At 32.9% G+C, this 115,343-nt stretch carries 114 protein-coding genes (1 of these 114 running past the window's edge); 43 read left to right on the plus strand and 71 right to left on the minus strand.

What is annotated here, in order from left to right; genetic code table 11:
* Positions 1-105: 105 nt before the first annotated feature.
* Positions 106-609 (minus strand): hypothetical protein, encoded by a 504-nt coding sequence (locus tag ABNT22_RS16970; protein ID WP_348714235.1) that lies wholly within the window; start codon positions 607-609, stop codon positions 106-108.
* Between the two features lie 151 nt (positions 610-760).
* Here ABNT22_RS16970 and ABNT22_RS16975 point away from each other — a divergent pair, with 151 nt between their 5' ends.
* The 3 genes from ABNT22_RS16975 (at position 761) to ABNT22_RS16985 (ending at position 4,044) form a co-directional block, all read left to right on the plus strand.
* Positions 761-2,149 carry a dipeptidase gene (locus ABNT22_RS16975; RefSeq protein WP_348714234.1) on the plus strand — a complete coding sequence of 463 codons (1,389 nt, stop codon included), beginning with the start codon at positions 761-763 and terminating at the stop codon, positions 2,147-2,149.
* Positions 2,150-2,221: 72 nt separating this feature from the next.
* Positions 2,222-2,467 carry a hypothetical protein gene (locus tag ABNT22_RS16980; RefSeq protein ID WP_348714233.1) on the plus strand — a complete coding sequence of 82 codons (246 nt, stop codon included), beginning with the start codon at positions 2,222-2,224 and terminating at the stop codon, positions 2,465-2,467.
* Between the two features lie 338 nt (positions 2,468-2,805).
* A complete protein-coding gene (locus ABNT22_RS16985; RefSeq protein ID WP_348714232.1) occupies positions 2,806-4,044 on the plus strand; it encodes a hypothetical protein in 1,239 nt (412 codons plus the stop codon).
* On the opposite strand, the gene ABNT22_RS16990 is transcribed toward ABNT22_RS16985, so the two are convergent.
* Together ABNT22_RS16990 and ABNT22_RS16995 are read right to left on the minus strand one after the other, a co-directional pair.
* Positions 4,034-4,693 carry a DUF2490 domain-containing protein gene (locus tag ABNT22_RS16990; protein WP_348714231.1) on the minus strand — a complete coding sequence of 220 codons (660 nt, stop codon included), beginning with the start codon at positions 4,691-4,693 and terminating at the stop codon, positions 4,034-4,036. The genes ABNT22_RS16985 and ABNT22_RS16990 overlap by 11 nt on opposite strands.
* A 1-nt stretch (position 4,694) precedes the next feature.
* A complete protein-coding gene (locus tag ABNT22_RS16995; RefSeq protein WP_348714230.1) occupies positions 4,695-5,264 on the minus strand; it encodes a hypothetical protein in 570 nt (189 codons plus the stop codon).
* A gap of 108 nt (positions 5,265-5,372) precedes the next feature.
* Between ABNT22_RS16995 and ABNT22_RS17000 the strand changes: the two genes are divergently transcribed.
* The 6 genes from ABNT22_RS17000 to ABNT22_RS17025 all read left to right on the plus strand — a co-directional run bounded on the left by ABNT22_RS17000 (position 5,373) and on the right by ABNT22_RS17025 (position 15,713).
* Positions 5,373-5,744, plus strand: coding sequence for a BlaI/MecI/CopY family transcriptional regulator (locus ABNT22_RS17000; RefSeq protein ID WP_348714229.1), 372 nt, complete (start codon positions 5,373-5,375; stop codon positions 5,742-5,744).
* Positions 5,741-8,590 carry a M56 family metallopeptidase gene (locus tag ABNT22_RS17005; RefSeq protein WP_348714228.1) on the plus strand — a complete coding sequence of 950 codons (2,850 nt, stop codon included), beginning with the start codon at positions 5,741-5,743 and terminating at the stop codon, positions 8,588-8,590. The genes ABNT22_RS17000 and ABNT22_RS17005 overlap by 4 nt, the downstream gene beginning before the upstream one ends.
* A gap of 82 nt (positions 8,591-8,672) precedes the next feature.
* On the plus strand, positions 8,673-9,773 hold the full coding sequence (locus ABNT22_RS17010) for a DUF4407 domain-containing protein (protein ID WP_348714227.1): 1,101 nt from the start codon (positions 8,673-8,675) through the stop codon (positions 9,771-9,773).
* 77 nt (positions 9,774-9,850) lie between these two features.
* On the plus strand, positions 9,851-11,755 hold the full coding sequence (locus ABNT22_RS17015; protein WP_348714226.1) for a DUF3857 domain-containing protein: 1,905 nt from the start codon (positions 9,851-9,853) through the stop codon (positions 11,753-11,755).
* Positions 11,756-11,763: 8 nt separating this feature from the next.
* Complete coding sequence (locus ABNT22_RS17020; protein WP_348714225.1) at positions 11,764-13,758, plus strand: DUF3857 domain-containing protein; 1,995 nt, start codon at positions 11,764-11,766, stop codon at positions 13,756-13,758.
* Entirely contained in the window at positions 13,758-15,713 is a 1,956-nt protein-coding gene (locus tag ABNT22_RS17025; RefSeq protein ID WP_348714224.1) for a DUF3857 domain-containing protein, read from the plus strand. Before ABNT22_RS17020 ends, ABNT22_RS17025 begins: the two co-directional genes overlap by 1 nt.
* A gap of 12 nt (positions 15,714-15,725) precedes the next feature.
* Here the strand turns inward: ABNT22_RS17025 and ABNT22_RS17030 are convergent, their stop codons facing one another.
* Positions 15,726-16,184 carry an Lrp/AsnC family transcriptional regulator gene (locus tag ABNT22_RS17030; protein WP_348714223.1) on the minus strand — a complete coding sequence of 153 codons (459 nt, stop codon included), beginning with the start codon at positions 16,182-16,184 and terminating at the stop codon, positions 15,726-15,728.
* Positions 16,185-16,349: 165 nt separating this feature from the next.
* Between ABNT22_RS17030 and ABNT22_RS17035 the strand changes: the two genes are divergently transcribed.
* Positions 16,350-17,567, plus strand: coding sequence for an aminotransferase class I/II-fold pyridoxal phosphate-dependent enzyme (locus ABNT22_RS17035; protein ID WP_348714222.1), 1,218 nt, complete (start codon positions 16,350-16,352; stop codon positions 17,565-17,567).
* A gap of 43 nt (positions 17,568-17,610) precedes the next feature.
* Here ABNT22_RS17035 and ABNT22_RS17040 read toward each other — a convergent pair whose 3' ends face one another.
* Positions 17,611-18,633 carry a metal-dependent hydrolase gene (locus tag ABNT22_RS17040; protein ID WP_348714221.1) on the minus strand — a complete coding sequence of 341 codons (1,023 nt, stop codon included), beginning with the start codon at positions 18,631-18,633 and terminating at the stop codon, positions 17,611-17,613.
* 81 nt (positions 18,634-18,714) lie between these two features.
* On the opposite strand from ABNT22_RS17040, the gene nhaC reads away from it, so the two are divergent.
* Together nhaC and ABNT22_RS17050 are read left to right on the plus strand one after the other, a co-directional pair.
* Complete coding sequence (gene nhaC, locus ABNT22_RS17045) at positions 18,715-20,250, plus strand: Na+/H+ antiporter NhaC (RefSeq protein ID WP_348714220.1); 1,536 nt, start codon at positions 18,715-18,717, stop codon at positions 20,248-20,250.
* A gap of 34 nt (positions 20,251-20,284) precedes the next feature.
* Positions 20,285-20,737: a GNAT family N-acetyltransferase gene (locus tag ABNT22_RS17050; protein WP_348714219.1), complete on the plus strand. Its 453-nt coding sequence runs from the start codon at positions 20,285-20,287 to the stop codon at positions 20,735-20,737.
* Here the strand turns inward: ABNT22_RS17050 and ABNT22_RS17055 are convergent.
* Both ABNT22_RS17055 and ABNT22_RS17060 read right to left on the minus strand, forming a co-directional pair.
* Positions 20,688-20,942 carry a hypothetical protein gene (locus ABNT22_RS17055; protein ID WP_348714218.1) on the minus strand — a complete coding sequence of 85 codons (255 nt, stop codon included), beginning with the start codon at positions 20,940-20,942 and terminating at the stop codon, positions 20,688-20,690. The two genes, ABNT22_RS17050 and ABNT22_RS17055, sit on opposite strands and share 50 nt — an antisense overlap.
* A 31-nt stretch (positions 20,943-20,973) precedes the next feature.
* Entirely contained in the window at positions 20,974-22,935 is a 1,962-nt protein-coding gene (locus tag ABNT22_RS17060) for a putative porin (RefSeq protein ID WP_348714217.1), read from the minus strand.
* A gap of 70 nt (positions 22,936-23,005) precedes the next feature.
* On the opposite strand from ABNT22_RS17060, the gene ABNT22_RS17065 reads away from it, so the two are divergent.
* A complete protein-coding gene (locus ABNT22_RS17065) occupies positions 23,006-23,605 on the plus strand; it encodes a ribonuclease HII (RefSeq protein ID WP_348714216.1) in 600 nt (199 codons plus the stop codon).
* Positions 23,606-23,617: 12 nt separating this feature from the next.
* Here ABNT22_RS17065 and ABNT22_RS17070 read toward each other — a convergent pair whose 3' ends face one another.
* On the minus strand, positions 23,618-24,145 hold the full coding sequence (locus ABNT22_RS17070) for a hypothetical protein (RefSeq protein WP_348714215.1): 528 nt from the start codon (positions 24,143-24,145) through the stop codon (positions 23,618-23,620).
* A 58-nt stretch (positions 24,146-24,203) separates the two neighbouring features.
* Between ABNT22_RS17070 and ABNT22_RS17075 the strand changes: the two genes are divergently transcribed.
* Positions 24,204-25,259, plus strand: coding sequence for a nucleoid-associated protein (locus ABNT22_RS17075; protein WP_348714214.1), 1,056 nt, complete (start codon positions 24,204-24,206; stop codon positions 25,257-25,259).
* A gap of 37 nt (positions 25,260-25,296) precedes the next feature.
* Here ABNT22_RS17075 and ABNT22_RS17080 read toward each other — a convergent pair whose 3' ends face one another.
* Positions 25,297-25,875, minus strand: a complete 579-nt coding sequence (locus tag ABNT22_RS17080) for an outer membrane protein (RefSeq protein WP_348714213.1) — start codon at positions 25,873-25,875, stop codon at positions 25,297-25,299.
* A gap of 9 nt (positions 25,876-25,884) precedes the next feature.
* Positions 25,885-26,475, minus strand: coding sequence for a PhnA domain-containing protein (locus ABNT22_RS17085; RefSeq protein ID WP_348714212.1), 591 nt, complete (start codon positions 26,473-26,475; stop codon positions 25,885-25,887).
* A 51-nt stretch (positions 26,476-26,526) separates the two neighbouring features.
* Here ABNT22_RS17085 and ABNT22_RS17090 point away from each other — a divergent pair, with 51 nt between their 5' ends.
* The 4 genes from ABNT22_RS17090 (at position 26,527) to ABNT22_RS17105 (ending at position 28,212) form a co-directional block, all read left to right on the plus strand.
* Entirely contained in the window at positions 26,527-27,030 is a 504-nt protein-coding gene (locus ABNT22_RS17090; protein WP_348714211.1) for a GNAT family N-acetyltransferase, read from the plus strand.
* Between the two features lie 13 nt (positions 27,031-27,043).
* Positions 27,044-27,532, plus strand: coding sequence for a hypothetical protein (locus ABNT22_RS17095; protein WP_348714210.1), 489 nt, complete (start codon positions 27,044-27,046; stop codon positions 27,530-27,532).
* Between the two features lie 14 nt (positions 27,533-27,546).
* Entirely contained in the window at positions 27,547-27,933 is a 387-nt protein-coding gene (locus ABNT22_RS17100) for a c-type cytochrome (protein WP_348714209.1), read from the plus strand.
* Between the two features lie 102 nt (positions 27,934-28,035).
* A complete protein-coding gene (locus ABNT22_RS17105; RefSeq protein ID WP_348714208.1) occupies positions 28,036-28,212 on the plus strand; it encodes a hypothetical protein in 177 nt (58 codons plus the stop codon).
* Between the two features lie 14 nt (positions 28,213-28,226).
* Here ABNT22_RS17105 and rimM read toward each other — a convergent pair whose 3' ends face one another.
* The 3 genes from rimM to ABNT22_RS17120 all read right to left on the minus strand — a co-directional run bounded on the left by rimM (position 28,227) and on the right by ABNT22_RS17120 (position 29,650).
* Positions 28,227-28,754 (minus strand): ribosome maturation factor RimM, encoded by a 528-nt coding sequence (gene rimM / locus ABNT22_RS17110; RefSeq protein WP_348714207.1) that lies wholly within the window; start codon positions 28,752-28,754, stop codon positions 28,227-28,229.
* Positions 28,755-28,784: 30 nt separating this feature from the next.
* The gene (locus ABNT22_RS17115; RefSeq protein ID WP_348714206.1) at positions 28,785-29,285 is read right to left on the minus strand and encodes a 30S ribosomal protein S16; all 501 of its coding nucleotides are present in this window, start codon (positions 29,283-29,285) and stop codon (positions 28,785-28,787) included.
* A gap of 173 nt (positions 29,286-29,458) precedes the next feature.
* The gene (locus ABNT22_RS17120) at positions 29,459-29,650 is read right to left on the minus strand and encodes a cold shock domain-containing protein (protein ID WP_348714205.1); all 192 of its coding nucleotides are present in this window, start codon (positions 29,648-29,650) and stop codon (positions 29,459-29,461) included.
* Between the two features lie 246 nt (positions 29,651-29,896).
* Between ABNT22_RS17120 and dnaE the strand changes: the two genes are divergently transcribed.
* Positions 29,897-34,270 carry a DNA polymerase III subunit alpha gene (dnaE, locus tag ABNT22_RS17125; protein ID WP_348714204.1) on the plus strand — a complete coding sequence of 1,458 codons (4,374 nt, stop codon included), beginning with the start codon at positions 29,897-29,899 and terminating at the stop codon, positions 34,268-34,270.
* 24 nt (positions 34,271-34,294) lie between these two features.
* Entirely contained in the window at positions 34,295-34,627 is a 333-nt protein-coding gene (locus ABNT22_RS17130) for a hypothetical protein (protein WP_348727173.1), read from the plus strand.
* Positions 34,628-34,655: 28 nt separating this feature from the next.
* Here the strand turns inward: ABNT22_RS17130 and ABNT22_RS17135 are convergent, their stop codons facing one another.
* The 10 genes from ABNT22_RS17135 to ABNT22_RS17180 all read right to left on the minus strand — a co-directional run bounded on the left by ABNT22_RS17135 (position 34,656) and on the right by ABNT22_RS17180 (position 42,887).
* On the minus strand, positions 34,656-35,513 hold the full coding sequence (locus tag ABNT22_RS17135) for a hypothetical protein (RefSeq protein WP_348714202.1): 858 nt from the start codon (positions 35,511-35,513) through the stop codon (positions 34,656-34,658).
* A 12-nt stretch (positions 35,514-35,525) separates the two neighbouring features.
* A complete protein-coding gene (gene gldA, locus ABNT22_RS17140; protein WP_348714201.1) occupies positions 35,526-36,419 on the minus strand; it encodes a gliding motility-associated ABC transporter ATP-binding subunit GldA in 894 nt (297 codons plus the stop codon).
* Positions 36,420-36,504: 85 nt separating this feature from the next.
* The gene (locus ABNT22_RS17145; protein WP_348714200.1) at positions 36,505-36,993 is read right to left on the minus strand and encodes a dihydrofolate reductase; all 489 of its coding nucleotides are present in this window, start codon (positions 36,991-36,993) and stop codon (positions 36,505-36,507) included.
* Positions 36,993-37,454 carry a DinB family protein gene (locus ABNT22_RS17150; protein WP_348714199.1) on the minus strand — a complete coding sequence of 154 codons (462 nt, stop codon included), beginning with the start codon at positions 37,452-37,454 and terminating at the stop codon, positions 36,993-36,995. Before ABNT22_RS17150 ends, ABNT22_RS17145 begins: the two co-directional genes overlap by 1 nt.
* Positions 37,436-37,618, minus strand: coding sequence for a hypothetical protein (locus tag ABNT22_RS17155; protein ID WP_348714198.1), 183 nt, complete (start codon positions 37,616-37,618; stop codon positions 37,436-37,438). The genes ABNT22_RS17150 and ABNT22_RS17155 overlap by 19 nt, the downstream gene beginning before the upstream one ends.
* Positions 37,619-37,702: 84 nt before the next feature.
* The gene (locus tag ABNT22_RS17160) at positions 37,703-38,527 is read right to left on the minus strand and encodes a thymidylate synthase (protein WP_348714197.1); all 825 of its coding nucleotides are present in this window, start codon (positions 38,525-38,527) and stop codon (positions 37,703-37,705) included.
* 110 nt (positions 38,528-38,637) lie between these two features.
* The gene (locus ABNT22_RS17165; protein ID WP_348714196.1) at positions 38,638-40,365 is read right to left on the minus strand and encodes a nucleoside transporter C-terminal domain-containing protein; all 1,728 of its coding nucleotides are present in this window, start codon (positions 40,363-40,365) and stop codon (positions 38,638-38,640) included.
* Positions 40,366-40,383: 18 nt separating this feature from the next.
* Positions 40,384-40,992, minus strand: a complete 609-nt coding sequence (locus ABNT22_RS17170) for a bifunctional nuclease family protein (protein WP_348714195.1) — start codon at positions 40,990-40,992, stop codon at positions 40,384-40,386.
* 142 nt (positions 40,993-41,134) lie between these two features.
* The gene (locus tag ABNT22_RS17175) at positions 41,135-42,088 is read right to left on the minus strand and encodes an electron transfer flavoprotein subunit alpha/FixB family protein (RefSeq protein WP_348714194.1); all 954 of its coding nucleotides are present in this window, start codon (positions 42,086-42,088) and stop codon (positions 41,135-41,137) included.
* 58 nt (positions 42,089-42,146) lie between these two features.
* Positions 42,147-42,887, minus strand: coding sequence for an electron transfer flavoprotein subunit beta/FixA family protein (locus ABNT22_RS17180; RefSeq protein ID WP_348714193.1), 741 nt, complete (start codon positions 42,885-42,887; stop codon positions 42,147-42,149).
* 222 nt (positions 42,888-43,109) lie between these two features.
* On the opposite strand from ABNT22_RS17180, the gene ABNT22_RS17185 reads away from it, so the two are divergent.
* The 4 genes from ABNT22_RS17185 (at position 43,110) to ABNT22_RS17200 (ending at position 49,829) form a co-directional block, all read left to right on the plus strand.
* The gene (locus ABNT22_RS17185) at positions 43,110-44,090 is read left to right on the plus strand and encodes a pyruvate dehydrogenase complex E1 component subunit beta (RefSeq protein ID WP_348714192.1); all 981 of its coding nucleotides are present in this window, start codon (positions 43,110-43,112) and stop codon (positions 44,088-44,090) included.
* Positions 44,091-44,166: 76 nt separating this feature from the next.
* Complete coding sequence (locus tag ABNT22_RS17190; protein WP_348714191.1) at positions 44,167-46,671, plus strand: DUF5686 family protein; 2,505 nt, start codon at positions 44,167-44,169, stop codon at positions 46,669-46,671.
* 105 nt (positions 46,672-46,776) lie between these two features.
* Positions 46,777-47,304, plus strand: coding sequence for an inorganic diphosphatase (locus ABNT22_RS17195; RefSeq protein WP_299106643.1), 528 nt, complete (start codon positions 46,777-46,779; stop codon positions 47,302-47,304).
* Positions 47,305-47,423: 119 nt separating this feature from the next.
* Positions 47,424-49,829 carry a sodium-translocating pyrophosphatase gene (locus ABNT22_RS17200; RefSeq protein WP_348714190.1) on the plus strand — a complete coding sequence of 802 codons (2,406 nt, stop codon included), beginning with the start codon at positions 47,424-47,426 and terminating at the stop codon, positions 49,827-49,829.
* 86 nt (positions 49,830-49,915) lie between these two features.
* Here the strand turns inward: ABNT22_RS17200 and ABNT22_RS17205 are convergent, their stop codons facing one another.
* The 8 genes from ABNT22_RS17205 to ABNT22_RS17240 are packed head-to-tail and all read right to left on the minus strand — an operon-like array spanning position 49,916 to position 56,591.
* Complete coding sequence (locus tag ABNT22_RS17205; RefSeq protein ID WP_348714189.1) at positions 49,916-50,536, minus strand: hypothetical protein; 621 nt, start codon at positions 50,534-50,536, stop codon at positions 49,916-49,918.
* A gap of 43 nt (positions 50,537-50,579) precedes the next feature.
* The gene (locus ABNT22_RS17210) at positions 50,580-51,485 is read right to left on the minus strand and encodes a hypothetical protein (RefSeq protein WP_348714188.1); all 906 of its coding nucleotides are present in this window, start codon (positions 51,483-51,485) and stop codon (positions 50,580-50,582) included.
* A 32-nt stretch (positions 51,486-51,517) separates the two neighbouring features.
* Entirely contained in the window at positions 51,518-51,928 is a 411-nt protein-coding gene (locus ABNT22_RS17215; protein ID WP_348714187.1) for a hypothetical protein, read from the minus strand.
* Positions 51,929-51,984: 56 nt separating this feature from the next.
* Entirely contained in the window at positions 51,985-52,830 is an 846-nt protein-coding gene (locus ABNT22_RS17220; protein ID WP_348714186.1) for a biotin-dependent carboxyltransferase family protein, read from the minus strand.
* Entirely contained in the window at positions 52,823-53,542 is a 720-nt protein-coding gene (gene pxpB, locus ABNT22_RS17225) for a 5-oxoprolinase subunit PxpB (RefSeq protein WP_348714185.1), read from the minus strand. Before pxpB ends, ABNT22_RS17220 begins: the two co-directional genes overlap by 8 nt.
* Positions 53,535-54,275, minus strand: a complete 741-nt coding sequence (pxpA, locus tag ABNT22_RS17230; protein ID WP_348714184.1) for a 5-oxoprolinase subunit PxpA — start codon at positions 54,273-54,275, stop codon at positions 53,535-53,537. Before pxpA ends, pxpB begins: the two co-directional genes overlap by 8 nt.
* Positions 54,265-55,491, minus strand: coding sequence for an Nramp family divalent metal transporter (locus tag ABNT22_RS17235; protein ID WP_348714183.1), 1,227 nt, complete (start codon positions 55,489-55,491; stop codon positions 54,265-54,267). The genes pxpA and ABNT22_RS17235 overlap by 11 nt, the downstream gene beginning before the upstream one ends.
* Entirely contained in the window at positions 55,488-56,591 is a 1,104-nt protein-coding gene (locus tag ABNT22_RS17240) for a DUF2891 domain-containing protein (RefSeq protein WP_348714182.1), read from the minus strand. Before ABNT22_RS17240 ends, ABNT22_RS17235 begins: the two co-directional genes overlap by 4 nt.
* A gap of 77 nt (positions 56,592-56,668) precedes the next feature.
* Between ABNT22_RS17240 and ABNT22_RS17245 the strand changes: the two genes are divergently transcribed.
* The 6 genes from ABNT22_RS17245 to ABNT22_RS17270 all read left to right on the plus strand — a co-directional run bounded on the left by ABNT22_RS17245 (position 56,669) and on the right by ABNT22_RS17270 (position 63,323).
* Positions 56,669-57,976: an anthranilate synthase component I family protein gene (locus ABNT22_RS17245; protein WP_348714181.1), complete on the plus strand. Its 1,308-nt coding sequence runs from the start codon at positions 56,669-56,671 to the stop codon at positions 57,974-57,976.
* Between the two features lie 23 nt (positions 57,977-57,999).
* On the plus strand, positions 58,000-58,512 hold the full coding sequence (locus ABNT22_RS17250) for a hypothetical protein (protein WP_348714180.1): 513 nt from the start codon (positions 58,000-58,002) through the stop codon (positions 58,510-58,512).
* Between the two features lies 1 nt (position 58,513).
* Positions 58,514-59,335 carry a lysophospholipase gene (locus tag ABNT22_RS17255; protein ID WP_348714179.1) on the plus strand — a complete coding sequence of 274 codons (822 nt, stop codon included), beginning with the start codon at positions 58,514-58,516 and terminating at the stop codon, positions 59,333-59,335.
* Between the two features lie 15 nt (positions 59,336-59,350).
* Entirely contained in the window at positions 59,351-60,667 is a 1,317-nt protein-coding gene (gene tilS, locus ABNT22_RS17260; RefSeq protein WP_348714178.1) for a tRNA lysidine(34) synthetase TilS, read from the plus strand.
* Positions 60,668-60,697: 30 nt separating this feature from the next.
* Positions 60,698-62,674 (plus strand): protein-disulfide reductase DsbD family protein, encoded by a 1,977-nt coding sequence (locus ABNT22_RS17265; protein ID WP_348714177.1) that lies wholly within the window; start codon positions 60,698-60,700, stop codon positions 62,672-62,674.
* Positions 62,675-62,753: 79 nt separating this feature from the next.
* Positions 62,754-63,323: a DUF4126 domain-containing protein gene (locus ABNT22_RS17270; protein WP_348714253.1), complete on the plus strand. Its 570-nt coding sequence runs from the start codon at positions 62,754-62,756 to the stop codon at positions 63,321-63,323.
* A 34-nt stretch (positions 63,324-63,357) separates the two neighbouring features.
* Here the strand turns inward: ABNT22_RS17270 and ABNT22_RS17275 are convergent, their stop codons facing one another.
* From ABNT22_RS17275 to ABNT22_RS17355, 17 genes are all read right to left on the minus strand, one after another.
* Positions 63,358-63,543 (minus strand): hypothetical protein, encoded by a 186-nt coding sequence (locus ABNT22_RS17275; protein ID WP_348714176.1) that lies wholly within the window; start codon positions 63,541-63,543, stop codon positions 63,358-63,360.
* A gap of 13 nt (positions 63,544-63,556) precedes the next feature.
* Positions 63,557-63,724 carry a hypothetical protein gene (locus tag ABNT22_RS17280; protein ID WP_348714175.1) on the minus strand — a complete coding sequence of 56 codons (168 nt, stop codon included), beginning with the start codon at positions 63,722-63,724 and terminating at the stop codon, positions 63,557-63,559.
* Between the two features lie 22 nt (positions 63,725-63,746).
* The gene (locus tag ABNT22_RS17285) at positions 63,747-63,920 is read right to left on the minus strand and encodes a hypothetical protein (RefSeq protein WP_348714174.1); all 174 of its coding nucleotides are present in this window, start codon (positions 63,918-63,920) and stop codon (positions 63,747-63,749) included.
* A 452-nt stretch (positions 63,921-64,372) separates the two neighbouring features.
* The gene (locus ABNT22_RS17290) at positions 64,373-64,561 is read right to left on the minus strand and encodes a hypothetical protein (protein ID WP_348714173.1); all 189 of its coding nucleotides are present in this window, start codon (positions 64,559-64,561) and stop codon (positions 64,373-64,375) included.
* Between the two features lie 85 nt (positions 64,562-64,646).
* Complete coding sequence (locus ABNT22_RS17295; protein WP_348714172.1) at positions 64,647-65,936, minus strand: HlyD family secretion protein; 1,290 nt, start codon at positions 65,934-65,936, stop codon at positions 64,647-64,649.
* A gap of 56 nt (positions 65,937-65,992) precedes the next feature.
* Positions 65,993-66,184 carry a hypothetical protein gene (locus ABNT22_RS17300; RefSeq protein WP_348714171.1) on the minus strand — a complete coding sequence of 64 codons (192 nt, stop codon included), beginning with the start codon at positions 66,182-66,184 and terminating at the stop codon, positions 65,993-65,995.
* A 14-nt stretch (positions 66,185-66,198) separates the two neighbouring features.
* Positions 66,199-66,354, minus strand: a complete 156-nt coding sequence (locus tag ABNT22_RS17305; protein ID WP_348714170.1) for a hypothetical protein — start codon at positions 66,352-66,354, stop codon at positions 66,199-66,201.
* A gap of 5 nt (positions 66,355-66,359) precedes the next feature.
* On the minus strand, positions 66,360-66,560 hold the full coding sequence (locus ABNT22_RS17310) for a hypothetical protein (RefSeq protein WP_348714169.1): 201 nt from the start codon (positions 66,558-66,560) through the stop codon (positions 66,360-66,362).
* A gap of 12 nt (positions 66,561-66,572) precedes the next feature.
* Positions 66,573-66,770, minus strand: a complete 198-nt coding sequence (locus ABNT22_RS17315) for a hypothetical protein (RefSeq protein ID WP_348714168.1) — start codon at positions 66,768-66,770, stop codon at positions 66,573-66,575.
* A gap of 286 nt (positions 66,771-67,056) precedes the next feature.
* On the minus strand, positions 67,057-67,275 hold the full coding sequence (locus ABNT22_RS17320; protein WP_348714167.1) for a hypothetical protein: 219 nt from the start codon (positions 67,273-67,275) through the stop codon (positions 67,057-67,059).
* A gap of 70 nt (positions 67,276-67,345) precedes the next feature.
* A complete protein-coding gene (locus tag ABNT22_RS17325) occupies positions 67,346-69,532 on the minus strand; it encodes a peptidase domain-containing ABC transporter (RefSeq protein ID WP_348727175.1) in 2,187 nt (728 codons plus the stop codon).
* 205 nt (positions 69,533-69,737) lie between these two features.
* Positions 69,738-69,950, minus strand: coding sequence for a hypothetical protein (locus ABNT22_RS17330; RefSeq protein ID WP_348727177.1), 213 nt, complete (start codon positions 69,948-69,950; stop codon positions 69,738-69,740).
* 21 nt (positions 69,951-69,971) lie between these two features.
* Entirely contained in the window at positions 69,972-70,163 is a 192-nt protein-coding gene (locus ABNT22_RS17335) for a hypothetical protein (RefSeq protein ID WP_348727179.1), read from the minus strand.
* A 120-nt stretch (positions 70,164-70,283) separates the two neighbouring features.
* Positions 70,284-71,873, minus strand: a complete 1,590-nt coding sequence (locus ABNT22_RS17340) for a vitamin K epoxide reductase family protein (RefSeq protein ID WP_348727181.1) — start codon at positions 71,871-71,873, stop codon at positions 70,284-70,286.
* Positions 71,874-71,993: 120 nt separating this feature from the next.
* Complete coding sequence (locus tag ABNT22_RS17345) at positions 71,994-72,677, minus strand: DNA-binding response regulator (RefSeq protein WP_348717960.1); 684 nt, start codon at positions 72,675-72,677, stop codon at positions 71,994-71,996.
* Between the two features lie 237 nt (positions 72,678-72,914).
* Positions 72,915-73,649, minus strand: a complete 735-nt coding sequence (locus ABNT22_RS17350) for a LytTR family DNA-binding domain-containing protein (RefSeq protein ID WP_348717961.1) — start codon at positions 73,647-73,649, stop codon at positions 72,915-72,917.
* A complete protein-coding gene (locus ABNT22_RS17355) occupies positions 73,646-75,844 on the minus strand; it encodes a tetratricopeptide repeat protein (protein WP_348717962.1) in 2,199 nt (732 codons plus the stop codon). Before ABNT22_RS17355 ends, ABNT22_RS17350 begins: the two co-directional genes overlap by 4 nt.
* A 180-nt stretch (positions 75,845-76,024) precedes the next feature.
* Between ABNT22_RS17355 and ABNT22_RS17360 the strand changes: the two genes are divergently transcribed.
* The 6 genes from ABNT22_RS17360 to ABNT22_RS17385 all read left to right on the plus strand — a co-directional run bounded on the left by ABNT22_RS17360 (position 76,025) and on the right by ABNT22_RS17385 (position 81,964).
* A complete protein-coding gene (locus ABNT22_RS17360; RefSeq protein ID WP_348717963.1) occupies positions 76,025-77,629 on the plus strand; it encodes a vitamin K epoxide reductase family protein in 1,605 nt (534 codons plus the stop codon).
* Between the two features lie 83 nt (positions 77,630-77,712).
* A complete protein-coding gene (locus ABNT22_RS17365; protein ID WP_348717964.1) occupies positions 77,713-77,925 on the plus strand; it encodes a hypothetical protein in 213 nt (70 codons plus the stop codon).
* A gap of 387 nt (positions 77,926-78,312) precedes the next feature.
* Positions 78,313-79,848 carry a YifB family Mg chelatase-like AAA ATPase gene (locus tag ABNT22_RS17370; protein ID WP_348717965.1) on the plus strand — a complete coding sequence of 512 codons (1,536 nt, stop codon included), beginning with the start codon at positions 78,313-78,315 and terminating at the stop codon, positions 79,846-79,848.
* Positions 79,849-79,959: 111 nt separating this feature from the next.
* Positions 79,960-80,976: a TlpA disulfide reductase family protein gene (locus ABNT22_RS17375; RefSeq protein WP_348717966.1), complete on the plus strand. Its 1,017-nt coding sequence runs from the start codon at positions 79,960-79,962 to the stop codon at positions 80,974-80,976.
* A gap of 102 nt (positions 80,977-81,078) precedes the next feature.
* Positions 81,079-81,357 carry a hypothetical protein gene (locus ABNT22_RS17380; protein ID WP_348717968.1) on the plus strand — a complete coding sequence of 93 codons (279 nt, stop codon included), beginning with the start codon at positions 81,079-81,081 and terminating at the stop codon, positions 81,355-81,357.
* Between the two features lie 100 nt (positions 81,358-81,457).
* Complete coding sequence (locus ABNT22_RS17385) at positions 81,458-81,964, plus strand: ferritin (protein WP_348717970.1); 507 nt, start codon at positions 81,458-81,460, stop codon at positions 81,962-81,964.
* Positions 81,965-82,047: 83 nt separating this feature from the next.
* Here the strand turns inward: ABNT22_RS17385 and ahcY are convergent, their stop codons facing one another.
* Positions 82,048-83,364: an adenosylhomocysteinase gene (gene ahcY / locus ABNT22_RS17390; protein WP_299106552.1), complete on the minus strand. Its 1,317-nt coding sequence runs from the start codon at positions 83,362-83,364 to the stop codon at positions 82,048-82,050.
* 63 nt (positions 83,365-83,427) lie between these two features.
* On the opposite strand from ahcY, the gene ABNT22_RS17395 reads away from it, so the two are divergent.
* From ABNT22_RS17395 to arfB, 5 genes are all read left to right on the plus strand, one after another.
* Complete coding sequence (locus ABNT22_RS17395; protein WP_348717972.1) at positions 83,428-84,054, plus strand: 4'-phosphopantetheinyl transferase family protein; 627 nt, start codon at positions 83,428-83,430, stop codon at positions 84,052-84,054.
* Between the two features lie 64 nt (positions 84,055-84,118).
* Complete coding sequence (locus tag ABNT22_RS17400; RefSeq protein WP_348717973.1) at positions 84,119-84,379, plus strand: hypothetical protein; 261 nt, start codon at positions 84,119-84,121, stop codon at positions 84,377-84,379.
* Positions 84,363-84,992, plus strand: coding sequence for a nicotinamide riboside transporter PnuC (gene pnuC, locus ABNT22_RS17405; protein WP_348717974.1), 630 nt, complete (start codon positions 84,363-84,365; stop codon positions 84,990-84,992). Before ABNT22_RS17400 ends, pnuC begins: the two co-directional genes overlap by 17 nt.
* Positions 84,956-85,609, plus strand: a complete 654-nt coding sequence (locus tag ABNT22_RS17410; protein ID WP_348717975.1) for an ATP-binding protein — start codon at positions 84,956-84,958, stop codon at positions 85,607-85,609. The genes pnuC and ABNT22_RS17410 overlap by 37 nt, the downstream gene beginning before the upstream one ends.
* 436 nt (positions 85,610-86,045) lie before the next feature.
* A complete protein-coding gene (gene arfB / locus ABNT22_RS17415) occupies positions 86,046-86,447 on the plus strand; it encodes an alternative ribosome rescue aminoacyl-tRNA hydrolase ArfB (protein ID WP_348717976.1) in 402 nt (133 codons plus the stop codon).
* A gap of 32 nt (positions 86,448-86,479) precedes the next feature.
* Here arfB and ABNT22_RS17420 read toward each other — a convergent pair whose 3' ends face one another.
* From ABNT22_RS17420 to ABNT22_RS17450, 7 genes are all read right to left on the minus strand, one after another.
* Positions 86,480-87,067 (minus strand): hypothetical protein, encoded by a 588-nt coding sequence (locus ABNT22_RS17420; RefSeq protein ID WP_348717978.1) that lies wholly within the window; start codon positions 87,065-87,067, stop codon positions 86,480-86,482.
* Between the two features lie 68 nt (positions 87,068-87,135).
* The gene (locus ABNT22_RS17425; protein WP_348717979.1) at positions 87,136-87,405 is read right to left on the minus strand and encodes a hypothetical protein; all 270 of its coding nucleotides are present in this window, start codon (positions 87,403-87,405) and stop codon (positions 87,136-87,138) included.
* Complete coding sequence (locus ABNT22_RS17430; protein WP_348717980.1) at positions 87,377-87,979, minus strand: short chain dehydrogenase; 603 nt, start codon at positions 87,977-87,979, stop codon at positions 87,377-87,379. The genes ABNT22_RS17425 and ABNT22_RS17430 overlap by 29 nt, the downstream gene beginning before the upstream one ends.
* 23 nt (positions 87,980-88,002) lie before the next feature.
* Complete coding sequence (locus ABNT22_RS17435) at positions 88,003-88,485, minus strand: hypothetical protein (protein ID WP_348717981.1); 483 nt, start codon at positions 88,483-88,485, stop codon at positions 88,003-88,005.
* A gap of 82 nt (positions 88,486-88,567) precedes the next feature.
* Entirely contained in the window at positions 88,568-90,109 is a 1,542-nt protein-coding gene (locus ABNT22_RS17440) for an acyl-CoA carboxylase subunit beta (RefSeq protein WP_348717982.1), read from the minus strand.
* Between the two features lie 195 nt (positions 90,110-90,304).
* Positions 90,305-91,741 carry an acetyl-CoA carboxylase biotin carboxylase subunit gene (gene accC / locus ABNT22_RS17445; protein ID WP_348717983.1) on the minus strand — a complete coding sequence of 479 codons (1,437 nt, stop codon included), beginning with the start codon at positions 91,739-91,741 and terminating at the stop codon, positions 90,305-90,307.
* 1 nt (position 91,742) lies between these two features.
* Positions 91,743-92,228 (minus strand): acetyl-CoA carboxylase biotin carboxyl carrier protein subunit, encoded by a 486-nt coding sequence (locus ABNT22_RS17450; RefSeq protein ID WP_348717984.1) that lies wholly within the window; start codon positions 92,226-92,228, stop codon positions 91,743-91,745.
* Between the two features lie 493 nt (positions 92,229-92,721).
* Here ABNT22_RS17450 and ABNT22_RS17455 point away from each other — a divergent pair, with 493 nt between their 5' ends.
* The gene (locus tag ABNT22_RS17455; protein ID WP_348717985.1) at positions 92,722-95,091 is read left to right on the plus strand and encodes a TonB-dependent receptor; all 2,370 of its coding nucleotides are present in this window, start codon (positions 92,722-92,724) and stop codon (positions 95,089-95,091) included.
* 56 nt (positions 95,092-95,147) lie between these two features.
* Here the strand turns inward: ABNT22_RS17455 and ABNT22_RS17460 are convergent, their stop codons facing one another.
* From ABNT22_RS17460 to ABNT22_RS17520, 13 genes are all read right to left on the minus strand, one after another.
* Entirely contained in the window at positions 95,148-95,420 is a 273-nt protein-coding gene (locus ABNT22_RS17460; protein WP_348717987.1) for a heavy-metal-associated domain-containing protein, read from the minus strand.
* A gap of 4 nt (positions 95,421-95,424) precedes the next feature.
* The gene (locus ABNT22_RS17465; RefSeq protein ID WP_348717988.1) at positions 95,425-95,793 is read right to left on the minus strand and encodes a rhodanese-like domain-containing protein; all 369 of its coding nucleotides are present in this window, start codon (positions 95,791-95,793) and stop codon (positions 95,425-95,427) included.
* Between the two features lie 6 nt (positions 95,794-95,799).
* On the minus strand, positions 95,800-97,206 hold the full coding sequence (locus ABNT22_RS17470; protein ID WP_348717989.1) for an MBL fold metallo-hydrolase: 1,407 nt from the start codon (positions 97,204-97,206) through the stop codon (positions 95,800-95,802).
* A gap of 9 nt (positions 97,207-97,215) precedes the next feature.
* Complete coding sequence (locus ABNT22_RS17475; RefSeq protein WP_348717990.1) at positions 97,216-98,946, minus strand: solute carrier family 26 protein; 1,731 nt, start codon at positions 98,944-98,946, stop codon at positions 97,216-97,218.
* Positions 98,947-98,951: 5 nt separating this feature from the next.
* Positions 98,952-99,974: a Holliday junction branch migration DNA helicase RuvB gene (gene ruvB / locus ABNT22_RS17480; RefSeq protein ID WP_348717991.1), complete on the minus strand. Its 1,023-nt coding sequence runs from the start codon at positions 99,972-99,974 to the stop codon at positions 98,952-98,954.
* A gap of 316 nt (positions 99,975-100,290) precedes the next feature.
* The gene (locus tag ABNT22_RS17485; RefSeq protein ID WP_348717993.1) at positions 100,291-102,060 is read right to left on the minus strand and encodes a cbb3-type cytochrome c oxidase subunit I; all 1,770 of its coding nucleotides are present in this window, start codon (positions 102,058-102,060) and stop codon (positions 100,291-100,293) included.
* 33 nt (positions 102,061-102,093) lie between these two features.
* Positions 102,094-103,101, minus strand: a complete 1,008-nt coding sequence (locus tag ABNT22_RS17490) for a cytochrome c oxidase subunit II (protein ID WP_348717994.1) — start codon at positions 103,099-103,101, stop codon at positions 102,094-102,096.
* Positions 103,102-103,135: 34 nt separating this feature from the next.
* Complete coding sequence (locus tag ABNT22_RS17495; RefSeq protein ID WP_348717995.1) at positions 103,136-104,746, minus strand: quinol:cytochrome C oxidoreductase; 1,611 nt, start codon at positions 104,744-104,746, stop codon at positions 103,136-103,138.
* 25 nt (positions 104,747-104,771) lie between these two features.
* A complete protein-coding gene (locus tag ABNT22_RS17500; RefSeq protein WP_348717996.1) occupies positions 104,772-105,317 on the minus strand; it encodes a cytochrome c in 546 nt (181 codons plus the stop codon).
* A gap of 5 nt (positions 105,318-105,322) precedes the next feature.
* Entirely contained in the window at positions 105,323-105,850 is a 528-nt protein-coding gene (locus ABNT22_RS17505) for a DUF3341 domain-containing protein (RefSeq protein ID WP_348717998.1), read from the minus strand.
* Complete coding sequence (gene nrfD, locus ABNT22_RS17510; protein ID WP_299106495.1) at positions 105,840-107,240, minus strand: NrfD/PsrC family molybdoenzyme membrane anchor subunit; 1,401 nt, start codon at positions 107,238-107,240, stop codon at positions 105,840-105,842. Before nrfD ends, ABNT22_RS17505 begins: the two co-directional genes overlap by 11 nt.
* Positions 107,241-107,266: 26 nt before the next feature.
* Positions 107,267-110,425: a TAT-variant-translocated molybdopterin oxidoreductase gene (locus ABNT22_RS17515; protein ID WP_348718000.1), complete on the minus strand. Its 3,159-nt coding sequence runs from the start codon at positions 110,423-110,425 to the stop codon at positions 107,267-107,269.
* 32 nt (positions 110,426-110,457) lie between these two features.
* A complete protein-coding gene (locus ABNT22_RS17520; RefSeq protein ID WP_348718001.1) occupies positions 110,458-111,750 on the minus strand; it encodes a c-type cytochrome in 1,293 nt (430 codons plus the stop codon).
* Between the two features lie 216 nt (positions 111,751-111,966).
* Between ABNT22_RS17520 and ABNT22_RS17525 the strand changes: the two genes are divergently transcribed.
* Entirely contained in the window at positions 111,967-112,329 is a 363-nt protein-coding gene (locus ABNT22_RS17525; protein ID WP_348718002.1) for an SPOR domain-containing protein, read from the plus strand.
* A 48-nt stretch (positions 112,330-112,377) separates the two neighbouring features.
* Here the strand turns inward: ABNT22_RS17525 and ABNT22_RS17530 are convergent, their stop codons facing one another.
* Positions 112,378-112,803 (minus strand): hypothetical protein, encoded by a 426-nt coding sequence (locus ABNT22_RS17530; RefSeq protein ID WP_348718003.1) that lies wholly within the window; start codon positions 112,801-112,803, stop codon positions 112,378-112,380.
* 169 nt (positions 112,804-112,972) lie between these two features.
* Positions 112,973-115,343: the 3' portion of a translation initiation factor IF-2 gene (gene infB, locus ABNT22_RS17535; RefSeq protein WP_348718004.1), read on the minus strand. It continues 521 nt past the right edge of the window; the window shows 2,371 of its 2,892 coding nt (coding positions 522-2,892); its start codon lies off the right edge, out of view — the gene reads right to left on this strand; the stop codon is at positions 112,973-112,975.

Here is a 115,343-nt window from a genome sequence, read left to right on the forward strand (position 1 = left end):
ATTGTGCCTGCAAATATACACAAACTATTCAAATTTCATAGGTAAAAACAGTAAAAGAGTCAAAAAAAATCAACCCCTTTACTATCTCACTCATTCTCAACTAAATCAATCTATTCTTTCAAACACAATCCCCTTTCCATTCCCATCAATTCCGTTGGTGAAAACCATTCTATCTTCACTTAAAAATTTACACGAAGTAATAATTGCCCAAGAAGTGGTAATCTTGTTTAAAGCAGCATAAGCACCTCTTCCAAAATCTAAATACAAAACACGATCTTCCGGATAGTAACTGTAAATAGCACCCGCCAATTCATTAGTAACATCCGTATAATTTGCATAACAACTGTTAGCACCTAAATCAATTTGCGCCTCTTTTTCATCGGTAAAAAAAGTATATACATCATCTTTTACACAATCGGTCATCTCTTCATCTAATATTTCAGCTTTGTAATTAGTATAAAAATGAGTGATTCTCCATTTTTTAGAGCTATTTGCATGTAAGAGCTCTAGTTGCGAGGCATCAATACCTTCTTTTTTAGCAAAGTCTTCAGAATCTGAACAAGCCATTAACGAAGTAAGCAATACGAACAGTACAGTAATTTTTTTCATAGTTTTTATGTTTTTAATTAGACGATTGTTTTGATTTCAAACACTGTACCAAAAAATTTAACAAGCTCAGTTATCCACTTATTCATTGAAAGCAAAATATATGTCTAAAAAAAAAATTAAATTCGCATAACATTCATTTTACATATACATAATGGAAACCATTCAATCATATATAGAAAAAAACAAACAACGTTTTATCAACGAATTGGTCGATTTATTAAAAATCCCATCAATTAGTGCAGATCCAGCCTACAATCAAGATGTATTAAATACAGCAGATGCCATCAAAGAAAGCTTAGAAAAAGCTGGATGTGATAAAGTAGAAATTTGCGAAACACCAGGATACCCAATTGTATACGGTGAAAAAATTATAGATCCGAATTTACCAACGGTTTTGGTATACGGACATTACGATGTACAACCAGCAGATCCTATTGAATTATGGACCTCACCTCCTTTTGAACCTGTAATTAAGAAAACAGACATTCACCCAGAAGGAGCAATTTTTGCCCGTGGTGCTTGTGATGATAAAGGACAAATGTACATGCACGTAAAAGCTTTAGAATACATGACCCAAACCGGGAACTTACCATGTAACGTAAAGTTTATGATTGAAGGAGAAGAAGAAGTAGGATCAGAAAGTTTGGCTTGGTTTGTACCTAGAAACAAAGAAAAGTTAGCCAATGACGTGATTTTAATTTCAGATACTGGAATGATTGCCAACGATATTCCTTCAATTACCACAGGTTTACGCGGATTAAGTTATGTAGAGGTAGAAGTAACAGGACCCAACAGAGACTTACACTCTGGGTTATACGGAGGAGCTGTTGCCAATCCAATTAACGTCTTAAATAAAATGATTGCTTCCTTACACGATGAGAACAATCATATTACCATTCCAGGATTTTACGATAAGGTAGAGGAATTATCTCGTGAAGAACGTGATGAAATGGCCAAGGCACCTTTTTCTTTAGAAGCTTATAAAAATGCTTTAGATATTGACGATGTATATGGAGAAGCAGGATATACAACCAACGAACGAAATTCTATTCGTCCTACCTTAGATGTTAACGGAATTTGGGGAGGATACATTGGTGAAGGAGCAAAAACCGTAATTGCATCAAAAGCCTATGCAAAAATCTCAATGCGTTTAGTACCTAACCAAGATTGGGAAGAAATTACCGAGTTATTTAAAACTCATTTTGAAAACATTGCACCAAAATCGGTAAAAGTAAAAGTAACACCTCATCATGGAGGGCAAGGATATGTAACTCCAATTGACAACATTGGATACCAAGCAGCAAGCAAGGCTTACCAAGAAACCTTTGGCGTTACACCAATACCACAAAGAAGTGGAGGAAGTATTCCTATTGTAGCTTTATTTGAACAAGAATTAAAAAGCAAAACAATTTTAATGGGATTCGGGTTAAACTCTGATGCAATTCACTCACCAAACGAACATTTTGGAGTTTGGAATTACTTAAAAGGAATTGAAACCATCCCGTATTTCTATCAATACTTTACAGAATTATCTAAGTAAATATTGGGACCTAAAGAAATACATATTCTTAGCAGACAATATATTTTATCAACTTATCCCAATGAGATGCGAATGTCTCATTGGGTTAAGAATTTACAACTCAAAAGAGCTAAAGACAATCACATTCTTCTAGACCTCTTCAATTCATCTTGGCACTTAGACACCTTCCAAGAAAAAGAAAACAAACTCATTCTTACCGTTCAAAGATACCCAGATCGCTCTATAGATCATATTTTTGAACTTGACTTTGATTTAAATGAAGTCCAGTATAGAAACACTGAGCGTCCTCTTGAAAAAATTCAATCATTGTTTTACTAATTACTCAACACTAGCAACTAACAAAAACCTACACAAAACACTACAAATATATAGTTGCGAATATTGAAGTAATAACATTCGAAACTCAAAACTAAAAAGATCGTCATTGCGAGTAAAACGCAAGCACTCCGTCTATCTATAACTTAAAACCTGAAGTTAAAAACTAAACACTAAGAACTAAAAATTCAACACTGAAAAACTAGATTACTTCAGCCGTAACCTTCTTCACAATAACGAATGTATTTTCATCAAAATAACTGCAAAAAAATATATAATGAAGCAAAAAATCCACAACCAAAACATATTTTTTTGTAGCTTGTTCACTAAAAAGAACAACTATGATTTTAACAAGAGAAAAAAAGGAAAATTGGACTGCCATTGAAAAAATAAGCTTCCGTGTCATCTTTTTATACATTAGCCTTTACATTGTAGCCCTCTTCTCTTCCCCGCTATGGAAACCATTTGTTAATTGGATGGCTACTACGGTATTTCATATCGATTATGATTTTTCTTCCAACGGTAGAGGAAGTGGAGATACTACCTATGCTTATGTATTGCTCACTTGTATTTTATTACTTACAGTAATTGGAAGTATTGTTTGGTCAGTACTCGATCGTAAACGTCGTTCTTACAACATGCTACAATACGGGTTTTTAGTAACCCTTCGTTTTGTGCTTATCTTTTTTATGTTTACCTACGGGGTTGTAAAAGTATTTCACTTACAAATGCCTGCACTTTCTAATGCCGACTTGATCAAAACACTCGGAGAAAAATCACCAATGGGATTGGCATGGACCTTTATGGGCTTTTCCAAAACCTATAGTGTATTTGCGGGTTTATCAGAAGTCATTGCTGGTGTATTGCTCATCCCTAGAAGAACTCAAACCTTTGGTGCAGCCGCAGTCATTGTAGTGATGCTCAATGTATTTATGATGAACTTATGTTTTGATATTCCTGTAAAAATATTTTCGTTTCATTTAATGCTTATGGGGGTCATCTTGTTATTGGCTGACTTTAAACGTGTATTTGGCGTATTACTATTCAATAGAAATATTGGCACCTATAAAATCTATCCCATACTCACCAAAAAAGAACGCCGAATTATACGTTGGGTAAAAGGCGGTTTGTTCTTAGTGCTTACGTGGCTTTTTATCTTTACCAGCTATCCAAGATATGAACGATTGTATGTAAAACCAAAAACCACTTTTTATGGTATTTGGGAAGTAACATCGTATCAAAACAAGAACACTGCAATTCCTTCAGATAGCCTTCAAAAGAAACAATGGAAATATGTAGCCATCGATTATAAGAACAGCGCTTGTATAAAAACACAAGATGATAAACATCAATATTTCACATTTAAAGTAGACACATTGCAAAATACTATTGCCTTTGGAAATAGAAGTACCAAAGAACTAGATACTTTGCAGTATACCAAAACCAACACGCTTATTTCTATTAGCGGTATCATTCAAAAAGACAGTGTAAATATTGAACTGGCTCCCAAAAACACGGACGATTTCTTGTTAAAATCAAGAGGTTTTAATTGGATAAACGAACGACCCCTTAATCGATAGAGATATACCAAGTAGTGCGAAACCATAAAGAATGCTTCTGAGGGCTATCTAACAATTTTCCTAAACGATAATCTAAACCAAACTCTAGCTTATCTTTTTTGCTTAATTGATAGCCTAAATACGGTGATACCCGTAGTTCAAAATCTTCTTGATTGAATTGGTATAAATATTCATTGGCTATTTTAATATACCACTCTTTTACATCTACCTTTTCTCCACTCAATGCTTTTTGCAAGGTAGCTCTATAACGGGTTCGGTACTGCGGACGAACATTTTTCTGAAAAAACTGCTCCATACCTAAACGGTGTGCTAGTTTGAATCCGTCAAAATTTTGAACAATATTAAAATGTTGCAACAGTCGATGAATGGTTTCTCCTTCTTTAAACCTGAGAATGTATCCCACATTAACCGATTGATTTAAATCCGTTTTCATAGAGAGTATGGTAGATACATCTACCAAATTATGGGTAAACTCAAAAGCATCTGTATACAACACTTCTCTTGCCTCAATACTATTGACCCATTTTGTTTTATCAGATAATTTTTTCGACATATTTACCTTTGGTAACCATCCTCCAGTAAAATTAGACTGTGCAAAAGACACAAAACTCCCTCCTAAAAAAAGTACAAACAATAACTTTTTCACCATACTAAAACTCTAAATTATCCGTGTTTTGCGGAGCGAACTGTAACTCCTTTACAATAGTTCCGTTGCCATCAAACAACAATTCGTATTTTACATAACTCTTTTTCACTTTTCCTTTTACAATTAACTCATACTTCGGAGTCAAAGTTTCTTGCTCAGTTGCCAATTGAAACACCGCTTTATACATTGCACTTTCACTCCCGGTATATTGAATTTGCGTTTTTTTAATTTTAAACTTTCTAAATTTTTCAGACAACGTTTTGTTAATATTCGCTTGAATGTCTTTTTCCAATTCAGAAAAATCTATTTTGATTTCTACATCAATGATTGCACCTTTATCTGAAAACTCGATACTGTGTTTTTTCTTTTGATGACACACCTTCGCCTCAAAAGTTTTTCCGTCCTGACTTTCTTCTACATACCACTTGATCTTTTCTTTAAAACCCCACATTTTAATAACTTGTTGTGAAGCTTCTGGCACTTTATGCACCTCTACTCGATACTCACGCTCAAATTTTTGCTGAGCAAAAACCGTTGCTTGCGCTAAAAACAATAGAAAAAGGATTTTTTTCATCTCAGTAAATTTTCTTCAAAAATAAAAAAAAGACATTTTTTTAACCTCTACACTTGTAGAATTAAAATTTATTTCTACATTTGTAGAGTAAATTCTAAACTTGTAGAAATGCAATTATCAAAAACTGAAGAACAAGTAATGCAATTATTATGGAAACTGGAAAAAGCTTTTATGAAAGATTTATTGGCTGAATTTCCAGAACCAAAACCTGCAACTACCACGGTTGCAACATTACTTAAAAGAATGAAAGACAAAGGTTTTGTTGACTATACTTTATACGGAAAATCGAGAGAGTACTTTCCGTTAGTAAAGAAGTCTGATTATTTTTCTAAGCATGTAAATGGGTTAATCAAAAACTTCTTTAACAACTCTGCAAGTCAGTTTGCTTCTTTCTTTACTTCAGAAACCAACTTAACGGTAACCGAGTTAGAAGAATTAAAAAAATTAATCGATAACCAAATAGAGCAACAAAAGAAATGATCGCATATTTATTAAAATCGGCATGTTGTTTGGCATTTTTGCTCATCTTTTACCATTTGGTTTTAGAGCGTGAGAAAATGCATCAATTCAATCGTTTCTATTTATTAGGAAGTGTGCTTTTTTCATTCATTGCACCCTTGATTATTATTTATATTCAAGTGCCAGCAGAGATTATTGAAGTTCCTATAACTTATAACGAACCTGTAGTTCTAAACAGTGATTTTATAATTGAAGAAGAAACACCCATAAACTATTGGAACCTTGCTTTAGGATTTTCTGCAGTTATCTCAGCACTTTTAAGCATTCGTTTTATTGTTAATCTGCTAAAAATTGCTCGAAAAATTAGCGCGAATACCCAACTTAAAATAGACAATGCTGTATTGGTTTTAGTAGAGGATGCTATTAGTCCACATACATTTTGGAATTACATTTTTATCAATAAAGACGAATATAAATCACATAAAATAGAAGACGAATTATTTACCCACGAGCTAACGCACGTAACGCAAAAACACACTTTTGACGTATTGCTTATTGAAGTGTTAAAAATTGTGTTTTGGTTTAATCCACTGTTCTATTTCTTAAAAAAATCGATTCAATTAAATCACGAATTTATTGCTGATGAAAAGGTGATCAATTCATTCAAAAATATTTCTGAGTACCAATATTTATTACTGAATAAAGCTGCTTGGAACAACGATTATTACTTGGCCAGTAATTTGAATTATTCATTAACAAAAAAACGATTAGTTATGATGACTACTAAAACATCAAAAGTCAATAATTGGCTAAAAAAACTGGCGGTAATACCGCTACTCATGGGGAGTATTTACGTTTTTGCAGAACGTGTAGAAACCTATGAAAACACTTCTGATGATTCTTTAGAAAAGCTAACAGAAGAAAATTTGTTTATTGCTTCTGTAGAAAGCAACGAAGATAACGTAACGCTAAGGTGTCATAATTGTGAACGATGGGGAAAATTAAACATTCCGTTAAACGAAGAACATATTATAACCGATTGGGGATTTACCAATAGCGAAAGGGTTGCAGATGGCGTATACGCCTTTTCTGTAAAAGCTACTCAAAACAGTATTGAATTTAAAGGGTTAAAAAATACTACTTGGAAAAACTTATCGGTTGATTTAACCAAAAAAAGAACACAGTTTTTAAATGAAAAAGGCATTCTTGATTATGAGAAAAGCAGTTTAAACGAAACTCTAAATTCCTCTACTCCTGCTATTCTTACTAGTGCAAAAAACAATGGAAATAATAAATCGACACCAGAGTACCACTATCTAAAGCAAACTTTTTGGGTAAAGGATAAAACGGGCAAAAAGGTATCTAAGAAATATCCGGAGCTATCTACCTATTACAAGAAAAAATGGCTATTGTTCCCTCCACATCCAAAAGAACAAAAAGTAGTATCCAATGAAAAACTCAATCAATTAAAAGATGCTTCAGTATACGTAGTAAGAATTAATGGAAACCTTGTTAAAAACAGTAGTTTAAATAATTACAAAGCAGCAGATTTTGTTACTTTTTCTTCTCGAAAAATTTCAAAACTTGCTAAGCTACCACAACAGTTCCATTACAATTTATTGACAGGAGAAGGCTTTGAAACGGGTAACATAATTAAGGAATTAGCTAAAAAACATCAAAAAAGAAAAACATCTAAACAGAGTATTCCTTTAGAAGAAACAAAAAAGCCACTTGCTATAAAAGACACCTTACCGAAGGTTAAAAAAATAGTAGTGAACCATAAAAAAAAGCGTTTTACCTATGTAACTAAAGATGGTAAAAAGATTTCTAAGAAATTTTCTGAAATGACTGAAGCGGAAAAGAAAATGCTTCCTCCTCCACCAGCACCGGTATATGTTAGTAAAAAAGCATTGAGCTCAAAGAAATTTGAAGCTTTAAAAAACTCGAAAAAATATGCGGTTTGGATTGATGGGAAAATTGCAGAGAATAGTGTATTAAACAATTATAAAGCTACCGATTTTTACAGTCACCATGGAAGCTTTGTATATAAAAATGCAAGAAGTAAGCGTTTCCCACAAGAGTATCAATTTCAACTATATACACTTGCGTATGTAAAAAAGAAAAAGTTATTACCTCCACCTCCTCCAAAAGCAAGGAAAAATCCGAAAGCTCCAAGACCAGTTAAAATTGAGGTGAAAGAGGTACCAGAAAAACCTAAAACAGGGTTTATAAATGCAAAAGGGCAAAATTTATACTATGTTCAAAACAAAAAAGGAATCACCTACTACAATCGTTGGGGACAAACAGTAACTAAAGAAGGGAAGGTTATTAATCCAAAACAAACAGATTCTAACAAGGTAATCCCTAATCAAAACATTAGTAAAGTATATAAAAACGGAAAAGTAGTTAGTGAGTTTAAAAAGGTTAATGTACCGCCAGCTCCTCCAAAAAAGTATCGTGCATCTACAATACCACCTCCACCACCAATGAGTGCGGAAGAATTAGTTTTTAGATATCCAAAGGCAAGGTTTTATGTTAACAACAAAAAAGTTTCGCATAAAAAAGCCTTAGCCTTTGTAAAGAATAATGAAGATATAAGTGTAATAACTCAAGAAAAGCAGGGTAAAAAAATCATCAAGTTTGCTCAGTTAAAAAGTCAAGTTTCTATTGATAAAATTAACGACTTGTCAAATAGTGAAATTATCGGATTACCGAAAGGACCTACAGAAGACATTAGTTATTATCTTGATGATCAACCTATAGCAAAAGCAGACCTAGACAAAATAAGTCCGCAAAAAATAGCAACTATTACAGTAAAAAAAGAAAAGGATAACTCCAAATCAATTTACGCCACTAGTAAAAAGTAAAATATGTTAAAAGCCTCACAATGTGAGGCTTTTTTGTAACATTCTGTTAAATCTGTCGTTCTTAAAGTATAAGCTTATATTCATGATCAAAGATTTTTTCCTCTTATGCTCTGGTGTGGATCAGAATTTAATAAATGATTGTTCTAACGGAGAGCAAAACAAGTACGCCGGTATTGGTGCTACTGTTTTTTTTACAGCCTTAATGGCAACCATAGCATGTAGCTATGCCCTTTATACCGTTTTTGATAATATATATACTTCCATCTTTTTTGGTATTCTTTGGGGATTGCTCATTTTTAATCTAGATCGATTTATTGTTTCAACCATCAAAAAAAGAGACTCAAAACGACAAGAAATTCTACAAGTGATTCCACGTTTATTGCTTGCCATGATTATTGCGGTAGTTATTTCTAAACCCTTAGAGTTAAAAATTTTTGAAAAAGAAATCAATCAAGTGCTTCTTGCAGAAAAAAACCAAATGACCTTGGACAATAAAACGCAAATCGCACAACAATTTACTCCAGAAATTAATAACCTTAACAATGAAATTACTTCTTTAAAAGACGAAATAACCACTAAAGAAACAGCCGTAAATGCTTTGTACGAAACCTATATTGCCGAAGCAGAAGGAAGAAAAGGCACCAAACTTATTGGAAAAGGTCCAGTATACAAGGAAAAAAGAGACAAACACGATGCAGCTCTCAAAGAATTGAGTGAACTAAAAGCTGCCAATACTGAAAAAATAAAAACCAAAGAAGCCGCCATAGCTGATTTAATTCAGCAACAAAAAAATTCAGAAGCAAATACCCAACCGATTATTTCTAATTTTGACGGTTTAATGGCAAGAGTCAATGCACTAAACAAATTACCTTGGTTACCATCGTTTTTTATTTTCTTACTGTTTTTAGCCATAGAAACAGCTCCTATTTTTGCAAAACTGATTAGCTCTAAAAGTGAATACGATTATAAATTAGAAAATCAAGAATCACTGGTAAAAACATGGATTCAACAACAGGTACATCAACGTGAAGTATTATTACAAACCGATGTTGATTTAAATGATAAGATTTATGCCGACTTAAAAACTGAAGAGGAAATTTATAATTACAAGCAAAAAATGGCACGAAACTTAATGAAACTTCAAGCAGATTCATTTTATAAAAACCAACAAAAGATTTTATAACTTATTGATATTTTAACTTTTTATCTTTTTTTTTATTTTTGTTCTTGAAAACAAAATGAAATAATTGCATGAAAAAAATGAAGTCCACCATTTTTATAATGGTGCTATTGCTATCTGCCAATATTTTAGCGCAAGACCAATTACAATTATCTGCCCTTTTTATTCCACAAGAATTAAAAGAAAATGCCGATGCTGTTATTCGAAATAGCGAACTTATTGTTACAGTAGATGCTATCGATAAACTTATTGTTAGAGAAAAAAGAACCGTTACTGTTCTTAATAAACAAGGAAAAAAGCACGTAAAGGCTTATGAACATTATAACGATGATACCAGAATTACGCGACTATCTGCAGTTGTTTATGATGCTTTAGGAAACAAGGTTAAAAAATATTCGAAAGGAGATTTTGAAGATGTGAGTGCCATTGATGACAACACCTTGTATTCAGATTCTCGTTTAAAATATTTAGAATACACTCCTACTTCGTATCCATACACCGTAGTATTTGAATCAGAATACAAAAACGGAACTACTGGTTTTATTCCAAGTTGGTTTCCTATTAGAACATATAATGTATCCGTTCAAAAGAGTTCTTATACACTGAACAATCCAACCCATATTTCTTTCAGAAAAAGAGAAAAGAATCTTGAAGGGTATACGATTGAACAAAACAATACCGACTCAAACTTAACGTACGAACTTACCAATCAGAAAGCTATAAAACCTGAGCATTACACGGTAAACTTTGAAGATTTCATTCCAAATGTGGCTGTTTCTTTTGACTCTTTTAGTTATAAAGGAATTAAAGGGAATGCTAAAAACTGGGAAGAGTTTGGTTTATGGATGTACGACAATTTAATCAAAGGAAGAAATGAGTTGTCTCCAGCTACTATAGCTAAAATTCAAGGTCTTGTTAAGGATGCTAAAACCCCTGAAGAAAAAGCAAAAATTGTATATGAATACGTACAAAATAAAACAAGATACATCAGCGTACAGGTTGATATAGGTGGATGGGAACCTATTGCAGCAAACAAAGTAGATGCGGTTGGATATGGAGATTGTAAAGGACTAACCAATTACACCAAAGCATTGTTAGATGCTGTTGGAGTAAAATCTCACCATGTAATTGTTTTTGGTAGTGATAAGAAAAACGTTGATAAAGATTTTACGGCTTTGCAAGGAAACCATATGATCTTAAACATTCCGAATGAAAAAGAAGACATATGGTTAGAATGTACTAGCCAAACAATGCCTTTTGGTTTTTTAGGTGATTTTACAGATGATAGAGATGTATTAGTTGTTACTCCAGAAGGAGGTGTTATTAAAAGAACTCCTGCTTACAAAAACAACAACAATTTACAAGTAACAAAAGCGGCTATCAAACTATTGCCAAACAAAAATGTTATAGCCTCAGTGGAGCGTACGTCTTACGGAACGCAATACGATGACAAATACCAAATAGAAGATTATACAAAGGAAGAACTGAACAAGTACTATAAATCATATTTGTGGGATTATAACAACAATTTAGATGTTGAAAATATTCGCCATACAAACAATAAAGACAACGTTGAATTCACAGAAAAACTTGATGTAAAAATTGCTGACTTTGCTACCGCAACCGAACAGAACTATTTATTTAAACTGAATGTCTTTAACAGAATTACAGGAATTCCAAAGAAGTACAGAAATAGGCAAAATCCTTTAGAAATTAAAAGAGGATTTACCGATAAAGATGAATTTATATTTACAATTCCTGAAGGATATAGCATCAATATATTACCAGAAAACAAAAACATCACCAATAAATTTGGCGTATATGCATTGACTTTTGAAAAAATAGACGATGCTACATTTAAATACACACGAGAGTTTTCCTTAAAAAAAGGAGTTCATCCAAAAGAAGATTACAAAGCTTATAGAAAATTTAGAAAAACAGTAGTAAAGTACGATAACCTCAGAACAGAATTAACGAAAAAATAAAAATCACTATGAAAAAATTATTAATCCTATGTGCTATACTTTTTACAGTAGGAAGTACGGCGCAAGAAATAAAATTTGGAAAAGTTTCAAAACAAGAATTAGAAGAGACTTCTTATCTCCTAGATGCAACAGCAGATGCCGCGTATTTGTTTAAAAAGAGAGAAACATATTTTAGATTTGATCAACAACGAGAAATATTTTTAGTTGAAACTGAATATCATGATCGAATTAAAATATATACCAAAGAAGGGTTGGATTATGCCACCAAAAAAATAAATTACTACAATCCTAAAACTGGAAAAAGAGAAGAAATTCAGTCGTTAAAAGCTTATGTTTTTAATTTAGAAGATGGTAAGGTGGCTAAAACAAAATTATCTAAAAAAGATATTTTTACAGAACAATTGAATAAATACAGAAGCCAAAAGAAAATTACATTTCCTAATGTTAAAGAAGGAAGTATTATTGACTTTAAATATCGATTGTCATCTCCATATGGGGATATTAAAACATTAAACTTCCAATATGAAATTCCTGTAGTACAGTTAGACTATAGAGTAAAGATTCCTGAATATTATATTTTCAATAAAACATCTAAAGGATTTTATAACGTTCCTATTAGAGAATCTAGTAAAAGAGATCAAATTAGTTTTAGGGGAGGTGGAAATTTAGCTCATAATGCGAAAATTTACAAATTCACTCAAAAAAACATTCCAGCCTTAAAAGATGATGAACCATACTCTGGTAATCTAAACAATTATAGAGGAGGTATGGAGTTTGAACTTGCAGGAACTCGCTTTCCTGGATCAACTTATAAAAACATAGCCACAACCTGGAAAGATGTTTGTAAAACCATTTATGAATCTCCAAGTTTCGGTGATGAATTGAAGAGAACAAACCACTTTAAAAACGATTTATTACCATTGATTGCCAATGTAAAAAATGATTTTGAAAAGACTGCCATGGTATTTCAGTTTGTAAAATCTAAAATAAAGTGGAATGAATACCATGGATACTCTGTAGATGAAGGAGTAAAAAAAGCCTATAAAGAAGGGGTAGGAAATGTAGCAGAAATAAATCTTAACCTAACTTCAATGTTACGTGCTGCCGGACTTAATGCCAATCCTGTATTAGTAAGTACTAGAGATCATGGTGTTCCATTATTTCCAACAAGAGATGGTTTTAACTATGTAATTACCAAAGTTAATTACCCTAGCGGTAGTTATATTTTGTTAGATGCCACAGACCCATATTCTTTCTTTAACACACTTCCTTTTAGAGCTTTAAACTGGTACGGAAGAGAACTTTTAGAAAATGGATTTTCTCGTGAAGTGAAATTAGTTCCATCTAAACACGCTACAGAAAATAACATTTTAAATGTAAAAATTGATGATTTAGGAGAAGCACAAGGAATGTATATGAGATCTTTAGATGGTCATGTAGCGATGTTTTCTCGTCAAAAAAACAACTTAAAAAAAGAAGAAGATCTCATTACTGCTATTGAAGAAAAGCATAATATTGAAATTGAAGATTTTAAAATTTCAAACAAAGACAATCTTTCAAAAAGCTTAACACAAAGATTAAAGTTTACTAGTGAAGATTTAGTAGAAGAAATTAATGGAAAACTTTATTTCTCTTCGTTCTTATTCCTAGGAAGTACAGAGAATCCATTTAAATCAGAGAAAAGAAACTTCCCTATTGAATTTGGAATGCCTTGGAAAGATAAATTTTCTATAGCCATTAGCATTCCTAATGGATATACAGTTGAATCATACCCAAAAGAATTGGCAATTGGATTACCAGACAACTTAGGTTTTTTTAAATACAAAGCCTTAGTACAAGGAAATAAAATTAAAATCTCTGCCATAACTCAATTGAATACGAATATGATTGCCCCTCAATACTATACAGAAGTAAAAGAATTTTATAAGCAAATGGTTGAGAAGCAAACAGAAAAAATTGTATTAGTAAAAAGCGAATTAAACTCTGGAGAAAGTAAAAACTAATGAGACATTTATTCTTCATACTTTTTTTATTTGTTTTTACCAATGGATTTTCTCAGAAAAGGAAATCGAGTAGAACAGGAAATGTGGCTATAGATGAGCTTACAATGAAACAATATTCTAAAGATACAACGGCTACAGCCGTTGTTCTTTATGAACATGGGAACTACTATATAAATGAAAACAAAAACTATAATAATACTACCGACTATTATTTTAAAATAAAGATTTTAAAAAAAGAAGGAGTTGCAAAGGCTACTATAGAAATTCCTTTATATGAAAAAGAGACTATTCATGATATCAAAGGAATTACTTATAATCTTTCTGAAGGTAATTCCATTCAGAAAACTCATTTATTAGACAGTAAAATTTACACAAAAGACATAAACAAACATTGGAAAGAAGTAACCTTTACCCTACCCAATATAAAAGTTGGAAGCGTAATTGAATATGTATATTCAGTAACCTCTCCCTACTCTCAAATAGATGATTGGTTTTTTCAATCAGATATTCCAAAAGCTCAAAGCGATTTTACTGCAGCTATTTTAGGAAACTACAAATACAATGTTAGAATGGTTGGCTTTTTAAAACTAAAAAGAGATAACCCATCCGTTAAAAGAGGCTGTATTAATATACCTGGTTTAGGTGAAGGAGGTTGCTTGTTATTAGATTACAGTATGGAAAATATTCCTGTTTTTAAGGAAGAAGACTATATGTTAAGTAAAGACAACTTTCTATCTAAACTAGCTTTTGATTTAAAATCATATACAAGTCCCAAAGGTCTAGTAAAAAAGTATACTAAAACATGGAAAGATGCTGATAGAAGTTTAAAGTTAGATTTTTTAGACAATCAAAGCACTAAAAAAAAGTTCTTTAAAAAACAATTAGATCCGGCCATTCTTTCCAATGCAAATGAATTGGAAAAAGCAACACAGATTTATCAATTTATACAACGTCATTTTACTTGGAATGATAAATACTGGCCATCAAAAAAGGTAAGAGTTAAAGAAGCTTTCCAAAACAGATCAGGTAATATTTTTGATATAAACTTAGCCTTGTATAATTCTTTACAAGCTGCCAATATTGAAAGCTATTTAGTACTTACTTCAACAAGAAATAGAGCCATCCCGACAAGATTACACCCAATTGTAAATGATTTTAATTATTTACTAGTTAAAACTATTATCAACGAGAAAACTTATTTCCTTGATGCTTCTAGTAGTTATGTACCATTTGGTTTAGTTCGATACAATGCTTTAAATGGAGATGGTAGAGTAATGGACTTTAAAAAAGGAAGTTATTGGGAACCTATTCAACTCAACAAAAAAACATATAAAAACATTAAAACGCAATTAGCTTTTAATGAAGATGGTGAACTTACTGGAAACTTAACTATAGCAACCGATGGTTATTTTGCAGTGAACGAAAGAGCCAAAATACACTCGAAAGGAGATGATACTTACATTGAAGATTTTGAATCTAAATATCCAAACTTGTCAGTTGAAGATTTTAAATTTAGAAACCTTAAGCAGAATAGTAAACCGTTACATCAGGTATATAAAGTTACCTTTGATGAAATAGACTTAAGTAATGATCATATTAGAATTAACCCTTTCTTGATTGATAAAAGTACAAGAAACCCATTTAAATTGGATAAAAGAGAATATCCTGTAGATTATGGTTACCCAAGTAAAAACTCGTACTTATTATCCTTAAAAATTCCAAGTGGATTTGCTGTAAAGGAACTTCCTCAAAACAAAGCGTTTTCTTTACCTAATAATGGGGGAAGATATCGTTTAGTATTCAGCAAAACAGACGATAAAATTAATATCTACGCGCAAACTAGCATTCACAAAAAACTTTATAGTACTGAAGAATATCATTATTTAAAAGAATTTTACAAGCAAATTATAAGCTCTCAAGATGTTTTTATTGAATTTGAAAAGGTGAACAAATAATCGTTCACCTTTTTATAATACAATAGTATTCGAATTTTTTACTTCTCCTATAGTAAATGTACTATGGGTACTTCCAATATGTTTTAACGCTGTAAGTTTATTTACCATAAATTCTCTGTATTCATCCATATCACTTACATAAATCTTTAAAATATAATCGTACTCTCCACTTACGTGAAAACACTCTGTTACTTCCTCTAATTTGTTTATTTCACGCTCAAAAACGGCAATATATTCTTTCGTATGTTTCTCTAATTTAATATGACAAAAAACCAAAAAAGATTTGTCTATCTTATTTTTGTTGATGAGCGCAACATAACCTTTAATAACATTCTCTTTCTCCAACTTTTTAATACGCTCATAAACCGCTGTCACCGATAAATTTAATTGTAACGATAACTGCTTTGTTGTTTGTTTACTATTCTCCTGTAGTAAGTTTATTAGTTTTTTATCCTTATCATCTAACTTCATTCTGAAATATTTTCTGCAATGACACTTCTTTTTTTAATTAAAGGCAATTTTAAACCACCAATTCAATCAAATATAGAAAAATAATCCAATTTAATTATATATAGTTGATTTTAATTCATGTTTTTTGAAATTTAGTAGTCTCAAAAACAACAAAACAAACACATTATGGATTTTAAGCCTGCTAATAATATTCAAGACCTACAATACTTTGGAGAGTTTGGGGGAGTTAACCCTTCAATTTCAGACTCTTCTACTTATACTTTCCTAGAAGCAAAAACCATGTTTGATACCTTTGAAGGAAATACAGATGGATGCTACCTATATTCACGTCATACATCTCCTTCTAATTTATACTTGGGAGAGGCTTTAGCTGCTATGGAAGGAACGGAAACAGCAAATGTAGCAGGTTCAGGAATGGGAGCTATTACACCAACCATTTTACAAATTTGTGGTAATGGAGATCACTTAGTATCTAGTAGAACAATTTATGGAGGGACTTATGCTTTTTTAAAGAATTTTACACCAAGAATGGGAATAGAGACTTCTTTTGTAGACATTACCAAATTAGACATAGTTGAAGCTTCTATTAATGAAAACACCAAAATGATTTACTGCGAAACCGTAAGTAATCCTCTATTAGAAGTCGCAGACATTAAAGGTTTAGCCGATTTAGCTAAAAAATATAATCTAAAACTAGTAGTTGACAACACCTTTTCTCCATTGTCTATTTCTCCAGCGCAATTAGGAGCTGATGTAGTAATTCATAGTTTAACAAAATTTATCAATGGTTCTTCAGATACTATGGGAGGTGTAGTATGTGGATCTGCTGAATTCGTTAATTCTCAAAAAAGTGTCATTGATGGTGCTAGCATGTTATTGGGTTCTTCAATGGATTCATTGCGTTCTTCTTCCATTTTAAAAAATATGAGAACATTGCACATTCGTATGAAACAACACAGTAAGAATGCAGCTTACCTAGCTGAAAAGTTTGAAGCCGACGGATTAAAAACTGTGTATCCTGGCTTAAGATCACATCCATCACACGAAATATTTAAATCAATGATGAATAAAGAATATGGGTTCGGAGGAATGCTTACCATTGATGCAGGTTCTTTAGATAAAGCAAATGCTCTTATGGAATTAATGCAAGAGCGTAACCTAGGATACTTAGCCGTGAGTTTAGGTTTTTATAAAACCTTATTCTCTGCTCCAGGTACCTCAACTTCATCTGAAATTCCAGAGGAGGAACAAGTTGAAATGGGTTTAACCGACGGATTGATTCGTTTTTCAATTGGATTAGATAACGATATTGAACGCACTTACCAAATGATGAAAGAATGTATGTTTGAAGTGGGTGTTTTAAAAGCTGAAACAACTGTATAGAATATCTTACAAAACAAAAAGCCAGCTTTTAAAGCTGGCTTTTTTATTTTCCGTAAATTCTATTTATAAACTTATTAAAATCTTCTTTAGAGGGTGGTTTACCATACAACGGAAGTATATCCCACCTTTTACCTGATTTGGCCAATTCAAAACTAAATACAGAAGAACTTGCGTCTTCTTCGTTTAACAGAGGATATCTCAAATCATTGTACTTGATTCGATTGGTAGAATCTACTGCCACTAAATTAAAGTATTGATTACTAAACCAAGACAATCGTTTAATATCTGGATGCTTCACATCAATTAAACTATGATTCTTAGGAATTGTTAAAATAGAATCAATTTCACTTTTAGAATCCAACAAGGAATAAAAACCAACTTTATAATCATCTTTTGTCTCGGCAATACCATACCAAAGTATATTATTTAGAATAGTTGGTTGCGTAGAAAATCGCTCATATGCTACTTCTGCTTTTTCAAAAGATTTTTTAAAAACACTGTCTATATATATTTTATTACCAATCGTAAACAACATATAAGCGGAGCTAATATAAATTCCTGCTTTGGCCCACCAATTTCTACGATTACTTTTCCTATTAAAAAACATCGCAATAATCAAGCACACTAAAAATGGTAAAGTATATGCTGGATCTGCAACAGAAATATTATTCAAGGCTACCCTATAATCTGAAAAAGGTAAAAATAATTGTGTTCCATAAGGTGTAAAGCTATCCAATATGGGATGTGTAAAAATAGACAGGAAAAATAACCAAATCCAATCTCTTTGTATAGTGGTATTCTTCCGTTTTCCCGTATCGTAAGCTTTAAAAAACAAAAATCCAAACACAAACGCTCCTAAAAAAGCAAAAACAATAGAATGCATAAAACCACGATGAAAAGACATTGCATCAATCTCATTTCCATACAACCAACTCCCAATAAAGACATCTAAATCGGGTATGGTACCACCAATAGCACCAAAAAGCATGGCTTTATTACCTATCTTTTTTCCCAATGCTACTTCTCCACATGCAGCACCTAAAACAATTTGAGTTAATGAATCCATAGATAACAAATGTAGTAAACTGATTCTACTTGTATAATTCTTTGCAAAATCGTAACATTACACTTCGAAAAACACTACACAATGCAAGACGATAAAAATTTATCTGAAATTAAAATTGAAGACCAAAAAATTATTGATAACAAAGAGCTAAGTATATGGGAAGCTTTAATCCCTGTTTTAGCATTAATAGGAATGTTAGCTTATAATGTTTATGTTTTTGGTGACGACGCCTTAAGTGGAACTAATCAATTCATTTTAATACTTGGTGGTGCTATTGCCGCAATTGTTGGTTTTAAAAATAAAGTTTCCTACAAAGTAATGATTGAGGAAGTTGCAGAAAATATTAAATCTACAGCAGGAGCAATTTTAATATTATTAATGGTTGGTGCATTAGCGGGAACTTGGCTAATTAGTGGAATAATCCCTTCTATGATTTATTATGGCTTACAAATATTGAATCCAACAATATTTTTAGCTGCTTGTTTAATTATTTGTGCAGTAATCTCTATTGCTACAGGTAGTTCCTGGACAACCGCTGCAACTGTAGGTATTGCTTTAATAGGTATTGGAGAAGCTTTAGGGATTTCTCTTGGAATGACGGCAGGAGCAGTATTATCTGGAGCTTATTTTGGTGATAAAATGTCTCCAATGTCTGATACAACGAACTTGGCTCCTGCAATGGCTGGTACCGATTTATTTACTCACATCAAATACATGGCATATACTACTGTGCCAACAATAATAGTTACTTTAATATTTTTTGTCATTTTAGGTTTTACCCAAAATGCTACTGGAAATGCTGACACAGAGCAAATGCTTAATGACATAAATAAGGCTTTTAATATCAACCCTATTCTATTTGTAGTACCCCTTGCAGTAGTTATTTTAATAATGAAAAAAACTCCACCACTAATTGCGTTATTGGCAGGAACATTATTAGGCGGAATTTTTGCTCTGATCTTTCAACCTGAAGTGGTAAAAGAAGTTGTAGCCACTTATCTAGCTAGTTTAGATGACAAATTAACTCCAAATGAAGTTTTAGCCACATTAGATTATGATTTTAAGACTATGTACATGGGAGTAATGCAAGCAATAACTGTTAAAACTTCAATCGCTACAGAAAATGAAGTTTTAGCTGATTTATTTACAGCTGGAGGGATGGTAAAAATGCTCGGTACCATATGGTTAATTCTTTGTGCAATGGTTTTTGGAGGTATTATGGATGCTATTGGAGCTTTGGCAAGAATTAGTAGCTTCTTGTTAAATTTATTTGATTCTGTATTTGGACTTTTTGCAAGTACAGTAGCAACCTGTATTGGACTTAATTTTACTGCTTCAGATCAATACTTAGCTTTAGTAGTACCGGGAAAAATGTATGCAAAAGCATATAAGGATAAGGGGTTAGCTCCAGAAAACCTAAGTAGAACTTTAGAAGATTCTGGTACTGTAACTTCGGTATTAATTCCTTGGAATACTTGCGGAGCATATCATTCAGGAGTACTAGGTGTACCTGTTATAGACTATGCCTTTTATGCAATGTTTAACTGGCTTAGTCCTTTTATGACTTTATTATTCGCTGCTTTTAGAATAAAAATTAGACAATTAACCACAAAATAAACTCACAACCTCTCTTTCTGAGAGGTTTTTTATTATGATAGTTTCTGCTACCCAAAACGACGCCAAAGAACTTACTCAAATTGCTTTAATTTCAAAAGCTTATTGGGGATATACCGAAGAACAAATTCAATCATGGACAGAAGACCTTACCGTTACTCCTCAAATGATTGAAAACATGATGGTTTATAAATTTATTTTAAATCAAAAAACCTTAGGATTCTATATTCTTAATCAACCTCAAAAAACCAACATAGAATTAGAGTTTTTATTTGTACGTCCAGATGCAATAGGACAAAAAATTGGCAAACAACTTTTAACACATGCCACTAAAAAAGCCAGGGAGTTCCATATTGAATCTATGACCTTATTGGCCGACCCTAATGCACAACCTTTTTATGAAAGTCAAGGTTTTGTATTTGTAGACAAAAAAGAAAGTGCTATTCCGAATCGTTTTTTACCAGTAATGAAAAAAGATTTAACAGTATAGAAGTTAAAAGTAGTAGCCAAGGAAATCCATGTAAGAATACATCAAAAAAGTCTTGACCTGTCATTGCATTTTCTCCAGAAAACGCATTTCCTCCAGCAATCCATTTTAACTTCCCTACGATATGAGGCGGGTTAAATGGTGCTAAACCTAAAGTTAAACTCACTATCAGAAAAAGCTTCCAGTTTCTTTTAATTTGATGTATCATTTTCTAAGCTAATAACGAACAATAGGAAACGCTATATAAACCAATTCCAAACTACACCAAAACGGATTACAAAATCTCTATAAGGATAATTTGGTGCAGAGAAATAATTCTTTTTTAGGAAAAAAGAACTAATATTATCTGCTTTAAAATAAATACGCGTCCTACGCACTCTTCCACTAAAAAACAAATCAATGGTTGGGTAACCAATTTCAGTATCATCTTGTAAAGTAAATTCTGCTAACAATGGATTATAAGCATTGGCTTTGTATTTAGAAAAATACTTGAATGTAGCTCCAATATTCACCAACAATGGCTTTCCTTTAAACCATTCATCAGTATAGTACAATGTATTTCTTGATACAAACTCAGGAACTCGAAAAACTTCACTTCCACTGGCTACTTTTTGATACATAATAGTATTATCTAAAGCAAACTTACCTACTCTAAATTCTTTTGAAACTTTTGCTTTTAAATAATTAATGTTTCCTGCATATTGTTTTGGTAAGTTAGTTGCATCAAAATAAGTGTAATTATCAATATTGGTAATATCAACTGAAGCATTTCCCCATTTTGAATCTATTTGTCCTCCTAAAACCCTTGTACCAACAGAGGCAAAATTATTTTCCCAATTATAATCGTTATAACTACTCTGGTGTAAAAGGAAATTGAAATTTGGAAGCTTATTATTAATTCCTAAGTAAGCTTTTGCTGTAAAAACACTGTCTTTTTTATACAATGCTTCTGCGTATAAATTATTTCCAGATAAACGCCCAGACCCAGGAGTGATTGTTCCTGTTGCATTCACTTGAAAATTCTTTACTCTTCCGTTCCAATCTGCTCCAAAAGAAATAGCATTTCCTTTCAGTTTATTCTTGGTAATTCCAACTACATTGTTTTGTAAACTTTCGTATCCGTAGCTATAATTGGTATAATCCGCCTTCACTCTAAAATTACCCAACACATACTTTGAATTAAAATCTAAAAACACTTGATTATTATACAGTATAAAATTTGTTCTATCATTAATACCTCCTGTAGCATTGACATCTCCAAAAGTTGCTGTGGTAGCGGTACCTTGCACAAAACGATAAAACTTAGAATCTCTCGTAAATGAATGTCCTAACTTTAAATTTGTAAAATCTTTTTGACTCAAACTATCTTTAGAAGATAATAATTTAAACGTATGTTCGAAATAAATTCGCTTTCCTTCAAAATTATTTTCAGCATCATTCAAGTTTACATCCATTCTTCCTCTATTCCCGCTAAAATTAGGATCATCATTAATAAACCCTTCCAATGAAGTTGGTGTTAACCCTCCATTTTCTTGATTAAAGAAATCTTGATTAGCCGCATGTCCTCGTATAGCATATTGCCCTTCTTTGGTTTCATAATGAAAACTAAATCTAAAATTACCTGTACTTGCTAAAGAACGACGATACGCTCCTAACGAACGTAAACCTCTATAAGAAACAGCTACATTAAATCTTTTCGAAAAGTTTGTAGTAAATAATGCATCTAACACCTGCCCTTGTTCTAAACCTGTGCGATACATTATTTCAGTTGTAGGAGTTGGAACTTGATAATACTTTACATCTTCAATATTGAAGTAATTAAATTGTTTAGCTCTAAAACCAATATCTGGAAATTGAGATACTCTTCTAAAATCGTAGCCTAAATTATTAAACGTTTGTCCTTGATTATGAAAAGCCAATAATTCAAAATTATCTTTTCTCAAAAAGTTAAATTTATACTCCTTCTGTATAGTAAGTGTGGTATCTACAATAGTCGTATCATTCTTATGAGAAATAATTTTATAATCTGTGTATTTTGTTTTCCCACTTAACTTAACCTGTATTTCATTTCTAGATACTGTATCTAATCTAGCTCCTCTTGTATTAATAACCCCTCCAGATGTACCATCAGATCTTCTGTTTTGAGAAAAAAGTGCTTGGACACTTAACAAACAAAAAAAGATTACAAAAATTTTCTTCATAAAAGCAAAAGTAAAATAATTAAACGACAAAAATTGTGAATAATTTCTTTGAAAACTGTTAATTTGTAGCATGTTGAAATTAAACTATAGCGGATTTACTTTAGAAGCCGGAACAGATGAAGCAGGAAGAGGTTGTTTATCTGGTCCTGTTGTGGCTGCCGCTGTTATTTTACCAGAAGATTTTCAACATGAATTACTCAATGATTCTAAACAGCTTTCAGAAAAAAAAAGAAAGGAGTTACGCCCCTATATAGAAGAACATGCGCTTGCTTATGGCGTTTCTTTTATTCACCAAGATGAAGTAGATGAACTCAATGTTTTACAAGCTTCTATAGCAGGAATGCATCGTTCAATTGCACAATTGAACATAGCTCCAGAATTTATCATTGTAGATGGAAATAAGTTTAAACCTTATAAAGAAGTTCCACACCAAACTATTGTAAAAGGTGATGCAAAATTTATGAGTATTGCTGCTGCGTCTGTGTTGGCAAAAACTTACAGGGATGAATTCATGGAAAAAATCCACCAGGAATTCCCACAATACAATTGGAAAAAAAACAAAGGTTACCCCACTAAAGAACATCGAAATGCTATTCGTAATCATGGAGCAACCTTATATCATAGAAAATCGTTTAAGTTGTTACCTGAACAGTTAAAATTAGAACTTTAACTAATAGCTACCTTATTTAGACTTTGCTCCAACAAAGTTATCTGACTTTACCTTAAAAAGCACATTAAACGTTGTTAAGCTACCATAGATTCTTGTAATATATTGTTGTAAATCTATTTTTTCTTGATCATCTAAACTCTTACTTGAATTAATCTTCTGTTCCATTACTCGAATTCGATCACGAACCATTACTATTTTATGAAAAAAAGTATCTATGGGTATTTCTTTCGAAGCTAAACTTGTATCAGCTGGTTCAATTATCAACTTTCCTCCTTTAAATTTATCTGCTATTGGAACAATTTCAGAAACATCGCTCCACTGCTTTAAAATTTTACGTAGAGAACTCTCTATTTCAAAAAAACTTACAGAGTCTACTTCTTGATCTACAGCTTCAATCACCTCAAAATCATCATTTAAAGAAATGGTTTCTAATCCATTCTCCTGAAAAGTCACCCAATACTGTCTACTATCTACGTTGGTTACTACACCAAAACCATAAGTTACATGATTAATTCTTGATCCTATTCCTAATAATTTCATATATGTTTATTTTTTACGACACTAAAATACTTATTTTTGTGCTCCAATTTTTGAGAAGATGATTAAAAGAACACGTACAGAAATTAACAAGTGTATCATTCACAAAGTAGCCAATAAGTATAACAGCGGACAAAATTCGTTGTCTGAAAGTTTAGTTCGTTTCGATGAAGAAAGTTACGAGTTATTAATGCCTTTTTTACTTAAGCCATTCGGTTCGGTTACACAAAGTTATCGATTTAGTCATCACGCAGATGTTCGTTTAAATGAGTTAAATAAATACACTTCAGACATTTTTGAAGATGATAGTAACGAAGTATTTATAGACCATTCTAAGAATATTGTAAATCACTTGTACGAGCAATCAAATTCTGCCAATATAAAAACAGGTGATGTTATTGTTGCTTACTTTGAAGGGATTGAATATAAAGATGTGCTAACAGAAGCTGTAGGTGTTTTTAAAATTGAAAGTAAAGTTGATTTCTTTCAAACTTACTTAGATGATGATAGTTTTGATGTAGTAGTTCAAAAAGGAATCTCTACAAAAAGATTAGATAAAGGTTGTTTAATTTTAAATTCTACTGATGCTGAAGGAACGGTAGTTTTATCGGTAGACAACAATAACTATGATGCTCAATATTGGATTAAAAATTTCTTAAGTGTAAAGTATGCAGATGACCGAAATTTACATACTCAAAACTATTTGGAAATGTGTAAGGAGTTTTCTGAAGAGGTAATTAAACCAGAATACGGAAAACAAGAACAAAGTGCTTTTTTAGCAAATACTGTAGATTACTTTAAAGAACATGAAAGTGTAGACTATCATTCTTTTAAAGATGAGATATTTGAAGAAGACAAACACAAAGATTTATTTGAAGACTACAAACAACATTTTGAGAAACTCAATGATGTTTTAATTAGAAATAATTTCGAAGTATCTGATGCTGTTTTAAAGAAAGAAAAAAGTAAGTTTAAAACAGAAATAAAATTAGATACTAATATTCAAATTAAAATTGATGTAGACGCGCCAGATGCTCCTTCTGAATATTTAGAAAGAGGATACGATGAAGATAAAAAAATGAAGTTTTATAAAGTTTATTATAATGCTGAAAAATAAAAAAAGCTGAGTATTAAACTCAGCTTTTTTGTTTTTATTAAAATCTTAACCCAACTCCAATCTTTAACAAATTAAAATTGGTATTATATGCTGTATCAGGAGCATCACCAGAATTCAATTTAGAAAAATCGTATTGAATTTGTAAAAACACCCTCGATAAAATATCATAGCTCACTCCTAATCCCATATTTATACCACTTACAGTATCTGATAGGTCAGAAACATTTTGCCCGTTATTAGAACCTGAAAGATCAATTCTCACAAAAGAATACCCCAAATTCACAAAAGGATGTAACTTAGTAACATTTGGTAAATTAAACTCTCCAAAAACTTTGGGTTGAATCGTGTAAATAGTTCTTTGAAAATCTGAAGAAAAATTTGCTTGATTGGTATTATCAACCAACACTCCTCCATTAATCCCTACCCCCAGTTTTACAATTTCTAGGTGTACTGCTCTATATTTTACTCCAAGATCGATTACCCCAAAAGATCGATCTCCAATAAAATTATTGTCAATCGTTACTGGATAATTCGCTTCTAAACTAAACTTCTTGTTTTGTGAAAATAAACTCACTCCACAAAACAACATTGTAATCAATAAAAATCTGTATTTCATATCTATTTTCTATTCTTTTTCTGCCATCTTTTTTACATAATCGGTAATAATTACTATTTGAGTAGCACCAACTTTACCCTCTATATATTTTGCATTTTCAGGATCTAACGAAATTCTACGTACTGCTGTTCCTTGTTTCGCAACCATACTAGACCCTTTTACCTTTAAGTCTTTAATAAGCACCACACTATCTCCTGCTTGTAAAATAGCACCATTACAATCTCTATGAATTACCTTCTCACTTTCATCTAAATGATCTCCTGTTACTTCTGCAAAGCGTAACTCTTCATCTTCTAAATACATCATATCTAACAAATCCTGTGACCATCCATCTTTTTTTAATCGATGTAGCATTCTCCAAGCAACTACTTTTACAGCTCTAAACTCACTCCACATACTATCATTTAAACAACGCCAATGGTTTGAATCTACATTCTCTGGGTGCTCAATCTGATCTATACAAGTTGTACAAGCTAATAAACTTCCATCAACTCCACCTGTTGAAATTGGTGGTACTTCGTAAATTTTCAAATCATTCTTTGAAGCACATAACTCACATTGATTTCCACTTCTATCCTGTAACTCTTGTAATAAACTCATTTAATTGTTTTTTTGCTTCGCAAAAGTACATTTTTAATTTATCTTTAAACCATGTTGTTAGAAAGTGAAAGATTAATTATTAGAGAGGCTAAGGTTAGTGACGCTCCTTTTTATTTTAAGCTATTCAATGATCCTGATTGGATTGAAAACATTAGTGACAAAGGCTTGAAAACGATTGAAGAAACAAAAACCTATTTAAAAGATATATTGCCAAAAAATCAAAAACTCGGAGGACTTGGTTTTTTTACTGTGTTACTAAAGGATACCAATGAACCTATTGGAACCTCTACCGCATTGCAAAGAGATAAATTAGAATATATTGATATTGGTTATGCCTTTTTACCAGTAGCTAGAAGAAAAGGCTATGCCACTGAGGCCACAAAATTAATTATCGAATACGTTCGTACTACTTTCAAACAAAAAAAAGTATACGCTTTTACAATACCCAAAAACACAGCTTCGCAAAACCTTTTAAAAAAACTTGGATTTACCTATATTGGAATGAAAAGTATATATGAAGGTGAAGAAGATTATGTTTTTGAATATGTTTTTTAACGATTATATCTACATGAAAAAAATTATTATTTTATTTATCATTCTGATTGCTACCGACGGATTTGCTTGTTCTTGCATAAAACTTAGCAATAATTTCAAAGAAAACATTGCTAGTGAGTTTAAATCTTCCGTTGTAATTTTCTACGGGAAAGTAATTCAAAAGAAAATATACAAAGCACAAGAGACAGACGATTATATTTCTAACTCAGATATTATTTTTTACACGTTTGAAATATCTAAAGTTTATAAAGGAGAAATTACCCAAAAGAGAATTATTATAAAATCTAACAATGATGGCGGCTCTTGTGGTTATCCTTTTGAAGTAAATAAAAAATATTTAGTTTATTCCAATTACTATGGAGTAAATCAAGCGAATGTTTCTAAGAACGATTTATTTACTTCTATTTGTCACAGAACAAACCTGCTGAAAAACGTAAAAAGTAAAGAACTTAGATTATTAAAAAGACATTCAAAAAAGAGAAAAAAACGTTTAGACACCTAAATCTAATTCTATTTTTGAGTTTGATTTTTGTCTCACTTCCTTTTGTTATACTCATTCAAACAGGAGGAACATATACTCCTACGTCTCAAACTAAGTTAATTGCTATCAATAAAACTCAATCTATTCTAAGAGGTAAAACGATTTTTAAGAAAGAGCAATGTATCAACTGTCATAAACTTGATAAAACATGTCGCCAACTTTTGAATAACCTACGAGATCGATATGAAAAAGAATTTCTATATAATTTTATTCGAAATGAAGACTCATTACTTAAAGCAAAACATCCAGAAGTTATTTCTTTAAAAAAATCATATAACGGCGCTAATGGTTTACATGATAAGAAACACTTATCAGATACTCAAATTGAAGACTTACTTGACTTTATAGCTAGTTTTGACTAATTTATCGTCAATTAAAAAATTAACTTTTATTTTTGTATAATAATTTATAATATTTGCACTATCCTCTTATTATATGACCATAACTACTATACCCTACAAAACATGAAAATTAATTTTTCAAAAAAGAGAGCAATAAAATCAAGTAAAATAAAAACTAAAAAGTTTTTGTTTCTACCTATGTTTCATAATGGATCTATGTACTGGTTAGAAAATGTAATTGTTAAAAAGAATTTTAACGGAAAATACTATCAGGTAACAGACATTAAAAGATTCAAGTAAATAAGAGCAATTAATTACCCTAAATACAAATCTATTAATCCTTCTGGAGTTGCTACTTCAATAATTTGATTCGCTCTATCTACCTTTTTGATAAAGTCATCAATCATAGGAATAAAGATTTCTTTTTCTTCTCTTTCTATTTCAAATAAAGGTTGTGCAGAAGTATCATTAATATTCTTAATAACACCAACCTCTCCAAAAGAAGCATCTATAATTTTAAAACCAATTACTTCGTGGTAGTAAAATTTGTTTCCTGTTAACTTAGGAAGTAATGATAAAGGTAAATAGATTCCAGCACGCATGATTGCATCTGCATCTTCTTCTGAAGACACATCTTCAAACTTTACACGTAACATGGTACCTTTACTTAAAGAAGATTTTTCAATAAAAAATGGAACCAGGTTATTGCCTAATCCGACAAAAACTGATTCCATATTTCTATAAAGTTCGGGCTCATCGGTATCTAACTTAATAACCACCTCACCCTTAAAACTATGTTTTTTAACGATTTTACCTAAATAAAAGCAATCTTCAATACGCATGTTATCAATTTAAAATCGTTGGTATAGTTCTTATTCTTCGCTATCAGCTCCGTTTTCAGCAGCAGCATCTTCACTATCAGTAGCAGGTGCGTTTGCAGCAATACGTGCTTCGTTAACAGCTTTTTCAGCTTCTAAAGCTTTTGCTTTAGCATCTTCTTTAGCTTTTGCTAAACCTTCAGCTTTACCAGCAACTTTACTAGCTTTTTCTTCTAACCATGCAGCAAATTTAGCATCTGCTTGCTCTTGAGTTAAAGCTCCTTTACGAACTCCTCCAGCTAAGTGATTCTTTAATAAAGCTCCTTTATAAGATAAAATAGCTCTTGCAGTATCAGTTGGTTGAGCACCGTTTTGTAACCAAGCTACAGCTTTATCAACACTTAAATCGATAGTTGCAGGGTTAGTATTTGGGTTATACGTTCCGATTTTCTCTAAAAAACGTCCATCTCTCTTAGCTCTTGAATCAGCAGCTACTACCCAATAAAATGGTTTTCCTTTTTTACCGTGTCTTTGTAATCTAATTTTTACAGGCATAATGTTAATTTTTAAGGTACGCGACCTTGATTATTAATAATTCTTACTATCTCGTAGTAAGTGGGCGCAAAATTATAAAATATTTTTCATTCTACCACAATAAAACTCATTTTATAAAAACAAAAAAAGAGCCTGATAAACAAGCTCTTAAGAAAAATAAATTATACGGTATATTATAATACTCTAACGCTAACTGCGTTTAATCCTTTTCTTCCTTCTTTAAGTTCAAACTCTACAGTATCACCTTCTCTAACCTCATCGATTAAACCTGATACGTGTACAAAATGTTCTTGGTTCGAACCTGTTTCAATAATAAATCCAAAACCTTTAGATTCATTGAAGAACTTTACTGTTCCTTCTTTCATTGTAAAAAATATTATATTAAAAAAAGCAAATGTAATCTTATTAATTGATTATCAACTACTTTTTCTGTAATTTATTTAAATCTTAACTTCTACGTAACATACAATTCTCTTACAACATCAGTAACACAGTTAGTTACATTTTTTGCATCCAACTCAGTTAATAACTTCTAAAACTAGAAAGTTAATTTCTTTGTATTTTTGTATTTGTTTTCACAAGAAAACAACTTCATAAAGAAAACCATATCGATGTACTTAATTTTTGATACTGAAACAACGGGATTACCTAAAAGTTGGAACGCTCCAATTACAGATACAGATAACTGGCCAAGAGCAATACAAATTGCATGGCAGTTACATGATGAAATGGGTAATTTAATTGAGCATAACGATTTTTTAATTAATCCGGAAGGGTTCAATATTCCATATGATGCAGAACGTATTCATGGAATTTCTACAGATTTAGCCATTGAGCAAGGTATTTCTTTAAACGAAGGGTTAGACCTTTTTAATGAAGCTTTAAAAAAAACCAAGTTTATTGTTGGACAAAATGTTGGCTTTGATGTCAACATCATGGGGTGTGAATTCCATCGTTTAGGCGTTGAAAACAACTTAACCGAATTACCTGTATTAGATACCTGTACCGAACATACGGCTCAATTATGTCAAATACCTGGTGGTAGAGGAGGAAAATTTAAACTACCTACACTTACAGAATTACACAACCATTTATTCGGCACTGGTTTTGGAGAAGCACATAATGCAACTGCCGATGTAGAAGCTACCACTCGTTGTTTCTTAGAACTTATTAGGTTACGTCAATATACAGAAGAGCAACTAGACGTCCCTAATGATTATTTTCAGCGCTATTCGGAAGCCAACCCAATGCCTATTAAAGTTATCGGATTAAAACACTTAAATCTAAAAGAAGAAAGTGATAAAATTCGAAAACGAAAAGCGTCAGAATCAGATGCTGAAACTACGCATAGTACATCTGAAGGATTGGCTGCCTTAGAGGGTGCTCAGTTTGCACACCTTCATAACCACACGCAATATTCGGTGCTCCAATCAACCATTCAAATTGGAAACATTGTAAATGCCGCTGGAAAAGACAATATGTCTGCCGTAGCCATGACCGATACCGGTAATATGATGGCAGCGTTCCACTTTGTGCAGGCTGTATTTGGACATAACAAATCAGTAGAAGCCGCCAATAAAGAAGCTATTGAAAAAGGTGAAGAGCCTACGCAAAAACCTTTAAAACCTATTGTAGGTTGTGAATTTAATATCTGTGGAGATCATACTAACAAAAGCCAAAAAGACAACGGGTATCAAGTAGTTTTACTAGCAAAAAACAAAAACGGGTACCACAACTTAGCAAAAATGTCTTCCATTGCCTTTGTTGATGGATTCTATTATGTTCCAAGAATTGACAAAGAGGTTGTAAAAAAATATAAAGAAGACGTAATTGTTTTAACAGGAAATTTATACGGAGAAGTTCCTAGTAAAATATTAAATGTAGGAGAAGCTCAAGCAGAAGAAGCCTTACTATGGTGGAAAGAAGAGTTTGGAGATGATTTATATATTGAGTTAATGCGTCATAATCAGGAAGACGAGAACGTAGTTAACAAAACACTTTTAGAATTTTCAAAAAAGCACGATGTAAAAATTGTTGCCTCTAACAACACTTTTTATTTAGATAAAGAAGATGCCAATGCACATGATATTTTATTATGTGTAAAAGATGGTGAAAAACAAGCTACCCCAATTGGTAGAGGACGTGGATATAGATACGGACTTCCAAACGACGAATACTACTTTAAGTCTACAGAAGAAATGAAGCATTTATTTGCTGATTTACCTGAAGCGATCCTTAATATTCAGGAAATTGTAGATAAAGTAGAACCTTTTACCCTAGCACGTGACGTATTATTACCTGCCTTCGATATTCCTGAAGAATTTAGAGATGATAAAGATTTAGAAGACGGAGGAAAACGAGGTGAAAATAACTTCTTACGACACTTAACCTACGAAGGGGCTAAAATTCGTTATGGCGAGTTAACCGATAGTATTTGCGAACGTTTAGATTTTGAATTAGACGTTATTGCAAAAACAGGATATCCGGGTTATTTCTTAATTGTAGAAGACTTTATTAGAGAAGCTCGTAAAATGGATGTGTCGGTTGGACCCGGTCGTGGTTCTGCAGCAGGTTCTGTGGTAGCGTACTGTTTATGGATCACCAATATTGACCCAATTAAGTACGATTTACTTTTTGAGCGTTTCTTAAATCCTGAACGTGTATCCATGCCCGATATTGATATTGACTTTGATGATGAAGGACGAAGTCGTGTAATGGATTATGTAATTGATAAATACGGTGCCAATCAAGTAGCACAAATTATCACTTATGGTACCATGGCAGCAAAATCATCTATTCGTGATACTGCCCGTGTACTAGATTTACCATTATTTGAAGCCGATAGAATTGCCAAGTTAATCCCTGGTATGAAGCTTAAAAAAATCTTCTCTTTAGATGATGCCGGATTAAAAGCCAAGCTTCGTTCAGAAGAAATAGAAATGGTAAACGAGCTTAAATCTATTTCTAATGGAAATGGATTAGAAGCCGAAACTATTAATAAAGCCCGAATCTTAGAAGGTTCGGTTCGAAATACAGGAATTCATGCCTGTGGGGTAATTATTACTCCAGATGATATTACCAAATTCGTACCTGTTTCTTTAGCCAAAGATTCCGACATGTATGTTACTCAGTTTGATAACTCGGTAGTGGAAAGTGCGGGATTACTAAAAATGGATTTCTTGGGGTTAAAAACATTAACCCTTATCAAAGACACCGTAAAAATTGTAAAGGCACGTCATGGAGTAGAACTAGATCCAGAAAACTTCCCGATTGATGACGAAGAAACCTATGCATTATTCCAACGTGGAGAAACCGTAGGGATATTCCAATATGAATCTCCCGGAATGCAGAAATACATGCGTGAATTAAAACCAACAGTTTTTGCCGATTTAATTGCCATGAACGCCCTGTATCGTCCAGGTCCGTTAGAATATATTCCTTCCTTCATTAGAAGAAAGCATGGAGACGAAGAAATTACCTATGACTTACCGGCCTTAGAAGAATATTTAGCAGAAACCTACGGAATTACGGTATACCAAGAGCAGGTAATGCTACTTTCTCAAAAGTTAGCAGATTTTACCAAAGGTGAGGCCGATGTACTTCGTAAGGCAATGGGTAAAAAACAAATTGCCGTACTAGCGAAAATGAAGCCTAAGTTTGTAGAACAAGCTATGGCAAATGGACATGATGAAAAAGCGCTTGAAAAGATTTGGAAAGACTGGGAGGCATTTGCATCTTATGCCTTTAACAAATCGCACTCTACCTGTTATGCATGGATTGCATATCAAACAGCATATTTAAAAGCACATTACCCTGCTGAATATATGGCTGCAGTACTATCTAACAACATGAACGATATTAAATCGGTTTCTTTCTTTATGGAAGAATGTAAACGTATGGGATTAGAAGTACTTGGACCAGATATTAACGAATCTTTCTCTAAATTCTCCGTAAATAAAGAAGGAGCTGTTCGTTTTGGAATGGCAGCAATCAAAGGAGTTGGAGCCTCTGCCGTAAAGGCTATTATTGATGAACGTAAAGAAAACGGAAACTTTACTTCTGTTTTTGATGTTGCTAAGCGAGTAGACCTAAGGGTTGCCAATAAAAAAGCCTTTGAAGGTTTAATCTTAGCAGGTGGATTTGATTCTTTTGCCAATACTCATAGGGCACAATACTTTGAAGAAGATGAGAAGAGTCAAAAATTCATAGAAAAAGCCTTGCGTTTTGGTAATAAGTTTCAGGAAAACCAAAACTCATCACAAGTATCGTTGTTTGGAGAAGCTTCCGCAGTAGACTTACCGGAGCCTATCATTCCAGAATGTGAAACATGGGGTACCATGGAACTCTTAGCACGAGAAAAGGAAGTGGTAGGAATGTATATTTCTGCACATCCGTTAGATGACTTTAAAAACGAAATGAAGTTTTGTAACGCTACCTTAACTCACTTTAAAGATTTAGCTAAATATGAAGGTTTAGCTCTTTCATTTGGAGGTATTATAACTGATGTACAACACCGTGTATCTAAAGCAGGAAAAGGTTGGGCTTCTTTTATTATTGAAGATTATACCGACAGTTTTGAGTTTAGAATTTTTGGAGAAGAATATTTAAAGTTCAAACACTTCTTAGTACCAAGTTCATTCCTATTTGTAAAAACTACGGTGAAACCAGGATGGACTAACAAAGAAGGTGTAAAAGGAGACCCAAGAGTTAGTTTTATTGAGTTTAACTTACTTCACGACATTATGGATAAAATGTGTAAGAAAATTACCATTAAAATGCCTTTAAATGAAGTGAATGAAAATAGAATTAAAGAACTACAACATTTATTTGCTACCAATAAAGGAAGTCAGAATTTAAACTTTACCATTTGGGATGCTGAAGAGAAGATCGAATTGAGTTTACCTAGTAGAACTACTAAAATTAAAATATCTAACGAGTTCTTAAAAGCATTAGACGAACAGTTCATTAATTACAAACTGAACTAAATGCTTCAAGAATATCAAAATAGTATGTCCTTATTAACCCAAGTGGTTGATAAGGATTTATACATTCAACTCATACATCAATTAAATAAAGATTTTGAATTAGTAAGTTTAGATATAGCCTTTGATACAGAAAGTACGCCTTTAGAACTAAAAAACACATTACAAGAAACGGTGAAAAACTTATTATTAAATGATTCCGACGGGTATTACAATTTGCTATACCGTATAGACGTTTCTGAAACCATCATAAAGAGTATTGACACCTCAAGCATGGATAATTATTCTGAAGAAGTTACTTTCTTAATCTTAAAAAGAGTCTGGCAAAAGGTGTATTATAAGAATAAGTTTTCTAGCTAATCATTGCAAGAGAAGCAATCTGTTGTTTTTAAAATGGTTTAACCAATTCATTAACATACTCCTTAAAAGTATCTTCCTTCATCTTTTCATTCTTTAAATAATCACTAAAAAAATGACTCGGCCAAACCACTATATCGTCCCTCATTAGTTTACAAGTAACACGATTAGCTCCTATATTAAAATAACTATAAACTCCTTCCCAAGAAAAACCATATAATCTACAAAGGGTCTCCCCAAAATACGCTGTCAATTCTGCCTCAAGTATATGGTTCTGCTCAGAAATAGAATCTGTTTTCTCATTGATTAAAATAAGATCTATTTCTTCTTGCAAACTCTTTAAAGAAAAATCTAGACAATAACCTTTCTCCCCATATTTTCTTGAAGTTTGTAAGGCTACTTTCTCAGGGTTTCTTACCTCTAATGTATCAGGTGTTTTAAGAAATTGAAACAAAACTCCTGGAGCTACTATTTTTCTTTCACCAATTGTCGAATATTGATAGTGCAAATAGTCTTTAAAGTGTTTTTTACTAAAATCATAAATAGGAAGTCTACGGTCAAAAAAGTGAGATGGATGAAAACGTTCTCTTCCTTTTTCAATAAAATAAGAATAGTAATTAACTCCATTTCGATCTCCTCCTGCAAAATATTGCCCAGGGTCTTCTGCATCAAAAATTCTACAAAACGTTTCCCCTACATAAGCACTTAATTCTGCCTTTAGTAATTCTGTATTCCCTTCTTTATAAGTATCGGGGTTATTGATAATTTTATCAATTTCCTCTTCTAAACTTTGTAAGGAAAAATCCAACTTATAACCTTTCGCAATGAACTTTTTAGCAACCTCTTCTGCTATTAAAGATGGATTACTATCTCCTGGCATATTAAACATATACTTATGCTATTATGAAGTCAACTCTCTAAATAAACTTTCTAAATTCTTATTTTCAGTATTCAACCCAAGAATCTTTAAACCATTTTCTTGTGCGAAGTCAAAAATATGTGGACGCATATCTTCCGTAGTATCAAAAACTAAGGTCCAATTATTTTCAGAAGTATTTTTATAGGAAACCACATTAAGCATACGCTTTATAAACTGCTCTTCTAACTTATAATCAAAGGTTACATGAATAACTTGCTCGGTAGATGTTTTTAATTCATTTATTTTTTTATCGGTAACAATTTCTCCTTTATTGATAATAATAACACGATCGCACACCGCTTCTACCTCTTGCATTATATGGGTAGAAAGTAACACTATTTTATCTTTTCCTAATTCCTTTATCAATCCACGTATTTCTACCAATTGATTCGGATCTAATCCTGTGGTAGGTTCATCTAAAATCAACACTTCTGGATCATGCAAAATAGCTGCTGCCAATCCAACTCGTTGTCGATATCCCTTTGAAAGCTGCCCTATTTTCTTATGCGCTTCTAAAGTCAGCCCTACTTTTGCAATTACTTCTTCTACTTTTTCAATACCTACTTGATGAACCGATGCTTGAAACTGTAAATACTCCCTTACGTACATATCTAAATACAAGGGATTATGTTCTGGTAAATACCCTATTTGCTTCTGCGCTTCTATAGAATTTTTAACCACATCAATTCCACCAACCATAACAGTTCCTTCAGAAGGCTGAATAAACCCAGTTAACATTTTCATCGTAGTTGATTTCCCTGCTCCATTTGGCCCCAAAAAACCAATAATCTCACCCTTCTCTCCAGAAAAAGAAATGGCATTTACTGCTTTTTGAGCTCCGTACATTTTTGATACCGATGTTAGTACTATTGACATTGTTTTGATTGATATATTTTAGATGGTATAATCAAACGTAATCTCTATTAGATTAAATCTAGCCTTCAACTAATAATTAATAAAATTACATTCTCTGATAAGAAACGAAACTATAATCGTATTTATTTTTCTCATCTGCTTTAAAATCTTCACGAGAAACTTCTTTCCAAACAGTTGCATCTATTGCTGGAAAAAACACATCTGCTTCAAACGTTTCATGAACAATGGTAATATCTAATTGATCTACCAATCCTTTATCCATTACTTGTTTATAAATCTGAGCTCCTCCAATAATAAAAACTTCCGAATCTTCTTTGGCTAATTCTAAAGCTTCCTCTACAGAATTAGCGACCAAACATCCATCTACAAAATAATCATTGTTTCTCGTTATGATTACCGTAGTTCTATTAGGCAAAGGCTTCCCTATACTTTCATAAGTATTTCGACCCATTAAAATATGATGCCCTGAGGTAACCTTTTTAAAACGTTTTAAATCGGCAGGTAAATGCCATATTAGGTCATTATCTTTTCCTAAAGCATTATTTTTTGCAATAGCTGCAATCAGTGTAATCATTATCTTAGGATTTGTTGTGCATGATGATTAAAGTGCCCAATATAATCATCTAACATTTCTTGAAAGGAATAAATCTCTACTTTTTCTATTTCTTTGGAAACATTTATCGATGCTTCGAATTTATCTTCCGGAAAATTATGCCAAACATGTGCAATCTGGGTGTTTAAACTTTTCCATAAAGTAACTATTTCAGCTATAGAAACTTGTTGCCAATGTTGTGCCGCAACCCATTCATTTTGATGATACACCACATGTGGTATTTCCTGATACTGAACTCGAATATAGCGTTGTAAATTGTTAAGAGCTGAATCTACTAAATGTCCTAAAATTTCCTTTTTACTCCATTTACCAGCTTCTTTTACGTTCCAATCAGCCTCAGAAAGAACCGATATTCTCTTTGGGAAAGTCTCTAATACTTCTTCTAAAGCAACAATATGTTTTGTTACATATTCTTTACCCATTCTTTTATATATCCGTTGAAATCTTCTTTTTGTGTCACTTTATTCACGGCATCAACTTCCAAATTATTAATGATTGTTTTAATGGCCTCAAGCACATTTTCATCATCAATTTTTTCAATCTTATCGTAAATCTCTTCTTTTATTAAATCTATTGAGGCTGTCATAATATTGGTTATTAGCTATTGAAACACTAATTTACTAACAAAACAACAAAACTCAAAGTTAGATTTATCTAAAAGTACGTTAAATTATACTGCTACGACACCTTTGATATGTGGATGCGGATTATAATCAATCAATTCGAAATCATTAAATGTGAAGTCTTCTATATTTTTAATTTCTGGATTGATCTTCATCTTTGGTAATGGTCTTGGCTCACGAGATAATTGCAATTCTAACTGCTCCATATGATTATTATAAATATGTGCATCTCCAAACGTGTGAATAAACTCTCCTACTTCATAACCACATACCTGAGCAATCATCATTGTAAACAATGCATAACTTGCAATATTAAAAGGAACTCCTAAAAAGATATCAGCACTACGTTGATACAATTGACAAGACAACTTCCCATCTGCTACATAAAACTGAAAGAAAGCATGACATGGAGGCAATGCAGCTTTTCCATTGGCTACATTTTCTGAAAAAGAAACCGAAGTATCTGGCAACACAGAAGGATTCCAAGCTGACACTAACATTCTACGACTATTTGGATTCTTTTTCAAGGTTTCTATCACCTCTTTCAACTGATCTATCTCGTCACTGTTCCAATTACGCCATTGATGACCGTACACAGGACCTAAATCACCATTCTCATCGGCCCATTCATTCCATATACGTACACCATTTTCTTGTAAATACTTGATATTGGTATCCCCTTTAATAAACCACAACAATTCATAAATAATCGATTTCAAGTGCAGTTTTTTGGTAGTTACCATTGGGAAACCTTCGTTTAAATCAAATCGCATCTGATACCCAAAAACACTTTTAGTACCCGTACCTGTTCTATCTCCTTTTTCGTTTCCGCTCTCTAATACATGTTTTACTAAATCGTGATATTGCTTCATTTTTTCCCCTTTTGATTTTTCCAAAAATAAAAAAGCTCCAACATAAAATGTTCGAGCTTTTCAAAATAATATTAATAAGTTATTAACTATCTGTTTGTTCTAGAAATTTACTATCCGATGATCATTCCTGCGATAGTAGCTGACATTAATGAAGCAATTGTACCTCCAATTAATGCTTTCATACCAAACTCCGATAATGTTTTACGTTGCCCTGGAGCTAATGAACCAATTCCTCCAATTTGAATACCAATAGAAGCAAAATTTGCAAATCCACATAGCATATAGGTTGCCATGATAACAGATTTATTATATGTTAAATGTGTTGCAGATGCCACGTTCTTTAATTCGGCTAATTGGATATATCCCACAAACTCACTTGCTGCTAATTTGATTCCTAATAATTGTCCCATTAAGGCCATATCTTCACTAGGCACACCAATTAACCACATTAATGGTGCGAATATATATCCTAAAATCGCCTCTAATGAAAACTTAGGATACGGTGTGTTTGCTGCCATCCATTCATTTAATGTTGTAATATCTCCTATCCAACCTAAAATTCCATTTAACATAGCTATAAAAGCAATAAACACTAATAACATTGCAGCTACATTCATTGCTAAGTTTAATCCTTCTGTAGTTCCGTTAGCAATTGCATCTAAAATATTAGAACCTATTTTTTCTGAAGATACTTTTACATCGGTATTTACTTCTTCTGTTTGTGGATATAAGATTTTAGAAATAATAATAGCTCCAGGTGCTGCCATTACTGAGGCTGCTAATAAGTGTTTTGCATATAATAAACGTAAGGCTTCATCATCTCCTCCTAAGAATCCGATATAGGCTGCTAATACTGCCCCAGCAACCGTTGCCATTCCTCCAATCATTACTAATAAGATTTCAGAACGATTCATTTTTTCTAAGTAGGCCTTAATCAATAAAGGCGCTTCTGTTTGTCCTAAGAAAATATTTCCTGCCACTGATAAACTTTCTGCTCCTGAAATTTTTAGACTCTTCGATAATAACCAAGCTAATCCTTTTACAACCTTTTGGATTAGTCCTAAGTAGAATAACAATGAAGTTAAGGCTGAGAAAAATATAATCGTAGGTAAAACCTGAAATGCAAAAATAAATCCAAACGAATCCATATCTGCTACTAATCCGCTAAATAAAAATTCACTTCCCGCTCTTGTAAAATCTAGTACACTTACAAAAATACTTCCTACAAATTCAAAGGCTTTTTGTACAAAAGGTACTTTTAAAACTCCAACAGCAATTAACAACTGAAATCCTAAACCTAAACCAACTGTCTTCCAATCAACCCCTCTTCTATTAGAGCTAAATAAAAATGCAATTACAATTAAAGAAGCCATCCCTAAAACCCCTCTTAAAAAGCTATTTAGAGAAAAATCTTCACTAGGTTTAATCCCTGTTGCTTTTGGTTCTTCTTTAACTTCTGCTACTTCCGCCTTTTGCTCCGCAGCAACAGGTACGTTCTCAGTAGCAAATGAATACACCACATTATTCTCTGCTATTGTTAGTTTATCTTCAGATAGCTCAACAATATTATAATAACGAACCGTATCTTTTGGTTGTTTATAATTAAAAATTAATAAATTGTTTTGTCGGATATAGTTTCCTGAAGCTTGTAGATTCTCTTTCGCTTCTAATGTGTAGTTAAAGTTACCTTCTGATAAGGTAAAAACATCATTCGGGTTGATTTGAAATAATTCATTTCCGTTTGAAGTAATTGATGAAAAATTCCACTTTTTTTCTATGCTTTGTCCAAAAATTGTTACAGATGCGCAAAGCACAATAAGCGTAAATAATTTCTTCATTTTAAAAAATTTAAATTGTTAAGAACGTTTGCTAATTTCGTCGCGAATTTTAGCTGCTAATTCATAGTTTTCATTTGCAACTGCCTCATCTAGTTGCTCATGCAATTCCTTTATTGATAAATTTGAAAACCCTCCTTTTTCCTCTAGGCTTTCTTCTAAATCAATCTCATATTCATCTTCTTCTAACTCATCTTCAAATTCAAGCTCTTCTTCCATTTTTAAATAAATACCTGCTTTATCTAAAATGTTTTCATAGGTATAAATAGGCGCTTGAAAACGTACTGCTAATGCAATGGCATCAGAAGTTCTTGTATCTATGGTCTCTTCAACTCCGTCTCTTTCACATACTAAGCTTGAAAAGAATACACCATCTACCAATTTATGAATGATTACCTGCTTGATTTTAATCACAAAACGATCAGCAAAAGTTTTAAACAAATCATGAGTTAAGGGTCTCGGTGGTCTGATCTCCTTTTCCAAAGCGATTGCTATTGACTGTGCTTCAAATGCACCAATAATTATAGGTAAAGTTCTTTTACCTCCTATTTCGCTCAATACCAAAGCGTACGCTCCGCTTTGCGTTTGACTATACGAAATACCCTTAATAGTTAGTTGTATTAAACTCATTTATCAGTCTTCATAAAAGAAAAAGGCTGTCTAATTTTAGGGTTTTCCTGATAATTAGACAGCCCTTTTTTGCGGGCACAATTTACTAAAAATTATGAGTCGACATCTTAATTTTCTAAAAAGAAAATTCTGCCCTAAAAAATTATGCTTGTTTAAAGGCCTTTAATTTTTCGATTAATTGTGGAACAACTTCAAAAGCATCACCAACAATACCATAATCTGCTGCCTTAAAGAAAGGTGCTTCTGGGTCATTATTGATTACAACTTTTACTTTCGAAGCATTCACTCCAGCTAAATGCTGAATTGCTCCTGAAATCCCTATTGCAATATATAAGTTAGATGCTACTGGCTTACCAGTTTGCCCAACGTGCTCGCTATGAGGTCTCCATCCTAAATCAGACACTGGCTTAGAACATGCAGTTGCAGCTCCTAAAACATCTGCTAACTCCTCTACCATTCCCCAGTTCTCTGGTCCTTTTAATCCACGTCCAGCTGAAACTACTACATCAGCATCTGCAATAGTAACTTTTCCTGTTGCTCTACTAATGCTTTCAGACTTTACTCCTAAACCTGGTAAAGAAGCTTCAAAACTTTCAGCTGCTCCAGACACTGGGTTCTCATGAACTCCAAATGAGTTTTTAGCTACTCCAACTACTTTCTTTTCAGTTGAAATTTCAGTATTGTTAAACCCTTTGTTAGAAAACGCTTTTCTCTTCACTACAAATGGACTCGTACTACTTGGTAACGCTACTGCATTTGATGCATAACCTGCATCTAATCCAACAGCTACTAGAGGACCAACAGATAATCCATCAATACTTGAATCTACAACAACTACCTCAGCTCCATTGGCTTCAGCTACTTGCTTAATAATAGCAGCATACGCTTTCGCTTCAAAAGAACCTAAGTCATTTTTAACCTCTACTACTTTTTCAGCACCATACGTGTATAATTCAGAAGCATCACCACCATTGATTGATAAAACAACCATATTGCTTCCCATTTGCTCTGCTACTTTCTTTCCGTATGAAACTACTTCAAAAGCAGTTTTCTTGAATTTTCCTTCCGATGAATCGGCAAAAACTAATACAGACATATTTTAATATTTTTTGACTTTAGAAATAAGATTTCTAAAAAGTGATTTTTAATTTTAATTAAATTGCTTTTGCTTCGTTATGTAATAAGTTGATTAAATCATCAACATTATCAACTAACTTAACAGCTCCTTTTGCTGCAGGCTTCTCAAAATTTTGAGTTGACGATGCAGATGCAGCTCCTGAAGCTTCAACAACATTCAATGGCTTCTTACGAGCCATCATAATTCCACGCATGTTAGGAATACGTAAATCTTTTTCTTCTACGATTCCTTTTTGACCTGCTACTACCATTGGTAAAGAAGAAGATAATTTTTCTTCACCACCATCAATTTCTCTATCTAAAGTTACATTCGTTCCTTCAACTTCCATTCCAACACAAGCATTCACAAAGTTGAAATCTAATAATGAAGCTAACATTCCTGGAACCATTTGACCATTATAATCTGCAGATTCTTTTCCTGCCAATACTAAATCAAACCCTCCATCTTTAACAACTGCTGCTAATTCTTTCGCTACTAACATTCCGTCTGTTGGATTTGTATTTACTCGAATTGCATTATCTGCTCCAATTGCCAATGCCTTACGCAAAGTTGGTTCTGTTTCAGCTCCTCCTACATTTACTACTGTTACTGAAGCTCCTTGCTTTTCTTTAAACCACATTGCTCTCGTTAATACAAACTCGTCATAAGGATTAATTACAAACTGCACTCCGTTTGTATCAAACTTAGTATCATTATCTGTAAAATTAATTTTTGAAGTGGTATCAGGCACGTGACTGATACAAACTAATATTTTCATATATCGTTGTTTTTAAGAAACTTAATTTTGAGCGACGAAGTTACACTTTTTTTTTAATTTATTATGCGTGCATAATAAATTTTTTACGCTCTTTTTTACTCTTTGTAAAAGTAATCATTATAAAAGGAATATAATATATAAGTTAAAGCAATTTATCTGCTTTAAAAAATAAACAAAATTGTTTACTTTTGCACTCTTGATGAACAACTACTTATAAAACGTATGAAAACAGTACAATTTAGAGAAGCTATCTGCGAAGCGATGAGCGAAGAAATGCGCAGAGATGAAAGCATATATTTAATGGGAGAAGAAGTTGCCGAATACAACGGTGCTTATAAGGCTTCAAAAGGAATGTTAGATGAGTTTGGTGCGAAACGAGTTATAGATACCCCTATTGCTGAATTAGGTTTTGGTGGTATTGCGGTTGGTTCTGCGATGAATGGTAACAGACCTATTGTTGAATATATGACCTTTAATTTCTCTTTAGTTGGTATTGACCAAATTATAAACAACGCGGCAAAAATCCGTCAAATGAGTGGTGGACAGTTTAATTGCCCAATCGTTTTTAGAGGTCCTACTGCTTCTGCTGGTCAATTAGCGGCAACGCACTCACAAGCTTTTGAAAGCTGGTATGCTAACTGTCCAGGATTAAAAGTGATTGTTCCTTCCAATCCATATGACGCAAAAGGATTATTAAAAGCTGCTATTAGAGATGACGATCCGGTTATTTTCATGGAGTCTGAGCAAATGTATGGTGATAAGATGGAAATTCCTGAAGGAGAATACATCATCCCAATCGGTGTAGCAGATATTAAAAGAGAAGGTTCAGATGTTACTGTAGTTTCTTTCGGAAAAATCATCAAAGAAGCTTATAAAGCAGCTGATGAACTAGCGAAAGAAGGTATTTCTATTGAAGTAATCGATTTACGTACAGTTAGACCAATGGATCATAAAACAATTTTAGAATCTGTTAAGAAAACTAATCGTTTAGTAATCTTAGAAGAAGCTTGGCCATTTGGAAGTGTTTCTTCTGAAATTACATTTAGAGTACAAGATGAAGCATTTGATTATTTAGATGCACCTATTAAAAGAATTACAACATCTGATACTCCAGCACCATATTCTCCTGCATTGTTAGAGAAATGGTTACCAAACGCCAATGACGTAATACAAGCTGTTAAAGATGTTATGTACATCAAATAAGAGGTATAACAAAAAAAATAACTACAAAATCCTTTCTATTTTATTAGTAGAAAGGATTTTGGCATAAGAAAAAGTAATGAAACTCAGAATAACCCTACTACTATTAATCCTAACTACCTCTATTAGAGCGCAGTTAACTTTACAAGGAAGAATTGTTGATGAATTTAACAATCCTTTACCTTTTGTTAATGTAGTAATGAAAAAGACCATTCATGGAACTACCACAGATGATGATGGTAAGTTTTATTTAAAAACTAAAAAGTACAGAGGTACTTTAGAAATTTCTTTTATTGGATTTCAAACACAAACATTTAGCGTTAGTGAAAACACAAAGTTCTTAAACATTGTATTAAAAGAAGAAAGCAATCAATTAGATGAAGTAGTAGTGGTTACAAGACCTAAAAAAAGGTTGAAAAAGAAAGAAAATCCGGCTTATAGAATTTTAAAAGAAATATGGAAACGAAAAAGGAAAAACGGATTAGAATTAGTTGATCACTATCAATACAAAAAACACAAGTCTATTGAAATAGGACTTAACAATTTAGACACAGTTTTTTTAAAAAGGATTTTCAAAAAGGAATACGAACAGGCGATCAAAGAAGTTAAATACGATGAAGATGGTGTTAACTACTACATCCCTATATATATTAACGAAGAGGTTTCAAAAATATATGGTAACAATATCTCCAAAGAAGTTAGAACAGATATTGAAGCTGAAAAATCTGAAGGGTTAGGCGCCCAAGGTTTTATTTTTGATAGAATGGCCATGACTTTTCAAAACATCGATGTTTTTAAAAACAACATTACCTTACTTCAACGATCTTTTGTAAGTCCGCTTTCTTCTGACGGTTTTGCTACTTATGACTATGTTTTATACGATAGTATTACCAATAATGATAAAAAACTTTACAACATTTACTTTTTTCCTATTAGAGAAGGAGACTTAGCTTTTGAAGGTAATTTTTGGGTAGCAGATAAAAATTTCTCTATCAAAAAAATCAAAATGAAAGTACGTAAAGAAATCAATTTGAATTTTGTGAGAGGTCTTTCTTTTGAAAAAGAGTATGAAGTTCAAAATGACTCTATTTATCTTCCTACGAGAAATGCTTATGATGGTGATTTTACTTTTATTGATAAAAGTGAAACCAATAAAGGGTTAACCATCAAAAAAACGATCACGTTTAAAGATTACGTTTTAAACAAACCTTTAGCAGATAACTTTTACAAAGACGAAGTTGTTAAGATTAGACCTGATCAGTTTGAAAAGGATAGCACTTATTGGGCTTCTACCGATTCTGAAGAAACAAAATCTACATACCAACTTATTGAAAAGGTTAAAAAGAAAAAACAAATCAAAAATCTAACTGGGGTTATCAATACAGTATCTAGTGGATATATAAACACAAAAGTTGGTGTGCAATTTGGTCCTTTTTGGACTGCCTTTGCTCAAAACGAAATTGAAGGTTTCAGAACACGTCTTGGGTTTAGAACATTCAAAACAAAAGACGATAGGTTTAGACTAAATGGTCATGTTGCTTATGGTTTTAAAGATAAAAAAGCTAAATATGGCCTTGAAGGAAGGTACCTTCTTTCCTATAAACCACGAATAGCAGTTGGTTTAGCACACCAAAATGATATTGAACAATTGGGAAGTGTCCTTTTTAACACAACACAACTTTTAGGAAATAGTTTTGGTACTTCAGCATTATTTACTCGTGGTAACAACCGTTTTCTTTCTAAAGTTAACAAGGTAGCCACCAATGTTGATTTACAAATTAAAAACAACCTTCATGTTGGTATTAATTTAACGCGATCTGACATTACCTCAGCTGATCCAAATTTATTCTCTATCAATTATCTAGATGGTAATGGAAATATTCGAGATAGAGTTGTAGACGTTTCCTCAGATGTATATATTTCTTTTACTCCAGGAAGATTTGTATATGGTTATGGTGTAGAAAGACGCTTCGGAAGAAATATTTTTCCAACATTGATCTTAAACTATAAAAAAGGGCATAGCGGAATTTTAGATGGTACTCACGACTATCATAAACTTCAATTTCAATACAACCAACCTTTACTACTAGGTAAATTTGGTGTTTTAGATGCTACGTTTGAAGCTGGTAAAACCTTTGGAACGGTACCTTTAAGTTTACTAAATCCAGTACCTGCCAACCAGTCTTTTTCTTTAGTTAGAAATACCTTTAGTTTGTTAAACTTCTACGATTTTGTAACAGATACTTATACAGCAACGCACTTAGAGCATCACTTTAACGGATTCTTTTTAAACAGAATCCCGTTAATCAAGAAATTAAAACTAAGAAGTTTAGTTACGTTTAGAGCAGCCTATGGTACAATATCAGATAGTAATCGAGCTATAAATCAATCTGACATTAACTATAATACACCAGAAAAACTGTATTATGAATATGGGTTTGGAATTGAAAATATTGGTTATGGAAACCTACGTTTTTTGAGAATTGATGCCATTTGGAGATCTGATTATTCTTTACCTGTTGGTTCTACAATAGCGCCAACACCTAAGTTTGCTATTCGAATAGGTATTAAACCAGGTTTATAACGAGATACTTAACAGTAAAATAACTTGTATTTATACTATAAAAACGTATAGAAATCACTACTTTTGCAGTCCGATTTTAGAAACGAAGAAAAGTAATTAAGAAATATGACTGCAAAAGAAAGAAAAGTAGTAGATGTTTTAATTGAAATTCCAAAAGGAAGTAGAAACAAATACGAATATGATTTCGATTTAAAGAAAATACGTTTCGACAGAATGTTATTTTCTTCTATGATGTATCCTGGTGATTACGGATTTATCCCAGAAACATTGGCATTAGACGGTGACCCGTTAGATGTTTTAGTATTAGGAGCTGAGCCAACATTTCCAATGTGTGTAATGGAAGTAAAGCCAATTGGTGTATTCCACATGGCAGATGAAAAAGGTCCAGACGAAAAGATCGTATGTGTACCAGTATCTGATCCAATTTGGAACAAATACAACGATTTATCTGACTTAAATCCACACCGTCAACAAGAAATCACTCACTTCTTCCAAGTTTATAAAGATTTAGAGAAGAAAAAAGTAGATATTGGAGATTGGGGAGATGCTAATGAAGCATACGACATCTTACAAAAATGTTTAGATCGTTACGAAGCTAGCGAACACAAAAAGACAGGAGCGTTTGCAATCTAATTTGTAAAGCACCATCCATATTTATAAAGAAAATCCTCTTAATGCCAATTAAGGGGATTTTTCTTTCTCATTGATTTTGTTATATTTACAACAACTATTACTAATCAAATAACTTAAATATGGAACAAAACATAATGTATGTGCCAATTATTTTGGCACTATTAGGACTTGTTTTTATGTATGTAAAAATGGTCTGGGTAAAAAAACAAGATGCTGGAAATGACAAAATGCAATCCATTTCAAAAAGTATCAAAGAAGGAGCTCTTGCTTTTTTATCTGCTGAATATCGATTACTACTTATTTTCGCTATCATTGCCTCGGTAGCACTCTTCATAATATCATATATAGTTCCTACCACACACTGGATGATTGTTCCAGCTTTTATTATTGGAGCTATTTTTTCTGCCTTAGCGGGAAATATCGGAATGCGTATTGCAACTGATGCAAATGCTCGTACTGCAGAAGCGGCTAAAACAAGTTTACCAAAAGCTTTGCAAGTATCTTTCGGTGGAGGAACCGTAATGGGACTTGGAGTAGCGGGATTAGCCGTTTTAGGTTTGAGTTTATTCTTTATGTTCTTTGTTAATATGTTTATTACCGGAGAAGGAAGTTTTTACAATGAAATGACCATTGCTTTAGAAGCTTTAGCAGGGTTCTCTTTAGGTGCTGAATCTATTGCTTTATTTGCACGTGTGGGAGGTGGAATTTACACCAAAGCTGCCGATGTAGGTGCAGATTTAGTTGGTAAGGTAGAAGCAGGAATTCCAGAAGATGACCCTCGTAATCCAGCTACGATTGCTGACAACGTAGGTGATAACGTAGGAGATGTTGCTGGTATGGGAGCCGATTTATTCGGATCGTATGTAGCAACAGTATTAGCTGCCATGGTTTTAGGAAACTATTTAATTAGAGACATGTCTGCTAACGGAGCATTTACAGATGCATTTAGCAATATGGGGCCTATCTTATTACCACTAGTAATTGCTGGTGTGGGAGTACTTGCTTCAATATTAGGAACCTTCTTAGTAAAAATTAAAGATAATACGGCTAAAGAGGCGCAAGTTCAGTCGGCATTAGATTTAGGAAATTGGGTATCGATTGGATTGACATTAATAGCGAGTTTCTTCTTAATTAAATGGATGTTACCAGAAACCATGCAAATGAGTTTCTTTGGAGAAGGTTTAAGAGACGTTTCTTCAATGAATGTATTCTATGCAGCATGTATTGGTTTAGCAGTAGGAGCGTTAATTTCTATTGTAACTGCTTACTATACAAGTTTAGGTAAAAAACCAGTATTAGATATTGTACAAAACAGTTCTACAGGAGCTGCTACAAATATTATTGCAGGATTAGCTGTAGGAATGAAATCTACTTTCTTATCAGTTATTTTATTTGCTGCAGCTATTTACGGATCATATGCGTTGGCAGGGTTCTACGGAGTAGCTTTAGCGGCTTCTGCAATGATGGCAACTACCGCAATGCAATTAGCCATTGATGCTTTCGGACCAATAGCCGATAACGCAGGGGGAGTTGCTGAAATGAGTGAATTAGAAGACCACGTACGTGAGCGTACTGACATTTTAGATTCTGTAGGAAATACGACAGCTGCCGTTGGAAAAGGGTTTGCTATTGCTTCTGCAGCTTTAACAGCTTTAGCATTGTTTGCTGCTTATGTAACTTTTACAGGAATTGACGGTATTAATATTTTTAAAGCCGATGTATTAGCCATGTTATTTGTTGGAGGAATGATTCCAGTAATCTTCTCTGCATTGGCAATGGAATCTGTGGGAAAAGCAGCTATGGAAATGGTACAAGAGGTGCGTAGACAGTTTAGAGAAATTCCAGGGATTATGGAAGGAACTGGAACACCAGATTATGCGAAGTGTGTAGACATTTCTACTCAGGCAGCTTTAAAACAGATGATTTTACCAGGTTTAATAACTATTATTACACCAATTATTATCGGATTGTTATTTGGAGCTGAACCATTAGGTGGATATATGGCAGGAGTTTGTGTATCTGGTGTAATGTGGGCTATTTTCCAAAACAACGCAGGTGGTGCATGGGACAATGCTAAAAAATCGTTTGAAGCAGGTGTAGAAATTGATGGAGAAATGACGTATAAAGGTTCTGATGCTCATAAAGCAGCCGTTACAGGTGATACTGTAGGAGATCCTTTTAAAGATACTTCTGGACCCTCTATGAACATCTTAATTAAATTAACTTGTTTAGTTGGATTGGTCATTGCTCCTATTTTAGGAGGACATACTTCTGAAAGCCACGCTACCAATGAAATTAAAAAAGAGATTAAAGTAGAAATGAAATCTCCAGATGGTGAAATGGCAACTGCTGTGGTAACGACCACTAAAACCGAAAATGGTGAAACCGTTTCTGAAACGGAAACTATTGAAGGTACTGTAGAAGAGGTAAAACAAAAAGTAGAAGAAACTACAGATAAGAACGCTACAGTAGAAGTAAAAAAAGTAATCAAAAAGATAGAAGAGAAAGCAGAGAAAAAAGAATAGCTTTCTTCTTATTACATATATTATAAACTAAAAACCTCACAGTAACTGTGAGGTTTTTTCAAAAGAAAAAATCAGCAAAAATTAAGCTACTGATTTAACTCCTTCAGAACTTTTTTTAACTCTATAATATCTTCTCTTACAGCTGGAAGTTTTACTATATCCAAAGCAAGATTGTTAAGTTCATTTGATTTTTTATAATCCTTTTTTTTATAATAAGCGTTTGCCAAATTATAATAGAAATACCCTTTTCTCTCTAAGTCATTTTCCAATTTAAGACCTTTATCAAGTACTTTAATCGATTTGTCAAAATTATTTAACCTATTAAAAGCTGCTCCATAGTTCATATACGTAGTACCATCCAAGCTATCTACTTCAATAGATTTATCAAAATACATGATACAATCTTTCTCCTCTTTTAAATCTGCAGATAAGATTCCTAATGCACTAAGAATATATTTATTATTTGGTTCAATTTCGTTCGATTTCTGATAAAACCTTTTAGCTTTTTTATATTCACCTTTAGCAGAATATTCAGAACCTAAATCAAAACTAACTGAAGCAATTGAATCTTTAATTAACCCTATCTTAAATAGATTTTTATAATAAATACTTGTATCCTTTGAGTGTTTAGATATCTCTTTATCAGAACTTCCTTTGCAGCTCACTAGTATACAAAAAAATAGTACAGCGATTACTACGTTTTTCATAGTACGTTTCCATTTTCTAAGGTAAAGAAAGTTATCAATCATATTATTTATCAATCTTATTCAACACCTCCTCTTTCGTCAAAGAAGAATTTATTTTAGTGTTATTTTTCCAATATTCATACATTTCTTTATGAATTTCATAAGCTTGTTTTCTTAACTCTGATAATTCTTCTCCATTCTTTTCAGCAAGTTTAATTTCTTCCATAATACTCTTGGACTCCATAGCGTTCTGATCTCCATAAAAATAAAGTTCTCTTTTTTGACTAAATTCTTCTAGTACATCATTTAAACAATACGCAATACTTCCATTTCTTAAATCAAAAATTACGGGCTTATCAGCTGGTAGATTATTCAAAAAATCAATAAATTCTTCATTATCTTCTCTACATCCTGATATTGATCCCCAAACTCTATATTCAAGAGGTTCTTTATCCATTTTTTTTATTGGCAATCCGTAATAAAAATAGTCTTGAATATTTTCTAATCCAGAAACCCCGTCATAATCATTAATTGATTGATATGCTAGATCAAAAAAAGCATCTAACATTTTATATTCTAATCCAGACTCTTCATTTCTACGAGTAAGATTACTTGTCAAAGAAATTGTATCTCCTCTATTATATATCTTACTAATTCTATAACCTATTCCATCTAATATATCTTTTCGATGAGTTATTGTTGAATCCAATTTACTTTCTTTTAAGTCCCTTAAAAACTTATCGAAAACAACACTACCAATTGGGAATTCCTTTTCATATAATACAGTAAAAGTGTCCTCACTATTTATTTGATAATTATATTGTAAAATGGTTTTTTCTTTAATATCAATTGTGAATTTCGTTGGATTAAGAAATGAAGGTCCAAAAAGAATTTGAATTTCTTTTAATTCATTATTCTTAGAACAAGAGATTAAACCTCCCAATAAAAGTAATAATATTAGTTTTTTCATAAACAATATTTTCATCTCTTGAATCTCAATATTTAATTCAAGAAAACATTTCCTTTAGTCTGTTTGGATTGAACAAAGAAAACCAAACTTTTTGATGGTTCTATTACCTCACCTTGTTTATTGAAAAATTTCCATTTATTCAAATCGACCCTATTTTCAAAATATTCAAATGGACATCCTCCAGAACTATCATTCTTTTTAAGCATCACATCATATTCTCCCTCTGCAATTTTATATTTATCCTCAGTCAAAATTGTCCATTTACCAGTTCGATATGTATAATTAACTTCTGAAGGGACAAACCCACAAAAAATATAGCTACCATTATTAATATTTCCATAGGAGTTTACAATAACAAGCTCTCTATTCTTTTTATTTTTACAATTATAAATGATACTACTCAGGAGTAATATACATATAAGAAAATTCCACTTTGTCTTCATTGCAATTTGATTTTTATAACAGTTCATTAAAATAGAAAAAATAAATCAACTTCCTTTTATTCAAACACAAACCTCAACCTATCCCCTGTAGTTTTTTGGGCTAGGATATTGATAGCATGTTCAGAAAGTTGTAGTACTCGAGGATAGCCTCCTGTAACCTGACAGTCGCGCATTAACACAATTAATTTTCCAGAAGGTGTAAGTTGTACTGTGCCTGGGAGCACTCCAGAAGTAAGCATTGAGTTAAAAGTATTGGGTATTGCTTCATTTAATCGGTAGCCCATACGACTATTGTCTTGAGAAATACTAAACGAAGTTTCTTGTAGCAGTGTAACTTGCTCAGGAGATAGTAAGTCGAATTCAGGTCCTTTAAAGCACTGAATATCTTCTGAAGAAAAATGTGACTCATTCACTTTCACCTTTGCAAAACTTTGTTGTAAATTACTATTTACAGTAGCAATAGGTAATACATCTCCTTTATGCAGGATAAAATCGGGTGTGATTCCTTTGTAAAAACTGCGGCTATTTAAAAATTGTTCGGTTTGTATTCCTCCTAAAACACCAATATACGTGCGTACACCATAATTTCTTTTTCCAAAAGATACTACACTTCCTTTGGCTACTTTTTGCACTGAATTTAATTGGATGCGCGTATCATTAAGTTTAGGAGAAAAATCTGCACCAGTAATACATATTAATGTATCTGTTAAAAATTCTAGTTTACATCCTCCAAAAGTAAGTTCAATCAATGCTGCTACTTCATCATTATGCAACAAATGGTTTGCTAATTGTGCCGAGTAAGTATCCATTGCTCCTGATACAGGAACTCCTATTTTCCGATAATCTTTTCTACCGTTATCTTGTATGGTGCTATAAATCCCTGGATTCAGTACTTTAATCATGGAGTAGCGTTTTAGTTATTTGATAGTCTTCCTTTTGAGCCGTTATCTTTTCATATTCGAAAAGACTAATAGGTACAAATTGAATTTTATCGCCAGATTTAGCAAAACAGGGAGTTTCTTTATGCACGTCAAACAAGGAAATAGGCGTATTTCCTATAATATTCCATCCTCCAGCACTTTGCTGGGGATAAATTCCTGTTTGACTTCCACCTATAGCCACCGATCCTTTGGGTACCTGTAATCTTGGTGTTGCTTTTCTAGGAAAATGCAAACATTTTTCTAAACCACCTAAATAGAGAAACCCTGGTAAAAAGCCTATAAAAAACACATTGTATATTGTACTACAATGTTTTTGTATCAACTCTTCGGACGTTAACTGCAATCCTTTGGTCAACTCTTCTAAATCTACACCAAATTGGGTATCATAACATACGGGTATTTCCCACAAAGTACTTTCTGTCTTGATAGCTGCACTTTTGCTTTGATAAAGTGTTTGCAACTCTTCTATTTCGGTCTTTGAGGGTACTTCTTTATAAATGAGCATTAACGAATGATAACCAATAATGCTATCTTCAAGCTCTGCTGATTTGACCTTTATTATCAGCTCCTCAAACTGGATAATGTCTTGTATAATTACTTCGGACATTACAGCTTCCCATTCTATTAAAATAGCACGCTCCCCAAATAGTTTATATGTTGGTTTTTTAAGCAATGGTTATCTCGTTTTCTTCTAGTTTTGCATGAATATAAGCCACCAATTCTATCGCGTTCTCGGTATCTCCATGTACACAAATCGTATCCGCCGTAATATACTTAACTCCTCCAACCGTTTGCACTTGTTGTGCTACAATCATTCTTTTAACATGAGAAAACACAGCTTCTTTATTGGTTATAAGTGCATTTTCTTGACTTCTAGACACTAAGGTTAAGTCTTCATTGTAATTTCTATCGGCAAAAGCTTCGTATTGTATTGATAAATTACTCTTCAAAGCTTCTTCAGCGATTATAGAGTTATAAGGCACATATAAAAAAAGATTCGGACAAGTATTTTGAACAGCTCGTATCATCAATTGTGCTGTCTCTTTGTCTTTTGCTATCAAATTATACAAAGCTCCATGTGGTTTTATATGATGTAAGCTTACCCCTTGAAAATCGGCTCTTTCTTTTAGTAACAGTATTTGCTCTTCGATACTTTTTTGCAACGTTTCTGGAGCAATATCCATTTCCATTCTTCCAAAGTTTTCTCTATCTGGAAAAGAGGGATGAGCTCCTATTTTTACGTTATACTCTACTGCCAAACCAATCACTTCATCCATCACAGTAATACTTCCAGCATGAGCTCCGCAAGCAATATTACACGAAGAAATATAGGGCATTAGTAATTTTTCATTTCCTACTCCTTCCCCTACGTCACAATTGATATCTATGCGATGTTTAGAATACATTAAATACTTTTAAAATACTTTTCAATCCTAAGAATATACTTATCGTTAAAATAAACAACCCTATAAAGTTTTGCCATTTGGTATTACTATAATTTCCTAATACCGATTTCTTGTTCATAATCCATAATAAGATTCCAGCAACAACTGGTAATAACATTCCGTTCGCTACTTGGGCAAATTTGATAATTTCAATAGGTTTAATTCCAATAGAGGAAAACACTACTCCAATAACCAAAATAATCATCCATACAGCTCGAAAGCGTTTTGATTTTAATCCATCTTTCCATCCTAAACATCCTTTAGCTACATAGGCTGCCGCTAGAGGCGCAGTGATTGCTGAGGTAATTCCTGCTGCAAACAATCCTAATGCTAAGAAGTATTTCGAAAAACTTCCATATAAAGGCTCAAGTCCCTTCCCTAAATCGGCTGCATTATTAATTTCTGAAGAATTGATTGCTGCTGCTGATATGATAATGGCCATAGAAACCAACCCTCCTAAGACAATAGAAATAATTGTATCTTTTTTTGCAAAGGATAAATCATCCGATGTTTTCCATTTTTCTTTTACCAAAGAGGCATGTAAAAATAAATTATATGGCACTACCGTTGTACCAATTAATCCAATAATTGTGAGTAAACTTTTCTCAGGAAATTTAGGAATGAACATTCCTTTAAAAATCGCTACTAAATTCGGTTTTGTAACAATGGCTGTAATTAGAAAAGAAATACTCATCAGTAATACCAAAGCAACTAACGTTCTTTCTAAAAACTTATAGTTTCCAATATACAATAAAGCAAAGGCAATAATCCCAATAATCAAACTCATCACATTCACAGTGAAACCTCCAAAAGAAATTAACCAGCTTCCAAATACAGTTTCTAGTCCTAAAATACCTCCACTAATATTTCCTGCTTCATACGAAGCATTTCCTATTACAATGGCTGAAAGAATCAATACTGTGATAAATTGTCTAAAAAAAGGCGATTGTATTTCTTCACGAATTACCTCTGACAATCCTTTTTGCGAAATGATTCCTAATCGTGCTGCCATTTCTTGTAAAACAATGGTTGCTATGATCGATAATAACATTGCCCACAACAAATTCATTCCAAAGTTTACTCCTGCAAGCGTACATAAGGTTACTGTTCCAGGACCAATAAAAGCAGCTGCTACCAACGTACCTGGACCAATATTTTTAAACCAGCTCTTTATCATTTTTTTGTAGCATTTAAGGCGTAAATAGCAAAGCTCCCTAGCCAATGTCCGCCTTCATAACTATCACCTACTAAATTTGGTAATGAATAATTGATATGCTCATTGGCAATATTTTTTAAATGCTTTAATTCTGGCATTCCATCAACAATTTTATACAAAGCCCAAGCTCTTGAAAAGTTTACACCATCTAAATGCACTAATTTTCCATCTTTTCTATCAGACACCTCTCCTACATTCAATCTAAAATCTTTATTTTTTAACTGCGGAAGAAAATCTGCAAACCAAAGTCTAAATTCAGCTGCCGACATAATACGTTTCATAATAGCTGCTTCTTGTAAACATGGCGATAAGAAATCGTATCCACTTGGCTCCCATGACAACGGACAATGTGCATCTTTTAAGTAAAAATCTCTTGCTCTCTTTTTAATCAAATCTTTTAGCTTATTATTCCCTACAGTATTCGCATAATCCCAAGCAAAAGTCAGTCCGAATGCCGTATTGGTATGCTCTCCTACTCTAATTGGATAATTCAGTTTTGGTAAAAACTCCATATACTTTGTTACCATGAGATCGGTTAGCGGTTGTAAATTTTCTTCTAATTGTTTTGCTACTGGGTTGTCCCAAGTATGTAACTCTTCTGCTAATTTTAACAACCAAGCCCATCCATAGGTTCTTTCCCAAGATTTATTATGTTTTCCATGAAAATACGCTACTTCCTTTTCTATATTTTCTTTCGAAATATTAGCCAATAATTGTTGTTTAATCGACTCAGCATTATTCAAATTCGGAAATTGTTTCAGTAAAGAAACTAAACTCCAATGTCCATGAACAGAAGAATGCCAATCAAAACATCCATAAAAAGCAGGATGCAACTCTTTAGGAGATTGTAAGTCTTCGACACCTCCAATAACTTGATTTAATTTATTCGGATATTCAACATTAATACAACTTACTGGTAAAAAGGCTAATTTATTTGCTTGCGCTAAATTTAACTCAGGAGCAGTTACTTCCTTTACCTCTTTTGCCTCATCACTTTTATTATCAACCTGTTTACATGCGATACCTAAACAAATCAATCCTAGGAGATATATTTTTTTCATTGGGTTTGAATACTTAATTTTTTATAAAAGTAACAAAAGAAAACAGGAATATTCTCTTCATTTTCTATTTTTGTCGCATGTCTAAAAGAACACAGCGTAACTTTTCGGTAGACGATATTCAAGTGTTTCAAGAAAAACTTTTTGCTTGGGCTCAACAATATGAAACCATTGTTTGGTTAGATTCTAACAACTATGAACAAGAATATTCTTCGTTTCAATGTGCTGTTGCCTTGGATGAGTTTACTTCTATCAAAACAGATTATCATAATGCTTTTGATAAGTTAAAAGAGTATCAATCATATACCAAAGATTACCTTTTCGGATATATTAGCTACGATGTTAAAAACGATACCGAGCAATTAAGTTCAAGTAATTTTGATGGACTTCATTTTCCTGATTTGTATTTTTTTCAACCTCAAAAATTAATATTCATAAAAGGAAATATTGTAGAGTTTCATTATTTACAAATGATTGATGATGAACTGGAAGAAGATTTTGAAGATATTATAGAAACGAATCCGAATATTCAACAGTGCCCAGAAACAACCGATGAGGTAAAAATAAAACTTCGTATTCACAAAGATGAATACCACGAAAAAGTTGGAAAGGTATTAGAACATATTCATAGAGGTGATATTTATGAAGCCAATTTTTGTCAAGAATTTTATGCTGAAAACACTTCAATTAATCCATTTAAGATTTATCAACATCTAAATAAAATATCCGAACCGCCTTTTGCGACTTTCTTTAAAAACGAGGAGCATTATTTATTATCGGCTACTCCAGAACGTTATATCAGAAAACAAAGCAATAAAATAATATCTCAACCCATTAAGGGAACTGCTAAACGACTTGTGAGTTCAATTGAAGATGAAAAAATAGCTTTTGATTTAGCTAGAGATGAAAAAGAACGTTCTGAAAACATTATGATTGTTGATTTAGTGCGTAATGATTTATCAAGAACAGCTAAAAAAGGAAGTGTACAAGTTGAAGAACTATGTAAGGTATACTCTTTTAAACAGGTACACCAATTAATTTCTACGGTTGTTTCAGAAATTGAAAACACTACCCACCCCGTAGATGTTATAAAAGACACCTTTCCTATGGGGAGCATGACAGGAGCTCCTAAAATTTCTGCCATGAAAATCATTGAAGAATTGGAAGAAACCAAACGCGGTTTATATTCTGGAACTATGGGCTATTTTACTCCAGAAGGTGATTTCGATTTCAATGTAATTATTAGAAGTATTTTATACAATGCCGAAGAAAAATACGTTTCTTATTCAGTAGGTGGTGCCATTACTGCAAAGTCTACTCCAGAAAAAGAATATGAGGAATGTCTTTTAAAAGCAAAAGCCATGAAATATGTTCTTTTAAACAACTAAGAAAACTTAACTATATTTATCCTATGAAAAACATTCTTAAAACCATAACCTTAGTAGCATTATTAATTGTTGGTGTTTCTTGTAAAACTAACAAATATTCTTTTGTAAATGAATATCCTGTAAAAAATGTACCATTAGTAGATAGTACTAATTTTAGTAATCATGTAGAAGGAAAACTTTTGAGTAAAGAAGAACAAGCATTACTAAAACTTCCTTCAATTTTTGAAGAGCAATTAGAGAATGAAAAAGCCAAAATAGGAATTTCATATATCCCTAAAATATCAAACAATTTTCAATCTGTAGTATATTATTTTTATCCAAGTAACACAGAGGTGATTTCAATGTTAGTAAATTACGACAAGGATTTTACGATTATCAATAGTCAAATTTTAGCCTATGATGAAATTGCAGATGGTATTTTACAAACTACTTCTAAATTAGATAAAAACCGTATCGAGTTAACAGAGTATGTTTCTGATAACCCATCTACCTTATTCTTTAAAATTTTAGATAACGGAGATATTACAAGAGAATAATATGACAAACAATACATTTACCTTTAATTTTCATAAAACTACTTTTTTTGGTCAGTATTGGCAACCAGAAACCGTAAAAGCTGTAGTGGTTTTAGTGCATGGAATGGGGGAGCATTCTGATAGATATCATCATGTTGCTGAAAAATTAACAGCGCATCATTTTGGCGTAATTGCTTTTGATCACTTTGGACATGGAAAGACCATTGGAAAACGCGGACACAACCCTGGATTTGACGCAGTTTTAGAAAGTGTCTCTAAATTAATAGAAGAGGCAAAAAGTGTTTTTGGAGATAAACCTATGTTCTTGTATGGACATTCAATGGGTGGTAATGCTGTAATCAACTACACCCTTCGCAAAGAGCACAATTTAAAAGGTACTATTGCAACGAGCCCAATGTTAAAATTAGCGTTCCAACCTCCAGCTTGGAAATTATCTATTGGAAAATTTATGCAAAAGATTGCACCATCAATTACTTTACCTAGTGAATTAGAAACAACTCACATTTCACGTATTCCAGAAGAAGTAAAAAAATATGAAGATGATTCTTTAGTACACGATAAAATAAGTCCGAACTTCTCCTTGTCATTTTTTGATGCAGCTGATTGGGCAATTGAAAATGCAGCCTCTTTAAAAACTCCAATGTATTTATTACACGGGACTGAAGATAAAATTATTGATTACAAAGGAACCGAATCATTTGCTAGCAAAACAAACAACGCGACTCTAAAACTTTATGATGGAGGATATCATGAACTTCATAATGATTTGTGTAAAGAAGAGATGCTACAAGATTTGGTAAACTGGTTAGACAGTCAGGTATAACCTATATTGATTTGAATGTTTCAGGAATTTCAACAACATATTGAAAAGAACCTTCCTTTTTTAAAGGGTAAACAGCTTTTAATTGCTATTTCGGGAGGTATTGATAGTGTTGTTTTAACTTATTTATTAAGTGAGTTACCTGACGTATCAGTTTCTTTAGCACATTGCAATTTTCAATTAAGAGGAATTGAAAGTGATTTGGACGAGGAATTTGTAAAAAATTTAGGTCAAAAGTTACACCTAGAAACACATACTACTGCGTTTCAAACAAACACCTACGCTCAAGAACATAAATTATCTACACAATTAGCAGCAAGATCTTTACGATACGATTGGTTTCACAAACTGTTAAAAAACTATGATTTTGACTACGTTTTAACAGCACATCATGCAGATGATAATTTGGAAACCTTTCTTATCAATTTATCTCGAGGAACTGGACTAGATGGTTTAATCGGTATTCCTGAAGTAAATAATACCATTGTTCGTCCACTTTTACCTTTTACTAGAGATGAAATTGAGGCATATGCAGCAAAAAAAGGTTACCAATGGAGAGAAGATAAGAGCAATAAAGAGACCAAGTATTTACGAAATAAATTAAGACTTGAAGTCATTCCAATGCTGAAAGAAATCAGTCCTAATATGTTAAAATCCTTTAAAAAGACTGTACATTTTCTAAAGGAAGACAAAAAAATAGTGGATGAAAATGTTAAAAAATTAGCTTCTGAAATTCTCACCCAAGAAGGTGATTTAATTAAGATTAACATTAAGAAAACACTAGCTTTACGTAACCCTAAAGCCTATTTATATCGATTCTTAAAAGATTATAACTTTACTGAATGGGAAGATGTTTACGCACTTTTACATGCACAATCTGGTAAGCAAATAGCAACAAAATCGCACATATTGTTGAAAGACAGAGATTTTTTATTACTTTTACGCACTAATAAAAACTCCGAAATACAAAATAAAACAATTTTTATTGATAAAGGAGTTAAAGAAATCACAAAACCCATTCATTTGAGTTTTGACAACGTTCTTAAAACAGAGAAATTAGGAAAAAACATTATCTATGTTGATAAAAAATCATTAAATTTCCCACTCATTCTTAGGAAATGGAAAGAAGGAGATTACTTCTATCCAACAGGAATGAAAGGCAAGAAAAAAGTGAGTAAGTATTTTAAAGACGAAAAGCTGTCTATGTTTGAAAAACAAAATACTTGGTTACTTTGCTCAAAGGAAAACGAAGTGATTTGGATTATCAATAAAAGACAAGATCGACGTTTTTTACCAACCAATAATACAACTGAATTATTAAAAATAATTACATAAAACTATAAACCCCTATAAACCAACTACAGAATGAAAAGACTTTTTACTTTAATTTTATTTTTCGTAGGTTTAGTTACATACTCACAGTCAGATGACAATCCCTTGTTAGTAACCCCTACTGTTGAAAAAGTATCAGATACTGAATACGATTTAATATTTGATATTCAAATTGCTGAAGATTGGCATTTATATTCACAATACAATCCTGAAGGAGCTTCTTTACCAATGTCTATTGCACCTGCTGAAGGTGAGACTGGCTATGTTTTAAATGGTAAAGCTACAGAGAGCGAAACTGAAACTGAATTTAGTGAGATTTGGGGAATGGACGAAACTTTCTTCGTTGAAGAAGCAAGGTTAGTTCAAAGAATTACTATTGAAAACCCAGAATTAACTCAAGTAACTTTAAACTTAGACGCACAAGTTTGTAAAGAATATTGTTTACCTTTTGATGAAGACTTTACTTTTTCTTTAACAGGAGAAGTAGTTTCTCAAACAGTTACAGAAGTAGATGAAAAAAGTGAAGCTTTATCTCAAAGCTTAAACTTAGATTTAAAGAATACCATTTTATTAAAAAGCACTGCTGATAATTCAGAAGGAGATGAAAAAGAAGGTAAAACCTTAACAAACATCTTCTTATTAGGTTTCGTAGGAGGTTTATTAGCGCTTTTAACACCATGTGTATTCCCAATGATACCATTAACAGTATCTTTCTTTACTAAAAAATCAGAAAAGAAAAGCGGAGGAATTGGTAGCGCTGTATTATATGGGTTCTTTATTGTTTTAATTTATGCTTTGTTAAGTTTACCTTTCCATTACTTAGATACTTTAGATCCAGAGATTTTAAATAGCATTTCAACGAACGTATGGTTAAACGTATTTTTCTTTGTTGTATTAATTGTTTTTGCTGGTTCTTTCTTTGGTTTCTATGAATTAACATTACCGAGCTCTTGGAGTAACAAAGCTGATAGCGCTTCTGGTATTGGAGGGTTCATCGGTATATTCTTTATGGCTTTAACTTTAGCAATTGTATCTTTCTCTTGTACTGGACCAATTTTAGGTTCTTTATTAGCAGGATCTTTAACTTCTGCTGGTGGAGCAATGCAATTAACAGCTGGTATGACTGGATTTGGTTTAGCGTTAGCATTACCATTTGCATTATTCGCAATGTTCCCAGGTTGGTTAAACTCTTTACCAAAGTCTGGTGGGTGGTTAAACACAGTAAAAGTTATCTTAGGTTTCTTAGAATTAGCATTTGCATTTAAATTCTTATCTAATGCTGACTTAGTAGGACACTGGGGATTATTAAAGCGTGAGATTTTCATCGGATTATGGGCATTCATCGCTTTATTAATGGCATTGTACTTATTTGGATTTATTGGTAAGAAATATGGGAAAATTTCTTTCTTCAGAGTTTTATTAGGACTTATTGCTTTAGCAGGAGCTGTATATTTAGCACCTGGTGTATTACAAAAAGAAAAGCAACCATGGAACCAAGGAGATTTATTAAGTGGATTCGCACCACCTCAATTCCATAGTATCTATCAAACAAATAATAACTGTCCTCTAAACTTAAACTGTTTTAAAGACTTTGAAGAAGGTATTGAGTATGCTAAATCAGTGAACAAACCTGTTTTATTAGACTTTACAGGATGGGCTTGTGTAAACTGTCGTAAAATGGAAGAGACTATTTGGAGTCAACCAGATATTTACTCTTTAATTAACGATGATTACGTATTGATTTCATTATACGTTGATGATAACGAGCGTATGTTACCAGATGCTGAGCAATTTGATTTTATTAAGCCTAATGGTAAAGTAAAAAGAATTAGAACTTATGGAGATAAGTGGGCTACATTACAAGCTGCTAACTTCAAAACAGCTTCTCAACCTTTCTATGTATTAATGAGTCCGAATTTAGAGGTATTAAATTCTCCTCAACAATACACTGACAGAGATACATACTACAATTGGTTAAAAGTAGGATTAGATCGTTTTAACAGTAACTAAACCTATTCGATATAAATATTCAAAAGCCTCTTTTTAAGAGGCTTTTTTTATTTTTAGTATCTTACCAATAAAATCTATGATGACAGTAGAAACGATAGTAAGTGTTTTTTTAGGAATTGGATTAGCAGCTTCGGTTGGGTTCAGAGTATTTGTTCCGCTATTTGTACTAAGTTTGGTTGGACATTATAATGTTATTCCATTAAATGAAAACTGGATGTGGATATCAAGTACCCCCGCCATAATCACTTTGGGTATTGCTACTTTAGCTGAAATTTTTGCTTATTATATTCCTTGGGTAGATAATTTATTAGACACCATTGCTATTCCAATGGCCGCCATTGCCGGAACTGCTGTAATGGTATCTACTTCTATGAATTTATCACCAATAATTACTTGGTCCTTGGCAATCATTGCAGGAGGGGGAACAGCAACCGCTATAAAAGCCTCTAGTTCATCTGCAAGACTAGCTTCCACCGCTACCACTGGAGGAATTGCAAATCCGATTGTTTCAACCGTTGAAACAGGTTCATCTATAGTAATTAGTGTCTTAGCTATTTTCATTCCGTTAATAGCCATTATATTAGTTTTAGTAATACTCTTCTTTATTAGAAAAATGTTTGTTAAAATAAAAAAGACCACTAATTCATAGTGGTCTTATAATTTATCTAGTTAAAAGGTTTGTTTTAATAATAAAAACAAGTTCCCCATCTAGTACATATTCCAGGTTCACAAAAAGGTCCCCAAGAAGTTCCTGTATCTCTACAACACATACTTCCTTGTTGGTAACAAGCTCCTAAGCCTCCACCATTGATTCCCTTTTGGTCATCTTTATCTAACTCTTTTCCTAAGTTTAAAATCCTATTTTTCATAATTTTTTAAAAATTATAAGCAAACAGAATTCATAGGCAAAGCACATAACGGAGCTTCCCATTCACCTCCACACAACATACATTGTTCTTTTGTGGTAGGCCAAAATCCGAATCCTCCAGTAACATTCTTTTGTTGAGATTTGTTTAAAATCTTACCTAAATTTTCTATATGATTTTTCATAATTTGAAAACTGGCTTTAAGATTAATACCAAATACAACCAAATCTTGTACATCTACCTGCATCACAGAATTCTCCCCATTGAGTTTGTACACAACATCTGCTTCCGCTTCCGGTACAAGATCCCCAACCACCGTTTACTTCTTTTTGTTCTGCATTAGTTAACGCTTTTCCTAAGTTTAAAATTGATTTTTTCATAATAATAAAGTTTAATTAGTTTGATTAAACCCCTGAACTATTTAAAGACACTCAAGGTTTATGTCTACTCTTCGCGATAAAGTATCATTCAAAAACTCATTATATGCAATACATACAATAGTTAAGGAAGAGAGAAATTACTATATAAAAGCTAGCATCATATATGACATATAATTAGCTCTCTTCCTATAACCTTTTTATGAGCTTTTATGTTTTTTAATATGCTCTACATCTTCCTGTTAGACAAATCAAAACGCAATCTTTAGGACCACAATCCTGATTAGAACTACATCTTTCCATATGTCTACAGTCAAGGCTCTTACTTCCGTTAATAGCTTTTTGTTCTGCTCTATTAAGAACTTTCCCTAAGCTTAACATCGATTTTTTCATAATAATATGATTGTATTAATTCAGTTAAGTTCCTGAATTATTATCAACAGTAATTAAAGAGATTACTGTAATATTCCCGTTAAACAAGCATGTGTTTGCATCGTACCTAAACAACATCCATTAGACAATGGAAAACCACCACAAGCAAGACATCTGCTTGGTTCATAAGTTGGACATCCAGTTCCTCCATTGATTTGTTTTTGGGCTTCCTTATTCAACTTCTGACCTAAGTTTAAAATTGATTTTTTCATAATAATAAGATTTAATTAATTTGATTAAATCCTTGAACAGTTTAAAGACACTCAAGGTTTTTGTCTATCCTTCGCGAAAGGTTTTTTATTTGATAATATTCTTAAGTTGATAGAAAAATCTCTCTATCAAACGTAAATCTTCTGTTACAATATCAGCTGTCCCCTGCATTTCTTGTCGAAATGCTATTTCTTTTCCGTAGGTTGTTTTTAAATCTTGTGGTAAATCAACATCTATTAAATAATTGCCTTTTTCATCTGGCAACAACGAAATAAACTTCACTTTTCCATTGAGTTCTCCAAATTCATCTGAAGGATAGTTCAATAGTTTTATTTGTACTTTTTGTCCTTTTTTAATTTTTCCTGAATTGGCTGCAGGTGCTGTTATTTTTCCTATGTAAGAAGTACTTATATCTGGAATAATTGTAAAAATCAAATCACCTTGTTGTACATTTTGATTTTTATTCCAATATGATAAAAAAGATACTTTCCCATCTATAGAACTAGTTAAGGCATACTGTCTTTCCCAATCTTTAATAGCCTTTCTTAAATATAAAAATGATTGGATTGCCTTCTTTTGCAATCGAATATCATTTTGCGTCTTCTTAATCGATGTTCCCTTTAAGTTTCTATTAGAATTACTAATAAGTTCACGCATTTGAGAAATGGAAGTTTCTAAACTTTGATGTGCTCTTTGAGCTTGTAAAAAAGCCACTTCTCTCAGTCCCTTTTCTTTAGCAGAAATAACTCCCTTTTCATACATTTTACGGCTTCGTTCTAAATCACTTTCTTTTATAAGGAGCTCCTTGCTACTTATTTCTCTTTGAGACAAAAGGATTTGTAGCCTACTCCTTGATTCAAACACAGACATTTGATTAGCAAGACTCTCAGATTTATATGGAGTTAGTTCTTTATTTAAAATATACTCAGAGTAATCGTTTTCAAATTGCGCATAACTAGTAGTAATATCTCCTAAAATCATAGGAGGTATTTCATCTATAGGAAACTTGAATTTATCAGAATGAATTTTAATGGTATCTACGATACTTTTTAATAACAAAACATCTTTATAAGAAGCACTGTTTTCTATAACAGCTAATATTTCTCCAGACTTTACTTTACTGTCATCAGTAGTTAAAAAAGTTTCAAATCTTCCCTTTGCATTGGCATATATCTTTTCTGGAGGAAATGAAGTGGTTACCATTACCTGTGAAGAAATAACATCTGGATACCTCACAAACCAAGAGATAAACAATAACATTAAAATTAACAAAAGAAACAAGGTATTCCCCCAACGAATCATCCAATTGGGCATTTGAGTTAAAATCTCCTGTACTTCTTCACTTCGAATTTCTATTTCTGAATTACTTTGTGGCATAAATTTTAGATAAAATGTAAAAGAGGAGGGATCATAATTCCTCCTCTTTGATATAATTAATAAGCTACAATACAGCAGTTATTTCTACAAAATGTAGGTGCTCCTGGTAAAATATTATTTACACAATCATTACAATTGTTTACATAATAAGAACCAAAACCTCCACAAGTGTTTCCAAAGCCTCCGTTAACGGCTTTTTGTTCTGCTTTATTCAAGCTTTTTCCTAAGTTTAATATTGACTTCTTCATTCTAGTACGTATTATTAATGAGGCATATAGTAACAAATACAATCTATAATAATATAGTTTGACCCATCACATATAGGAAGCACCTTGCACCCTTTAATCGATCCTCCATTAATATTCTTTTGATTGTCTTTATTAAGTACCTTCCCTAAGTTTAAAATTGACTTCTTCATAACTATTAAAATTCAATTCTGTTTCTACAAACTTCTGAAGTACATGTATAAAATGGGTCACTTGCTATAAAAGGATAATTACTTATCCAAAACCCTTGCGTTCTTGTACAACAAAATTGATATAATGTAGGAATAAACCCTCCATTAATTCGTTTTTGGTTTTCTCTATTTAACGCTTTCCCTAAGTTTAAAATTGACTTTTTCATTCTATATCTATTTTAAATTCCGAAACAATTAACGCTTACTAAAACTCTCATTTTACAGTTATCTGGAAGTGCATGATATTGCTCACAAGTACCACATCCCATTCCAGGAATTCCATAGCAAATTGGCCCTGGGCAGCTACTTCCTCCATTAACTTGTTTTTGCTCAGCTTTATTTAAAGCCTTACCTAAGTTTAAAATTGACTTTTTCATTTTTTAAATGATTTATAATTTAATAAATCCTCGAACAGTTTAAAGACACTCAAGGTTTGCGTCTATTCTTCGCGAAAAAATTATTGAAACAAACAGACCTCTTATCTTTTATAAGGTAATCTATTTATTTGCTAAAGCATAAAACATGTTCATCACACGGCTAATTATTGTGATGTAAATATGATGCGTAAAATGCTTATTATTTTGATAAATTCTGATGAGCATACTTTACTGTTTTCATTAACTCATCTATTTATGTTTTGATTCTAATTTCAAACAATCACTATTAAACCGGATCTACAGGACCTCCTCCTGAACCTCCATTTCCAGGATTTCCGTTTCCTCCTCCACCTGATCTACAACTACAAAAAAGTGGCTTTGCTATCATACTTTGTGTTAATGGGTCTAATGCACACCATTCAAAACAAGGTATTCCACCTCCAGTAATTGTTTTTTGCTCAACTCTATTTAGGGCTTTTCCTAAAGTTAAAATTGATTTTTTCATAATTAAAAAATTTTAAGTTTGGTTAGTTGTTCCTTGAGCTATTTAAAGACATTCAAGGTTTATGTCTGTTTTATTTACCTAGGTCTAATTGATTCTTTACTAAGTGATAATAACTTCCTTTTAATTTGATTAACTCTTGATGAGTTCCTTTTTCAATGATCTTTCCTTTGTCTAATACCACAATTTGATGTGCATTTTTTACCGTACTCAACCTATGGGCAATCACCACTGCAGTTTTATCTGCAAAAAAGGTGTTCAGTTTTCCCATAATTACCTTTTCATTATTGGCATCTAAAGCACTAGTAGCTTCATCAAAGAATAAGAACTTCGGATTTTTATATACAGACCTAGCAATGAGTAAACGTTGCTTTTGTCCTGTACTTAGTCCATTACCTTCACTTCCTATCTTGGTATTGTATCCTAAAGGCAAGCTCTCTATATAATCAGAGATGTTTGCTACATCGATAGCATGTGCTAGCTTCTCTTTATCTACATAATCTTCTCCTACAGCAATGTTCTTAGCAATAGAATCATTAAAGATGTATCCTTCTTGCATCACCACTCCACAGTTTCTTCTCCATTCCTTTTGTGAGATATTCTTTAAATTGAAATTGTTAATCATAATATCTCCTTTGTCTACTTGGTAAAAGCCTAACAATAGTTTCATAAGTGTAGACTTTCCACTACCACTAACTCCTACAATAGCGGTAGTCTTATTAGCCGGTATTTCAAGAGATAAATCTTTTAACACAGGTTCTAATCCTCCAGTATATCTAAAAGAGATATTGTTGAGTTTGATGGCTGCATTTGGAGGAATTTGTGTTACTTTTTCATCTTCTGGTTTTTCCTCATCTTCCATGTTGTGTATTTCTCCTAACCTGTCTACCGATATTTGTGCATCTTGTACATCTCTCATAAAATTGATTAGCTGTGTAATAGGACCATTTAATTGTCCTACGATATAACTAATAGCCATCATCATACCTAGTGTGATGTTTCCATCAATTACTAGTTTGGCAGAGAGTATGGTAATGAACATGTTTTTAAGTTCGTTGATAAAGTTAGATCCTACACTTTGTGTTTGTTCTAAGGCTAAACTTTTGGTCGCTACTTTAAACAACCTGGCTTGTACATATTCCCAATTCCATCGCATACGTCTTTCGGCATTATGGAGTTTTATTTCCTGCATTCCATTGATCAGCTCAATCACTTTACTTTGTTCTTGACTTACTTGAGAGAATCGTTTGTAATCAAGCTCTTTTCGTTTCTTAAAGAAGAAAAGTACCCAACCGAAATACAAGACACTTCCCAGTACAAAAACACCAAATATTTGTAAGCTATAGTATGCCAGTACAAAACTGAATATGATTAAATTGAAAAAGGAGAACAATACTGTTAAAGAGGATGTCGTTAAGATTCTCTCAATACGTTTATGATCATTGATTCTTTGTAATAAATCTCCTGTCATTCTCACATCAAAATAAGAAATAGGTAATTTCATTAACTTGATGAAAAAATCGGAAATCAAAGAAATATTGATTCTTGTACTAAGATGTAATAGAATCCAACTTCTAATAATCTCTAAAGAAGCTTTTCCAATAAACAAGAACAACTGTGCAAATAAGATTAAGTACACAAAGTTGATGTCTTGATTCTTAATACCAACATCTACCACACTTTGGGTTAAAAAAGGAAGAATTAATTGTAATAAACTTCCTGCTAATAGCCCAATGATTAACTGAACAACAAACTTTTTGTATTTAAAGAGATATCTGAAAATAAATCCAAAGCCAAACTTTTCATCTTCTTCAAACTCCTCGCTGTAAAACTTAGGAGTAGGTTCAACAAGTAACGCAATACCTTCTTCTGTGTTTTCATCGGCATTGTTACCTATCCAATGTTGAATGAATTCTTCTTTGGTAAAGGTGATGAGCCCATGAGCAGGATCAGAAATGTATACTGTATCCTTTTTGATTTTATATAAAACTACATAGTGATTTTTATTCCAATGGATAATACACGGAAAAGGAGCTTCTTTAAGCTTATTAAACGCTAGTTTTATCCCTAAGGATTTGAATCCGATTGATTCAACAGCCTCACTTAATCCTAATAAACTACTACCTTCTCTAGTGGTCTCACTTAATTTACGTAGTTGTTGTGTGTTAATTGTTTTACCATAATGTTTTGCAATGATCTTGATACATGTTGGACCACAATCTTTTGCTTCAGTTTGTCGATAGTTTGGAAATCTTTTCAATGAATGTTCTCTTATAATATTATAACAAATCTAAAGTCTATAATACCCCATAGACTTTAGATCAAAATGCCTACTAATTTAAAGTTTATTTTTCTCGTTGACCTTATTTTCAACAAACAGCTACAAGCTCAAACTTACAACTGATAAAGAAAACCATATTCAAAAATTTATCCTTAAAATATGATTATCTATCTTCTAGGTGTTCTTAGATACAACAGCTTGAAGAAGGGTGATACTGACATCCAGAAATATATGTACCTCCACAACTAGGGTTGTTCAATGCTACATGACTTGTTGTACAACATCGCAGCGCTGGGTTACAGCATCTAGTTGGTTTTAAAGGACCAAATCCACCATCAATCTTCTTTTGTTCTGTTCTATTTAAAACTTTTCCAAGGTTTAAAATTCTATTTTTCATTGTACGTTATTTTTTCAATTATTAATAACACGCCCAACATTGTCCGTTACAATAATCTGTACCGTACGTTCCCATTGAACAATGAGATGGGTTTACAATGATTCCACCTGTTCCGCCACAACAAAACTTAAGAGATGGTCTAATACCTCCATCAATTCGCTTTTGTTCAGCCTTATTCAAGGCTTTTCCTAAATTCAAAATTGATTTTTTCATAATTAAAATATTAAGGTTACTTTTGTGGCGAACATTTAAAGACACTCACCATATGTGTCTATTCTTCGCGAGAGAATATTGTTCAAAACGCAAAGCCCTTTTTAGGGCTTTGTTTTTATTTTATCGAATCGTTACCAATTCTTGATATTTTTCTTCTAGTTCTTCTATAAAGAAGATTAGGTCTGTTCTACTGTATTCTTTAGGGAATGACCTTCCGTTTACTAATATTTCTGGAGTGAAATTAATTGAGTTATCTTGACACCAAGTATTTTCTCTTTCTAATTCTTCGATATACAATTCTTTTTGATTGCAATTACCATAAGTTTGCAACCACTTTTCTGGCTTTTCTCCTCCATAAATGGCATCCATAGCTTTTAAACAAGCCTCACTTCCTTGGGTATGGTATATTTCTATGAGACGACTAGTAATTTTTACAGCATCACCTTCTTTGTCCTGAATATTGATATTGAACCTGATTTTGATCTTTACATTATTTGCATAGCGATGTAAAATCTCATCAATATGCTCATGCACAGGCTTACAATGTCCACAAAATGGATTGGTTACAATGGTTAACTCTAAAGTTGAGTTAGGATTTCCAAAAACAATCTCTTGACTGTTTGTTATTTGGGTATGTAATTGCGGTGATTTTTGTAATAAATTATCAAACAACGTAAAGTTTCTTTTAAACTTAACATGTTCTATTTTTTCTTTTCTTAATTCAGTTACTTCTGCTACTAATGGTTTTATATAATACCAAGCTAACCAGGTTATTGAAGCAACGATACCAAAAGTAACAAAGCTGGTTGGTACAAATTCAGTGATATACGTATTGGTAATTAAAGGAACTGCTGCTTGTAACCATAAAACCCCTACAATACTCAAACATAACATACACCATTTTTTTACAACAGCATATTGATAATAGATAGAATATAAAGTAACTGGAATTGCTAATAAACTAATGGTATAGGCAATGGCAGGATTAGAAATTTGTGCTAACGTTAATAGAGTAAGTCCAGAAAAATATAACACACTTAAATCACTAAGTTTATATCCTTTTATAATTTCTGCTCCTTTAGAGGTTAATACAGCATCACAATCTTTCTTATCATCTGCTCCTGAACAAAAGGCATTTCCGATAGATGTTTTTAATCCTAATTCTTGTTTAACAATAGCAATACTTGTAACAATTCCGACAACAGATAATACGAAATAGCCAAGTGTAAATAAATTAACTGAGCTTTGATATAAAGAGAAACCTGTTAAACCAATTAATAAACCAAGAGCTATAAATTTGATAAGATTAGATTTCTTCTCTGGCTGAACACTCTCACCTGTTTTTTCTACAGCAACAATAATTCCTGTAAACTTTTGAAGAAACTCTTCTTCGGTATATTTTTCTTTTTTGTTCTCAGAATTGTAAATAAAATAGTCTTGTTTCTTTCTTTCAACCACAATAAGGTCTTTTCCCTTATCTGTGGATATTTGCGCTAAGAAAGAATCAGGTAATTGTACCAAAGTTTCTTTATTAGCAGGAACATCTGCAGCAACATTTTCAATATTAAAATGATCTAACACACCAGTAATAGCATGTAAACTTGGGTATGATGGATGACTTTGTATTTGGAACGCTAATTCGTCTTTATCAAATGAAATAGCATTGCTCTTTAATAATCTTTGAACTAAAATAAATAATGTGTCTTGCAAAATTGAAGTTTTTTAGAAGCGTTTTTTTTGTTGGGTTACCAAATTTATCTTTTTAATTTTTTTAAAAAACTAAAAAAGCCATAAAAAAAGTAAGGTTATGCCATACTTTTTTGGTCATTTTTATATAAATCCTTTCTCTCGTGCTTTTAATATGAGTTCTCTATCTCCTTTTTCTTTAACTCCAAAAACTTTTCGCAATTGGCGTTTTCTTTTCTCAATACTTGCTACGGAAAGAGGGATATAGTTTGGTAGATCTTTCATTCTAGACCCAATGGATAACTCGTATAATATTTTTCTATCCATAGAATCCAATTGAAAGTTATTTGAAATTTCTTTTCGTAAAAGTTTTAAAACTGTTTGACTATAATATGGAGTATCATTACTCACCGATTTCACTGCATTTTTTAATGTTTCTGAAGTCAAATCAGATTTAATTAAAAAGCCTTCTGGGTTTAAATTTTTAAAAACTCCATGAACTAAATAATTATCATTACAAGAAGTGATTACAATAATTTTTGTTGTTGGAAGTAATTTACGAACTAAAATACCAAAGTCTAATCCTGACAGTATTTTCTTATCCTTTGTTGGAGGCAGTTTCAATTCTAAAAGTATGAACTCTAAATACCTCTCCGTTTCAATAATCTTTTTTATAACATCAAAAGCACCTTCATTATTATAAGCTACATCGATGTTATAAATTTCATTTTTTGATTCTTTTCTAGACAGGGTTAATAGCTCTTTATATTTCTCACATATAAACGGACAACTATCCACTATTAAAGCAGAATTCTTCTCTTTTTTCATAATTGTATAATAATTTCGGGGTTACTAATTTAATAAAATTATAATAACTTTTGAAGTTTAAAGCTTAAGATCTATCAATCTCAAAATTTCAAAAGAAACTATCATCTTATATATATAAGATGATAAAACCCCTAAATGGTTGCGTGAAACCCCTAAAACAAACTTAGATAAACACTTAAAAATCTTTACCTTACATCAAAACCACATTTACATATATAAAAAACACATTACTCAGAGTTAACCAATAACCTTCATTAGCATTTCAATGTTTCTTTTATTTCTTCTAGAAATGGTTAGTTCTGTTTTATTTTTCATAACAACTATATTTTCTTTTATTTTATTTACTTTTTTAATGTTCACCAATAAAGAACGATGAATTCTGAAAAAGCCAACTTCCGTTAGGATGTTTTCATAATGTTTTAATTGTTTAGAGGTCATTAACTTTCTTTTCCCTTCCATAAAAATAATAGTATAGTTCCCTGAGGCTTCGCACCACATAATATCATCAATATCAATTAAATCATACCCTTTATTAGATGGAACTGAAATCTTTTTAAAACCAGAACTAAAAAACTGCCTTAAGAAGTCATACTTTTCAGGAGTAAATCGTTTTACTTTTCTTTCCTGATAAGATGATATTACAGTTTTTAATTTTTCGAAATCTATTGGTTTCATTAAGTAATTCAGCGCAAAATAATCAAATGCTGTTTCCTTAAACTCACCATAAGCAGTAGTAAAAATAATTTCAAAATCTAACGAGTCTAAACTATCTAATAATTGAAATGCGTCTTTAGTTCCTAAGCGTATATCTAACAAAACTAATTCTGGACGTAATTGTTCTATTATTTGCTTTCCTTCTTCAATTGTTGTTCCTTCTCCTATTATTTGTAAAGATGGAATGTAATATTGAATACCGAGTTTAAGGGATTTTAGCGCATTCGGTTCATCTTCAATAATAATCGTCCTTATCATAATAATACAGGTATTACTATTCGCGTTTCGGTTCCGTATTCTTCACTACTCGAAGGATGCACGAAAAGACGCTGTCCTTTCTTTTTATCAAGTAATTTTAAACGCTCTTTTATATTATTTAAAGCGATAGATTCATGTCCAATAATACGTTGTTCTCTTTCTTTTTTGGAAGTTTCAATTCCAATTCCATTGTCTTCAATAACACATTCTAATTCTTGATCTACCATATTAAATGAAATACGAATAAACCCTTTTCTATCTTTTAAAGTTGAAACTCCATGTATTATGGCATTTTCTACCAATGGCTGAATAAGAAGTGGTGGTAAATATATTTCTGAACTATCATCTACGTTATTTACTATTTCAAAATCAAAAACGTTTTCAAATCGTTTTTTTTCCAATTCTGCATAATTATTTATAATATCTATCTCTTTTTCTAAAGAAATGGTATCCCTCTTGCAGGCAGATAAAATAGCACGTATTAAAAAAGAAAATCTTGTTAAATATTGTTGTGCACTGAAAGAATCATTTCCTAAAACAAACTGTTGTATACTACTCAAGCTGTTATAAATAAAATGAGGGTTCATTTGCATATTAAGTGCTTGAAACCTTAAGTTATTGTTCTCTACTTGTGCTTTTAACTGTTCAAATCGTTGTTTCCTATACATAAAGATTAAGAATACAATCAAACCAAAAAAACCAATTATCCACCATAACTTTTGCTCTTGAGAAGCTTCTAATTGACCATCGATAATATTCACTTCATTTTTTAGAAAACGTTCTCTTTCGGCAGCTGAATCTAAACGCTTTTTATAAGCATACTCATATTGTAGTTGTGTCATCTTTTCAATCTTCTTCTTATTAAAAAGACTATCACTTACTTTTTTAAAACCTAACTGATTTTCATAAGCTTTTTTATACTTTTTTGTATCATAATATACTTTTGAAAGTAACTCATAAGTCTTTTTTTGACTTGCAATATTTTTAAGTTTCATTGCTAATTCATGAGCCTCCAATGTATTATTCAAAGCTTTGGTATAATCTCTTTTCCCATAATAAGCATTTGAAATTCCAATGTAGGAATCACTTGCTCCTAAACGATCTCCTATTTTTAATCTAATAGCCAATGCTCTTTGAAAATATTTCAACGAACTTTCATATTCTTTCTTCTTATTGTAAACCATCCCCAAATTATGCAAGCTATTAGCCATTAACCCGTTGAGTTTCTTTTCTTCACTAATAGCCAAAGCTTTTCTAAAGTATTCTAAAGCTTTATCAATTTGTCCTAGTTTTAAATAAATATTCCCCAAATTAATTGATGTTCCTGCAATTGCTTTAGTTTCATTCATTTCTTCAACTAATACTAAAGACTTCTTTAAATATTCAAGAGCTTTCGAGTAGTTTTCTTGTTTATTGTATATGTTACCTATGTTATGCAGAGGACGTACAATTTCTCTCTTATTACCAAGTTTTTGTGTTATTTCCAATGCCTTTAAAAAGTACTCCAATGCTTCTGGATAATTCGCTTGTCTAGCATATACAATACCAATATGATTTAAACTTTTCGAAATACTTTTTTTATCGTCAAACTCTTCATTAATCTTTAAAGATCTTTTAAAATAGTCTAGAGCCTTTTCATGCTCGCCCTTTCTACTATAACTAATTCCTAAATTCCCTAGAGTTTTTAAAATCTTAACGCTATCTTTAATTTCTTCAGATATTAACAATGCTTTTTTATAATATATTATTGCATTTTCTGAATCTCTTCCGTAGGTATAACTATGCCCAATTTCTGAAAGGCAACGCGCTATTTCTTTTTTATTAGAAAGCTCTTTATAAAGGGTTAAAGCTTTTTCTATATACTCCCGACCTTCTACTAAATTCAGTTTGGTCAATTCTAATTCTCCAGTAACAAATAAACCTTTTGCTTTCCCTTTTACATAACCTATACTATCTGCAAGCTCTAAAGATTCCTTACTTAGTTTTATAGCCTTATCAATATTTTTTCGAGGTATTTCATTTGCTACTTGAATTAACAAGTTAACTCTAGTAGTATCTTTCTGATTAAAAGAACTTAACACATTCTGTAGACTATCTAATTTCGAATTCTGTGCAAAGCTCAAAGAAAAACTAACAAAAAACAGGGTTACTAAAAAGAATAATTCCTTATCCCTTTGAAAGGTTTTTAATTTCATACTTATCAATTTATTTCCGCAAATATAGGGAGGTTCTTTTCAATAAAAAGACCGCTTATACATTCAAAATAACCGCTTACGAAGTATTTCTTATTCAACTCAATTTTTGTCAGTAATTATACAGTCCGCTTCAAGCAAAACAAAACCTATTACAAGTAAAAACCTTATAATTTATACTCTTTGAAAGACAATCTTATCTACCAAATTCAGCAATTACTTGCTTACTGCAAAATTCATTTTGATAAAAAAGAATTAGCATTTCAAATAAAAAGTCATCCTGCATATCCAAGTTTATATGCAACAACAAGTATGTTATCGCATTTTGATATTGAAAATCTAGCTTTGTCAATTCCTAATAACCTAGAAACATTAAAGCAACTGCCTAAAACTTTTCTAGCTCAAATCAATACGGAAGATGGGAAAAGTTTTACTGTGGTTAATAAAGAGGAAAAATACTGTACTATTCTTACGGTAGATAAAAAGAAAAAAAGACTCACTTACAAGGAGTTTTCAGAGAAGTTTACGGGAATTATTGTTGTTGTAAAAAAAGATGAACATATAGCTAAGAGCTCTAAAAATAATATTGATAAAACCATATTAATATTATCTACAGCTCTACTTCTTATCTTGCTATCTTTTACAGCAATATCTATTTGGTCTTTTTTATATTTTGCTTTGTCTGTTGTTAGCATTCTTATAAGCAATACTATAATTCAACAAGAACAAGGCCATCAAACCTCATTAGGAAACGCACTTTGCTCAGCTACCACTGAAAAAAAAGATTGTGATGCTGTATTAACCTCTGAAGGAGCTTTACTTTTTAACCGTTTTAAACTAAGTTCAATAAGCTTGGTATATTTTACCGGTTTAACCCTATCTTCATTATTACTCTTTTTGAGAGGCTACAACTTAGATATTTTATTTGTAATCAGCCTTTCAGCATTGCCTATTACAATATATTCAATCTATTATCAAAGTGTAAAAGTAAAAAAATGGTGTATGCTTTGTTTAGGGATAGTGGTTATTCTTTGGGCACAAATAACAATTGCTTCTGTAAACCTTCAGTTTAATAAATTTTCTATTGAATCAGTTTTACTGACTGTATTCGGTTTTTTAGTTGCTACGCTATTTTGGAATCAACTGAGACCAAAGCTAAAGTCGCTAAAAGAATTAGATCAAACGAAAATCGATTATTTCAAATTCAAGAGAAATTATAATTTATTCAAAGTTCTTTTAGAAAAATCAGCACCTATAGATACAAGTATTCATACTACTTCTGAAATTGTACTTGGAAACAATAATGCTCCTTTAAACATTACAATTGTTACAAACCCTTTTTGTGGTCATTGTAAACCAGTACATGCATTAGTTGAAAATATTCTAAAGAAACATCATAATGAAGTACAAATATACGTGCGGTTCAACGTTAATACAGCCAACCTAGAAAATGATGCTCTTAAAGTTAGCAGTAGATTATTGGAAATATATAATAACACAGAAGAAAGAGATACTTGTCTTACTGCTATGAGACAAATATATGAAGGCATGCCTGTTACCGATTGGCTATCCAAGTGGGGAGAGTGCTCTGAAAAAGAAAACTATACAAATATCTTAAAACAAGAAAGTGCTTGGTGCACTCAAAATGCAATCAATTTTACTCCAGAAATATTAATAAACGGAAGATCCTTCCCTAAGGAATATGACCGGACAGACTTGATATATTTTATAGAAGAGTTATCTGAAGACTTTTCTAAAACAAATAGTGAGTTTGAATTAATTGCTTAATCCAAACAAATTTAAAAAATAGACATACCCCTTGAGTGTCTTTAAATGTTCAAGGACTTTTTAAACTATAAATCATTTAAAAAATGAAAAAATCAATTTTAAACTTAGGAAAATCTTTAAGTAAAGAAAATCAAAAACAAATCAATGGAGGTAGTATAGGGTGCCCAGGCCCAGGATGTTATGGAATTCCTGGTATGGGGTGTGGTACATGTCAAGATTACCATGCACTTCCATTCGCATGTAAATCAAGAGTATTCGTACATGCAGATTGTAAGATTAATGTTGAACCAAGTTAAGATTAATAAGAAGAAAAAATTAATTGAAAAAGGATCTATTCTAAAACAACAGTGAACAAAAAAATTGATGGAGGAACTAATGGGTATACAACGTTTTCTCTGAAAGAAATTACCCACCCCCTTGTTCTATAATATAAATTTAGCTAAAAAATCCAAGTTATACATATGATAAACTAGATTTGACTCAAATGTATTTCGACAATTAATTGCACAAACAAATGGAGGTTTCGACCTCCATTTTTATTTCTAAAAAAGAACCTTTTATCTCTATAAAATCCAACACCTATAGTTCTACTTCTATTGTAACAAAAAACATTTAAAAAAGCTAACATATTGACATATTGTTTTTTAAGCTAAAACTCATATATTTATAAAAAGAAAAATGCTATGTTAATAAAAGTCTATGGATCAGCCGTTTTTGGTATTGAGGCCACAACAATAACTATTGAGGTTAATATTGATAAAGGTATCGGGTATCATTTAGTGGGACTTCCCGATAAAGCTGTCAGCGAAAGTTCTTATCGAATTTCAGCAGCACTTTCAAACAATGGATTCAAACTTCCAGGAAAAAAAATAATCATTAACATGGCTCCTGCCGATATAAGAAAGGAAGGTGCCTCCTATGATTTGCCTTTAGCTATAGGAATTTTAGCTGCTTCTAATCAAATTCGTTCAAAAAATATAGAACACTATATTATTATGGGAGAACTTTCTCTTGACGGAAGTTTACAACCTATAAAAGGTGCCTTACCCATTGCTCTTAAGGCAAAAGAAGAAGGCTTTAAACATTTTATTCTTCCTGAAGAAAACGCAAAAGAAGCTGCTATTGTAAATGACATTGAAATACTAGGAGTCAACAATATCACTGAAGTTATACATCATTTCAATGAAAAAGAACAACTGCAACCCACTATCATTGATACGCAAGCAGAATTTTATAAAAATATTGATTTTCCCGAATTTGACTTTTCAGATGTAAAAGGGCAAGAAAGTATAAAACGCTGTATGGAAATTGCAGCCGCTGGAGGACATAATATTATTTTAATAGGACCACCTGGAGCGGGAAAAACAATGTTAGCAAAAAGACTTCCCTCTATATTGCCTCCAATGACTTTAGAAGAAGCTTTAGAAACAACAAAAATACATTCAGTTGTAGGAAAAATAAAAAGTACTGGACTTATTTACCAACGTCCCTATCGTAATCCGCATCATTCTTGTTCGGATGTGGCTTTGGTTGGAGGTGGTCAGTATCCTCAACCTGGCGAAATATCATTAGCACATAATGGTGTTTTGTTTCTTGATGAACTTCCTGAATTTAAAAGAGCTGTTCTCGAGGTAATGCGTCAACCTTTAGAGGATCGAGAGGTCACCATTTCTCGTGCAAGATTTACCATTACCTATCCAAGTAGCTTCATGCTAGTTGCTAGTATGAATCCAAGTCCTTCAGGGTATTTTAATGATACCAACGCTCCTATAACCTCTTCACCTTCTGAAATGTTACGTTATTTAAGCAAAATATCAGGGCCTTTATTAGATAGAATAGATATCCATATAGAAGTAACTCCAGTTCCTTTTGAAAAACTTTCAGAAGAAAGAAAAGGAGAAAGTAGTATTTCTATTAGAAAGAGAGTAACCCAGGCAAGAGCAATTCAGTCAGAACGTTTTAAACACTCTTCTACAACACATTACAATGCTCAAATGAATGTGAAACAGCTAAATGAATTTTGTAAACTATCAGAAGAAAGTAAATTGCTCTTAAAGAATGCTATGGAAAAACTTAACCTTTCTGCCAGAGCTTACGATAGAATTTTAAAAGTATCTCGTACAATTGCTGATTTAGCCAATGAAAAGGATATTTGTTCGTCTCACATATCTGAAGCAATACAGTACAGAAGCCTTGACAGAGAAGGATGGATAGGTTAAATTTTTCATTTCCAGAATTTTAACACTAAAACACCATATTTATCCATTACAATCCCATCAATATTTGTTACCTTAGGCGACCAATTAGGACTAATAATTTAATAATTAACGATGAAAAAAATAATTTATGCTGCAATGGTTTCTTTAGCCATTGTTTCTTGTAAAAAGGAAAGCAACGACTTTGTAACGCTTTCTGGTACTATCACAAATAAAAATTCTGATTCTTTAGTAATTTCTAATCGTCAAAAAGGATTTAAGAAAGTTATTAAAGTAGATGAAAACGGTTCTTTTAAAGATACGATGAAAGTTGATGATGGATATTTCAGAGCTTTTGACGGAAAAGAAATGGCTACTTTATATTTAAAAAATGGAGCAGAGGTTAACATGACTTTAGATGCCAAAGAATTTGATGAAACACTTAAATTTACTGGTAAAGGAGCTGATGAAAGTGCTTTTTTAGCAAAGTTTGGATTACTTCAAGAGGCATTTTTCAATGAAAATAAAAACTTATTTGACTTACCTCAAGAAGAGTTTGATTCTAAACTAAGTACTTATGTAAAAGACCTTAACACTGCGTTAACTAGCGTTTCTTTAGACAGCGCATTTTCAGCTGGACAAAAAAGTGATTTAGGAAGAATGGAAGAGTATTATAAAAAAATGCACAACCAAAAGTTAATGATTAAAACAAAATTAGCTAAAGGTACTCCTTCTCCAATTTTTGAAAACTATGAAAACTTTAAAGGAGGTACCACTTCTTTAGCTGACTTAAAAGGGAAGTATGTTTATATTGACTTATGGGCTACTTGGTGTAATCCATGTAAAAGAGAAATTCCTTTTTTACAAAAAGTTGAAAAGCAATTTCATGACAAAGACATTGAGTTTGTAAGTATTTCTATTGATCAGAAGAAAGATCATGATACTTGGAAAAAAATGGTAGAAGATAAAGCATTAACTGGTGTTCAGTTATTTGCAGACAATGATTGGAAGTCGCAATTTGTACAAGACTATATGGTATCTGGAATTCCTCGTTTTATCTTATTAGATAAAGAAGGAAACATTATTAGTCCTGATGCTCCAAGACCTTCTAGCCCAGAATTAGTAGAAGTATTAAATGCATTAAACATGTAATACTAGTAAAATATACTATTGAAAAACCGTAACGCTGTTACGGTTTTTTTTATTCTAACCTTATACTTGTTTAGATTCATTAAAAATAATTATATTTGCTCAATGAATTTTTCAGTAAAAGAAGTATCCTTTAAAATATCTTCAGGGAGAAGAAACTGTTATCAACTAGACTTAGGACATAAAGTTATCGACTTTACATTTTGTCAGTTATTAGCATTTCGTAAAAAAATACTACACTATTCTTCCTATGAATCTCTTGAAGCAATTATTGAAGAGGATAATTTTATACTTCTTTTTGTAGCTGATAATAAACATCTTTTATATTTAGACGTACCTCAAATTTTAGATTTAAGAGAGGCTGTTCTTTCTGCTTTTAAATAAGTCGTATTGTTTACTAAGACTGCTTTTAAATTACATTTCTAGCCCTTTTCAGAGCTTTTTATTCTGTATCTTTATCATAACCTAAAAAATTAAAAATAATATGGAAACAGCAATTAGAAGAGATATGATTTTGGATGTAGAAGTGGTGGATTTATTAAACCATCAAATAATGATGGAACAAAAAGCTTCTTCTAAATATTTGGCTATGGCTTCATGGTGTGATCAAAGAGAATTAAGAAATAGTGCAACCTATTTTTATAACCAAGCGGAAGAAGAAAGAACTCATATGATGAAAATCTTCAAGTTTGTAAATGATAATGGAGGAAGTGCTATCTCTCCAACCGTTAATGAAGTTCCGCATGAATATGAAAGCTTACGCGCTGTTTTTGAAGCTTCTTTAGATGCAGAAATAGAAGTAACTAAAGCGATTCATAATGTATTTAAAACGGCAAGAAAAGTTGGTGATTTTACTTCTGAAATTTTCTTACAGTGGTTTGTAACTGAACAAGCTGAAGAAGAAGAAAAAGTAAGAGATATTTTAGATATGATTGATTTAATGGACGACATGCCATTAAAAATGGTTGATGAACGTATTCCAACAGAATAATCTTTTGCCAAACAAAAACTAACAAAATAAAAAAGCCTCGAGAATCTCGAGGCTTTTTTATTTTCTATATACTATTATATTTCCTAGTATCTGTAATGTTCTGGCTTATATGGCCCTTCTACAGTTACTCCAATATACGAAGCTTGCTCTTCACGTAGCTCTGTTAATTCAACACCAATCTTAGCTAAGTGTAATTTTGCTACTTTTTCATCTAAGTGCTTTGGTAACATGTATACCTCATTCTTATATGCATCAGCATTATTCCATAATTCGATCTGTGCTAATGTTTGGTTTGTAAATGAGTTAGACATTACAAAACTTGGGTGACCTGTAGCACATCCTAAGTTTACTAAACGTCCTTCTGCTAAAATGATAATATCATTTCCGTTTACATTGTACTTATCAACTTGAGGTTTAATCGTATCTTTAGTATCACCAAAGTTCTCATTTAACCAAGCCATGTCAATCTCGTTATCAAAGTGACCAATGTTACAAACAATAGCTTTGTCTTTCATTGCTTCGAAATGACGTCCTTGAACGATATCTTTATTTCCTGTAGTTGTAATGATAATATCAGAGTTACCTACAACCGTTTCTAATCTCTTTACTTCAAAACCGTCCATTGCAGCTTGTAACGCACAAATTGGATCAATTTCCGTAACAGTAACAATAGAACCAGCTCCTTTAAAAGAAGCAGCCGTTCCTTTTCCTACATCACCATAACCACAAACAGTTACACGCTTTCCAGCTAACATAACGTCCGTTGCACGACGAATAGCATCTACAGCAGATTCTTTACATCCGTATTTGTTATCAAACTTAGATTTAGTAACAGAATCGTTTACGTTAATTGCTGGCATTGGTAAAGTTCCATTCTTTACTCTTTCGTATAAACGGTGCACTCCTGTAGTAGTTTCTTCAGATAATCCGTTGATTCCTTCAGCTAACTCAGGGTACTTATCTAATACCATGTTTGTTAAATCTCCACCATCATCTAAAATCATATTTAATGGCTTCTTATCTTCTCCAAAGAATAACGTTTGCTCAATACACCAGTCAAACTCTTCTTCAGTCATATCTTTCCAAGCATATACTGGCGTACCAGCAGCAGCAATTGCAGCAGCAGCTTGATCTTGTGTAGAGAAAATATTACAAGAACTCCAAGTAACCTCAGCTCCTAAAGCTTGTAAAGTTTCAATTAAAACCGCAGTTTGAATCGTCATGTGTAAACATCCTGCAATTCTAGCTCCCTTTAAAGGTTGCTCATCTTTATACTCTTCACGTAAACTCATTAATCCAGGCATTTCTGCCTCAGCTAATTCAATTTCTTTTCTTCCCCAATCTGCTAAAGAAATATCTTTAACTTTGTAAGGAACATAAGTAGCGGTTTTTGTGCTCATATTTTTGTATATTTATATATCTAAATTTTTGAGTCGCAAAATTACGAAATAACTTTCTAAAATATGCCTATTCACAAAACATTAACGGTAAACGATAATTCTAAAGTATTGATTTGGAAGATTGAAGAGTCTTTTGAAGATTTATCAAAGGGAATTGAGCTTACTCCAAATAGTGCTAATCGATTGAATAATATGAAGTCAGATTTGCATCGAAGAGGCTTTTTAAGTGTGCGTCATTTATTAAATGAAGTAGGTTATACTGATGCTGATTTAGTGTATGATGAATTTGGGAAACCGCACTTAAAAGACGGAAACTATATTTCTATTACTCATTCATTTACTTTTTCTGGAATTATTGTCTCAAAGGAAAAACCTGTAGGGATTGACATTGAAAAACAGCGTGATAAAATTGTAAAAATTGCCCATAAGTTTACTCCTATTGAAGAGTATAAATCAATTGCCAATCACGATGCTTTGGTAAGCAAATTAACCATCGTATGGGGTGCCAAAGAAAGTTTGTACAAAATCTACGGAAAGAAAAAACTCTTGTTTTTAGAAAACATTTACATTGAAGATTTCTCTTTCGACACCAATCAAACTACGGGTAAAATATTATATGAAGGACAAACTTCCGAATACAATATCCATTTCTTAGAAACAGAAGGGTTTACTTGCGTATACGCGAGTTAGTCATCTCTTTCCTATAGTATTAGCTTTTACTACCTTATATTTGCCTTCCCTTAATTGTTTTATCATGAAAATATCTGTTGAGTTAACATTAACTCCACTTCAAAACGAATTTGAAGCACCAATTATCGACTTTATAAAAAAGTTAAGAGCTTCTGGATTAACCATTCTTGAAAATCCGTTAAGCACTCAAGTATACGGTGATTATGACAAAGTAATGCAGCTAATTACTTCCGAATTAAAGAATTCATTTGAACTGATTGATAACGGAATCTTATTAATGAAAATTGTAAAATCTGACCGTAGCAATTATGAGCCAAATTTTTGATTTCCTTTTCGGACAATACGCCACCTATACACCTTTAGATATTTGGCTTGAAATTATTGCTGTTATCTTTGGTTTTTTATCAGTTTGGTATTCTAAACAAAATAAAATTTGGGTATTCCCTACTGGAATGATTAGTACCGCCATTTTTGTATACCTTCTTTTAAAATGGCAACTTTTGGGTGATATGATGATTAATGGGTATTATTTTATCATGAGTGTATATGGTTGGTATATTTGGACTCGTAAAGTTGATGCAACACATGTAACTCCTATTTCTAGGACTACTCCTCAAGAAAAAAGAACCAGTGTATTTATCTTTTTAGGTACTTTACTATTTGTATTTGGTGTATATACCTTTTTTAACAAATGGAATAACTGGACCGCATATATAGACACCCTTACTACTGCTATTTTCTTTGTAGGAATGTGGTTGATGGCTCGAAGGAAAATTGAAAACTGGATTTATTGGATTATTGGTGACCTTATTTCTATTCCTTTGTATCTTTATAAAGGATTTACATTTACAAGTTTTCAATACTTGATATTTACAGTTATAGCAATCTACGGTTATTTAGCATGGAAAAAACACTTAGACAGCAACCTATCAATTTAATAAAAGTGGTACTTTTCGGGCCAGAAAGCACGGGTAAAACAACACTTTCTCGTCAGTTAGCTCGTCACTATAATACTGTTTGGGCTCCTGAGTTTGCACGTGATTATTTACAAGAGAAATGGAATAACGAACGTACCATTTGCGAAGAAAAAGACATACTTCCTATCGCTAAAGGACAAATGCAACTTGAAAACGATTTGGCTAAGAAAGCAGATAAAGTACTTATTTGCGATACCGACTTGTTAGAAACCAAAGTATATTCTGAAGAATATTATGGTGGATTTGTAGATCCACTGCTCGATAAAGCGGCTGTAGAAAACAGCTATGATATTTATTTCTTAACCTATATCGATACTCCTTGGGAAGCAGACGATTTACGAGACAGACCCGAACGGCGGTTGGAAATGTTTAATGCCTTTGAAAATGCACTCAAGAAATACAATCGCCCGTATGTATTGTTAAAAGGCAATAAAGAAACACGTTTAAAAAAGGCGATATCTATTATAGACGATTTATTGTCTAAAAAGGAAAATTTGTATTCTTTTTCAGATACACTTACCGATGTAGATATGCACTTCTTACATCAAACAAACGATACTCCTAATTACGATTTATAGAAAAGCTCTTCTTTTACTCTCATATAACAATTTAAAATCGTCATTACGAATTCTGATATTTCGGAATGAAGTAATCTGTACATTATAAACTGAAATAATTCTGCCTTCTTAGAGAATTGTTTTTATTTCCTTATTCTTTGCCTTGATGCAAAGAAATCGACATTAGGAGATTCACGAATACTTAAAAAAATATAAAACACATGAGCTAACCAAAAATCAAGACATATGATACATTTCTAAAAAATGCTACAGTACCATCCTCCACAGATGAAAAGAACTCGCTTTGCTCAAACAGCTTTTCATCTCCTGCCAATCCTGCTACCTTGATTTTTAAAATATGTATCAGTAGGTCAAACCAAACCTTAAGCTAGTTTGTTTTAAGACAAAATGAAGAGTACTAATAAAACTTCCTATATTTGAAATACATCCACAAACTATGAACCAAGAACAAATTTATAATGAATTAGAATTTAAAGCCGTTAGAAGTTCTGGTGCGGGTGGACAACATGTAAATAAAGTTGCTACGAAAGTAGAACTCAGTTTTTCGATTCCAAATTCCTTAGGGCTCTCAGACACAGAAAAGGAACGACTTCTTAAAAACTTGGCCAATCGTCTTTCTAAAGAGCATATACTAACGCTCACCTCACAAGAAAGTCGCTCACAACATAGAAACAAAGAATTGGTGACCAAACGTTTTTTTGAACTCTTAAAAAAAGCGCTTATCAAACCAAAACCTAGGAGAACAACCAAACCTACCAAAGCATCTGTTAAAAGACGAATAGAAGCCAAAAAACAACAGTCTGAAAAAAAAGAAAACCGAAAGAAGTTTCGGTTTTAAGATTATTTAGTTATTCTATATTAAAGCATGGCTTATTCTTCTAACATTGTAAAATCAAATTTTTCTTTCTTCAGTATATCTATAACATCTTTATCTCTTACTTCAAGTCCTGTATCTAAATCTACACCATTATAGGAATCATGCCAAAATAAAAAACCTCGGTAATTTACACCAGTAATAGATTTCGCTTTTTTCCAAGAATTTTCAAAATACAAATAATGTAATTCATTTAGTATTTCATAGATATCAACATAATAATCTTCATCTTCTATCAAAACATAAGCATCATCCCATTCCTCTAGTTTAAATTCTTCACACAAATTTTGAAGAACTTTATAATCATCTTCATTATCACATTCAATAATAAATTGGTCCTTCCAATATTTTTGAGGAATAATATAAGGGTCTGGATAAACACTATACATGAAATCCATAATTGAATCGAATTCAAAATTGATTACCTTAAGGATTTTGTGATTTTCAATCAATAATTGCGCTTTCTCTTTAAAAAAGTCGATTATTTTTTCTGTTAAAATTTCTTCCTTCTTTTTAAATAAGTTATTAGTTAAAAACTCTTTGGCTTCTAAGTTTAATTTGTTTTGTTTTTCTTCGTAATTCATTTACAATATTTTATAACAGGAATCTTAACTCTTAATTAAGTTTTTAAAACAAGTTATAGCTTAATAATTTATTCTCTTTCATAATGAGATAGTCCCAAATCAATTAACTTATTCCTAAAATCTTTAGAATCTGTGTCTATTCTATCACTAATAATTTCATGTATAACATTTTCCCGTCCAACCACCATTTTACAGTCATCTCTCAACCACTTAAATTTGAATTTATCTGGTAATGTCATGTCCGCATGAATTTCAGCATATTTTTTCACTTCATCTAAAGTCTTATCGACGAAAACTGTAAATTCCTTTTTAGTCATACATCCGAATGATTTCTCCATTTCCCTTTCCTTTTACACTTCTTACATATCCGTTTATCACTTTTCTCATAGGTATCGGATTATGTCCAGGAAAATAGTCCTTGTACTTTTCGTATGCATCCTCCACCATTCCAGAAGAAACAACATTTATTCTAATTCCGTTTTCCATTTCAAGAGCCACTGCTTGAACAAAGCTATGTATTCCTCCGTTTACCATTGCTGCACTTGTTGTTTTTATTACTGGATCATCTGCTAAAATCCCAGTGGTTAATGTTATTGAACCATTTGGATTTAAATAATCTTTCCCGATACGAACTAGATTTACTTGTCCCATAAGCTTACTTTTCAATCCAATATAAAAGTCTTCTTCGGTAAGTTTATTAAAATCATCCCATTTCGCTTCCCCAGCAATACAAATTACAGCATCTAATTTTCCTATTTTCTCAAACATCGATTGAATAGATTTACTGTCTGCTATATTTACAATAACATCTCCACTTGAACGACCTGCAACCAACACTTCATTGTCGTTTTTAAAGTTTGAAACAACTGTTTTTCCAATTGTTCCATTTCCTCCTATGACTAAAATTCTCATTTTTATTCTACTTTGTTTTTCTTTTAATATAAATAATCCAATAAAATAAAAGGAAGTACCCCAAATCCAAAAAACAAAATAATTGTATAAAGGAAATCTGCAAACTTTCCATTTCTCTCTACTTTAGGTTCTCTATTAAAAATTACTTTATATAATTGTCTTGTTGGATATTGTACTATTAATAATGATAAAGGGTAAATAAAACTAACATTATTCAAATCAGAACCATATTCTTGGTATTGATATCTAAACAGATATCCATAAAAAAAAAATCCAATTGCTATTAAAAGACTTTTAATATAGTACCCATTTATTCTCAACATTTTAAAATCCGTAAAAAACCACAATCCAATTCCCATTCCAGTAAATAAAGTCCAGTTATCTACTACTTCATCATTTTTTATCAAACTAGGAATAAAGAAATGTAATAAAACGGCTATAATAGAAATGTAAAGAAATATCGTAAACCTTTTATGAATCCTTTCTAATTGTTTTTTCTTTTTCATAGTTAATTTGGTCTTGTTTTCCTCTTTTTTAAACAAAAGGTTAAAGACATTAAACCTTTAACCTTCTCATTTAAAATCTTTCTTACAACGGAATATTCCCGTGTTTTCTATTGGGTCTTGTTACTTGTTTACCTTCTAACATGGCAAATGCTTTGATGAGCTTTCTACGGGTGTCTTGTGGTAAAATTACCTCATCTACAAATCCACGTTCCGCTGCTCTATACGGATTCGCAAACTTATCAGCATACTCAGCTTCTTTCTCTGCTAGTTTCGCCTCATGATCATCTGCTTCTGCAATTTCCTTTTTAAAGATAATCTCACTCGCTCCTTTCGCTCCCATTACGGCAATTTCCGCACTTGGCCAAGCAAAGTTCATATCGGCACCAATATGTTTTGAGTTCATTACATCATACGCACCTCCATAAGCTTTACGTGTAATTACACTCACTCTTGGTACGGTAGCTTCACTTAGTGCATATAATAATTTAGCTCCATTGGTAATAATCGCATTCCACTCTTGATCGGTTCCTGGTAAGAATCCTGGTACATCTACCAATACCAATAACGGAATATTAAAACAATCACAAAAACGCGTAAAACGTGCTGCTTTTTTAGAGCTATTTACATCCAAACACCCTGCTAAACTCATGGGTTGATTGGCTACAATTCCTATACTTCTTCCTCCCAAACGTGCAAAACCAACTACAATATTATCGGCATAGTCTTTATGAATTTCAAAAAAGGATTCTCTATCTGCAATTCCATCAATTACTGCACGAATATCATAAGGTTTATTAGCATTATCAGGAACAATAGTTGCCAACTCTTCACGGATTTCATCACCTAATTCAAAAGGAATTTTTGCGGTAGTTTCTTGATTGTTCTGTGGCATATAGCTCAACAATGTTTTAATATCCTCTAAACATTGTACATCATTCGCTGCCGTTAAATGTGTTACTCCTGATTTGGTTGCATGTGTACTTGCACCTCCTAATTCTTCCGAGGTAACTTCTTCATTGGTTACGGTTTTTACCACATTCGGTCCTGTAACAAACATATAACTAGTATTTTCTACCATAACGGTAAAATCAGTCATGGCTGGTGAATACACCGCTCCTCCGGCACAAGGTCCCATAATTGCAGAGATTTGCGGAATCACTCCTGAGGCTTGTACATTTCTGTAAAAAATATCAGCATATCCTCCTAACGATCGTACGCCTTCTTGTATACGTGCTCCTCCTGAATCATTCAACCCGATTAATGGTGCACCTACTTTTACTGCCAAATCCATAATCTTACAAATCTTTTCGGCATGCGTTTCTGATAGTGAACCTCCAAACACGGTAAAGTCTTGTGCAAACACGTATACTAAACGTCCGTTTACGGTTCCATATCCTGTAACCACTCCATCTCCATAGAACTTTTGTTTGTCCATTCCAAAATCGGTCGTTCTATGGGTTACTAAGATTCCTACTTCTTCAAAAGAGCCTTCGTCTAAGAAATAATCTATTCGCTCTCGCGCTGTTAATTTTCCTTTGCTATGATGACGATCAATACGGTTTTGTCCGCCTCCTAATTTAGCTTCTGATATTTTATTTTGTAATCCTTCTATTTTAGATTTCATCTGTATTCTTTTTTTGGGCGTTCCCTTCGGTCGGGCTTTATGCTATATCTTTTTTGCGAGTCATTGTGAAGCAAATATCTATTTGCCATAGTAATCTTTAATTTAAACAGATTACTTCGTTTCACTCGTAATGACGATGCTACCAACACAAAAAAGGATGTCGCTGCAATCCCTAACGCACTTCATTAATAGTAATTAGCAAGTTTTTAAAATTTGTTGTTCTTTTAAATACTGCTGTAAAGCAACTTGTGCTGCAATCTTTGCTTCTTTTTTAAATTCTGCTTCTAACAATTCAGGGGTATAATATTTCTTTACAAAATGTGTATCAAAATCACCTGAAGTGAACGCTTCGTGCTCACAAACAAACTTTCCAAAAGGCAAAGTAGTTGCTATTCCTTTCACTTTGTAATTACTAATGGCTTGTTTCATTAACTCAATAGCCTCTTCACGTGTTTTTCCGTAGGTAATCAATTTAGAAATCATCGGATCGTAATAAATCGGAATTTCCATTCCTTCTTCAAAACCATCATCTACACGAATATTTGCTCCTGTTGGGTGTTGATACGTTTCTAACACACCAATACTCGGTGCAAAATTATCTAACGGATCTTCTGCGTACACACGTAATTCTAACGCATGTCCGTTAATTTGTAAATCTTCCTGACTAAACGATAAGGCTTCTCCTCTCGCTATTTTAATTTGCTGTTCTACCAAATCAATTCCCGTAATCATTTCTGTAACTGGGTGTTCTACTTGTAAACGCGTATTCATTTCTAAGAAGTAAAAGTTCTTATTTTCATCTAATAAAAACTCAACTGTTCCAGCACCTAAATAATCACAAGCTTGTGCAACTCTTACAGCTGCTGCTCCCATGGCTTCTCTAATTTCAGGAGTTAATACACTTGAGGGTGCTTCTTCCACTACTTTTTGATGACGACGTTGTACAGAACATTCACGTTCAAATAAATGTACTACGTTTCCATGACTATCTGCCAATACTTGAATTTCAATATGACGTGGAGAGCCCACATACTTTTCAATAAATACAGAACCGTCTCCAAAAGCAGATTCTGCCTCTGAAATTGCACGTTGCATTTGTTCTTGTATTTCTTCCTCTTTTTCTACAACACGCATTCCTTTTCCTCCTCCTCCTGCTGAGGCTTTGATTAAAATAGGGTAACCTATTTCATTCGCTACTTTTGTTGCATAAGCTACATCGGTTACGGCTTCATCAATTCCTGGCACCATCGGTATGTCATAGGCTTTTACTGCATCTTTAGCTGCCAACTTACTTCCCATTACCTCAATGGCATGCGATTTTGGACCAATAAACACAATTCCTGCTTTGGCTACCGCTTCTCCAAAAGCTGCATTTTCACTTAAAAAACCATATCCAGGGTGAATCCCATCTACATTCAATTCTTTGGCAACTTCAATAATTTTATCTCCTAATAAATACGATTGATTCGAAGGTGCAGGTCCAATACATACTGCTTCATCAGCAAAACTAACATGTGGCGAGTTTCTATCTGCTTCAGAAAAAACAGCTACGGTAGTGATTCCCATTTTCTTTGCGGTACGCATTACACGTAAGGCAATTTCTCCTCTATTTGCTACTAATATCTTTTTCATATTATTCCATTTCTATTAAAACCGCATTCTTCTCTACTTTATCACCCGCTTGTATGGCTACCGATTTTACTATACCATCTCTCGGTGCTAGTAAGGTGTTTTCCATTTTCATGGCTTCTAATACCAATACTCCATCTCCTTCTTTTATTTCTTGACCAACTTCAACAGCAACAGAAACAATTAATCCAGGCATTGGTGCCTTCATATCGTTTTCTTTCTTTTCTGCCGCTACTTCCAATCCTAATTCGTCAATTAGCATGTCTAACTCATTAAAAATTTCTACTTCATAGATATTTCCGTTAATTTGAACAGTATATGTTTTTTGATTGAAGTTTGTTTGTAATATAGTTGCCTGATACGATTGATTTTCTTCAAGTATATGGAACTCGTTTTTTGATTTTGTTACGATGTCTAACGCTTCTATTTGCGCTTCGGTAAAATCAAAACCATGCGTTTTATTAACGCTTGTTTTAAAAGTTTTACTCATAAATGTCTGATTATTTCCCTACTAAAATATTAAAATTACAACGGACTGAATGAGTTAATCTTATAAATTGATTTAAATGGCTTACTTCTGAGGTAATAACCCTATACTCTTTTAAATGCTACCTTTTAAAAACACACTTTTTATCATTCTTATTTGATATTTCATATGTACCTTTGCCCCGTTCTCGTAAAGGGGTGCCTTTTTGAGTTATTAGTGTTTAGTTGATAGTTATATAGTTAACTTAAAAATTCCACATTAAAAACTTATAATTAAAATCAGGCTGAGATCATACCCAATGAACCTGGGCAAATAATGTTGCCAAGGGAAACTAAATGTCATTACATGGTAATGGGGGAAATTACTGTAGTAATCTAGTTTTATAGAAACATTATGTTTCTTTTTAAAATTTCTTGTAATGACAAATAATTATTCAAACAAAACATAGAATAATTACCTCTTTTTATTCAATTTTATTTTATAAAAAATGAGACTAATGTCTTTTGTTAATCAAGTGAAGATAGTAGCTTTTTTAATGGTGATGTTTACGAGTTTAACCGTAAATGCACAAACGTTTAATGTATCGGGTAAAGTATTTGATGAAAATCAAAAGCCACTTATAGGTGCTTCTGTACTAGTTACCGAACTTAATAAAGGAACTTCTACAGATTTTGAAGGAAATTTTAAATTACAACTTCCACAAGGAGAACACGTAATCAAAGTTAATTTTATCGGGTATAAAAGTGCGGCTCAAGGAATAGCTATTGTAAATGATCAACCGCAAACAATAAACTTTTATTTAACTCCTGATAACAATACGCTAGATGAGGTATTGGTTTCTGCAGTTCGTGTAAAGGCTGATGCGCCGGTTACTCATTCTAACTTAACTAAAAAAGAAATTGCAAAACGTAATTTAGGACAAGATATTCCTATTTTGATGAATTACTTACCGAATGTAATTTCTTCATCTGATGCAGGTGCTGGAATTGGATATACTTATTTAAGAGTTCGTGGTTCAGATGCTTCTAGAGTAAATGTTACCGTAAACGGAATCCCTTATAACGATGCTGAAAGTCAAGGAACTTTTTGGGTAAATATGGGTGACTTTGCTTCTTCTACACAAAGTTTACAGTTACAACGTGGAGTAGGTACATCTACTAATGGATCTGGAGCTTTTGGTGCAAGTTTAAATATTTTAACAGATGCTGTTTCTGAAGAAGCTGGAGGAGAAATTTCAAACTCTTTTGGTTCTTTTGGTACAAGAAAACACACCGTAAAATTTACAACAGGTAAATTAAACGATCATTTTGAGTTTGCTGGACGTTTATCTAACATTTATTCTGATGGTTATGTTGATAGAGCTTTTACTGATTTAAAATCGTATTTCTTACAAGGTAGTTATACTGATGAGAATACTTTAATTAAAGCATTGGTTTTTGGAGGTAAAGAACAAACATATCAAGCTTGGTTCGGATTAACTGCTGATCAGTTGAAAGAAGATCGTCGTCAAAATCCATATACCTACGACAACGAAACAGATAACTACCAACAAGATCATTACCAATTACACTGGAATGAAACCTTAGATGAAAATTGGTCTACAAACATTGGTTTAAACTACACTCGCGGAAAAGGGTATTTTGAGCAGTTTAAAGACGGAGAAGATGCTGCAGATTATGCTGGATTAATTAATGACGGAAGTGATGTCATTGTTAGAAGATGGTTAGACAATCATTTTTATGTGGCTAATTTAAATGTAACGTATAAAGGAGACAACTTTGAAATTATTACAGGAGGTTCGTATAGTGAATATGATAATGATCATTATGGAGAAGTAATTTGGGGAAGCGATTTAGCTCCAAATACAAATATTAGAGATCGTTATTATGAGAGTGTTTCTAACAAGGAAGACTTTAGTATTTTTTCTAAAGCCACTTTTAATGTTACTGATCAATTAAAGGCATTTGTTGATTTACAAGGACGTTTTGTTACCTATAAAACGCTTGGACTTACAGATGATTTAGATGTTATTTCTGTGAACGAAGTATACAATTTCTTTAATCCGAAATTAGGGGTTACTTATAAAATTAACGATGAGCATAGTGTATATGCTTCTTATGCTCGTGCAAATAGAGAGCCTAACAGAAATGATTTTGAGGGTGGTAATTCTAAACATGAAAGTTTAGATGATTATGAATTAGGATGGCGTTTACAAAATGAAACAGTAAAACTAAATACTAATGTGTACTACATGAACTACCAAAATCAGTTAGTTTTAACTGGTGCTATTGATCCGAATTCTGGAGAACCTTTAAGAGCATCTAGTGGAAAAAGTTACCGATTTGGTATTGAGATTGACGCAGATATTAAGTTAGACGAAACATTGTTTTTAAGACCTAATGTGGCTTTTAGTAAAAATGTAAACAGCGATTTTTATGCTACGATTGATGGTGAGCTTAGAAACTTAGGAGAAACACCTATTACTTTTTCTCCTGACATTGTGTTTGGAAATGCTTTGGTATATGCTCCAATAAAGAACTTACAAATGTCATTTTTATCTAAATATGTTGGTAAACAATTTATGAGTAATTTAAATAGTGAAGTATCTGATCAAGATGTCTTAAAAGGATTCTTTACAAGTGATTTTAATATTACCTACGAATTAAAATTCGATAAAATAATTAAGTCGGTAGTATTCACTGGTTTAGTAAATAACATTTTTGACAAAGAGTATGTAGATAGAGGATATTACTATACGTTTGATGATACTTGGTCTAATCCTGGACAAACTACCACAGTTGATGGTGCTGGTTTTTATCCGCAGGCTACTAGAAACTTTTTAATTGGGGCTACTATAAAGTTCTAAAAATGGGGGAATGCTAGAGAAAGTAAAAACCGAGCCTTATGGCTCGGTTTTTTTATTTAATCTTCTTTATTTACTCTTCCAACTGCACAACTAACAAACGATTTTGCTTTGTGCATAATAGTGTTCTTATCTCCTACTTCTGGATATCCTAGTTTCGATAGCTTTTCTTTTATTTCTGAAAGTAAACTTTCTTCCGAAGAAAACGAAACCAATGATTTTTCTACATCTACTTTTACTTCATCAACTCCCTTAATGCTAGATAATCCTTTGGTAATTGTAGCTGCACAACCTCCACATTTCAAATTTTCGATATATACTTCTTGTTGCATGCTACTAATTCTTTAATTTCCATTCATTATATCCTCCTACTACATTGTAAACTTCAAAACCTTTTTTAGAGAGTACTTCTGATGCTTTTTTACTCCTCCCACCGGATTTACAATACACATAAACAGGCTCTCTTTTGTCTAACTTTTCAAGTGCTTGCTTTTCAAAATCTTCATCAAAAAGATTTATACTTATAGCTCCTTCTATAATTCCATATTCCCATTCTTGTGGAGTACGAACATCTAATAATTGCACTTTAGTAGTTGTTAAAACTTCCTGTAAACTTTCAACAGAAACATCTTTTAAACTTGGGTTTTGAGGTTCGCAAGAAACACACCAAAACATCAAACCTATGAGTGCAATTAGCTTTTTCATTCAATGTTATTTTAAGGTAGAAGGACATACCATTGCTGTCCTTTCAATGTTTGTTTCTTTGATTGCCTTATAACCACCAGCTACATCTATTACATTATGAAATCCTCTTGATTTTAAGATAGATGCTGCAATTACCGAACGATATCCTCCTGCACAGTGAATGTAAAAGTCTTTATCGGTAGGGAATTCACTAATATGATCATTTAAATAATCTAATGGAGTACTTGGCACATCTACAATATGTTCATTTGCATATTCTCCTGGTTTACGAGAATCAAATACTGGTGCTCCTTCTTGAATTGCTTTTTCTAAATCTTGTGCAGATACCGAACGTAAGGTGTCAATTTCTTTTCCTGAAACTTTCCAAGTATCAAAACTTCCTTCTAAATATCCTAATACATTGTCAAACCCTACACGAGATAAACGTGTAATAGCTGTTTCTTCATCTCCTTTTGGAGTAACCAATACAATGGGTTGTGCTACGTCTTTAATTAACGCTCCTACCCAAGGAGCAAAGGTTCCTCCTAAGCCAATAAAAATTGAGTTTGGAATAAATCCTTTAATGAATTCTGATTGATGACGTACATCTAAGATAATAGCTCCTGTTTCGTTTGCTATAGTTTCAAATTCACGAATAGATAATGCTTTTGCTCCTGACTTGATTACTTCGTCTATAGACTGGTATCCTTCTTTATTTAGTTTTACGTTTAAAGGGAAATATGCTGGAGGAGGTGTTAATCCTTCTGTTACTTCAGCAACAAACTCCTCTTTGGTCATATCTTCTCTTAAGGCATAGTTGGTTTTCTTTTGTTCTCCAATAGTTCCAACTGTTTCTTTGCTTAAATTTTTACCACAAGCAGAACCCGCTCCGTGTGCAGGATATACGATTACTTCATCTGCTAACGGCATAATTTTAGTACGTAAACTATCGAATAGCATCCCTGCTAAATCTTCTTGTGTAATATCTCCTTTCTGGGCTAAATCGGGTCTACCAACATCTCCTAAAAACAAGGTGTCTCCACTAAAAATTGCATGATTTTTTCCAGAAGCATCTTTTAATAGATAGGTAGTACTCTCCATAGTATGCCCTGGTGTATGCAATGCTACAATGGTAAGGTCTCCTACTTTGAACGCTTCATTATCTGTTGCGATATGTGCGTTAAATGATGTTTTTGCTGTTGGGCCATATACAATGGTAGCACCCGTTTTTTCAGCTAATGTAACATGTCCACTCACAAAATCTGCATGAAAATGAGTTTCAAAAATATATTTAATATTCGCGTTATCTTTTGCCGCTCTATCTATATAAGGTTGTACTTCTCTTAATGGGTCAATAATTGCTACCTCTCCATTACTTTCTACATAGTACGCTCCTTGTGCTAAACAACCTGTATAAATTTGCTCTATCTTCATAATATTAGTTTAATCGTACGCTTGATGAATATACTGTGCGTATTTTATTTGTGATTTATTATCTCCTGTTTTGTGAAAAATTACGGCATCATTGGCTCTCATAAAAAAGTGGTTCAATGATACAATTTTTAATAAGCCTCCTCTAAATAAGGCATCTCTTACTGGGCCTTTTACTCCTGCAAAGTAAAACTGTACGTTTTTCTTTTCGAAGTATTTTATTCTATCTTTTAACATTTCAACTCCAGTACTATCTACTCTGTTAATGCTTTCGGCATCTAAAACAATTAGTTTTAAATCATTTCCTTTTTTTTCTACCATGTGATCTAATCGCTCTCTAAAGTAACTAGCGTTTGCATAGAATAATTGTGCATCAAAACGAAAAACAAGTACTTCTTTATCTAAAATAACTTCTTTAAACCTGTTTTTGTTTCTATAAAAATCGGAATCTGGTACTTTTCCTAATTCTGTTACATATGGGCGAGAAGTTCTAAATATTAAGATGATTAATGATAGTCCTACTCCCGTTATAATTCCGTATTCAACTCCAAATATTAAGGTAGACACAAAGGTTGCTAATAATAGCCAAAAGTCTAAATTATTGGCTTTAAACAAACGTACTGCCTCTCTTACACTGATCAGGTTAAAAACCGCAACGATAATAATGGCTGCTAAAACTGTTTTTGGTAAAAAGTAAAATACGGGGGTTAAAAACAATAGGGTTAAGATTACCAATACTACTGAAACCAGCGCTGATACTCCTGTAGTTCCTCCTGCTTCTGCATTAATTGCTGAACGCGAAAAGCTTGAGGTTGTTGGGTAAGCTTTAAAAAATGACCCTACTATATTTCCTAAACCCAATGCAATTAATTCTTGATTGGGTCTTATACGATATTCGTCTTGTTTTTCTTCTAAAGATTTTCCGATAGAGATGGTTTCTAAATACCCTACCATTACCAAAGTAAGTGCAATAGGCATTAGTTCTCTTATCAAATAAAAATCTACTTCTGGAAGTACAAATGATGGTAACCCTGACGGTATATCTTTTACGATAGCTACATCTACCAATTCTTTGCCAAATACATGCATAATTGTAATTCCTAATACCACGACTACAATAGCACTAGGTATTTTTTTATTTATTTTTCTAAGCACCATTATAATGGCACAGGCAATCAATCCTATAATGGTAGTATGTACATTAAAGCTTGCTATTTTATCTATAAAATCTTCATAGAGTACTTGAATTTGATCACTTTGTACAAAATCGACACCTAACAAATTTCTAAATTGGTTTAATCCAATGGTTAGTGCTACTGCTGAGGTAAATCCTGTGATTACGGGTTTTGATAAAAAGTTTACAATAAATCCTAATCGGAACACTCCCATTAAAAATTGTATGCATCCTACAATTAGGGCTAACAATATTGCAATGGATATATAACTTTCTGAACCCGTTAATGCAAAGGTAGAAACTCCTGTTGCAACGATTAATGAGTCCATAGCAACGGGTCCAATTGCTACTTGACGAGAAGACCCAAAAATGGCATACATTACTTGCGGTAAAAGTGCAGCATACAATCCGTAAATAGGAGGAAGACCCGCAATTAACGCATAGGCGATTCCTTGTGGAATTAAAATGATGGCAACAGTAACTCCTGCCAAAACATCTCCTCTTAGCTGCGTTTTTTTATAATTGGGTAACCAATCTAAAATAGGTATGATTCTTTTAAGTAATTTCATATACATTAAAACAGTTCACCTTGATTTCTCCCTCTAATTCTCCCTAAATGTTTGTATGCTAAATCGGTAACTTCTCTTCCTCTAGGTGTTCGCATGATAAATCCTTGCTGAATTAAAAAAGGTTCATACACCTCTTCAATGGTTTCGGAGTTTTCTGCTACTGCGGTTGCCAATGTGGTAATTCCTACTGGACCTCCTTTAAATTTATCGATGATAGTAGATAGTATTTTATTATCCATTTCATCTAAACCATGGGCATCTACATTCAATGCTTTTAAGGCATACTTTGCAATTTCTATGGTAATATTTCCGTCTCCTTTTATTTGTGCAAAATCACGTACTCTGCGCAACAATGCGTTTGCGATACGTGGTGTTCCTCTACTTCTTCCTGCTATTTCAATAGCTGCTTCCATAGAGATTGGAACGTTTAATATATAAGCACTTCTTTGAATAATGGTTGTTAAAAGCTCTGTTGAATAGTAATGCAAACGACTACTAATTCCAAAACGTGCACGCATTGGTGCGGTTAACAATCCTGAACGAGTAGTTGCTCCTACTAGTGTAAATGGCTCTAAATTGATTTGTACCGTACGTGCATTCGGTCCTGACTCAATCATAATATCGATTTTATAGTCTTCCATCGCTGAATACAGATATTCTTCTACAATAGGGCTTAATCGATGGATTTCATCTATAAACAGTACATCACGTTCATCTAGATTGGTCAATAATCCCGCTAAATCTCCAGGCTTATCTAAAACCGGACCTGAGGTTACTTTGATACCTACTCCTAGCTCATTGGCTAAAATATGCGCTAGGGTTGTTTTTCCTAATCCAGGAGGTCCATGAAACAAGGTATGATCTAAGGCTTCTCCTCTTTGATTGGCAGCCTCTACAAATATTTTTAAGTTTTCTATGGCTTGATCCTGACCTGTAAAATCATCAAACGAGAGTGGACGTAGTTTTTTTTCTACATCTAATTCATCGTTTGAATAATGTTCTTTATCTGGATTTAAGTTTTCGTTCATATGGGTACAAAGATACTTTAAATAAAAAGTTTGTTATGTTATCTAAGTTACATAACATCTAGGCGCTAAGATACACATTGTAACACATCTACTCAACCCTTGTAATTGATCTTTGTTTTTTGTTTCATTATGATTGATAAACTTATGGTCGCACTCTACTTATTACCATCAAATCAACCATACGCGCTAATTAACAATTATTATATCTCTTCTTATTATTATAATAAAAACTATTTAATTAAGATAACTTCACTCTTAGGCACCAAAAAAGCCTTTCCATTTTTGGAAAGGCTTTTAATTTTATATACTTTATTGCTTAAGATGGCTCTTCTCCATCTAACAACGGTGTTGTTTGCAATACGAAATCTTTTCCGTGAACATAGTTTCCGTTTTCATCTGTCTTACTATAATCGTAAGCCCAACGGTGAACTTCTGGAATAGCTCCTGGCCAGTTTCCGTGGATGTGTTCTACTGGAGTAGTCCACTCTAATGTATTAGAATTCCAAGGGTTTTGTGAAGCTTTTTGACCTCTGTAAATAGAGATAAAGAAGTTTGCTAAGAAGATTAACTGTGCTAAACCTCCAATAATTGCCATCACTGTCATAAATACGTTAATATCTGCTAAATCATCAAACATTGGGAAGTTTGAGTTTGTATAATAACGACGTGGTAAACCAGCTAATCCAATAAAGTGCATTGGGAAGAATACTCCATATGCAGAGATAATTGTAATCCAGAAATGCCAGTATCCTAATGTTTTGTTCATCATTCTACCATACATTTTTGGGAACCAGTGGTAAATACCAGCAAACATTCCAAATAAAGCAGATACACCCATTACTAAGTGGAAGTGTGCTACTACGAAATATGTATCATGTACGTTAATATCTAATGCAGAATCTCCTAATACTAATCCTGTTAAACCTCCTGTTACGAATGTAGATACTAATCCGATAGAGAATAACATTCCAGGGTTCATTTGTAAATTACCCTTCCATAGTGTAGTTACATAGTTAAATGCTTTTACTGCCGATGGAATTGCAATTAATACAGTTGTAAATGTAAATACAGATCCTAAGAATGGATTCATTCCTGAAACGAACATGTGGTGACCCCATACAATTGTAGATAAGAATGCAATTGCCATAATCGATCCAACCATTGCACGGTAACCAAAAATTGGTTTACGAGCGTTTGTTGAAATAATTTCAGAAGTAATTCCTAATGCAGGTAATAAAATGATATATACCTCTGGGTGACCTAAGAACCAGAATAAGTGCTCAAATAACACAGGTGATCCTCCTTGGTAATGTAATACTTCACCAGAAATAAAGATATCTGATAAGTAGAACGATGTTCCAAAGCTCCTATCGAAAATTAATAATAACGCTGCTGATAATAATACTGGGAATGAAATTACCCCAATGATTGCTGTAATGAAAAACGCCCACATTGTTAATGGTAAACGCGTCATTTTCATACCCTTTGTACGTAAGTTTAATATTGTTACGATATAGTTTAACGAACCTATTAATGATGATGCAATAAATATTGCCATAGATACTAACCATAACGTCATACCTGCACCAGAACCAGGAATTGCCTGAGGTAATGCAGATAACGGTGGATAAATTGTCCATCCTGCAGATGCTGGTCCTGCTTCAACAAATAATGAAACAACCATTACTACAGATGAGATAAAGAACAACCAGTATGATACCATGTTTAAGAAACCTGATGCCATATCTCTTGCTCCAATTTGTAATGGAATTAATAAGTTTGAAAATGTACCACTTAATCCGGCTGTTAATACAAAGAATACCATGATAGTACCGTGAATAGTCACTAATGCTAAGTACATATCTGGATCCATAATTCCATCTGTTTGATGAGAACCTAAAAATGCTTCAATAATTGAAAACGATTTCTCTGGCCATGCAATCTGTAAACGGAATAACATAGACATAAACACCCCAATGATACCCATAAACATACCCGTTACTAGGAATTGTTTAGAAATCATTTTGTGATCGGTACTAAAGATGTATTTAGTTACAAATGTTTCTTTGTGATGGTGATCTGACATAATTCTATATCTTTATATAATCTTTAAAATATCTTATTTAATAACTTGAGCTAAGGTCTTTTGTTCTGACAACCACTTGTTGTATTCAGCTTCTTCAACAACAGTAATTTTCATTTGCATATTGTAGTGAGATGCTCCACAAATTTTATTACATAATAATAAGTAATCAAATACATATGGGTCTTCTCCCTTAGCCTTTCTTATTTTATTAATTCCTGCTGCTTTTGCCTTAACCTCTTCATTCTCCCTCATTTCCTCAGTAGTATACTTAGGTGTAAAAGCGAATTGCGTAACCATACCTGGTACACAGTTCATCTGCGCTCTAAAGTGTGGCATATACGCAGAGTGTAATACATCTTGCGAACGGAATTTGAATAATACTTTTTTACCTTTTGGTAAGTATAATTCTGTTACCTGCTTGTCGTCTTGAGATTTTGGGTCAGACATGTCAACTCCCATAGTATTGATACCTTTAATGAAGTTTACATTTCCTAATCCTAACTCATTATCTGCACCAGCATAACGAGCATCCCAACGGAACTGTTGAGAATACACCTCAATTACAATTGGGTTTTCATCATCTCCAACATACATTACGTTGTTCCAAGCCCATAAACCGTATCCAATTAATAATACAATGGTAACTGCTGGAATAACTGTCCAAATTAATTCTAATTTGTGGCTGTCTGCGAAGAATAACGCCTTTCTATCTTTATTACCTCTATACTTGTATGAGAAATAGAAAATTACAAATTGCATTCCGAATTGAACAATACCAATTAACCAGAACGTGATATCAAATAATCTATCATCGTGTTCTCCTTCAATAGAAGCAGATTCTGGTAACATAAGAACGTTCATTGCAATTAAACAGTAAATCATCATTGCATATAAAAAGGCTAGGAACCCTAATGCTAATTTACCTTGTGTATCGTTGTCTTTATCTGTAGCAATTACCGAACGTAAATTCATTACACGAGTAATTTGCCAAAAGCTTACTCCTAGTGCAACTGCTATGAAAATATAAAATAAAGCGAGCATATTATCTAAACTATTATTGTTTTCTAATTATTTATTAATGATGACTATCGTTGTCTTCTCCTCTGTGTTCGATAATGTAATAGTGGAAAGTTTCACTCTCGTGTAAGAATGGGTTTCCTTTAGCTACAGGATCTGCTTTTGCAAATGCACTAAATGTAGCATAGATGAATAATCCCATAAAGAATAAAATACCACTAATTTCTCCTATTCCGAATCCCCATTGACCTCCAACAGTTCCAGGCATAATCATTACGAATAAGTCAACATAGTGACCTACTAAGATTACAATACCTCCTAATACTACAAACCAAGGAATGCTCTTAAAGTCACTATTGATTAATAATAATACTGGGAAAACGAAGTTCATAACTACCATTCCTAAGAAAGGTAATTTATATTCATTAAAACGTTGAACGAAATAAGTTGTTTCTTCTGGCATATCTGCATACCAAATTAACATAAATTGAGCGAACCATAAGTATGTCCAGAATACAGAAAAACCAAACATAAATTTCGCTAAATCGTGAATATGACTATCATTTACTAATGGTAACGCTCCTTTAGAACGTAAATAAATCGTTACAATAGCAATTACAGTTAATGCAGAAACTAAGAACGTAGCTAATACATACCAACCAAATAATGTAGAGAACCAGTGTGGGTCAATTCCCATAATCCAGTCCCAAGACATCATAGATTCAGTAATCATAAAAGTAACTACGAAACCAACTGATAAGTTATATAAGTTCTTGTGTAATTTTAAATCACCATTATCTTGTTGAATAGATTTTCTTCTAATGATGAAACGTAATCCATTCCAAATTGCTAAATAAACAATACCTCTAATAGTCCATCCTGGTACATTCATCCACCATTTTTTAGCATCTACGATAGGATCATAGTTTGGGCTTGCAGTATCAAACACACCATCTGCCATCCACGGGAATAAGTGTGTGTAATGCATTGCAGTAAGTACAATGAAGATTAATACAAAGATACTTACAAAGTGTAAGTTGTTTGTGATTGCCTCCATAACTCTGAATAATACTACTGACCATCCAGATTGTGCTACTCTTTGCGCCGCATAAAAAGCCATTACTAATAAAGTTACTCCTAAGAAGAATAACATTGCAACATAAAATGCAGACCAAGGTCTGTTTTTCATTTGATGATATACGTGCTCCGCATGTGCCTCTCCATGATCTTCACCATGCGCCTCAGCAGCAGCGTGTAGTTCTTCTTTTACTTCTTTATGTTCTACAACCGGCTCTGTATGAGCAGCAGTTGAATCTTGCGCATGTGCTTCTTCCCCGTGAGACGCCGCTGCAGTACTGTCTTGTGCATGTGTCTCTTCTTGAGTTGCCGCTGCAGTACTATCTTGTGCGTGCTCTCCTTCATTATGGATTTCTTCAGCATGCGTTTCTTTTGCGTGATCTTCAGCTTTAGCTTCTGTAGCATGATCTTCTTTTGCCTCTCCATGTGCTGATCCATGACCACCATGATGAGCATCGTGCTGTTTTGCTAAAATTTCTTTTGCCTCTTCTAATGATTTAGGTGCAGACATGAAACTAATTCCTGTTCCAACAGCTCCTAAAACCATTAAAATAATGGCAAGCATCTTTAATTTTCCTGAAAACTGATACATATCTTAATTATCTAATTTTATAGACTTACTTTAATTCGCTTTTTAACTTCTCTACGTATTGAACTACTTGCCAACGCTCCTTGTAATTCAATTGAGATGCATGAGATCCCATTAAGTTCTTACCGTACATAATTACATGGTAGATACTTCCTTCTGTAATATCTCTATCTTTATAGTTAGGGATACCGTTGAATTTATCTCTCTTAACTAATTCTCCATCTCCAGCACCTTTTTTACCATGACAAGAAGCACAGTAAATTCCGTATAACTCTTTACCTTTTTCAAGGTTAGCTTCGGTATTAGCTAAAGGATTCTTTAATTCAGCTTTTGCCTTTTCATATCCTTCATTTGTATCAAGAATATCATAAGCTACTACTCCATTTCTACTTACCGTACCAGCAACAGGCAACCTGTTTACAGGAACATCTCCAGCAGATCTTACACCGTTTGCATCGTAAGGTACCGATACATACATATCTGGCATGTATTGTACTTGTGGTTTACGTTTGTTGTTACAAGAAGATAAACTTGCAACAGCAACTAAAGCGATAAATATTTTTAAACTCTTCATATGTTTTAGTGCTTATCTACTACGTTAATTTCTACAGCTCCTGTTGTTTCTAACAAAGCTTTTAACTCTTCTTCATTATCATGAACTGAAATTTCCATTAAGAAATGGTCATCTGTTGTTCTTGGATCTGGATTTTCTGCTTCTTTAAATGGCCAAATCTTACTTCTCATATAAAAAGTAATAACCATTAAGTGGGCTGCAAAAAATACTGTTAATTCAAATAAGATTGGAACAAACGCCGGCATATTTTCTGCCCAAGAAAAACTTGGTTTACCACCAATATCTTGTGGCCAGTCAGCAATCATTGTATACCATGTTAACCAAACAGCAATTGAAGTACCTGTAATACCATATAAAAATGCTGTAATTGCTAAACGCGTAGGAGCTAAGCCCATTGCCTTATCTAATCCGTGAACTGGGAAAGGCGTATATACTTCTTCAATATGATGATGTGCTCCTTTTACTTTCTTAACGGCATCCATTAAGATATCATCATCATTGTATAATGCGTGAATTACTTTATTAGTGCTCATTGTTCTCCTCTCTTAATTTTTTATAACTCTCTCCTGAAGATTTCAAGATTGTTTTAATCTCTGCTGTTGGTATTACTGGGAATGTTCTAGCGTATAATAAGAATAATACGAAGAAGAACCCGATAGTTCCAATAAAGATACCTACATCTACAAACGTAGGCTCAAAACGCCACCAAGTTGATGGTAATTGACCTTTACTTAATACAATTGCGATAATATCGAAACGCTCAAACCACATACCAATGTTAATTGCAATTGATACGATGAATGAAACGATAAAGCTTCTTCTTGCTTTCTTAATCCATAATACTTGTGGAATAATGATGTTGAATATCATTAAAGACCAGAATGCCCATCCATAAGCTCCTGCTTCTGCACCAAATGATAAGTATGTATAATTTTCATATGGTGATCCTGTATACCAAGCGATAAAGAATTCTGTTGCATATGCTACTGCTACAATACCACCTGTTAAGATGATTACAATGTTCATATACTCCACGTGTAAACGTGTAATATATGCTTCCATATTTGTAACCTTACGCATAATTCCTAATAACGTTTGTACCATTGCGAATCCTGAGAAGATTGCCCCAGCAACGAAATAAGGAGGGAAGATTGTAGAGTGCCATCCTGGGTTTACCGATGTTGCGAAGTCAAACGATACAATTGTGTGTACCGAAAGTACTAACGGAGTAGCTAAACCTGCTAATACTAATGAAACTTCTTCAAAACGTTGCCAGTCTTTTGCTCTACCAGACCATCCGAATGATAATAAAGCATATATTTTCTTTTGGAAAGGCTTCACTGCTCTATCACGAATCGTAGCAAAATCAGGTAATAAACCAGTCCACCAGAATACTAATGATACCGATAAATACGTAGAAATTGCAAATACGTCCCATAAAAGCGGTGAGTTAAAGTTTACCCATAACGAACCAAATTGGTTAGGAATTGGTAATACCCAGTATCCATTCCAAGGACGTCCCATGTGAATGATTGGGAATAATCCTGCCTGGAATACCGCAAAGATGGTCATCGCTTCTGCAGAACGGTTAATTGCCATTCTCCATTTTTGACGGAATAATAAAAGTACAGCAGAAATAAGTGTACCTGCGTGACCAATACCAACCCACCAAACGAAGTTAGTAATATCCCACGCCCAACCGATGTTTTTACTTAATCCCCAAACACCGATTCCTGTTCCTACTGTGTAGAAGATACATCCGAATCCCCATAACATTGCTGCTAACGAGATATAAAATGCGATGTACCAATTTTTGTTCGCTTTACCTTCAATTGGTCTAGCGATATCCTCTGTAATATCATGGTAAGATTTCTCACCAAGTATTAAAGGCTCTCTATAAGATGATTCGTAATGAGACGACATAATCTATATACTTATTAATTTTATTATTAAGCTTCGTTTGTATTTTTAACTTTCACTTGGTAAACTACATTTGGCTTAGTACCAATATAATCTAACACATGGAAAGCTCTTCTATCCTCTTTTAATGCTGCAACAGTATCTTCTGTGTTATTCACATCACCAAATACCATAGATCCATTAGAACAAGCTTGAGAACATGCAGTTTGGAATTCATTCTTCTTAACTGCTCTTCCTTCTTTCTTCGCTTTTAAGATAGTTGCTTGTGTCATTTGGATACACATAGAACACTTCTCCATAACTCCACGAGAACGAACTACTACGTCTGGGTTTAACACCATCTTACCGTATTCGTTATTCATGTTGAAATCGAACTCACTGTTATCAGCATAGTTAAACCAGTTGAAACGACGCACTCTATATGGACAGTTGTTTGCACAATAACGAGTACCAACACAACGGTTATAAGCCATTTGGTTTTGACCTTGACGACCATGAGAAGTTGCCGCTACTGGACATACTGTTTCACATGGAGCGTGGTTACAGTGCTGACACATCATTGGTTGGAAAGTAACCTCTGGGTTTTCAGCTGGATTTTCTAAAGCATCGAATAAATCTCCTTTACTCAGCTTTAAAATCTTCTCTGTATACTTTCTTTCAATGTCTTGGTTTGCAATACCTGGATTCTCAGCTTTAAACTGCTCCATTGTTGGTAATGGTTGTCCATTTTCATCATTACCATATTGCTTATCTTCTACAGTAGAAGAATAGTAACGATCAATACGTAACCAAGCCATATCTCTACCAACTCTCATTTCATCTTTACCTACAACAGGAACGTTGTTTTCTGCGTGACATGCAATAACACATGCTCCACAACCTGTACAAGATGTTAAGTCGATAGATAAGTTAAAGTGGTGTCCTAACGTTCTATCATGCTCATCCCATAAATCAATCTTGCTACCTTCAGTTTCTTGGTGATCATAAGATACCATGAAAGGTTTATTCCAAGTATGTTTAGGGTCTAATGATTTATCGTTTACTTCTTTTAAAGAAGCTTCTCTTAAAATATCATGACGACCAGCTAATGTGCTTTGAACCTGCATACAAGCAAACTTATGCATTCCACTAGCCTTTTCAATAGAAACATTGTATTGAATGTTGTTTCCATTTTTATAGAACGGATATGCGTTGATACCTACTTGCATTTCGTCTTTCATTCCGTGCTTACGTCCATAACCTAAAGCTAAACCAATAGATCCTTTAGCTTGACCAGGTTGGATGATTACAGGAATGTTATTTATTGTTACTCCGTTAACCGTTACGTTAGCGTAGTTACCATCAATTGCTCCGTTATCTTTTACCGGGTTTGTAAAATCTAACTCTTTAGCATCTGCCATAGATACTGTTAAGTAGTTATCCCAAGAAGCACGTGTAATTGGATCTGGTAATTCTTGTAACCAAGGGTTATTCGCTTGTTTACCATCTCCTAATGCAGTTGATGAATATAAGTTTAATTCAAATTTAGAAGAATTGTTCGCTTCTCTTACTAAAGCAACTGCAGCAGCATTTACATCTACTTCGTTGTTTGTTACTTCTTCAGAAGCTACTACTTCTTTTTTAAAGAATCCATCATGTAAAGCCTCGTTCCAAGAGCTACCTCCTAAAACATTTGTACTCCAGAATTCTTTTAATGTATCGTAATAGTTTACAGTACTACCAGACCACTTCAATAACACATCTTGTAACTGGCGTGTATTGAATAATGGTTGAATAGTAGGTTGTACTAATCCGTACGTTCCTTCTTCAACCATCACATCTCCCCATGATTCTAGGAAGTGTGGTGCAGGTAATGCATATTCTGTTGCAGCTGCCGTGTCATCATTCTGAGTAGATAACGCAACTGATAATTTTAGTTTCTTTAATCCTTCAGCAAAATCAGCAGCATTTGCTAATGAATATACTGGGTTCACGTTGTAAGAGATTAAACCTCCAACTTTTCCAGCTTTCATATCTGCTACTAATTGAGTAACCTCAGTATCGTTTCCTTGTCTTGTATAACGAGCGTTAGTTACATCAGCTATTTCACTGTTTAATGCTTTGTTGATTGCTAACGCAATTAACTGTGCATTTTTATCATTTAATCCTGTAACAACAACTCCTTTAGAACCAGCTTTCTTTAAATCTTCAGCTAACTTTTTTACTTGAGCATCTACTGGAGTAGCTTTTGATGGTAAGTTTCCTCCTGTTACAGCATTATATAAATTAATTAATGCAAATACCTGTTGAGATGGTTTTAATACCAAACGCTTATCAGCATTTGCACCAGTCAATGACATATTACTTTCTAATTGAACATGGTAAGACATTTTACCAGTATTCGCTTGTCTTCCTTCTGAATAAGACTTTTCATAACCTCCTTGCCAATCTCCTAAGAAATCAGCTCCGATAGAAGCTATTACTGCTGCCTTTCCAAAGTTATAGTTAGGTAAAGCACGCTTACCGTACATTGCTTCAAAAGCATCTAATGCACCACTTTCAGAAATAGCATCGTAAGACACTTGCTTTACATTTGGATACTTAGCAATAAAATCTGCAATTACTTTGTCAGTTGAAGGACTTGCTAACGTACCAGTTAATAAAACTACTGATTCATTTGCATCTCTTAACTGCTCTAATTTTGCAACGATTTCTTTATCTGCATCAGCCCAAGTAATTACAGAACCTCCTTTAGTTGGTTCCTTTAAACGTAATTTCTCATCGTATAAAGATAAAACAGAAGCTTGCACTCTTGCATTGGTTTCTCCTCCTGCTTCTTTATTAGGCATGATTTGAATTGGACGCCCTTCACGAGTTTTAATTAAAACATTTGCAAAGTCAAATCCGTTTGCCATAGTAGTTGCATACCAATCAGCAACACCTACTACAATATCATTTGGTTGTACTACATAAGGAATCGATTTACGTACCGGTCCTTCACAAGCTGCTAAAGAAGCTGCTGCCGTTGTAAAACCAACATATTTTAAGAAATCTCTACGAGATGTTGATGTATTCTCTAAAGTTTCCTTATCACCTAAAAACTCATCCGTAGGAATTTCTTGAACAAACTCCTTATTACGTAGCGTTTCAACAATAGAACCTTCTTTCAGTTCTTCAACACTTTGCCAGTATTTTTTGTTTGAAGCCATTTATATATGTGTTTTTCTACTTTCTTAATTGATTAATAGTGGCACTTACCACACTCTTTTCCACCTAACTGTGCAATCGTAACTTGATCTACTCCGTACTTCTTAGCTAATTCTGCATGAATCTTAGCATAGTACTCATTTCCTTTCAAGTCTACTTTTGTCTCTTTATGACAATCGATACACCATCCCATAGTTAAAGAAGAGTATTGGTATACTTCTTCCATTTCTTCAACTGGACCGTGACATTTTTGACACTTAACTCCGGCAACTGTTACGTGCTGCGAGTGGTTAAAGTATGCAAAATCTGGCAAGTTGTGTACGCGAACCCATTTTACTGGCTTCGTATTACCTGTATATTCTAATTTATCAGCATCCCATCCAGCTGCTTCGTAAATCTTAGCGATTTCTTTATCTAAATCAGTCTTTGTTAACGTATGATCATCCATTACAACTTTAGTATCGTCAGCTACTTCTGAAATATTTTTATGACAGTTCATACAAACATTTACTGAAGGAATTCCTGAATGCTTACTATGCTTTGCAGCAGAGTGACAGTATTGACAATCAATCTTGTTATCTCCTGCGTGAATCTTGTGTGAGAATGCAATTGGTTGAATTGGCTGATATCCTTCATCAACACCTACTTTAAACAATGTTCCAAATAAAACATATGCAGTCATTAATGCACCAAAAATCACAAATAACACATGTAAGAAAGTGTTTTGCTTGATTCCTGCCCACAACTCAGAAGCTTGCCCCATTAAACCAGGAGTCTTAGGAGCTCCTTTTAACTCACTGATGGTTTTTAACAAACTACCAATAATTAAAAACGCTACTACGATTGCCGCTGCTAAAATGTAGATTAACCATTTTGGAGCCGACTTCTCTTTAGTATCTCCTCCGTTAACTACCACTTCCTGACCAGGCCTAGGCATCTCTCCAACAGTTGTATAGTAAAGAATATCATCAATATTCTTATCTGTTAACTGAGGAAAAGCAGTCATATTTGACTGGTTGTACTCTTCAAAGATTGCAATTGCATCTTTATCTCCCGAAGCTCTTAACGCAGCATTATCTTTAATCCACGCTTTTAACCAATCATTCTCTCTTCTTTCTTCTATACCACCTAACGCTGGCCCTACTAACTTCTTATCTAGCTTGTGACAAGAAGCACAAAGTGATTTAAATAATTTCTTACCTTCCTTTTGGCGAGCCTCATCAATATCTTGTGAGTACGCCGAAAAACTTAACGATAAAACTAAAAGAAAAACAAAACTCTGAAGGAGCTTTTGAGTAAATCTGTTGTGATGTTTCACACTTTTCATACTGTAAAATATATTTTTTGTATCTATTTTGGTACAATTTTTTCTGTTTCAACTAAGCATAATTAGTCCACAGAAAGTTGCACAAAAGTACTACTTCTGTCTAAAATGTGAAATGTTAAGAGAATCCTAATTTATAATTTATACTAATTCTAAATAAGAATACTTAGCAATGTATTAACCAACAACTCGTTACTTTTGTAAAAAGAAATCAGAATTATGAAAAAACCACAATTAATAAGCAGTATTTTAATTGTTCTTTTCTTTAGTGTTTACAGTGCTACGGCACAAAGCAAACTAACTAATGACAAGAGTATTAATTCTTTAATTGAGAAGAAGAGAGAATTTAACAAACAAAACAAAAAAGGGTTTCGTATTCAGTTATATAACGGTCTTGAAAGAACGGCTAAAAGTATTCAAGGAAGATTTAGAGTTGAGTATCCGAATGTTCGCACTAAGTTAAGTTATGATTCTCCAGAATGGAAAATTCAAGTAGGAAACTACAAAACACGTTTGGATGCAGATAGAGCTCTTAATAAAATTAGAGAAAAATTTTCTGGAGCTATTGTTGTTCCATTATAAAAAACACATATCAAACAAAAAACCGAGCGATGGCTCGGTTTTTTGTTTTTAGTCTACTCCTCCTATGAGTTTATTTAAATACTGTTCTAGGGGTTTTAATTCTTTTGGGGCATTACCAGCATCAAATGTACTCGACTTATAACTTGAGCCTCCCACTTTAACAACAAAGTCTCCGTGCAATGCTCCATCGGTCATTCTCTTTTGCGAGGGCGCTTTTAAAGACGACATAGCCTCTAAATTCAAACCTTTCACAAGCTCTCCTAATTTAGCTAACTGCTCTTTTGTTAAGTCAACCTCTTTATTACCGTAATTACCTTTATAAAGTACCTTATCCTTGTTTACTTTTATGCTTATATGTGTTCCTCTAGTACGCGCATTATATTCAATTTCATCAAATGTCTTTCCGCTACTTTGAGCCATACTACTCAATACCGCAAACAGCATCAATATTGGAACAAATCTTCTTAACTTCATAATTAATATTGTCTTTTAATTTCGATAAATATAAAAAAAGTAGCCAAATAGAGCACTCTTTTCATTCTCAATTCTAACAAATTCCTTGCCACAAGCCTCCATCTCTTTTTTCAACTTCATAAAAAAAGCGCCTTAAACAAGGCGCTTTTTACTATATTTTATAGAACAATTACTTTAATTTCTTCTTTACAGCTACTTCCGTATACACTTCTAACATGTCATACTCTTTAATATCATTGTAATTCTTAATTTGTAAACCACAATCGTATCCTTTAGTAACTTCTTTTACATCATCTTTAAATCGTTTTAACGATGCTAATTCTCCATCATGAACAACAATTCCTTCACGGATAATACGCACTTTAGCGTCTCTAGTAATCTTACCACTCATTACCATACAACCTGCAATGTTTCCAACTTTAGAAATTTTATAAACTTCTCTAATTTCAACATTACCCATAACCTCTTCTTTCATTTCAGGCGATAACATACCTTCCATTGCATCTTTCAGGTCATTAATTGCATCATAGATGATTGAATATGTTCTGATATCCACTTCTTCCTTATCGGCAATCGTACGAGCATTTCCTTGCGGACGTACGTTAAATCCAACAATAATTGCATCCGAAGCAGAAGCTAATAACACATCAGATTCTGTAATTGCTCCAACTCCTTTATGTAAGATGTTAACTTGAATTTCTTCTGTAGATAATTTCTGGAATGAATCTGTTAATGCTTCTACTGAACCATCCACATCTCCTTTTAAGATTAAGTTTAACTCTTTGAAATCTCCTAAGGCAATACGACGTCCAATTTCGTCTAAAGTTAATGTCTTCTGAGTTCTTACAGATTGTTCACGCTGTAATTGAGAACGTTTTGCTGCAATTTGCTTCGCTTCACGCTCGTCATCAAATACATTAAACTTATCACCTGCTTGAGGAGCTCCATCTAAACCTAAAATTGATACTGGTGTTGAAGGACCCGCTTCTTTCACTTTGTTTCCACGCTCATCAAACATTGCACGTACCTTACCACTATGCTTACCTGCTAACAAGTAATCTCCAATACGTAATGTACCCGCTTGTACTAAGATTGTCGAAACATATCCACGTCCCTTATCTAACTGTGCTTCTACCACAGTACCTACAGCATTCTTATCTGAATTTGCTTTTAATTCTAACACCTCTGCCTCTAACAATACTTTTTCTAATAACTCGTCAACTCCTTGACCTGTCTTTGCAGAAATTTCTTGCGATTGAATGTTACCACCCCAGTCTTCAACTAATAAGTTCATTGTAGAAAGTTGTGTTCTAATATTATCTGGGTTTGCATTTGGCTTATCAATTTTGTTAATCGCAAAAATGATTGGTACTCCTGCCGCCTGCGCGTGAGATATTGCTTCTTTTGTTTGAGGCATTACATCGTCATCCGCAGCAATTACAATAATTACGATATCCGTAACTTGTGCTCCACGAGCACGCATTGCTGTAAAGGCCTCGTGACCTGGTGTATCTAAGAAAGCAATCTTTTGACCATCTTCTAATGTTACCCCGTATGCTCCAATATGCTGTGTAATTCCTCCACTTTCACCTGCAATTACATTCGCTTTACGAACATAATCTAATAACGATGTTTTACCGTGATCTACGTGACCCATAACAGTTACAATCGGTGCACGTGGTGTTAAATCTTCTGGATTATCTTCAACTTCTTCAATAGACTCTTCTACTTCAGCTCCTACGAATTCTACTTTATAGTTAAACTCTTCAGCAACAATTTGAAGTGTTTCAGCATCTAAACGTTGATTCATGGTTACCATCATTCCTAACATCATACATGCAGAAATGATATCTGTAACTGGCTTATCCATCATTGTAGCAACTTCAGAAACCGTAACAAACTCAGTTACCTTTAACACTTTACTTTCTGCTTGAGCTGCTTGTAATTCTGCCTCAGCTTGTTGACGGTGTTGATCTCTTTTGTCTCTACGGTATTTTGCTCCTTTTCCTTTCTTAGATTTCCCTTGAAGTTTTTCTAAGGTTTCTCTTACTTGTTTTTGGATTTGTGCTTCTGTTAGTTCTTCTTTTTGAACTACAGGACGTCTACCCCTTCCTCTATTTTGACCCCCACGGTTTTGACCTCCACGGTTTTGGCCTCCTCTGTTCTGACCTCCTCTATTTTGACCTCCACGGTTATTTCCTTGACCTTGTTGTTGATTAGTTCCACCAGCTCCAGGCTTACTGATTCTCTTACGCTTTTTTCTAGCATCAGCATTCCCTCCAGACTTATTGTCTTGCTTTGCATCTGGCTTCTTCTTTTTTGGTCTTTCAAATTGCTTTAAATCAATTTTTTGACCAGTAATCTTAGGTCCATCTAACTTCTTATACTGAGTTTTAATTTTCTCAGCATTTTCTGGAGTTATCTCTACAGGTTTTTCTACTTTTTTTGCTTCCACTGGTTTAACGACCTTTTTAGGAGCTTCAACTTTTACCTGCTTAACTTCTTTCTTCTTTTCTTCAAGTATAACCTTTTTAACTGGC

Source organism: Tenacibaculum sp. 190130A14a (assembly GCF_964048965.1).
GTDB lineage: Bacteria > Bacteroidota > Bacteroidia > Flavobacteriales > Flavobacteriaceae > Polaribacter > Polaribacter polynesiense.

Bases quoted from the DNA above. Each gene is read 5' to 3' on its own strand.
- ABNT22_RS16970 (WP_348714235.1), bottom strand. From the start codon at position 609: ATGAAAAAAATTACTGTACTGTTCGTATTGCTTACTTCGTTAATGGCT.
- ABNT22_RS16975 (WP_348714234.1), top strand. From the start codon at position 761: ATGGAAACCATTCAATCATATATAGAAAAAAACAAACAACGTTTTATC.
- ABNT22_RS16980 (WP_348714233.1), top strand. From the start codon at position 2,222: ATGTCTCATTGGGTTAAGAATTTACAACTCAAAAGAGCTAAAGACAAT.
- ABNT22_RS16985 (WP_348714232.1), top strand. From the start codon at position 2,806: ATGATTTTAACAAGAGAAAAAAAGGAAAATTGGACTGCCATTGAAAAA.
- ABNT22_RS16990 (WP_348714231.1), bottom strand. From the start codon at position 4,693: ATGGTGAAAAAGTTATTGTTTGTACTTTTTTTAGGAGGGAGTTTTGTG.
- ABNT22_RS16995 (WP_348714230.1), bottom strand. From the start codon at position 5,264: ATGAAAAAAATCCTTTTTCTATTGTTTTTAGCGCAAGCAACGGTTTTT.
- ABNT22_RS17000 (WP_348714229.1), top strand. From the start codon at position 5,373: ATGCAATTATCAAAAACTGAAGAACAAGTAATGCAATTATTATGGAAA.
- ABNT22_RS17005 (WP_348714228.1), top strand. From the start codon at position 5,741: ATGATCGCATATTTATTAAAATCGGCATGTTGTTTGGCATTTTTGCTC.
- ABNT22_RS17010 (WP_348714227.1), top strand. From the start codon at position 8,673: ATGATCAAAGATTTTTTCCTCTTATGCTCTGGTGTGGATCAGAATTTA.
- ABNT22_RS17015 (WP_348714226.1), top strand. From the start codon at position 9,851: ATGAAGTCCACCATTTTTATAATGGTGCTATTGCTATCTGCCAATATT.
- ABNT22_RS17020 (WP_348714225.1), top strand. From the start codon at position 11,764: ATGAAAAAATTATTAATCCTATGTGCTATACTTTTTACAGTAGGAAGT.
- ABNT22_RS17025 (WP_348714224.1), top strand. From the start codon at position 13,758: ATGAGACATTTATTCTTCATACTTTTTTTATTTGTTTTTACCAATGGA.
- ABNT22_RS17030 (WP_348714223.1), bottom strand. From the start codon at position 16,184: ATGAAGTTAGATGATAAGGATAAAAAACTAATAAACTTACTACAGGAG.
- ABNT22_RS17035 (WP_348714222.1), top strand. From the start codon at position 16,350: ATGGATTTTAAGCCTGCTAATAATATTCAAGACCTACAATACTTTGGA.
- ABNT22_RS17040 (WP_348714221.1), bottom strand. From the start codon at position 18,633: ATGGATTCATTAACTCAAATTGTTTTAGGTGCTGCATGTGGAGAAGTA.
- nhaC (WP_348714220.1), top strand. From the start codon at position 18,715: ATGCAAGACGATAAAAATTTATCTGAAATTAAAATTGAAGACCAAAAA.
- ABNT22_RS17050 (WP_348714219.1), top strand. From the start codon at position 20,285: ATGATAGTTTCTGCTACCCAAAACGACGCCAAAGAACTTACTCAAATT.
- ABNT22_RS17055 (WP_348714218.1), bottom strand. From the start codon at position 20,942: ATGATACATCAAATTAAAAGAAACTGGAAGCTTTTTCTGATAGTGAGT.
- ABNT22_RS17060 (WP_348714217.1), bottom strand. From the start codon at position 22,935: ATGAAGAAAATTTTTGTAATCTTTTTTTGTTTGTTAAGTGTCCAAGCA.
- ABNT22_RS17065 (WP_348714216.1), top strand. From the start codon at position 23,006: ATGTTGAAATTAAACTATAGCGGATTTACTTTAGAAGCCGGAACAGAT.
- ABNT22_RS17070 (WP_348714215.1), bottom strand. From the start codon at position 24,145: ATGAAATTATTAGGAATAGGATCAAGAATTAATCATGTAACTTATGGT.
- ABNT22_RS17075 (WP_348714214.1), top strand. From the start codon at position 24,204: ATGATTAAAAGAACACGTACAGAAATTAACAAGTGTATCATTCACAAA.
- ABNT22_RS17080 (WP_348714213.1), bottom strand. From the start codon at position 25,875: ATGAAATACAGATTTTTATTGATTACAATGTTGTTTTGTGGAGTGAGT.
- ABNT22_RS17085 (WP_348714212.1), bottom strand. From the start codon at position 26,475: ATGAGTTTATTACAAGAGTTACAGGATAGAAGTGGAAATCAATGTGAG.
- ABNT22_RS17090 (WP_348714211.1), top strand. From the start codon at position 26,527: ATGTTGTTAGAAAGTGAAAGATTAATTATTAGAGAGGCTAAGGTTAGT.
- ABNT22_RS17095 (WP_348714210.1), top strand. From the start codon at position 27,044: ATGAAAAAAATTATTATTTTATTTATCATTCTGATTGCTACCGACGGA.
- ABNT22_RS17105 (WP_348714208.1), top strand. From the start codon at position 28,036: ATGAAAATTAATTTTTCAAAAAAGAGAGCAATAAAATCAAGTAAAATA.
- rimM (WP_348714207.1), bottom strand. From the start codon at position 28,754: ATGCGTATTGAAGATTGCTTTTATTTAGGTAAAATCGTTAAAAAACAT.
- ABNT22_RS17115 (WP_348714206.1), bottom strand. From the start codon at position 29,285: ATGCCTGTAAAAATTAGATTACAAAGACACGGTAAAAAAGGAAAACCA.
- ABNT22_RS17120 (WP_348714205.1), bottom strand. From the start codon at position 29,650: ATGAAAGAAGGAACAGTAAAGTTCTTCAATGAATCTAAAGGTTTTGGA.
- dnaE (WP_348714204.1), top strand. From the start codon at position 29,897: ATGTACTTAATTTTTGATACTGAAACAACGGGATTACCTAAAAGTTGG.
- ABNT22_RS17130 (WP_348727173.1), top strand. From the start codon at position 34,295: ATGTCCTTATTAACCCAAGTGGTTGATAAGGATTTATACATTCAACTC.
- ABNT22_RS17135 (WP_348714202.1), bottom strand. From the start codon at position 35,513: ATGTTTAATATGCCAGGAGATAGTAATCCATCTTTAATAGCAGAAGAG.
- gldA (WP_348714201.1), bottom strand. From the start codon at position 36,419: ATGTCAATAGTACTAACATCGGTATCAAAAATGTACGGAGCTCAAAAA.
- ABNT22_RS17145 (WP_348714200.1), bottom strand. From the start codon at position 36,993: ATGATTACACTGATTGCAGCTATTGCAAAAAATAATGCTTTAGGAAAA.
- ABNT22_RS17150 (WP_348714199.1), bottom strand. From the start codon at position 37,454: ATGGGTAAAGAATATGTAACAAAACATATTGTTGCTTTAGAAGAAGTA.
- ABNT22_RS17155 (WP_348714198.1), bottom strand. From the start codon at position 37,618: ATGACAGCCTCAATAGATTTAATAAAAGAAGAGATTTACGATAAGATT.
- ABNT22_RS17160 (WP_348714197.1), bottom strand. From the start codon at position 38,527: ATGAAGCAATATCACGATTTAGTAAAACATGTATTAGAGAGCGGAAAC.
- ABNT22_RS17165 (WP_348714196.1), bottom strand. From the start codon at position 40,365: ATGAAGAAATTATTTACGCTTATTGTGCTTTGCGCATCTGTAACAATT.
- ABNT22_RS17170 (WP_348714195.1), bottom strand. From the start codon at position 40,992: ATGAGTTTAATACAACTAACTATTAAGGGTATTTCGTATAGTCAAACG.
- ABNT22_RS17175 (WP_348714194.1), bottom strand. From the start codon at position 42,088: ATGTCTGTATTAGTTTTTGCCGATTCATCGGAAGGAAAATTCAAGAAA.
- ABNT22_RS17180 (WP_348714193.1), bottom strand. From the start codon at position 42,887: ATGAAAATATTAGTTTGTATCAGTCACGTGCCTGATACCACTTCAAAA.
- ABNT22_RS17185 (WP_348714192.1), top strand. From the start codon at position 43,110: ATGAAAACAGTACAATTTAGAGAAGCTATCTGCGAAGCGATGAGCGAA.
- ABNT22_RS17190 (WP_348714191.1), top strand. From the start codon at position 44,167: ATGAAACTCAGAATAACCCTACTACTATTAATCCTAACTACCTCTATT.
- ABNT22_RS17195 (WP_299106643.1), top strand. From the start codon at position 46,777: ATGACTGCAAAAGAAAGAAAAGTAGTAGATGTTTTAATTGAAATTCCA.
- ABNT22_RS17200 (WP_348714190.1), top strand. From the start codon at position 47,424: ATGGAACAAAACATAATGTATGTGCCAATTATTTTGGCACTATTAGGA.
- ABNT22_RS17205 (WP_348714189.1), bottom strand. From the start codon at position 50,536: ATGAAAAACGTAGTAATCGCTGTACTATTTTTTTGTATACTAGTGAGC.
- ABNT22_RS17210 (WP_348714188.1), bottom strand. From the start codon at position 51,485: ATGAAAAAACTAATATTATTACTTTTATTGGGAGGTTTAATCTCTTGT.
- ABNT22_RS17215 (WP_348714187.1), bottom strand. From the start codon at position 51,928: ATGAAGACAAAGTGGAATTTTCTTATATGTATATTACTCCTGAGTAGT.
- ABNT22_RS17220 (WP_348714186.1), bottom strand. From the start codon at position 52,830: ATGATTAAAGTACTGAATCCAGGGATTTATAGCACCATACAAGATAAC.
- pxpA (WP_348714184.1), bottom strand. From the start codon at position 54,275: ATGTATTCTAAACATCGCATAGATATCAATTGTGACGTAGGGGAAGGA.
- ABNT22_RS17235 (WP_348714183.1), bottom strand. From the start codon at position 55,491: ATGATAAAGAGCTGGTTTAAAAATATTGGTCCAGGTACGTTGGTAGCA.
- ABNT22_RS17240 (WP_348714182.1), bottom strand. From the start codon at position 56,591: ATGAAAAAAATATATCTCCTAGGATTGATTTGTTTAGGTATCGCATGT.
- ABNT22_RS17245 (WP_348714181.1), top strand. From the start codon at position 56,669: ATGTCTAAAAGAACACAGCGTAACTTTTCGGTAGACGATATTCAAGTG.
- ABNT22_RS17250 (WP_348714180.1), top strand. From the start codon at position 58,000: ATGAAAAACATTCTTAAAACCATAACCTTAGTAGCATTATTAATTGTT.
- ABNT22_RS17255 (WP_348714179.1), top strand. From the start codon at position 58,514: ATGACAAACAATACATTTACCTTTAATTTTCATAAAACTACTTTTTTT.
- tilS (WP_348714178.1), top strand. From the start codon at position 59,351: ATGTTTCAGGAATTTCAACAACATATTGAAAAGAACCTTCCTTTTTTA.
- ABNT22_RS17265 (WP_348714177.1), top strand. From the start codon at position 60,698: ATGAAAAGACTTTTTACTTTAATTTTATTTTTCGTAGGTTTAGTTACA.
- ABNT22_RS17270 (WP_348714253.1), top strand. From the start codon at position 62,754: ATGACAGTAGAAACGATAGTAAGTGTTTTTTTAGGAATTGGATTAGCA.
- ABNT22_RS17275 (WP_348714176.1), bottom strand. From the start codon at position 63,543: ATGAAAAATAGGATTTTAAACTTAGGAAAAGAGTTAGATAAAGATGAC.
- ABNT22_RS17280 (WP_348714175.1), bottom strand. From the start codon at position 63,724: ATGAAAAATCATATAGAAAATTTAGGTAAGATTTTAAACAAATCTCAA.
- ABNT22_RS17285 (WP_348714174.1), bottom strand. From the start codon at position 63,920: ATGAAAAAATCAATTTTAAACTTAGGAAAAGCGTTAACTAATGCAGAA.
- ABNT22_RS17290 (WP_348714173.1), bottom strand. From the start codon at position 64,561: ATGAAAAAATCAATTTTAAACTTAGGTCAGAAGTTGAATAAGGAAGCC.
- ABNT22_RS17295 (WP_348714172.1), bottom strand. From the start codon at position 65,936: ATGCCACAAAGTAATTCAGAAATAGAAATTCGAAGTGAAGAAGTACAG.
- ABNT22_RS17300 (WP_348714171.1), bottom strand. From the start codon at position 66,184: ATGAAGAAGTCAATATTAAACTTAGGAAAAAGCTTGAATAAAGCAGAA.
- ABNT22_RS17305 (WP_348714170.1), bottom strand. From the start codon at position 66,354: ATGAAGAAGTCAATTTTAAACTTAGGGAAGGTACTTAATAAAGACAAT.
- ABNT22_RS17310 (WP_348714169.1), bottom strand. From the start codon at position 66,560: ATGAAAAAGTCAATTTTAAACTTAGGGAAAGCGTTAAATAGAGAAAAC.
- ABNT22_RS17315 (WP_348714168.1), bottom strand. From the start codon at position 66,770: ATGAAAAAGTCAATTTTAAACTTAGGTAAGGCTTTAAATAAAGCTGAG.
- ABNT22_RS17320 (WP_348714167.1), bottom strand. From the start codon at position 67,275: ATGAAAAAATCAATTTTAACTTTAGGAAAAGCCCTAAATAGAGTTGAG.
- ABNT22_RS17330 (WP_348727177.1), bottom strand. From the start codon at position 69,950: ATGAAAAATAGAATTTTAAACCTTGGAAAAGTTTTAAATAGAACAGAA.
- ABNT22_RS17335 (WP_348727179.1), bottom strand. From the start codon at position 70,163: ATGAAAAAATCAATTTTGAATTTAGGAAAAGCCTTGAATAAGGCTGAA.
- ABNT22_RS17345 (WP_348717960.1), bottom strand. From the start codon at position 72,677: ATGAAAAAAGAGAAGAATTCTGCTTTAATAGTGGATAGTTGTCCGTTT.
- ABNT22_RS17350 (WP_348717961.1), bottom strand. From the start codon at position 73,649: ATGATAAGGACGATTATTATTGAAGATGAACCGAATGCGCTAAAATCC.
- ABNT22_RS17355 (WP_348717962.1), bottom strand. From the start codon at position 75,844: ATGAAATTAAAAACCTTTCAAAGGGATAAGGAATTATTCTTTTTAGTA.
- ABNT22_RS17365 (WP_348717964.1), top strand. From the start codon at position 77,713: ATGAAAAAATCAATTTTAAACTTAGGAAAATCTTTAAGTAAAGAAAAT.
- ABNT22_RS17370 (WP_348717965.1), top strand. From the start codon at position 78,313: ATGTTAATAAAAGTCTATGGATCAGCCGTTTTTGGTATTGAGGCCACA.
- ABNT22_RS17375 (WP_348717966.1), top strand. From the start codon at position 79,960: ATGAAAAAAATAATTTATGCTGCAATGGTTTCTTTAGCCATTGTTTCT.
- ABNT22_RS17380 (WP_348717968.1), top strand. From the start codon at position 81,079: ATGAATTTTTCAGTAAAAGAAGTATCCTTTAAAATATCTTCAGGGAGA.
- ABNT22_RS17385 (WP_348717970.1), top strand. From the start codon at position 81,458: ATGGAAACAGCAATTAGAAGAGATATGATTTTGGATGTAGAAGTGGTG.
- ahcY (WP_299106552.1), bottom strand. From the start codon at position 83,364: ATGAGCACAAAAACCGCTACTTATGTTCCTTACAAAGTTAAAGATATT.
- ABNT22_RS17395 (WP_348717972.1), top strand. From the start codon at position 83,428: ATGCCTATTCACAAAACATTAACGGTAAACGATAATTCTAAAGTATTG.
- ABNT22_RS17400 (WP_348717973.1), top strand. From the start codon at position 84,119: ATGAAAATATCTGTTGAGTTAACATTAACTCCACTTCAAAACGAATTT.
- pnuC (WP_348717974.1), top strand. From the start codon at position 84,363: ATGAGCCAAATTTTTGATTTCCTTTTCGGACAATACGCCACCTATACA.
- ABNT22_RS17410 (WP_348717975.1), top strand. From the start codon at position 84,956: ATGGAAAAAACACTTAGACAGCAACCTATCAATTTAATAAAAGTGGTA.
- arfB (WP_348717976.1), top strand. From the start codon at position 86,046: ATGAACCAAGAACAAATTTATAATGAATTAGAATTTAAAGCCGTTAGA.
- ABNT22_RS17420 (WP_348717978.1), bottom strand. From the start codon at position 87,067: ATGAATTACGAAGAAAAACAAAACAAATTAAACTTAGAAGCCAAAGAG.
- ABNT22_RS17425 (WP_348717979.1), bottom strand. From the start codon at position 87,405: ATGGAGAAATCATTCGGATGTATGACTAAAAAGGAATTTACAGTTTTC.
- ABNT22_RS17430 (WP_348717980.1), bottom strand. From the start codon at position 87,979: ATGAGAATTTTAGTCATAGGAGGAAATGGAACAATTGGAAAAACAGTT.
- ABNT22_RS17435 (WP_348717981.1), bottom strand. From the start codon at position 88,485: ATGAAAAAGAAAAAACAATTAGAAAGGATTCATAAAAGGTTTACGATA.
- ABNT22_RS17440 (WP_348717982.1), bottom strand. From the start codon at position 90,109: ATGAAATCTAAAATAGAAGGATTACAAAATAAAATATCAGAAGCTAAA.
- accC (WP_348717983.1), bottom strand. From the start codon at position 91,741: ATGAAAAAGATATTAGTAGCAAATAGAGGAGAAATTGCCTTACGTGTA.
- ABNT22_RS17450 (WP_348717984.1), bottom strand. From the start codon at position 92,228: ATGAGTAAAACTTTTAAAACAAGCGTTAATAAAACGCATGGTTTTGAT.
- ABNT22_RS17455 (WP_348717985.1), top strand. From the start codon at position 92,722: ATGTCTTTTGTTAATCAAGTGAAGATAGTAGCTTTTTTAATGGTGATG.
- ABNT22_RS17460 (WP_348717987.1), bottom strand. From the start codon at position 95,420: ATGCAACAAGAAGTATATATCGAAAATTTGAAATGTGGAGGTTGTGCA.
- ABNT22_RS17465 (WP_348717988.1), bottom strand. From the start codon at position 95,793: ATGAAAAAGCTAATTGCACTCATAGGTTTGATGTTTTGGTGTGTTTCT.
- ABNT22_RS17470 (WP_348717989.1), bottom strand. From the start codon at position 97,206: ATGAAGATAGAGCAAATTTATACAGGTTGTTTAGCACAAGGAGCGTAC.
- ABNT22_RS17475 (WP_348717990.1), bottom strand. From the start codon at position 98,946: ATGAAATTACTTAAAAGAATCATACCTATTTTAGATTGGTTACCCAAT.
- ruvB (WP_348717991.1), bottom strand. From the start codon at position 99,974: ATGAACGAAAACTTAAATCCAGATAAAGAACATTATTCAAACGATGAA.
- ABNT22_RS17485 (WP_348717993.1), bottom strand. From the start codon at position 102,060: ATGTCAGATCACCATCACAAAGAAACATTTGTAACTAAATACATCTTT.
- ABNT22_RS17490 (WP_348717994.1), bottom strand. From the start codon at position 103,101: ATGCTCGCTTTATTTTATATTTTCATAGCAGTTGCACTAGGAGTAAGC.
- ABNT22_RS17495 (WP_348717995.1), bottom strand. From the start codon at position 104,746: ATGTATCAGTTTTCAGGAAAATTAAAGATGCTTGCCATTATTTTAATG.
- ABNT22_RS17500 (WP_348717996.1), bottom strand. From the start codon at position 105,317: ATGAAGAGTTTAAAAATATTTATCGCTTTAGTTGCTGTTGCAAGTTTA.
- ABNT22_RS17505 (WP_348717998.1), bottom strand. From the start codon at position 105,850: ATGAGCACTAATAAAGTAATTCACGCATTATACAATGATGATGATATC.
- nrfD (WP_299106495.1), bottom strand. From the start codon at position 107,240: ATGTCGTCTCATTACGAATCATCTTATAGAGAGCCTTTAATACTTGGT.
- ABNT22_RS17515 (WP_348718000.1), bottom strand. From the start codon at position 110,425: ATGGCTTCAAACAAAAAATACTGGCAAAGTGTTGAAGAACTGAAAGAA.
- ABNT22_RS17520 (WP_348718001.1), bottom strand. From the start codon at position 111,750: ATGAAAAGTGTGAAACATCACAACAGATTTACTCAAAAGCTCCTTCAG.
- ABNT22_RS17525 (WP_348718002.1), top strand. From the start codon at position 111,967: ATGAAAAAACCACAATTAATAAGCAGTATTTTAATTGTTCTTTTCTTT.
- ABNT22_RS17530 (WP_348718003.1), bottom strand. From the start codon at position 112,803: ATGAAGTTAAGAAGATTTGTTCCAATATTGATGCTGTTTGCGGTATTG.